This window comes from Laceyella putida (assembly GCF_042665195.1).
Lineage (GTDB): Bacteria > Bacillota > Bacilli > Thermoactinomycetales > Thermoactinomycetaceae > Laceyella > Laceyella putida.
The window spans coordinates 1-92,515 of the sequence record NZ_JBHTBW010000087.1; the positions used below are offsets into that span (position 1 = coordinate 1).

General features: G+C 42.9%; 134 protein-coding genes and 1 CRISPR repeat array. Of the genes, 53 read left to right on the forward strand and 81 right to left on the reverse strand.

All coding sequences use genetic code 11. The features are described from left to right. Both ACFQNG_RS20235 and ACFQNG_RS20240 read left to right on the forward strand, forming a co-directional pair. A partial coding sequence (locus ACFQNG_RS20235) for an integrase core domain-containing protein (protein ID WP_379867718.1) occupies positions 1–192 on the forward strand: 192 nt, incomplete at its 5' end. 38 nt (positions 193–230) lie between these two features. Continuing rightward, on the forward strand, positions 231–1,475 hold the full coding sequence (locus ACFQNG_RS20240; protein ID WP_379867719.1) for a hypothetical protein: 1,245 nt from the start codon (positions 231–233) through the stop codon (positions 1,473–1,475). Positions 1,476–1,547: 72 nt separating this feature from the next. On the opposite strand, the gene ACFQNG_RS20245 is transcribed toward ACFQNG_RS20240, so the two are convergent. The 25 genes from ACFQNG_RS20245 to ACFQNG_RS20365 form a co-directional block, all read right to left on the reverse strand. Further along, the gene (locus ACFQNG_RS20245) at positions 1,548–2,267 is read right to left on the reverse strand and encodes an N-acetylmuramoyl-L-alanine amidase family protein (RefSeq protein WP_379867721.1); all 720 of its coding nucleotides are present in this window, start codon (positions 2,265–2,267) and stop codon (positions 1,548–1,550) included. After that, positions 2,264–2,671: a phage holin family protein gene (locus ACFQNG_RS20250; protein ID WP_379867723.1), complete on the reverse strand. Its 408-nt coding sequence runs from the start codon at positions 2,669–2,671 to the stop codon at positions 2,264–2,266. The genes ACFQNG_RS20245 and ACFQNG_RS20250 overlap by 4 nt, the downstream gene beginning before the upstream one ends. A gap of 38 nt (positions 2,672–2,709) precedes the next feature. Next, entirely contained in the window at positions 2,710–3,021 is a 312-nt protein-coding gene (locus ACFQNG_RS20255; RefSeq protein WP_379867724.1) for a hypothetical protein, read from the reverse strand. A 77-nt stretch (positions 3,022–3,098) separates the two neighbouring features. After that, entirely contained in the window at positions 3,099–3,845 is a 747-nt protein-coding gene (locus ACFQNG_RS20260; protein WP_379867726.1) for a PIG-L deacetylase family protein, read from the reverse strand. Positions 3,846–3,882: 37 nt separating this feature from the next. Beyond that, positions 3,883–4,761 carry a hypothetical protein gene (locus ACFQNG_RS20265; protein WP_379867727.1) on the reverse strand — a complete coding sequence of 293 codons (879 nt, stop codon included), beginning with the start codon at positions 4,759–4,761 and terminating at the stop codon, positions 3,883–3,885. Positions 4,762–4,816: 55 nt separating this feature from the next. Then, on the reverse strand, positions 4,817–5,590 hold the full coding sequence (locus tag ACFQNG_RS20270; protein ID WP_379867728.1) for a hypothetical protein: 774 nt from the start codon (positions 5,588–5,590) through the stop codon (positions 4,817–4,819). 86 nt (positions 5,591–5,676) lie between these two features. Then, entirely contained in the window at positions 5,677–6,906 is a 1,230-nt protein-coding gene (locus tag ACFQNG_RS20275) for a siphovirus ReqiPepy6 Gp37-like family protein (RefSeq protein ID WP_379867729.1), read from the reverse strand. Positions 6,907–6,909: 3 nt separating this feature from the next. Continuing rightward, positions 6,910–7,797: a phage distal tail protein gene (locus ACFQNG_RS20280; RefSeq protein WP_379867731.1), complete on the reverse strand. Its 888-nt coding sequence runs from the start codon at positions 7,795–7,797 to the stop codon at positions 6,910–6,912. Continuing rightward, complete coding sequence (locus ACFQNG_RS20285) at positions 7,790–9,124, reverse strand: phage tail protein (RefSeq protein WP_379867732.1); 1,335 nt, start codon at positions 9,122–9,124, stop codon at positions 7,790–7,792. Before ACFQNG_RS20285 ends, ACFQNG_RS20280 begins: the two co-directional genes overlap by 8 nt. Then, positions 9,105–9,374, reverse strand: coding sequence for a hypothetical protein (locus ACFQNG_RS20290; RefSeq protein ID WP_379867733.1), 270 nt, complete (start codon positions 9,372–9,374; stop codon positions 9,105–9,107). Before ACFQNG_RS20290 ends, ACFQNG_RS20285 begins: the two co-directional genes overlap by 20 nt. Positions 9,375–9,418: 44 nt before the next feature. Continuing rightward, the gene (locus ACFQNG_RS20295; protein WP_379867735.1) at positions 9,419–9,802 is read right to left on the reverse strand and encodes a hypothetical protein; all 384 of its coding nucleotides are present in this window, start codon (positions 9,800–9,802) and stop codon (positions 9,419–9,421) included. A gap of 66 nt (positions 9,803–9,868) precedes the next feature. Next, entirely contained in the window at positions 9,869–10,339 is a 471-nt protein-coding gene (locus tag ACFQNG_RS20300) for a hypothetical protein (protein WP_379867736.1), read from the reverse strand. Positions 10,340–10,380: 41 nt separating this feature from the next. Continuing rightward, entirely contained in the window at positions 10,381–10,974 is a 594-nt protein-coding gene (locus ACFQNG_RS20305) for a hypothetical protein (RefSeq protein ID WP_379867737.1), read from the reverse strand. Between the two features lie 30 nt (positions 10,975–11,004). Next, positions 11,005–11,394: a hypothetical protein gene (locus ACFQNG_RS20310; protein ID WP_379867738.1), complete on the reverse strand. Its 390-nt coding sequence runs from the start codon at positions 11,392–11,394 to the stop codon at positions 11,005–11,007. 5 nt (positions 11,395–11,399) lie between these two features. After that, the gene (locus ACFQNG_RS20315) at positions 11,400–11,765 is read right to left on the reverse strand and encodes a head-tail adaptor protein (RefSeq protein WP_379867739.1); all 366 of its coding nucleotides are present in this window, start codon (positions 11,763–11,765) and stop codon (positions 11,400–11,402) included. Next, on the reverse strand, positions 11,765–12,226 hold the full coding sequence (locus ACFQNG_RS20320) for a head-tail connector protein (protein ID WP_379867740.1): 462 nt from the start codon (positions 12,224–12,226) through the stop codon (positions 11,765–11,767). The genes ACFQNG_RS20315 and ACFQNG_RS20320 overlap by 1 nt, the downstream gene beginning before the upstream one ends. 14 nt (positions 12,227–12,240) lie before the next feature. Further along, a complete protein-coding gene (locus tag ACFQNG_RS20325; RefSeq protein WP_379867741.1) occupies positions 12,241–12,609 on the reverse strand; it encodes a hypothetical protein in 369 nt (122 codons plus the stop codon). A gap of 52 nt (positions 12,610–12,661) precedes the next feature. Then, positions 12,662–13,195: a hypothetical protein gene (locus ACFQNG_RS20330; RefSeq protein ID WP_379867742.1), complete on the reverse strand. Its 534-nt coding sequence runs from the start codon at positions 13,193–13,195 to the stop codon at positions 12,662–12,664. Continuing rightward, positions 13,192–13,905 carry a hypothetical protein gene (locus ACFQNG_RS20335; protein ID WP_379867743.1) on the reverse strand — a complete coding sequence of 238 codons (714 nt, stop codon included), beginning with the start codon at positions 13,903–13,905 and terminating at the stop codon, positions 13,192–13,194. The genes ACFQNG_RS20330 and ACFQNG_RS20335 overlap by 4 nt, the downstream gene beginning before the upstream one ends. Further along, positions 13,883–14,206, reverse strand: coding sequence for a hypothetical protein (locus tag ACFQNG_RS20340; protein ID WP_379867744.1), 324 nt, complete (start codon positions 14,204–14,206; stop codon positions 13,883–13,885). The genes ACFQNG_RS20335 and ACFQNG_RS20340 overlap by 23 nt, the downstream gene beginning before the upstream one ends. After that, positions 14,203–16,146: a phage minor head protein gene (locus ACFQNG_RS20345; RefSeq protein WP_379867745.1), complete on the reverse strand. Its 1,944-nt coding sequence runs from the start codon at positions 16,144–16,146 to the stop codon at positions 14,203–14,205. The genes ACFQNG_RS20340 and ACFQNG_RS20345 overlap by 4 nt, the downstream gene beginning before the upstream one ends. Further along, on the reverse strand, positions 16,143–17,426 hold the full coding sequence (locus tag ACFQNG_RS20350) for a phage portal protein (protein WP_379867746.1): 1,284 nt from the start codon (positions 17,424–17,426) through the stop codon (positions 16,143–16,145). Before ACFQNG_RS20350 ends, ACFQNG_RS20345 begins: the two co-directional genes overlap by 4 nt. Before the next feature lie 47 nt (positions 17,427–17,473). Further along, a complete protein-coding gene (locus ACFQNG_RS20355) occupies positions 17,474–18,067 on the reverse strand; it encodes a restriction endonuclease (RefSeq protein WP_379867747.1) in 594 nt (197 codons plus the stop codon). A gap of 192 nt (positions 18,068–18,259) precedes the next feature. Continuing rightward, positions 18,260–19,519, reverse strand: a complete 1,260-nt coding sequence (locus tag ACFQNG_RS20360) for a terminase large subunit domain-containing protein (RefSeq protein ID WP_379867748.1) — start codon at positions 19,517–19,519, stop codon at positions 18,260–18,262. Beyond that, positions 19,516–19,911 (reverse strand): hypothetical protein, encoded by a 396-nt coding sequence (locus tag ACFQNG_RS20365; protein ID WP_379867749.1) that lies wholly within the window; start codon positions 19,909–19,911, stop codon positions 19,516–19,518. The genes ACFQNG_RS20360 and ACFQNG_RS20365 overlap by 4 nt, the downstream gene beginning before the upstream one ends. Before the next feature lie 135 nt (positions 19,912–20,046). Between ACFQNG_RS20365 and ACFQNG_RS20370 the strand changes: the two genes are divergently transcribed. Beyond that, entirely contained in the window at positions 20,047–21,012 is a 966-nt protein-coding gene (locus ACFQNG_RS20370; protein WP_379867750.1) for a TolB family protein, read from the forward strand. 75 nt (positions 21,013–21,087) lie between these two features. Here ACFQNG_RS20370 and ACFQNG_RS20375 read toward each other — a convergent pair whose 3' ends face one another. From ACFQNG_RS20375 to ACFQNG_RS20405, 7 genes are all read right to left on the reverse strand, one after another. Then, positions 21,088–21,798, reverse strand: coding sequence for a methyltransferase (locus ACFQNG_RS20375; protein WP_379867751.1), 711 nt, complete (start codon positions 21,796–21,798; stop codon positions 21,088–21,090). Next, complete coding sequence (locus ACFQNG_RS20380) at positions 21,786–23,264, reverse strand: ParB N-terminal domain-containing protein (RefSeq protein WP_379867752.1); 1,479 nt, start codon at positions 23,262–23,264, stop codon at positions 21,786–21,788. The genes ACFQNG_RS20375 and ACFQNG_RS20380 overlap by 13 nt, the downstream gene beginning before the upstream one ends. Further along, positions 23,251–23,868, reverse strand: a complete 618-nt coding sequence (locus tag ACFQNG_RS20385; RefSeq protein WP_379867753.1) for a ParB N-terminal domain-containing protein — start codon at positions 23,866–23,868, stop codon at positions 23,251–23,253. Before ACFQNG_RS20385 ends, ACFQNG_RS20380 begins: the two co-directional genes overlap by 14 nt. 293 nt (positions 23,869–24,161) lie before the next feature. After that, complete coding sequence (locus tag ACFQNG_RS20390) at positions 24,162–24,749, reverse strand: hypothetical protein (protein WP_379867754.1); 588 nt, start codon at positions 24,747–24,749, stop codon at positions 24,162–24,164. Between the two features lie 4 nt (positions 24,750–24,753). Beyond that, entirely contained in the window at positions 24,754–25,122 is a 369-nt protein-coding gene (locus ACFQNG_RS20395) for a hypothetical protein (RefSeq protein ID WP_379867755.1), read from the reverse strand. Between the two features lie 466 nt (positions 25,123–25,588). After that, positions 25,589–25,783 (reverse strand): hypothetical protein, encoded by a 195-nt coding sequence (locus ACFQNG_RS20400; RefSeq protein ID WP_379867756.1) that lies wholly within the window; start codon positions 25,781–25,783, stop codon positions 25,589–25,591. Next, positions 25,780–26,142, reverse strand: coding sequence for a helix-turn-helix domain-containing protein (locus ACFQNG_RS20405; protein ID WP_379867757.1), 363 nt, complete (start codon positions 26,140–26,142; stop codon positions 25,780–25,782). The genes ACFQNG_RS20400 and ACFQNG_RS20405 overlap by 4 nt, the downstream gene beginning before the upstream one ends. 101 nt (positions 26,143–26,243) lie before the next feature. Between ACFQNG_RS20405 and ACFQNG_RS20410 the strand changes: the two genes are divergently transcribed. The 5 genes from ACFQNG_RS20410 to ACFQNG_RS20430 all read left to right on the forward strand — a co-directional run bounded on the left by ACFQNG_RS20410 (position 26,244) and on the right by ACFQNG_RS20430 (position 28,596). Continuing rightward, positions 26,244–26,804 carry an ArpU family phage packaging/lysis transcriptional regulator gene (locus tag ACFQNG_RS20410; RefSeq protein ID WP_379867758.1) on the forward strand — a complete coding sequence of 187 codons (561 nt, stop codon included), beginning with the start codon at positions 26,244–26,246 and terminating at the stop codon, positions 26,802–26,804. An 11-nt stretch (positions 26,805–26,815) separates the two neighbouring features. Continuing rightward, positions 26,816–27,037, forward strand: a complete 222-nt coding sequence (locus ACFQNG_RS20415; protein ID WP_379867759.1) for a hypothetical protein — start codon at positions 26,816–26,818, stop codon at positions 27,035–27,037. Positions 27,038–27,054: 17 nt separating this feature from the next. Then, positions 27,055–27,516, forward strand: coding sequence for an NUDIX hydrolase (locus ACFQNG_RS20420; protein ID WP_379867760.1), 462 nt, complete (start codon positions 27,055–27,057; stop codon positions 27,514–27,516). A gap of 215 nt (positions 27,517–27,731) precedes the next feature. Beyond that, positions 27,732–28,133: a hypothetical protein gene (locus ACFQNG_RS20425; protein ID WP_379867761.1), complete on the forward strand. Its 402-nt coding sequence runs from the start codon at positions 27,732–27,734 to the stop codon at positions 28,131–28,133. Positions 28,134–28,188: 55 nt separating this feature from the next. Then, positions 28,189–28,596, forward strand: coding sequence for a hypothetical protein (locus ACFQNG_RS20430; RefSeq protein ID WP_379867762.1), 408 nt, complete (start codon positions 28,189–28,191; stop codon positions 28,594–28,596). A 77-nt stretch (positions 28,597–28,673) separates the two neighbouring features. On the opposite strand, the gene ACFQNG_RS20435 is transcribed toward ACFQNG_RS20430, so the two are convergent. Further along, on the reverse strand, positions 28,674–29,180 hold the full coding sequence (locus ACFQNG_RS20435; protein ID WP_379867763.1) for a helix-turn-helix domain-containing protein: 507 nt from the start codon (positions 29,178–29,180) through the stop codon (positions 28,674–28,676). A 5-nt stretch (positions 29,181–29,185) separates the two neighbouring features. Next, positions 29,186–29,767 (reverse strand): DUF6932 family protein, encoded by a 582-nt coding sequence (locus ACFQNG_RS20440; protein ID WP_379867764.1) that lies wholly within the window; start codon positions 29,765–29,767, stop codon positions 29,186–29,188. A gap of 235 nt (positions 29,768–30,002) precedes the next feature. Here ACFQNG_RS20440 and ACFQNG_RS20445 point away from each other — a divergent pair, with 235 nt between their 5' ends. Continuing rightward, positions 30,003–31,076 (forward strand): site-specific integrase, encoded by a 1,074-nt coding sequence (locus ACFQNG_RS20445; protein WP_379867765.1) that lies wholly within the window; start codon positions 30,003–30,005, stop codon positions 31,074–31,076. A 352-nt stretch (positions 31,077–31,428) separates the two neighbouring features. Next, positions 31,429–31,840: direct repeats of the CRISPR family, unit length 29 nt; unit sequence TTCCATTCCACTATGGGTGCAATTAAAAC. A 134-nt stretch (positions 31,841–31,974) separates the two neighbouring features. On the opposite strand, the gene cas2 is transcribed toward ACFQNG_RS20445, so the two are convergent. Continuing rightward, a complete protein-coding gene (gene cas2 / locus ACFQNG_RS20450) occupies positions 31,975–32,226 on the reverse strand; it encodes a CRISPR-associated endonuclease Cas2 (RefSeq protein WP_379867766.1) in 252 nt (83 codons plus the stop codon). A gap of 152 nt (positions 32,227–32,378) precedes the next feature. Here cas2 and ACFQNG_RS20455 point away from each other — a divergent pair, with 152 nt between their 5' ends. The 3 genes from ACFQNG_RS20455 to ACFQNG_RS20465 all read left to right on the forward strand — a co-directional run bounded on the left by ACFQNG_RS20455 (position 32,379) and on the right by ACFQNG_RS20465 (position 34,518). Then, positions 32,379–32,927: a hypothetical protein gene (locus tag ACFQNG_RS20455; protein WP_379867767.1), complete on the forward strand. Its 549-nt coding sequence runs from the start codon at positions 32,379–32,381 to the stop codon at positions 32,925–32,927. Between the two features lie 337 nt (positions 32,928–33,264). Then, the gene (locus tag ACFQNG_RS20460; protein WP_379867768.1) at positions 33,265–33,939 is read left to right on the forward strand and encodes a hypothetical protein; all 675 of its coding nucleotides are present in this window, start codon (positions 33,265–33,267) and stop codon (positions 33,937–33,939) included. A 189-nt stretch (positions 33,940–34,128) separates the two neighbouring features. Continuing rightward, positions 34,129–34,518, forward strand: coding sequence for a hypothetical protein (locus tag ACFQNG_RS20465; RefSeq protein ID WP_379867769.1), 390 nt, complete (start codon positions 34,129–34,131; stop codon positions 34,516–34,518). 29 nt (positions 34,519–34,547) lie between these two features. Here ACFQNG_RS20465 and ACFQNG_RS20470 read toward each other — a convergent pair whose 3' ends face one another. The 21 genes from ACFQNG_RS20470 to ACFQNG_RS20570 form a co-directional block, all read right to left on the reverse strand. Next, positions 34,548–34,877, reverse strand: a complete 330-nt coding sequence (locus ACFQNG_RS20470) for a hypothetical protein (protein ID WP_379867770.1) — start codon at positions 34,875–34,877, stop codon at positions 34,548–34,550. 219 nt (positions 34,878–35,096) lie between these two features. Further along, positions 35,097–35,489 carry a BC1872 family protein gene (locus tag ACFQNG_RS20475; protein ID WP_379867771.1) on the reverse strand — a complete coding sequence of 131 codons (393 nt, stop codon included), beginning with the start codon at positions 35,487–35,489 and terminating at the stop codon, positions 35,097–35,099. Between the two features lie 432 nt (positions 35,490–35,921). Further along, positions 35,922–36,251, reverse strand: a complete 330-nt coding sequence (locus ACFQNG_RS20480; RefSeq protein ID WP_379867772.1) for a hypothetical protein — start codon at positions 36,249–36,251, stop codon at positions 35,922–35,924. A 406-nt stretch (positions 36,252–36,657) separates the two neighbouring features. Beyond that, the gene (locus tag ACFQNG_RS20485) at positions 36,658–36,897 is read right to left on the reverse strand and encodes a hypothetical protein (RefSeq protein WP_379867773.1); all 240 of its coding nucleotides are present in this window, start codon (positions 36,895–36,897) and stop codon (positions 36,658–36,660) included. A gap of 23 nt (positions 36,898–36,920) precedes the next feature. Then, positions 36,921–38,294 (reverse strand): MmcB family DNA repair protein, encoded by a 1,374-nt coding sequence (locus ACFQNG_RS20490; protein ID WP_379867774.1) that lies wholly within the window; start codon positions 38,292–38,294, stop codon positions 36,921–36,923. 87 nt (positions 38,295–38,381) lie between these two features. Then, positions 38,382–38,582 (reverse strand): hypothetical protein, encoded by a 201-nt coding sequence (locus tag ACFQNG_RS20495; protein WP_379867775.1) that lies wholly within the window; start codon positions 38,580–38,582, stop codon positions 38,382–38,384. A gap of 86 nt (positions 38,583–38,668) precedes the next feature. Next, entirely contained in the window at positions 38,669–39,289 is a 621-nt protein-coding gene (locus tag ACFQNG_RS20500) for a thermonuclease family protein (protein WP_379867776.1), read from the reverse strand. 259 nt (positions 39,290–39,548) lie between these two features. Beyond that, the gene (locus ACFQNG_RS20505) at positions 39,549–39,935 is read right to left on the reverse strand and encodes a hypothetical protein (protein WP_379867777.1); all 387 of its coding nucleotides are present in this window, start codon (positions 39,933–39,935) and stop codon (positions 39,549–39,551) included. 577 nt (positions 39,936–40,512) lie between these two features. Continuing rightward, the gene (locus ACFQNG_RS20510) at positions 40,513–40,644 is read right to left on the reverse strand and encodes a hypothetical protein (RefSeq protein ID WP_379867778.1); all 132 of its coding nucleotides are present in this window, start codon (positions 40,642–40,644) and stop codon (positions 40,513–40,515) included. Next, positions 40,611–40,823 carry a hypothetical protein gene (locus ACFQNG_RS20515; RefSeq protein ID WP_379867779.1) on the reverse strand — a complete coding sequence of 71 codons (213 nt, stop codon included), beginning with the start codon at positions 40,821–40,823 and terminating at the stop codon, positions 40,611–40,613. The genes ACFQNG_RS20510 and ACFQNG_RS20515 overlap by 34 nt, the downstream gene beginning before the upstream one ends. Before the next feature lie 34 nt (positions 40,824–40,857). Further along, positions 40,858–40,992 (reverse strand): hypothetical protein, encoded by a 135-nt coding sequence (locus ACFQNG_RS20520; RefSeq protein WP_379867780.1) that lies wholly within the window; start codon positions 40,990–40,992, stop codon positions 40,858–40,860. A gap of 12 nt (positions 40,993–41,004) precedes the next feature. Beyond that, positions 41,005–41,184 (reverse strand): hypothetical protein, encoded by a 180-nt coding sequence (locus tag ACFQNG_RS20525; protein ID WP_379867781.1) that lies wholly within the window; start codon positions 41,182–41,184, stop codon positions 41,005–41,007. A gap of 13 nt (positions 41,185–41,197) precedes the next feature. Further along, entirely contained in the window at positions 41,198–41,335 is a 138-nt protein-coding gene (locus ACFQNG_RS20530) for a hypothetical protein (protein WP_379867782.1), read from the reverse strand. Between the two features lie 13 nt (positions 41,336–41,348). Then, positions 41,349–41,573, reverse strand: a complete 225-nt coding sequence (locus ACFQNG_RS20535; RefSeq protein ID WP_379867783.1) for a hypothetical protein — start codon at positions 41,571–41,573, stop codon at positions 41,349–41,351. Between the two features lie 41 nt (positions 41,574–41,614). Beyond that, on the reverse strand, positions 41,615–41,782 hold the full coding sequence (locus tag ACFQNG_RS20540) for a hypothetical protein (protein ID WP_379867784.1): 168 nt from the start codon (positions 41,780–41,782) through the stop codon (positions 41,615–41,617). A gap of 438 nt (positions 41,783–42,220) precedes the next feature. Then, complete coding sequence (locus ACFQNG_RS20545; protein ID WP_379867855.1) at positions 42,221–42,514, reverse strand: DNA cytosine methyltransferase; 294 nt, start codon at positions 42,512–42,514, stop codon at positions 42,221–42,223. A gap of 120 nt (positions 42,515–42,634) precedes the next feature. Next, on the reverse strand, positions 42,635–43,759 hold the full coding sequence (locus ACFQNG_RS20550; RefSeq protein ID WP_379867785.1) for a hypothetical protein: 1,125 nt from the start codon (positions 43,757–43,759) through the stop codon (positions 42,635–42,637). 249 nt (positions 43,760–44,008) lie between these two features. Beyond that, entirely contained in the window at positions 44,009–44,224 is a 216-nt protein-coding gene (locus ACFQNG_RS20555; RefSeq protein ID WP_379867786.1) for a hypothetical protein, read from the reverse strand. Continuing rightward, positions 44,221–44,406 (reverse strand): hypothetical protein, encoded by a 186-nt coding sequence (locus ACFQNG_RS20560; protein ID WP_379867787.1) that lies wholly within the window; start codon positions 44,404–44,406, stop codon positions 44,221–44,223. The genes ACFQNG_RS20555 and ACFQNG_RS20560 overlap by 4 nt, the downstream gene beginning before the upstream one ends. Before the next feature lie 10 nt (positions 44,407–44,416). Next, entirely contained in the window at positions 44,417–44,674 is a 258-nt protein-coding gene (locus tag ACFQNG_RS20565) for a DNA-entry nuclease (protein WP_379867788.1), read from the reverse strand. A 379-nt stretch (positions 44,675–45,053) separates the two neighbouring features. Beyond that, positions 45,054–45,266 carry a hypothetical protein gene (locus ACFQNG_RS20570; RefSeq protein WP_379867789.1) on the reverse strand — a complete coding sequence of 71 codons (213 nt, stop codon included), beginning with the start codon at positions 45,264–45,266 and terminating at the stop codon, positions 45,054–45,056. A 133-nt stretch (positions 45,267–45,399) separates the two neighbouring features. Between ACFQNG_RS20570 and ACFQNG_RS20575 the strand changes: the two genes are divergently transcribed. Continuing rightward, on the forward strand, positions 45,400–45,615 hold the full coding sequence (locus tag ACFQNG_RS20575; RefSeq protein ID WP_379867790.1) for a helix-turn-helix domain-containing protein: 216 nt from the start codon (positions 45,400–45,402) through the stop codon (positions 45,613–45,615). 269 nt (positions 45,616–45,884) lie between these two features. Further along, complete coding sequence (locus ACFQNG_RS20580) at positions 45,885–47,288, forward strand: SNIPE associated domain-containing protein (RefSeq protein WP_379867791.1); 1,404 nt, start codon at positions 45,885–45,887, stop codon at positions 47,286–47,288. A gap of 133 nt (positions 47,289–47,421) precedes the next feature. Here the strand turns inward: ACFQNG_RS20580 and ACFQNG_RS20585 are convergent, their stop codons facing one another. From ACFQNG_RS20585 to ACFQNG_RS20600, 4 genes are all read right to left on the reverse strand, one after another. Continuing rightward, a complete protein-coding gene (locus ACFQNG_RS20585; RefSeq protein WP_379867792.1) occupies positions 47,422–47,646 on the reverse strand; it encodes a hypothetical protein in 225 nt (74 codons plus the stop codon). 119 nt (positions 47,647–47,765) lie between these two features. Then, a complete protein-coding gene (locus tag ACFQNG_RS20590; protein ID WP_379867793.1) occupies positions 47,766–48,119 on the reverse strand; it encodes a hypothetical protein in 354 nt (117 codons plus the stop codon). Continuing rightward, complete coding sequence (locus tag ACFQNG_RS20595) at positions 48,116–48,328, reverse strand: hypothetical protein (protein WP_379867794.1); 213 nt, start codon at positions 48,326–48,328, stop codon at positions 48,116–48,118. The genes ACFQNG_RS20590 and ACFQNG_RS20595 overlap by 4 nt, the downstream gene beginning before the upstream one ends. 317 nt (positions 48,329–48,645) lie before the next feature. Further along, on the reverse strand, positions 48,646–49,170 hold the full coding sequence (locus ACFQNG_RS20600; protein WP_379867795.1) for a hypothetical protein: 525 nt from the start codon (positions 49,168–49,170) through the stop codon (positions 48,646–48,648). A 149-nt stretch (positions 49,171–49,319) separates the two neighbouring features. On the opposite strand from ACFQNG_RS20600, the gene ACFQNG_RS20605 reads away from it, so the two are divergent. The 3 genes from ACFQNG_RS20605 (at position 49,320) to ACFQNG_RS20615 (ending at position 50,551) form a co-directional block, all read left to right on the forward strand. Next, positions 49,320–49,574, forward strand: a complete 255-nt coding sequence (locus ACFQNG_RS20605; protein ID WP_379867796.1) for a helix-turn-helix domain-containing protein — start codon at positions 49,320–49,322, stop codon at positions 49,572–49,574. 160 nt (positions 49,575–49,734) lie between these two features. Next, on the forward strand, positions 49,735–50,160 hold the full coding sequence (locus ACFQNG_RS20610) for a DUF3846 domain-containing protein (protein ID WP_379867797.1): 426 nt from the start codon (positions 49,735–49,737) through the stop codon (positions 50,158–50,160). A gap of 151 nt (positions 50,161–50,311) precedes the next feature. Continuing rightward, a complete protein-coding gene (locus ACFQNG_RS20615; protein ID WP_379867798.1) occupies positions 50,312–50,551 on the forward strand; it encodes a hypothetical protein in 240 nt (79 codons plus the stop codon). A 104-nt stretch (positions 50,552–50,655) separates the two neighbouring features. On the opposite strand, the gene ACFQNG_RS20620 is transcribed toward ACFQNG_RS20615, so the two are convergent. The 3 genes from ACFQNG_RS20620 to ACFQNG_RS20630 form a co-directional block, all read right to left on the reverse strand. Further along, the gene (locus ACFQNG_RS20620) at positions 50,656–50,910 is read right to left on the reverse strand and encodes a MarR family transcriptional regulator (RefSeq protein WP_379867799.1); all 255 of its coding nucleotides are present in this window, start codon (positions 50,908–50,910) and stop codon (positions 50,656–50,658) included. Between the two features lie 226 nt (positions 50,911–51,136). Then, a complete protein-coding gene (locus tag ACFQNG_RS20625) occupies positions 51,137–51,442 on the reverse strand; it encodes a hypothetical protein (protein WP_379867800.1) in 306 nt (101 codons plus the stop codon). 210 nt (positions 51,443–51,652) lie between these two features. Beyond that, complete coding sequence (locus tag ACFQNG_RS20630) at positions 51,653–52,783, reverse strand: AAA family ATPase (protein ID WP_379867801.1); 1,131 nt, start codon at positions 52,781–52,783, stop codon at positions 51,653–51,655. 363 nt (positions 52,784–53,146) lie between these two features. Between ACFQNG_RS20630 and ACFQNG_RS20635 the strand changes: the two genes are divergently transcribed. After that, positions 53,147–53,509, forward strand: a complete 363-nt coding sequence (locus ACFQNG_RS20635) for a helix-turn-helix domain-containing protein (RefSeq protein WP_379867802.1) — start codon at positions 53,147–53,149, stop codon at positions 53,507–53,509. Between the two features lie 71 nt (positions 53,510–53,580). Here the strand turns inward: ACFQNG_RS20635 and ACFQNG_RS20640 are convergent, their stop codons facing one another. Continuing rightward, entirely contained in the window at positions 53,581–53,763 is a 183-nt protein-coding gene (locus ACFQNG_RS20640) for a hypothetical protein (RefSeq protein ID WP_379867803.1), read from the reverse strand. 342 nt (positions 53,764–54,105) lie between these two features. Between ACFQNG_RS20640 and ACFQNG_RS20645 the strand changes: the two genes are divergently transcribed. Beyond that, positions 54,106–55,383: a helix-turn-helix domain-containing protein gene (locus ACFQNG_RS20645; protein ID WP_379867804.1), complete on the forward strand. Its 1,278-nt coding sequence runs from the start codon at positions 54,106–54,108 to the stop codon at positions 55,381–55,383. Next, positions 55,380–55,523 carry a hypothetical protein gene (locus tag ACFQNG_RS20650; protein WP_379867805.1) on the forward strand — a complete coding sequence of 48 codons (144 nt, stop codon included), beginning with the start codon at positions 55,380–55,382 and terminating at the stop codon, positions 55,521–55,523. Before ACFQNG_RS20645 ends, ACFQNG_RS20650 begins: the two co-directional genes overlap by 4 nt. A 51-nt stretch (positions 55,524–55,574) precedes the next feature. Here ACFQNG_RS20650 and ACFQNG_RS20655 read toward each other — a convergent pair whose 3' ends face one another. The 4 genes from ACFQNG_RS20655 to ACFQNG_RS20670 all read right to left on the reverse strand — a co-directional run bounded on the left by ACFQNG_RS20655 (position 55,575) and on the right by ACFQNG_RS20670 (position 58,383). After that, positions 55,575–56,129 carry an endonuclease domain-containing protein gene (locus tag ACFQNG_RS20655; RefSeq protein WP_379867806.1) on the reverse strand — a complete coding sequence of 185 codons (555 nt, stop codon included), beginning with the start codon at positions 56,127–56,129 and terminating at the stop codon, positions 55,575–55,577. A gap of 79 nt (positions 56,130–56,208) precedes the next feature. Beyond that, on the reverse strand, positions 56,209–56,823 hold the full coding sequence (locus ACFQNG_RS20660; protein WP_379867807.1) for a hypothetical protein: 615 nt from the start codon (positions 56,821–56,823) through the stop codon (positions 56,209–56,211). 13 nt (positions 56,824–56,836) lie between these two features. Beyond that, positions 56,837–57,751 (reverse strand): hypothetical protein, encoded by a 915-nt coding sequence (locus ACFQNG_RS20665; protein WP_379867808.1) that lies wholly within the window; start codon positions 57,749–57,751, stop codon positions 56,837–56,839. 44 nt (positions 57,752–57,795) lie between these two features. After that, positions 57,796–58,383 carry a recombinase family protein gene (locus tag ACFQNG_RS20670; RefSeq protein ID WP_379867809.1) on the reverse strand — a complete coding sequence of 196 codons (588 nt, stop codon included), beginning with the start codon at positions 58,381–58,383 and terminating at the stop codon, positions 57,796–57,798. Between the two features lie 497 nt (positions 58,384–58,880). Here ACFQNG_RS20670 and ACFQNG_RS20675 point away from each other — a divergent pair, with 497 nt between their 5' ends. From ACFQNG_RS20675 to ACFQNG_RS20690, 4 genes are all read left to right on the forward strand, one after another. Continuing rightward, the gene (locus ACFQNG_RS20675; RefSeq protein WP_379867810.1) at positions 58,881–60,215 is read left to right on the forward strand and encodes a helix-turn-helix domain-containing protein; all 1,335 of its coding nucleotides are present in this window, start codon (positions 58,881–58,883) and stop codon (positions 60,213–60,215) included. Between the two features lie 164 nt (positions 60,216–60,379). After that, positions 60,380–61,006, forward strand: coding sequence for a hypothetical protein (locus ACFQNG_RS20680; protein ID WP_379867811.1), 627 nt, complete (start codon positions 60,380–60,382; stop codon positions 61,004–61,006). Between the two features lie 5 nt (positions 61,007–61,011). Next, entirely contained in the window at positions 61,012–61,542 is a 531-nt protein-coding gene (locus ACFQNG_RS20685; RefSeq protein ID WP_379867812.1) for a hypothetical protein, read from the forward strand. A 760-nt stretch (positions 61,543–62,302) separates the two neighbouring features. Next, a complete protein-coding gene (locus tag ACFQNG_RS20690) occupies positions 62,303–62,392 on the forward strand; it encodes a sortase B protein-sorting domain-containing protein (protein ID WP_379867813.1) in 90 nt (29 codons plus the stop codon). Between the two features lie 105 nt (positions 62,393–62,497). Here the strand turns inward: ACFQNG_RS20690 and ACFQNG_RS20695 are convergent, their stop codons facing one another. Next, the gene (locus tag ACFQNG_RS20695; RefSeq protein ID WP_379867814.1) at positions 62,498–63,364 is read right to left on the reverse strand and encodes a YqaJ viral recombinase family nuclease; all 867 of its coding nucleotides are present in this window, start codon (positions 63,362–63,364) and stop codon (positions 62,498–62,500) included. Positions 63,365–63,471: 107 nt separating this feature from the next. Continuing rightward, on the reverse strand, positions 63,472–63,885 hold the full coding sequence (locus ACFQNG_RS20700) for a BC1872 family protein (RefSeq protein WP_379867815.1): 414 nt from the start codon (positions 63,883–63,885) through the stop codon (positions 63,472–63,474). A gap of 222 nt (positions 63,886–64,107) precedes the next feature. Between ACFQNG_RS20700 and ACFQNG_RS20705 the strand changes: the two genes are divergently transcribed. From ACFQNG_RS20705 to ACFQNG_RS20715, 3 genes are read left to right on the forward strand one after another with little or no spacing between them, the layout of a single operon-like run. Then, positions 64,108–65,127 carry a phage major capsid protein gene (locus ACFQNG_RS20705; RefSeq protein ID WP_379867816.1) on the forward strand — a complete coding sequence of 340 codons (1,020 nt, stop codon included), beginning with the start codon at positions 64,108–64,110 and terminating at the stop codon, positions 65,125–65,127. A 52-nt stretch (positions 65,128–65,179) separates the two neighbouring features. Then, the gene (locus ACFQNG_RS20710; RefSeq protein WP_379867817.1) at positions 65,180–65,974 is read left to right on the forward strand and encodes an HK97 family phage prohead protease; all 795 of its coding nucleotides are present in this window, start codon (positions 65,180–65,182) and stop codon (positions 65,972–65,974) included. Beyond that, positions 65,974–66,141 (forward strand): hypothetical protein, encoded by a 168-nt coding sequence (locus tag ACFQNG_RS20715; RefSeq protein ID WP_379867818.1) that lies wholly within the window; start codon positions 65,974–65,976, stop codon positions 66,139–66,141. Before ACFQNG_RS20710 ends, ACFQNG_RS20715 begins: the two co-directional genes overlap by 1 nt. Before the next feature lie 161 nt (positions 66,142–66,302). Here ACFQNG_RS20715 and ACFQNG_RS20720 read toward each other — a convergent pair whose 3' ends face one another. From ACFQNG_RS20720 to ACFQNG_RS20730, 3 genes are read right to left on the reverse strand one after another with little or no spacing between them, the layout of a single operon-like run. Then, positions 66,303–66,599 (reverse strand): hypothetical protein, encoded by a 297-nt coding sequence (locus tag ACFQNG_RS20720; RefSeq protein WP_379867819.1) that lies wholly within the window; start codon positions 66,597–66,599, stop codon positions 66,303–66,305. Then, a complete protein-coding gene (locus tag ACFQNG_RS20725; RefSeq protein WP_379867820.1) occupies positions 66,592–66,783 on the reverse strand; it encodes a hypothetical protein in 192 nt (63 codons plus the stop codon). The genes ACFQNG_RS20720 and ACFQNG_RS20725 overlap by 8 nt, the downstream gene beginning before the upstream one ends. A 49-nt stretch (positions 66,784–66,832) precedes the next feature. Continuing rightward, on the reverse strand, positions 66,833–66,970 hold the full coding sequence (locus ACFQNG_RS20730) for a hypothetical protein (protein ID WP_379867821.1): 138 nt from the start codon (positions 66,968–66,970) through the stop codon (positions 66,833–66,835). Between the two features lie 878 nt (positions 66,971–67,848). On the opposite strand from ACFQNG_RS20730, the gene ACFQNG_RS20735 reads away from it, so the two are divergent. From ACFQNG_RS20735 to ACFQNG_RS20770, 8 genes are all read left to right on the forward strand, one after another. Beyond that, positions 67,849–68,640, forward strand: coding sequence for a ParA family protein (locus ACFQNG_RS20735; RefSeq protein WP_379867822.1), 792 nt, complete (start codon positions 67,849–67,851; stop codon positions 68,638–68,640). After that, positions 68,633–69,493 carry a hypothetical protein gene (locus ACFQNG_RS20740; protein WP_379867823.1) on the forward strand — a complete coding sequence of 287 codons (861 nt, stop codon included), beginning with the start codon at positions 68,633–68,635 and terminating at the stop codon, positions 69,491–69,493. The genes ACFQNG_RS20735 and ACFQNG_RS20740 overlap by 8 nt, the downstream gene beginning before the upstream one ends. A 226-nt stretch (positions 69,494–69,719) precedes the next feature. Continuing rightward, complete coding sequence (ssb, locus tag ACFQNG_RS20745) at positions 69,720–70,148, forward strand: single-stranded DNA-binding protein (RefSeq protein ID WP_379867824.1); 429 nt, start codon at positions 69,720–69,722, stop codon at positions 70,146–70,148. Between the two features lie 53 nt (positions 70,149–70,201). Then, entirely contained in the window at positions 70,202–70,798 is a 597-nt protein-coding gene (locus ACFQNG_RS20750; protein WP_379867825.1) for a hypothetical protein, read from the forward strand. 56 nt (positions 70,799–70,854) lie between these two features. Next, the gene (locus tag ACFQNG_RS20755; protein WP_379867826.1) at positions 70,855–71,052 is read left to right on the forward strand and encodes a hypothetical protein; all 198 of its coding nucleotides are present in this window, start codon (positions 70,855–70,857) and stop codon (positions 71,050–71,052) included. Between the two features lie 63 nt (positions 71,053–71,115). Beyond that, on the forward strand, positions 71,116–71,421 hold the full coding sequence (locus ACFQNG_RS20760) for a hypothetical protein (protein ID WP_379867827.1): 306 nt from the start codon (positions 71,116–71,118) through the stop codon (positions 71,419–71,421). Between the two features lie 80 nt (positions 71,422–71,501). Continuing rightward, a complete protein-coding gene (locus ACFQNG_RS20765) occupies positions 71,502–71,720 on the forward strand; it encodes a hypothetical protein (RefSeq protein WP_379867828.1) in 219 nt (72 codons plus the stop codon). 71 nt (positions 71,721–71,791) lie between these two features. Further along, a complete protein-coding gene (locus ACFQNG_RS20770) occupies positions 71,792–71,959 on the forward strand; it encodes an AbrB/MazE/SpoVT family DNA-binding domain-containing protein (protein ID WP_379867829.1) in 168 nt (55 codons plus the stop codon). A gap of 49 nt (positions 71,960–72,008) precedes the next feature. Here ACFQNG_RS20770 and ACFQNG_RS20775 read toward each other — a convergent pair whose 3' ends face one another. Next, a complete protein-coding gene (locus ACFQNG_RS20775) occupies positions 72,009–72,551 on the reverse strand; it encodes a hypothetical protein (protein ID WP_379867830.1) in 543 nt (180 codons plus the stop codon). Between the two features lie 355 nt (positions 72,552–72,906). Here ACFQNG_RS20775 and ACFQNG_RS20780 point away from each other — a divergent pair, with 355 nt between their 5' ends. Next, positions 72,907–73,116 carry a helix-turn-helix transcriptional regulator gene (locus ACFQNG_RS20780; RefSeq protein ID WP_379867831.1) on the forward strand — a complete coding sequence of 70 codons (210 nt, stop codon included), beginning with the start codon at positions 72,907–72,909 and terminating at the stop codon, positions 73,114–73,116. 93 nt (positions 73,117–73,209) lie between these two features. On the opposite strand, the gene ACFQNG_RS20785 is transcribed toward ACFQNG_RS20780, so the two are convergent. Further along, on the reverse strand, positions 73,210–74,274 hold the full coding sequence (locus tag ACFQNG_RS20785; RefSeq protein WP_379867832.1) for a hypothetical protein: 1,065 nt from the start codon (positions 74,272–74,274) through the stop codon (positions 73,210–73,212). Between the two features lie 79 nt (positions 74,275–74,353). Then, positions 74,354–74,524, reverse strand: coding sequence for a hypothetical protein (locus tag ACFQNG_RS20790; RefSeq protein WP_379867833.1), 171 nt, complete (start codon positions 74,522–74,524; stop codon positions 74,354–74,356). Positions 74,525–74,749: 225 nt separating this feature from the next. Here ACFQNG_RS20790 and ACFQNG_RS20795 point away from each other — a divergent pair, with 225 nt between their 5' ends. The 6 genes from ACFQNG_RS20795 (at position 74,750) to ACFQNG_RS20820 (ending at position 80,257) form a co-directional block, all read left to right on the forward strand. Then, a complete protein-coding gene (locus ACFQNG_RS20795; RefSeq protein WP_379867834.1) occupies positions 74,750–75,625 on the forward strand; it encodes an ATP-dependent DNA ligase in 876 nt (291 codons plus the stop codon). Between the two features lie 65 nt (positions 75,626–75,690). Continuing rightward, positions 75,691–77,097 (forward strand): hypothetical protein, encoded by a 1,407-nt coding sequence (locus ACFQNG_RS20800; protein WP_379867835.1) that lies wholly within the window; start codon positions 75,691–75,693, stop codon positions 77,095–77,097. An 88-nt stretch (positions 77,098–77,185) separates the two neighbouring features. Continuing rightward, the gene (locus ACFQNG_RS20805) at positions 77,186–77,500 is read left to right on the forward strand and encodes a YhjD family protein (protein ID WP_379867836.1); all 315 of its coding nucleotides are present in this window, start codon (positions 77,186–77,188) and stop codon (positions 77,498–77,500) included. Positions 77,501–77,559: 59 nt separating this feature from the next. Next, positions 77,560–77,742 (forward strand): helix-turn-helix domain-containing protein, encoded by a 183-nt coding sequence (locus tag ACFQNG_RS20810; protein WP_379867837.1) that lies wholly within the window; start codon positions 77,560–77,562, stop codon positions 77,740–77,742. Positions 77,743–77,914: 172 nt separating this feature from the next. Beyond that, positions 77,915–79,435, forward strand: coding sequence for a hypothetical protein (locus tag ACFQNG_RS20815; protein WP_379867838.1), 1,521 nt, complete (start codon positions 77,915–77,917; stop codon positions 79,433–79,435). 213 nt (positions 79,436–79,648) lie between these two features. Then, on the forward strand, positions 79,649–80,257 hold the full coding sequence (locus tag ACFQNG_RS20820) for a hypothetical protein (RefSeq protein WP_379867839.1): 609 nt from the start codon (positions 79,649–79,651) through the stop codon (positions 80,255–80,257). Between the two features lie 161 nt (positions 80,258–80,418). On the opposite strand, the gene ACFQNG_RS20825 is transcribed toward ACFQNG_RS20820, so the two are convergent. After that, on the reverse strand, positions 80,419–82,284 hold the full coding sequence (locus tag ACFQNG_RS20825) for a competence protein CoiA family protein (RefSeq protein ID WP_379867840.1): 1,866 nt from the start codon (positions 82,282–82,284) through the stop codon (positions 80,419–80,421). Between the two features lie 198 nt (positions 82,285–82,482). On the opposite strand from ACFQNG_RS20825, the gene ACFQNG_RS20830 reads away from it, so the two are divergent. After that, positions 82,483–82,635 carry a hypothetical protein gene (locus ACFQNG_RS20830; protein ID WP_379867841.1) on the forward strand — a complete coding sequence of 51 codons (153 nt, stop codon included), beginning with the start codon at positions 82,483–82,485 and terminating at the stop codon, positions 82,633–82,635. 104 nt (positions 82,636–82,739) lie between these two features. Further along, entirely contained in the window at positions 82,740–83,657 is a 918-nt protein-coding gene (gene dnaI, locus ACFQNG_RS20835) for a primosomal protein DnaI (RefSeq protein WP_379867842.1), read from the forward strand. Positions 83,658–83,775: 118 nt separating this feature from the next. On the opposite strand, the gene ribD is transcribed toward dnaI, so the two are convergent. Continuing rightward, entirely contained in the window at positions 83,776–84,225 is a 450-nt protein-coding gene (gene ribD / locus ACFQNG_RS20840) for a bifunctional diaminohydroxyphosphoribosylaminopyrimidine deaminase/5-amino-6-(5-phosphoribosylamino)uracil reductase RibD (RefSeq protein ID WP_379867843.1), read from the reverse strand. Positions 84,226–84,239: 14 nt separating this feature from the next. Then, the gene (locus ACFQNG_RS20845) at positions 84,240–84,959 is read right to left on the reverse strand and encodes a GntR family transcriptional regulator (protein WP_379867844.1); all 720 of its coding nucleotides are present in this window, start codon (positions 84,957–84,959) and stop codon (positions 84,240–84,242) included. 166 nt (positions 84,960–85,125) lie between these two features. Here ACFQNG_RS20845 and ACFQNG_RS20850 point away from each other — a divergent pair, with 166 nt between their 5' ends. Continuing rightward, a complete protein-coding gene (locus tag ACFQNG_RS20850; protein WP_379867845.1) occupies positions 85,126–85,275 on the forward strand; it encodes a hypothetical protein in 150 nt (49 codons plus the stop codon). Positions 85,276–85,329: 54 nt separating this feature from the next. Here ACFQNG_RS20850 and ACFQNG_RS20855 read toward each other — a convergent pair whose 3' ends face one another. Next, the gene (locus tag ACFQNG_RS20855) at positions 85,330–85,557 is read right to left on the reverse strand and encodes a hypothetical protein (protein WP_379867846.1); all 228 of its coding nucleotides are present in this window, start codon (positions 85,555–85,557) and stop codon (positions 85,330–85,332) included. Positions 85,558–85,876: 319 nt separating this feature from the next. Here ACFQNG_RS20855 and ACFQNG_RS20860 point away from each other — a divergent pair, with 319 nt between their 5' ends. The 6 genes from ACFQNG_RS20860 to ACFQNG_RS20885 are packed head-to-tail and all read left to right on the forward strand — an operon-like array spanning position 85,877 to position 90,680. Next, positions 85,877–86,167: a hypothetical protein gene (locus ACFQNG_RS20860; RefSeq protein WP_379867847.1), complete on the forward strand. Its 291-nt coding sequence runs from the start codon at positions 85,877–85,879 to the stop codon at positions 86,165–86,167. A gap of 2 nt (positions 86,168–86,169) precedes the next feature. Beyond that, positions 86,170–86,415, forward strand: coding sequence for a hypothetical protein (locus tag ACFQNG_RS20865; RefSeq protein WP_379867848.1), 246 nt, complete (start codon positions 86,170–86,172; stop codon positions 86,413–86,415). Then, positions 86,415–86,570, forward strand: coding sequence for a hypothetical protein (locus tag ACFQNG_RS20870; protein WP_379867849.1), 156 nt, complete (start codon positions 86,415–86,417; stop codon positions 86,568–86,570). The genes ACFQNG_RS20865 and ACFQNG_RS20870 overlap by 1 nt, the downstream gene beginning before the upstream one ends. Before the next feature lie 21 nt (positions 86,571–86,591). Then, on the forward strand, positions 86,592–89,177 hold the full coding sequence (locus ACFQNG_RS20875; protein ID WP_379867850.1) for a type IV secretory system conjugative DNA transfer family protein: 2,586 nt from the start codon (positions 86,592–86,594) through the stop codon (positions 89,175–89,177). Continuing rightward, positions 89,129–90,154 (forward strand): replication-relaxation family protein, encoded by a 1,026-nt coding sequence (locus ACFQNG_RS20880; RefSeq protein WP_379867851.1) that lies wholly within the window; start codon positions 89,129–89,131, stop codon positions 90,152–90,154. The genes ACFQNG_RS20875 and ACFQNG_RS20880 overlap by 49 nt, the downstream gene beginning before the upstream one ends. Next, entirely contained in the window at positions 90,147–90,680 is a 534-nt protein-coding gene (locus ACFQNG_RS20885) for a hypothetical protein (RefSeq protein WP_379867852.1), read from the forward strand. Before ACFQNG_RS20880 ends, ACFQNG_RS20885 begins: the two co-directional genes overlap by 8 nt. A 41-nt stretch (positions 90,681–90,721) precedes the next feature. Here ACFQNG_RS20885 and ACFQNG_RS20890 read toward each other — a convergent pair whose 3' ends face one another. Further along, a complete protein-coding gene (locus ACFQNG_RS20890) occupies positions 90,722–91,264 on the reverse strand; it encodes a hypothetical protein (protein WP_379867853.1) in 543 nt (180 codons plus the stop codon). Between the two features lie 304 nt (positions 91,265–91,568). Between ACFQNG_RS20890 and ACFQNG_RS20895 the strand changes: the two genes are divergently transcribed. Together ACFQNG_RS20895 and ACFQNG_RS20900 are read left to right on the forward strand one after the other, a co-directional pair. Continuing rightward, a complete protein-coding gene (locus ACFQNG_RS20895) occupies positions 91,569–92,432 on the forward strand; it encodes a hypothetical protein (RefSeq protein ID WP_379867854.1) in 864 nt (287 codons plus the stop codon). Positions 92,433–92,467: 35 nt separating this feature from the next. Then, positions 92,468–92,515: hypothetical protein (locus ACFQNG_RS20900; RefSeq protein WP_379867856.1), on the forward strand; the 48-nt coding region annotated here is incomplete at its 3' end.

The window sequence follows — 92,515 nt, forward strand, 5'->3', positions numbered from 1 at the left end:
GCTTACATTGAGCGTTGGTTTCGTACGCTAAAAGAGGAAACGGTTTGGCTCCAAGAATATGGATCGTTCCTGGAAGCTAAACAGGACATTGATCATTACATAGCTTTTTACAATGATGAAAGACCTCACTCTGCGCTTGGATATCTGTCGCCACGAGAATTTCGTCAATCTGTAACTTCAAACGTTGCATAATTGTCTGGACATATGGGGTTCATTAAGGAGGGTTTAGAATGAAACTTCCGATGGAGAAGTGGTTAGAAGAACAAGACGTATCAGAGCAAGCGAAGTCAACTTTCCAAGAGGCCATGATTTGTTATAAGGCAGGGGCTTACCGTGCTGCTTACCTATTCTCCTACTTGTTCTTTATGTTGGTGGTAAGAGATCGAATCTTACAGGCTAATTATTCTGAAGAGAAGAGAAAACAAATACAAGGGACTCTTAACCTACTTAGAGATGAGGATAAGTGGGAAACAACAGTGATGGAATGTATTAAAAATGAAAACAATAAACGATATGAAACGTTGGAAGTAAAATCGAAATTAAGAAAATATGTTGATTTCTACTGGAGAGAGCTAAGAAACAATTGTGCTCATGCTAAGGATGGTTATATTGATGCTTCCCACGTTGAGGTATTCTGGCACTTTTTATCGAGTCATATGAATGAATTTGTGGCTATAGGCAGTTTAGAAGATGCGTTGGAACGAATAAATCGACACTTCGATCCCACTTATACAAGAAGAGGAGCAGATCATACTCCTTTGGTTCAATGGCTTACACGAACGATTTCGGAAGATAAAATAATCCCGTTGATAAAGGGGATATTTGTGAATTTGGATCTTAGTTTTATTAAAGAAACGAACAAATTTCTATCGGATCTTGTACGAGCAAATCGATTCCGTCCTAAATTTAAGGAATTCCTAGTTCAAGAAGAAAACAATGACTATTTGGTTGATTTTTTAGATGCTATTCCTCAAGAGGTCATTTTATTTACAGATGAAGAAGACTGGTTTATTCGTAGGATTTGGAAAGAGACGGCTAAAAAACTTGCACTGAATGAAGATGTTTTAATGTTGAATATGTTGAAATTTGACATGATTCCAGTTGAAGATAGAGAGGAATTTTTTAATCAAATGTTAAGCCTTCAACTTGGATTTTTTTTAGGTTCATTAAATGTTGTTGATATAAAATTCTTGGAGGAAGTAGGATTTATAAAGTATTTTTATGAAAATGTAATGATAGGTCGGTTAATCAAGGATCAAAAATGGGGAAATAAACCAGGAAACGTAAATAGTGTATTGTTTTACTTAAAAACATATGGATGGGATAAACAAATCGTGACAAATATTCAAAACGCTTTTTTTGGTCAATATTTATGGGGAAGCTTAAAAGATGAACTCAAAAAGGACTCATTTAGACAGCAATATCAAACTGTGTGTGAAGAAGCCGGCGTAAAAGCAAATGACAGGATTTTATAATGTCTTTGACTTAAAAGAAAAGTTCACATATTGCGTCCAAAAACAGGGGCCGGCCAAATAGACCGGCTCTTTTCAATCTCTAATAAATACCTCAATCCTCTTTGCTTCACTACTCACTGCATGATCAACCGCTGCCGTGATCTTGGACACATATGCGGTATCCACCACGAATTTCCCATCCACCATCATACGATACATGGGCTTTGGTTTGGCTGGTGTCTCAGGAACATAGCTCACTCCAAAATACTCGCATATCCCTTTGGCTGTTGCGACGGCAAACGCTTTTTGCACCTTCGGATCAATCATCTGTCGTGCTTCTACGAGTCCAGGATCGTCCATGAAGCCATATTCGATGAGCACAGCCGGCATATGGGTCTCACGCAACACATGGAAGTTGGCTGTCTTGACTCCACGGTTTACCCGCTCCACACCCGACTTTATCAGTTGATTATGAATCAAAGTGGCCGCCCGTTTTCCCTTTGAACTCGTTGCCCAGTAGTAGGTTTCAAGGCCCCGTCCCCCGCCTGCATTGTAGTGGCAGGAGATGTACAAATCCGCACCTTTCCGGTTCGCAAGGTTCGTTCTTGCTGTCAGGGGCGTGTCTTCATCTGTGGGAGCCACCAACAAGGTTTGAAAGCCGCAACGCTTTAACTCTTGATCCAAGAAGTTGACCACGGCTTTGTTGAACTCGTTTTCTCGAATCATTCGTCCATTCAACTGTGGAATCGCAGGCGTTCTTTTCCCAGGTGTTTGACTGCCATGTCCGTCGTCCAAACAGATCAAGTAACTCATCGTTCTTCCTCCTTTTCTGCCTTCTCACTGATTACCGCAATGGCTTTTTTTAGAACATCGGGAATGGGTAATCCCATCCGTCCTGTGTTTTCGATGATCGAGAGGGCTTCGTTTGCCAAGTAGAAATAGATACAGGCACTTTCAAATAGCTCGTTTTGTGTTCCAAGAACACCATCCATGAGATGGCCCAGTGCCACAATCAACAAAATGCTCATCTTCCTTGCGATCCCCTTGAACCCCACATTGGAAGATAATTTCCCCGCCATTCCTGCTGCTACCCATCCCGTGATAAAGTCCACGGTCATGAAAACACAAAGCGCCGTTAGCAGTTCACTCCATCCCCCATACAACAAGGTGAGAAGGGAACCACCCACGGCTGCCATTCCTTTGATCCAACTATTCATGTGAACACTTCCTTCTGTCTGATCCACTGGTGTGCAAGTTACGGCCTAAACAATCGATAGTTCAGCCCAAATGCTTCGGCTGCTGTTTCTTTATCCAGTTGATTGCTCGTCATCGAAAATCTACCTGTTTGAGAAGTGCCGGGTGTGGTCGGTTGTGCATTGTTCTTCAGAAATACACCACGCTCGGTAAAGACCACGAGATGGAAGATTTGTTCACCCATCTCTCCATTTTCGATCTTCGTGATGATCGCTGGATAGCTTCTGCCTCCCCAGATGATGTCACCAAACTCGTTATCTTCCGGTGTATACATCACTTGCATTCCAACCTCATATCCATGATGCACTGCCATTTCTCATCACTCCTTGTCGTTGTTAAACATAAAAGACCTGTTTGTGATAAATCATGGGGGATCTCTCCCCTCTTTCTTTATTGCCCCGGCATGTGCATATAGTGGAACGGATTGGCCAAGAGTTTATCAAATTGACCAGCCACACTGTGATAACCCACGGCATAGGCTCCGAGAGTCGGTGCCCACGCCTCATAGCATCGGCAAGCATTGATCACCTTTTGAGTAATCGTTGAATCGGTCGGCACATCTTTCCATCCACCTCCGGGAATAGCCGCTCCTTTGGCTTCCAGGTCATTCCGTGTAGCCATGGAGATCATGAATCGGATATAGTATGGAATCTTGCCTGCGGTATATAGGTCTTGAAGCGCTTGACCACACACGGCATGATCCGGATGGATGTCATGGTACGAAAGGGTATAGTGGTCCGCATCCGGATACAACGCGATGTACTTTTCAATCACGGCTTTGGCTTCATCATAGGTAATGGTTTCGCCCGTTGCCGGGTCATCCAAATACTCCACATGCTGATTTTCTTTTGGCACGCCCAACTGACCACAGGCATGATGAAACTCGTTAACACGCGCTTCTGCCAAGGTATCTTTGGTGAGGGGTTCATATCCTTCTACCGCGGGGTCATGGGTCGCTTTCCAGTATCCTGAATAGGTGGTGCCGTTAATGGCATCAAGTGCGCCGGTTACCCGTCCATGCGTCATTAGAACCACGTGTGTCGGTCTTCCAGCGGCCACATGTTCCGCAATCGTAATGCCCATGTTCAAGGTTTCATCATCGGCGTGCGGTGCGTAAAAAATGACTGGTCTACTCATGTTGAACTCCTCCTTTGAAATAAAAAAAGAGCGAGAATCACTCGCTCAAGAATGTGAGAGAAAGAGATGGCTGACTTTCACCTAAAACGCCAATATCCAAGTTGACACCTGAGTTTTGAAGAACCAAGGCTTCGATGTAATCCCCTTTGGAAAGGCGTGTCACCGTGGTAATGGTACGGGTGAAACTGGCGCTACCGGATGGAAATTGTTCTTCCTGAATGACAGTGCTTCCGTTCTTCCGAATGCGATGAATGCGACTGCCGTTGGTATTCGTTTGCCAGTTGATGCAAAGGGTAGCCAGGTAAAGACCCGTTTTGGGAGCAGTGAGTTTATACCCGCCGTTCCAGATGTTGCAGTTGTCATAATGTTTGACGGTAAAGAGGACGGAGGTTTCTAGTCCGGATGTGATGGTTTGCGCTGCGCTACGTCCTACCTTTGCCGCGATGGTGAATCCGGGCCCGATGGAAGGTTCCCGTTCATCTTCGATGGATACGATGGTATTCGTGTTGCTGATCGTGACTTTGGCCAACGGGATATAGTATTTTGCTGATGAGTTGGGCAAGGTTGGCGGTTGTCCGTCCGTTCCTCCTGGAAGAATCACCAAATCGATTTTGTTTTTCACCCAATCCAGTTCCAGCGTCACACGGTCTACCCGGTTCCCGCTTGCTCCTTGGTTGGAAGGCGGAGTCAAGGTTTCCGTTGCGGTAGACTCAAAATAATGTCCTTCGATCCACGCTTTCCCTTTGGCCACCTTCACTTGAGGATCCGTGCCTTTAGTGACAGCCAAGTCCGCGCTGGTGCTGTCCATGATTTGTCCCTCAACCAAAACCCCATTCGTTCTCCACCATTGAGCCATCTTGCTCCATTCTGCTTCCATGACAGGAATCGTATCAAAGGGATAAAAGGTTTTTGCCATCGTTCGTCTCCTTTCCAATAAAAAAAGACCTCTTGCGAAGTCTTAAAAATGGTGTTTATTCTTTCTGTTCAGTGAGGCGGTAAGGTTTAAAGGAATTAGCTATTTTGAGTAACGTGTTTTTATCATAGGGTTTACCATTTGTCATGCTGTACATTTCATACCAAAGTCCATTTGATTGCCAAGTTAAAATTCCATCGCCTATCTCATCTTTTGCGTATACAGCAGATATCCCATTGTTAAATCGAACCGTGGTTCCTTTGCGTTGTGTTGGTTTTTTGGATGATATATCAACCGTGATGATTGGCGCGGTTTCAATGAAGCCGAGCTTTGGTATGCTATGGTCATAAGTAATTGATAACTCGTCCAATTCGTAATCCACGGTGGCATAGCTGTAATGAACGGTAAAAGGGAGATGGGTTGGTAATTCTACCTTCCGACCAAAGTCTTGGACTGCGTCAGGGATCTCCTTTTCAGCCCAAGGACCATAACTGTTAATAAAGAGTAGCATCGAGAGAATAAGAAGGGTTCTTACAACTATCTCACATTTGCGAAAGCGAGTGCCGATTAACTTCTTGAGTATAATAGGTTGAAATTTCTTGTTTTCTTTTATCATAAAATCGTGAAGAAAGAAGATGATTAGAAACGGCCACGGCATCCAATCGCGTATCCCAATGTTTTTTTGCCAGAAAGGAGAAAAGAGAAGCAGGAACATTCCAAAGAGAACCAGCCATTTGATATAAATCGCGAAATACATTTTCTTCAGTTTTGCCAGATCATCGGGATTGGAAAAACGCTCTTTCACTTCTGCCCAGATATGCAACTTGTTCATGGTATGCCTCGTTTCCTATCTATTTGAATAGAAATAGTTTACGATAAAGTAGTAATGTTAGGAAAGACAATATGAGCATTTGCAGATTAACGTTTTTCCAGTTGAGATAACCGCGCTTCCAAGTTGCGGATACGGTCTAATAAGCGAAGAGTGGTTCCGACTCCTGTTGTACCAATCACGGGTTCAATCTGTTCCCCGTTTTGATCCAATGTGATCGATACCTCACGCGCAATGTCTTGGATAACCTCTGGTTCCCCTTCGGTATCCTCAATCACGACCGATACTTTGTCGCCCTCTCGATAATCTCTTCCAAATTGGATAGCTGCCGTGTCGATGGGTTTAATGGATAATCCCGTCTTCTCCGTCTTGTTTTCCAGTTCCTCATAGATGCTATCGATGATCTCTTTCTTTTCTTCCTCGGTTGGTGCCGCACTACCGGTATTTCGTTTATCCAAGAATCCTTCATGAGTTCCGTAGAATTCACGACTCGGTTCATCCCCGGCCCAAGCGAAATAACGCGCTTTTCCTTCGCCCCCACCACCAGCAATAATGTAATTGGCTTCCGGCGGTTCTTGGCCATAATCAAATTCCGCGAGATTCCCACGGGATGGAGAGAAGATGACCCAATTCGATTTATCTTCCGGTTGATAAACTTGGAATTCGATTTTTGGTTCTGAATGATCATCCGTTTCTTGGTTGAATGAGATTTGAACCACTCGAAAGCCGAGACCCCCACCCTTGATCGCCAAGGCTTTTAAGAGTTCCAATAGGTTATCAAATCGGGCGCGACCTGTGATGGTTTTCCCTTTCCCACCATCCGATGCCATGCGAAGACGAGGAATTTTGCGTGGATCGGTTGAAGCGGGACCACCATTCACAGACACATACTGATGCATCACCGTTTCCGCTATACCTTTAAAGATACTGTAATCCTCGCCATCAAAGGGAGGCGCATATTGGCCAGAAGCATTTTTTGGAACAGCCAACCGCGTCTTCAAATAATACGTATCATCGGCACCACCAAGAGTGAGCGTGGTGACTTTCTTTTCCGCAAATTCACCCTTCAAGTTTCGAGGTAGAAAGGGGCCGGAAAAGAGAACCTGGTCATTCCGTTTCACCACGATGCCAGCACGACCCCCACCTTGACGAAGAAGGGAGAAGATCGGCTTGGCTTGGGGAGAGGTTGCGTTCATGGTGAGGGTGAACGTACTCACATCATTGAAACGCTTGATCATCTCCAGCTTTTCAAAGTCGGTAAGCTCCATTAAGATATTGAAGTTTTGATCTCGGATATAGACATTGTATGTCGATTTCATTGGCTATACCCCCATAAACCAATGCTGATAGGAGACCTGTACAAGGGATTCCTCCGTCGCATTGTTCATCTCAATGGTGATGGTGTTCATACCAGGTTCCAATAACCACAAATCGGAACCCCATATCAAATCAGGATAGAGAGAGGTTCCATCATTTTTCGTGATCGCTGGCCGGTTTGGATCAACTTTGCTCAATGTGTCGATGGTGATGGTTTCGCCTTTACCCAACACGGTGGAGAGTGCCAACCATTTTCCTGTGGTTTTATTCCGCAAGACAATATCTGATCCGGGCCCTTGAATCACCCAAAGCGGATAGGATTCCACCTCGCCTTGATTGTCCACCACATCCTCTGAAAACACTTGTGAAGAGGAGAGGATGAGTGGGAAGAACGGGAAGAAGCTACTTTGCAACCCACGGGTGAAGGTCTTCGAGAAGATGCTGGTTGATGCCCAATAAGGATACGGAGCAGTAAAGACCAGCATCATCTTTTGGATGGAAGTGGCCGATTCATGAAGAACCGTATTGTTTTCGCTCTCATCCATCACAATCTCGCTACAGATACAAGTGACGGTGCATTCTTCCCCGTCCGGTGCCGTAGCGACCAAGCGACCCAACCCCTTTTTCGGGTTCAGGATACGGCGAAGGTTCCGCATCCGTTGCCAGAGGTCGGCTCCGTTGGTTCCAAGGACTTGAATGGGAATTTCGATTTCAGCCGACTCCGCCACAGTTTCCCGATAGATGCTGCCATCTTGATTCGCCGTCTTGTCCATCACCACAGAAAAAGGAGGCATGAAAGCCCCCTTTCTGCCGTACAAATATTCAATTTTTCCCGGGTCGTGGAGAAGGATCTCTTCACCAACAGCATTCACAAACTTGATTTGTTCAGACACCCATCATCCACTCCGTTCTTCTGAAGATGTTGGCCAAGTCTCTTTCATTGATGTTGGCTTTGTTTGGATAGACGTTGATTGTGGTGGCTTTCCCTTGCCCCATATTGTTCGTGATGCCAGCCGCCAGAGCCGAGAAGGTTTTGTCACTGAGCGGAAGAACAGCTTCACTGTATCGCCCTTCACCTACGACCGCCATGGTTGGAGCTGTTACGATTCCCCCTTTGGCCAGACCCGTCATGGAAATCGTGGGCAGTTTGGAACCAGTTAAGCTATTGACCTTGGAAACCATGCTGTTAAAGCCACGGATGAATGGACGGATTGCCCCTAAAGCTTTATTGATCCAGCGAGAGATCGTGCTATAAATCCCCGACCAAATACTAGAGGCCTTCGATTTCAGGCTATTCCAAGCGCCAGAAATCGCAGAAGTCACGCTATTCCATACCGAGCTGGCTGAAGACTTGATGCTATTCCAGGTAGACGAGAGCCATGACTTCAAGCTATTCCATAAAGCGGTGGTGGTCGATTTGATTTTGTTCCAAGTAGAAATGGTGAAACTCGTGATCGCATTCCAGGCCGTCGAGATCGCATTTTTGATTCCATTGAAGATGCTTTTCGCACCCGTCCAAAGTGTGTTCCATGCGGTTTTTAGCCACCCTGTGATCGTTGACCAGTTTTGCCAGATCAGATAGGCAAGAACCGCTACGGCGGCACCAATCGCGATAAAAGGTAACAAGGGGGCAATCGCTGACCACCACACCGGAATCTGAGCCAAAAGGTTAATCCTTAGAGCATTCAAAGCCGGAATCATGGCACCCATGATGGCGCCTGCGACAGCGACAATCGCCACTTTGGTTGATTGTGAAAATGTTCGTTCAAAGCCTTCACCAAAGCCAAAATTTTGAATATTGGTGGCCAAACTCGAAATCGCATGAGCGATATGGTCAATCGCGGGACCAATCGTTTTGTCGATGGTGATTTGGGAAAGTTGTCCCATTGATTCCATCAATCGTTGCCCTTGTTCCGATGAGGCAATCATGGCCGCCCCTGCCGCAAGGGCACCCAACTTGATGGTATTAAACAGGGTTTTGGAGAGAGAGGTTGCCTTTTGGGTATTACCGCCAAATTGAGTTGTCCAATCCATCATGCGCACGACGGACTGGCTGAATACCTTACTGGTTGAAGTAGATGACGCGGATAATAGGGCTAAACTTTGGTTGATTTGGTTGGTTGCCGCGATCGTCGAAGCCATGGCCTTCTCAAGGGAAGCCGTTAGATTCTTATCCACCCCGCTGAGTTCGACATACGCCTCACCCAGTTTTTCCGCCATTTCCTTCACTCCTTTCCGTTTCTTTTTTTGCTAGGCGTTTCGCCACTTCTTCAAATTTCTTCAAGCGGTTTTCTTTTGGTTCGGTGGAACCTTTCTTGAATGAGAGGGGTTTATATAAGTCCGTGCCTTTGATGCGTTTTTTGGTATGAGGTTGAATGAGGGCTGCCGCCAGATGAGCAAGGAACTGACGTTCCTGGTCTAACCGCCAGAAATACCCATCGATGCGTTGCCGCAATTCGACCGGAGTCATTCGCCAGAATTCCTCATGGGTAATCCCAATCCTCACCGCGTCTTCTATGATTTCTTGCCAGTGCCACGCTTTTTTTGAGCCGTGCCTTTTTTTTGAGCCGATTCCCAATCTTCCTCAGACATCAGCGAAGTTGCAAAGGCTTCACCGACCGCCGAGAACAGTTGGGGTAATTCGGATTGACTCATCAATTCTCCGACTTCGTTGAGGGTCAGTCCATGATGACGGAGAAAGCCAGCCCAGGCTAAGGTACGAAGAAACGTAATGGAGAGCCGTTGTTCTTCTTGCATCTTGGCCAGTTCCTGCATGATGTCACTGGTGTCTTTCCCGGTAGCCTCTTCGAGTTCTGCTAAGGCGTTAAAGTCATAATGAACGGTGTACCGTTCCCCGTTGATTTCAATGGAGCGTTGCCCTTTGATCTTGTTTGCCATTTTCATCATCCTTTGTTTTTATGATGGATAAGGAAGGGAGGAGAGAGGTTGGCCTCTCCCTCAAGGTTAAACCGTTTCCGAACCGGAAGTGTTGGTGTCGGTGATAGTTGGAGCGGTTTCGCTCAGGGCTTCATTCAAGCGAAGTTCCACCGATACGGTAGAAACATCTTCATCCGGGAACTCACGGCCGATGCTTTCAATCAGCACTTCGCCGTATTCCGCATTCGTTCCATCGAAAACCTTGATATAAGCGAATTTGTTATTGTTGAAGCAGTTTTTCAAGACGAGGTAGCCTTTTTCATCAGCAGAGGATGGATTTGGGAAGTACAGGGCTTCCAAGGAGATGGAGCCTTCTTGACGTCCGTAAATCCCTTTCAGATGTTTGTCCCCTTTGGCTGAGGTGTCGATGATGTTTTTGCTTTGCTCGTCGGACAAGTTGGATTGGTCTGCAACCGGGATGTATTTATCGGTATAGGTGGTACCTGCATAATCCTTGTCGTATACGTAAATCAAAACATTAGAACCGTTGATTGCCATAAAAGAGTCCTCCTTAGAATAAAAAATTCCCCATGAAGGGGTTATTTGGCTTGAATGGTAAACGTCAAGGTCACTTGCATCACATCGAGACGGGAGTCAAATCGATCCTGTTGTTCATAAGGGAGCACAATGGGACCATTCGCCCGACATTTGACCGTTTCCCATGTCGTATAATGGCCGGGTTCATCAGGAATGGGAATCTGAAGTGGTTTTCGGTCAAAGAGTTCATAGACCCGTTCCGCCATTTTCTCCACATAGGAATAATCGTAATCAACGGTTTCGGGCTTCTTGTCTTGCTGATAAAAGCAAAGGATGTCACGAGTGATGTCTCTCGCTCGTCGGGTTTTCGAACCGAAGCGAAGAGATGGCACATCGGCAACATGGCCAGCACATTGGATGAAGGCTAAGTGGACTTTGCTTTGATCATTTCGGATCATGGGTGTGTAGTCTTGCCAAGAGTAAATGGCTGGCACAATACGTTGCTTTTCTGTGGATGTGGCTGCATCCCAATAAGCTTCATTCATGAGAGAGAGAAGACCTGTATTGGGAAGGTAGTTTCCCGTTGAGTCTTTCTTCCCTGAGAGGAATTCGTCATCTCTTAGCTTTTTGACGATCGCATCCGTAATGACGCTCACGTGTGCACCTCCTTTCTCGGGTAAAGAAGGTTATCGCTTTCGTCGGGTCAGATTCTGATAGATCGCCCGTTTTTCTTCTTGCATCGTGCGAACCATAAATGACCGATTTCGATACAATTCCAAAATCAAGCCGTATTCTTCGCCCATCGTGACGTATCCTGTCCAGGTGATGCCCCGTCTGGTTTTTCCGCCTTTGACGGTACGACCACGGATGGATTTGGCCAAGTCTTTGGAACCATAGTGAGGCAATTCCCCCGGTTTGGAAGGGTTTTTCCCTCCTTGGTTACTGGTTCTGAGCAAATTCCGCTTGATTTGTTCCACCAGATAGGTGGTCGCGTTCTGCACGTTCTCCTTGTTGTGCGATTCAAAGCGATCCAAGGTTTCTCTGATATAAAACTTTTGGCGTACTTTTCGTGCCATCGGCCTCACCTTGTTTCCGAAACGGTGATCAGATACTCTTCATCCGCTTCATCTACATTCACTACGGATTCAATCACATATTCAAAGTACGTGCCATTTCCTTTGACTACACGCACACGCCATCCAGACGTAGGCGTATAGATCATGGTTTCACCAGTCAGCGGATCAGACTTTTCATATTGCCAATAGCGCATGCGGATTTCAGCGGTCACCTTATTAAAAACGAATCGGGCTGAATAGAGCGGTTCGCCCCGTAATGTGCGAAAAGCGGCCCAAAATTGTGGATTGGGTGAATCCAAAGGGGAATGATTGGTTCCATCCGGCATGAAAAACTCCACCCGATGCTTCATTGTTCCGATATCTAATGCCATCAGCGAATCCCCCTTCGGTTCTGGTACAGATAAGCCGCGCGCTCCAAGCATTCCTGTTTCATCGCCGCAGGCAACCGAGGCACGCCTGCAGGGGGAGTCGTTCCCGCGTCTGTCCAATATCCGCCTTTGTATTGCACCTCGATCTTTTTCCAACCCGCAGGAAAGAGACCCCGCAGCAATCCTCGTTTGGCGTCCAACTCATAAGCACTGGCAGAAACCGCCGTTTCATCCACAGTCACCGACGTGATACTGAGGACAGGGAATGCCGACAGGAAGAGAACGCCTTCCACTGGGGAGTAAAAGGTCTCCGTATGATCGCCGTATTCATAGATGCGACCATGCGCTTGTTCCATTTCGGATATCGCCGCAGCAATCAGGTGATCCAGCATGCCATCTTCCGCTGTGGAAGTCGTATCCAATTTCAAGTAGGATTTCAAATCATCTTTGGTGATGATTGCCATCATTTCTCACCTCCCTAAGTCTCATAAATCAGGTAGGCATCCACAGAGGTGGTCCCACGCCGATTGAGGAGTTGAATTTTAATAAACTTGGCTCCGAATTCGACTTTGGGGTCAAAAATTTCGGATTGGGCGTAATATTCGTCGTACATGTTCACTCCACACGTGTACTTGGTTCCATGTACGATGACGGGAGCGCCTGTATCCGCCACCGAGGATTGGGAAATGGACACTTCATATTGAGGTTTTAACCCTGTTATGGGATCATCGGGAAGTTCGGCTACCACCAAGCGACAACGTACGTACGTGCTAATATCAATCCATTCCGTTTCAGCCGTATCCCCACTGACGATCGTCAAGGGATAGATCGTGTAATTCACTGGCATGATGGTTTCCCTCCTTCCTGCCTACTTTTTTCACAGTCTGCGTCCAGAAACATCAAGTGGAAAGAATGGTATAGGGTCCTCTGACCGCGGCATTGAATCGTTCAGCCGCATACAGGGCTTGAAACACGCGCTCTCGGGGGTCTTTTTCCTTACTGGCAAACAGTGCACCTAGAGCGACATGGGAGCCAGACCCTATCGCATCCATCCCGTCGGAGAATTCCGCTACTTGGAAGTCACTGTCGATGCGGAACAGGCGGTTTTGGTACCCGACGAGAAAGGTGCCAGCCGATTCTTTGTTGGATTGAATCTGAGTGTATCCCCCTTGTTTCAAGCAATCCCGTATAGCATCGATAAAGGTGGTGCACATGAACTGGTAAAGATCCTCACGGCCTTCAGGGGACGGGGGGACAAAGGAAAACCGGAGTAACTGCCCCATTCTGAACGAGGAGGTAAATCCGATGAGAAAGGGACCTTGTTTAAACACCTTGGGATCGCGACGGACTTGTAAATGATAGTGGGAAACGCCTGCACAGTCTCCACCAAGATACACCTTGTTGTCCGCAACCAATCCAACGATACACGTCATGGGTGTGCTCCTTTCGTACTCAACACGGGAACCAATTCACAGCGGCAACCGACATACAGGGGAGGATGAAGAAGATCGCGGGAAACACGAAGAGCCTTCGATCCGACTTGAATGAGTTGCCCCTCCAATAAAAAAGCCTCGTTTCGTCCGCGGCGTTCATAGGCCAATACGGAACAAAACGGGCTGGTACACGCGTGAGTATGCCATTCTTTCTGTGATATGTGATGAAATTCCATCCACTGGAGCGTGGTCTCTTGTTTGACATGGTGCAACAGATACGGAAGAAAGGTGGGGAGTGCACGAATGCGGCGATTAATGATGCCACGGAGTTCATCCCGGATTTTCGTTTCCGTGAAGAGATGCCGTTCAGCCACCACTCCCAGACGTTGAACGTCTTTCCTCATGGCCTCCATGTAGCGATGCGCCCAACGATGGGTCAGCGTGGAAACCCACGAGGGAGAAAGACGCATAGGGGAGAGGCGATTCCAACGGTCCAGGGTTTGTTCCACCACGTGCTGAATCGGCTCTTTCCAACAGGCCGCGAGTCGTTCTTCTTCCTCCTTCATCTGCTTGATACACGCGCGGGTTTGCTTGCGATACCATGCGGGATGAGAGGGGGAAGAGACAAACCAACTAGGCCATTGTCCTTTCCATTTTCGCAACAACGTTCCCGTTTCTTTGACTAAGTTAGGGGTTTCTGTTTTCATCAAATGTCATCAATCCTACCGACGTATATTTGGGAAGGTCTCCACGCAGGTCTTCCGGATCGGGAGCCTGCTCAATGTCTCGAAGGATTTCGTTAAAAATGAGATAGGCAGTGTAGGGATGATCGAGATAGTTTCGGCTAAAGGTAGGGCCACCAACCTCGCCAACCACAAACCCATCGTCTTCGTATTCCTGAATGATCTGTTCGATTACGGGCTGAAGGGTAGGGGGGTCAACTTGTAGTTTCCCTTCATCCCAAGTAAGTGTGATGCGACTGCCTAACCAACCGGTCATAGAGAATTTCATTTGATTGATGCCCACCACCCTAAGAGAAACATGATATATTCCGGGTCTTTTTCCATGTCTTTTCGACTATTTGTGGGAATGGCATTGCCTCCAAATAAGACCTCGGAACCGACACTAAGAAGTTCGTAGAAATAATCTTTGTAGTACACATTGTTATAGAAGTGACCGAACCCGCCATAGATCGCCTCTTGGTTCCCGTAGATTCGATGAATGGCTTCGCTGTCCGGGAAACCATAGTGCTTGACCATGACCTCACTCAATGAGCGAATCTCGTAGCTTCCGTTACTTTCGACGACCTTGTAAAAGTATTGCTGTTCCAGTTCCCTTGAGGGTTCATGAAGATGTTCAATTCGGTGCATGGTCTCATGAAACACGCTCACAGCCGTAATGGGATCATCATAGTTTGGTTTAATGGTCATGGTGCCAACCCCGTGCGAGGAGTAACTGGCGCGCCCCTTCTTTTGAAATTGAACCACCATAGGTTGTTCGCTGATTTTTTGCAAGATGGAACGGGGGAGATAGGGTGCGACCTGTTTGGCGAAAAATCGTTCAAACTGCTTCTTTTCTTGATCGTCTCCACTCACAGGGAAGACCGAAAGCCGTTTGTCTCCGGTATGATAGCCAAAGTCCTGAAACTGGGATAGGACACGTAGCCGAATATCCCGCAGTCGTTCCTCTTTTCTTCGCTCTTGACGGAACAAGGTGATCATCAGCTCGTTTTTCTTCCGCTCTTCTTCCTCCGTGAGTTTCCTTCCCATGTAGGTGTTTAGTTCATCCACGGTTTGCTGATAATCCCGATAGATTTTTTCATATCGCCGTTCAATCTCGTCATGCAGAATGTTGCCGATTTGCAAAATCGTATCCACGTCCATGGGTTCCTTCTGCAACAACGTGCGAACCTTCTTTTGATAGTTGCGCACAAGCACAGGGTCATATTGCGGTCTTCGCCAATGGTTGGCAAGGGGTCGGTTCAACTGAGCTTGTGGCTTGACCGGGATGCGGACAGGCTGATTTCGAATCACGGGAATTACGGAACATTGACAGTTGGGATGTACGGGCGGCCATAAGAGATCTTTCACCATCAAAAGGGGCTTTTTCCCTTCGACTTCGAGGGCATCCCCTTTTTGGATAAAGGATTCGTCGAGACCCGTGATGTGCCCATGCAATGCCTGACAGAAGGGGCAAGCGGTACGTTCCGCTTTCCACATCTTCTCTTCGATGCCATATTGCCTAAATTGATGAACCAACAATGCGTTGGCTGCGCTCACGGTGATGTCTGTCGAAATCATCCGGGCTCGTTGTTCAACGGATTTCCAGAACTCATCGAGAACTTGATTGGCTTGTTCATCATTGAGAAGGTCTACGTTTGATAGTAATTGGTCAATCTTTCTTAGATACCGGTCCATGATGGATTTGGCGTGCTCCTCCGCTATACGGATATACCAATCATCGAATCGGTTGTTGATGGGAACTTTTCCTGTCCTGCGCGCGAGTTCATTGTTGACATACGTGGCTAAGGGGTCATGCAGACGTTTGACATGCGATGCAATCAAGTCACTCAACGTCTTGGTTTCCCGACGCACTTTATCCCTCAACCGTTTGCGGAGTTTTTTCTTCGCGTCTGGGCTGAGGGCTTTCTGAGACCATGATTTCTGAGACAACGAGGACAGAAGGGACAGGCGAAGGGTTCGAATAAACCGGATCCATTCCTCCTCAAAAAGGGGGATGACGTCGTCCTCCATGCGACGGATCGTGTCATCAAAGTCATCAAATTGGCTGAGGTACTCTTCGACCTCCAACTCTTTTTCGTCATACAAGGGAGGGGGCAACAGGTCAAAGATGCGTTGATTCCCTAGAATGGGATCGGGTTCTAGTCCCAGAGCGAGTCGCGCTTCATTGAGCGTCATCTGTCCGAGTTGGAACGATCGGATGACGCTCATGAGGGCTTCCGTTTCCTTTCCGGAATGAACTCATCGCTGGGAATGACTTGGAGTGGGGGACGCATGGACTTCAATCCGGGTTGCCCTTGTCCTTGGAGTTGGAAGGCGTATCGGTCGCCTAGTGTATCATCCGGTTTCATGCCGAGTTCCATCCGGGCTTCATTGAGTGTCGTGATCCCGGCTTGGAAGGCTTGAGACACGCGAGCAAATTTGCGCTCTTCGTTTTCTTGTAGCGCCTTGACTTGAGACAGATCAAATTGAGCAACAAGCCCTTCACTGGCCAACAGTTGCGCGGTGATTTTAGATTCAATCCGTTTGAGTGCCGGGACGATGGTTTCTTCCCACAGGTGTTTCCGCGCTTCGCTGTAGTTGCTGTATTTTCCGCCGTATTTGATACCGGTATAGGAGGGGATGAGTACCGGGTCGACCCCGAATGCCCCGCAAATCCGGGTTTCCGTCAGGGCCCGAACGGTTTCAAATTCCATGTCAGAAAAACTGAGGCCAATTTGTTTGTAGTCCAAACCTTGCCCCAATACCGCTGGCTTGAACCGATTTCTACCTTTGAATCCTTTAAACCATTGGAACCATTTTTCTCTGGTGCGTTCCACTTCTTCTTCACGCAAGCGCTGATCAGAAGAGAGGATCCCATAAGGAACCGCAGCGTTTTTAAAGAAGGCACGGGTAAAGTCGGTAGCTTCATTATCAATGCCCACTTCACGCATGACACGAGCCAGAGGGGAGAGACCCATGCTTGGATTCAAGGGATCAGGGAACTTGAGATGTAGGATTTGCCAAGGTTCAAATCGGATCGGCTGGCCACTCACTTGATAGTGGTAAGCCACAATATTTCCGGCATCATTTACTACAGGTATCATGCAATCCGAGCGTAAGACTTCCATTTCAACGATCGGCGCATCGATGTGATTCCGACGCAGGAGCAGATACGCATTGCCGGCTGTGTTCAAAAAGGTATGCACCCATTCCCATAACTCATAAGAGGAGAGGAAGGGGTTGGGTCGGGTGAGTAGGCGAGAAAGCCAGTGATCAGGTAGCTCCTCTAATCCTTCGGGCGTAGGTCGGTACACCTTGAGCGGTGCTTCCGGGGCCGAGGTGGCAATCATGCTGATGCAGGCGGAAGCGATGCTGTTTTTGCGGTATCCTTCCTCGGTCAGGGCATAAAGGTCAATCTCCGGGTCCGTACGGACATGAGTCCAGGTCGTAAGAAAGGTCGGAGCCGCTTTCTTCTCAAACTGTTTAATTCGTTCCGATAAGTTGAACACACGGTTCACCTCTTTCGATCAAAATAAAAAGACCCTGAAGGGTCGGTTTAGATCAACCATCGCATTAATTCACTTCCATCTATCAGTCGAATTTGTTCCTTTTTTGCATATTTGATTCCTGCACTCGTAAAATAGCCAGTTGTAATAAAATAGGCTTCATCTGCATTATGAAAGTGTTTCACTCCAACGAATTTCATAACTTCGCCGGACGGTACTTGTTTTTGATATCTCTTGCATTGAACAATGATTCTTTTTCCATTCTTATAACAATCTAAGTCAATGCCTTGATCACCTGTTGCCTTAGTGACCTTAACCAGATAACCTCTTTTTTCAAATTGTTTGCCTATAAAGCGTTCAAACTCGAAAGGATCCATCTTTTTTAGCTGGTCCAAAGTATAAGTAACCTTAGGTATCTTCTGCTCTTTTGGAGCAATAACATTTGTAAACTGACCAAGGGAGTCACCATATTTTTGTCGGAATCTGTGGGATTCAATGGCGTCGTGTTCAAGCCAATGGCGAATTATCATAACTATTGGTTTTATCCATTTCGCCATAAAATGGAGAGCCTTTATACTTAATCGGAAATAAAATAGGATAAACTCTTTCAGAAATAACCCAAATTCCCGCAAAAACCCTCTCATCTTCTTTCCTCTTTCCTATAGATGTTATTTAGTATTTCGGTCGTTAAAGGTTCTTTAACGTCAGAATACAGGATAAATTAAAAGAAGAGGAGAGAATAGAGACAATTTAGGGCAAACTATCGCAATTCACCAAGTAATACAAAATCGTAAGGTGTCACCTTCTTGATAATCGTATCCATATCAATCACTCCTTTAAACAAAGATCTGCATGGGACCATGCGCCTTCAATGTCCAGCAGGCCAACCCCAATGACATCACACAATCATCATGGGCTCCTTTTGGGGCATTGTAGGTGATGTTTCCACTCTTGGTCATCTCATACTGGAATATCTCTAACTCATGAATCAATTCAGGGAGTTCCGGAAAGCTGATTTCCTCCCGTTCCAACAACATTTGCAAGTTCTCAATCATCTGCTGTTTGGTCTTATTGGTGAAGAGAAAGCCTTCCACATACAAGCCCCGTTGTTCCAATGCTTCGATCACGACATCGCCTAAACCGGTAGAGTCCACAATGACTTGGGCATCGTTATACTCCTTGGCCATCTTCACGATTCGCTCGATCTGTACTTGCCAACTCACTTGGTTGAATCGATCAAAGGCAACCACTTTTCTTTCCTTTACATCGATGACGGTCAACACCGTAAAGTCAGCTTTACGAGCCAAGTCCACGCCCAGGATATATGCTTTACCAAACTGGGGAGGCTCCAAGATTCCTTTGATACAAGCCCGGATGTTTCGGAACACACCTGCACTTTCCTCTAAGAACTCCGCTTCATACTCTTGCCGATAAGGTTTTTCTGGCAAGGTCCGTTTCACATCATCCAGCTCTGACTTCGGAATCAACGGATTAGAAGAGGTAGGAAAACGGAAGCTTTGGTACTCCGGGTACTCAGGGTCTTGGCCACGCAAATATAATTCATAGAACCAGTTCCGGCCCTTGGGCGTGGAAATAAAAATTGCCCTCCCTTGCGTATCCGTGAGGGTAGGGCGAAGTGCTTCTTCCCAGGCTTCTCTTTTAACCAAAGCGGCCTCATCGACAATCAACAGATGAACGCCTTCTCCACGAAGGGAGTCGTAATTGGCAGCCGAACGAAATTCGAGAACGGACCCGTTTTTCAGTTCAATTCGTAAATCCCCATTTCGTGCTTTATCTATAAACGGAGCCAATGCACGTCTGGCCAATCGATAAGCGATCAGGGTTTGACGATTGAATGGAGCAACCCACCAGCAAAGGGAACGGGACTGTTCCAAGGCTTGCTTCATCATCTCGGCCACACAAGCAAATGTCTTCCCCCAACGACGACCACAAGTCAGGATTCGGAACCGGGCAGGGGAGTCATGAAGCACCCATTGCGCCGTATGTGCTTGGTAACCTTGGACAATCACAGGTTCAGAAGAAGGAATACCGACTTCCCATTCTTGCAAATATCCATCGGGAGCGTAGAGACTCATGATTCTTCTTCCTTCCTTTTGCCAAAGTCCAAAATGATTCGTTGAGGTTGGCCCGTTTCATGGGGGAGGGAATCAAGCACATTTTCACGGCCCCATCGTTTAGGGAATCGGCGAGAAAGTTTCCATGCGGCGGCTTGCCAGCTTCCCTTTTTGGCGGCCTTTTCGATGTGGGCAAGATCCCGAATTTCGGATTCAGCCAGAGCCATAGTGACTTGATCATGAAAGTCACGGTAAATGCCTTCTTCTTCTCTTGCTCCTTGTCGCATCCAATTATAGATGGTCTGCTTTGACACCCCCGCATAAGCGGCAGCCGTTTCAATATAATGTCCAAGTCGAATGACGGAAACGATCTTTTTCTGTAGTTCAGGGGTTAGTTTGGTTGGTCGAGACATCGGCTTCCACGCTCCTTCACCTCCTGATACTCTTTTTATAATTTTCTAGATAAGCAAATATAAAATAGTTTATTATTAATATTAGAATTAAGAGCACCTATGTTGTGTCTATTTACATCTTGGAGGAGGATCATCATGAAAAAGAAAATTAGGTGGGGTATACTTGCGCTTCTTAGTTTGGTACCTATGTTTCCATCTACAATTCACGCAGCAAATAATTCATCAGTTACTTTTACAGCGAATGTAAATGGGTATGGACAAATTTATCAAATGAATGATGATGGAACCAATATTCATGCGGTTAGAAGTAATACTTTTAATGAAGAGGAAGCAACTGTTTCCCCAGACAAGTCTATGATTGCTTTTGTTTCAAATATGGACGGTGATAATGATATCTACGTCATGGATGCAGATGGATCAAACCTCAAGAAAGTAACTGATAACAACGTTCCTGATTTTGCACCGGCCTGGTCACCAGACGGCAAGAAAATTGCTTTCTTAACGACAACAGATGGCTATAACACCACAAAGCTTTGGATTACAGATATTGATGGAAGTAATCCAATAAATGCTACGCCGAAATGGTCAACGGTTTCGAGTGGAGACCGTCCCATTCGCTTATACGATATTGCTTTTTCACCAGATGGATTAAAATTGGCTATTACAACCGGATACAACGTAGATCTTGCTATTGTGAATATAGATGGAACGGGTTATGTTAACTTTAGCGATGAACTGATCGGTCAATGGCATCATGTCCATAAACCTCAGTGGTCAAAAGATGGTTCCAAAATTCTCTTTAGTTATGAAACGAGTGAAGCGGATGTTCCAGGCCAAGAGGGAGATGTCATGATTGCTACTGTAAAGCCAGATGGTACAGGATACCAAGAGATCTATCGTACTCAGAAGTTAGAAATTGGACCTGCTTTTTATTCACCTGACGAAAATCAAATTATATTCACTCAAACTGTACCTGGTGAAAATTACGAAACTGATTGGAACTATACTCGCCAGATTTTCAAAATGAATGCTGATGGTACGAATCTTCAACAATTAACTAATCCACCAACTAATGTTCTATGGGTTGATGATTGGAAATAAAAATCATTAAGACCCCGGTACCCCGCCGGGGTTGACTATTTATTCGCCAAATTTACATTGTCTATCACCCTAAAATCACTTGATAGCAATCCATCCCGCAAAGTTTAGATGTTTCCAAAACAACTCCACATGCCTGAATCCCGCCTGCTTCAGCAGTTCCCTATTCCAATCCAGTGTAATGGGCGTCATTATATGACGTAAGGATTCGGCCTTTGCGTGAATGGCATCCCAACTGTATCCGTTCCGATGTTTAAAGTGGTGATACTGATCAATGAATAGTTGGTCCAGAGGAGCAGAAGAGGCAATGACTTTTTCCACCAAGAAGAACGCGCCCCCCTCGAGCAACGAATCATAAACCTGTTGAAGGAGTTGGATGCGATCGGACACCGTAAGAAACTGTAAGGTCAGAACGCCCGCCACGACCGAGGGTTGCAGGTCAGACGGATAATCGGCGGGGAGGTGCGCGTATCGGATGGAGACATCGGGGTCATCCGCAAACCGCTCCTTGGCTCGTTCCGCCATGGCTAAGCTGTGATCCAACCCAACATAGCGAACGGGAACACCTTTTTGAGACACACGTTTCCACATCTGAATGGTATCGCCCAGACTACACCCCAAATCAATGACATCGGAATCGGCTTGAATAAATGGCTCGGACAGGTGAGCCAAGAGTTCCCTCATGGTATAGAGGCCAGGGATGGAGCGGGAGAGCATATCCGGGAAACAGCGAGCCACTTCTTCATCAAACACCCAAGGCCCCTTGGGTCGATGGGTTAAGCTTTCCATCCGACTCGCTCCCATCTCTGTTCAAATGCTTCCAAGGCAGCCGATACCCGATCCATGCGAGAACCATCCGAATAGGGGAGGTTAAATTCAAAGGCGATGGCTTCTCTGACCCGTTCCTTGGTAATGGTGGGGGTTTCGGCTTCGATGTAGTATTGCTGTTCCAGTTCCCGCATGCGCACGTGTTCAAAGAATGGGGTGAAGAGTTGCAACAGCTCCTGTTTGGTGTGATACTTTTGGACCTTGGGAGTCCCTCGGGAAAGGTCGCCCAACAAAATGCCCTCTTCATAATCGAGAAGAAACTGCCCGTTTTTGCTAAAGTTGTTACTGCGTTCTTCCCGAAAAAAGCGGGTATATCCGTTATTCGTCCGGTTCATCGCCCACACGGCCACTTTGGTTTTCTCGGTACAGAGACCGGCTAACAAGGCCACGATGTGTTCGCGATCCGCTTGAAAGGGAACGGAGTTTAACACACTGGATAAAAAGATCGTGCTAAAGGCTTTCCCTGTGGCAATGACGGATAAAAAGTGATCCACGATGGCCAATGAGGCGTCTTTATCCACCTGTGAACTTCCGGGCGGGCAGTGATACGGTTCAAAGGGAGTCACATCAATACCCGCTTCCCGTAGGATGTGGGTATCGGTGAGATGTCCAGCCCCAAAGTCACAAATGGTCTTGCCGTAGTAGCGAATCCATTGGATACGTTCTTTCCCTTTCAGTGCCTTCATCTGGTTGGATGGCTTTTGGAACAGGTGGATATACATACCCAGTCCCAATCCGGCTCGGCTGGTCAATCGTCTACGAAAGGCCCCGGTTCGCAGCATATCGGCATATTCCTCATGGATGGTAAAGTCCATGGACAGTTGGTTGAGTGCCATATCAACGGCATCGGCTCGTTCCTCCTCAATGAAGACCACGGGAATTCGCTCCATCTTTTTCATCGCCCAGAGATGAAGACGCCCCAATCCATTCAACACCCGATTATCCCTTGTGGCAATCAGGGGAGGGAGGGGAGAGATCTTGGATAATTGTTGTGCCGTCACGGTGGCATAGGGTCTAAACCGATGTACATTTTTTTGCAAAAATGGCTGAATGTCACTCATTTCATACGATAGACAAGGGTAGGGATCAGTGGTAGGGGTGATCCCTTTGGGAACGTCTGACATCTGAAAGGTTCTGGTGGTTTGGTGCAAATCATTGGTCCCACGATTGAAAAGAATGTTAAAGGTTTTTCTTTTTTCGATGGGCAATTCTTTGGAAACCATCACAGGCACTTGGGTAAAGCCCAACTCTTTGGCCACCCGATGACGCTGATGGCCGGAGAGAATCTCCCCATCGGGATGAATGACCAAGGGGAGAAGGAAGCCAAAGGTAGAAAGGGACCAGGAGACCTTGGATAATCGTTCTTCATCCGCCTGACGGGGATTGTAGTGAGAGGGAAAAATGGAATCAATATCAACTAATTTCATGGAACCCCAACCTTTGTTTGATCTCTTGATGGATGGATTTTCTATCGAAACCGACGGCGAGTTGGATTTCGTTTAGCCACTCTTCAAAGACTTCGCGTTCCACAAGGAAGTGATAAGAACCGATGGTGACTTTGACATCCGCCTTCTTATAGTCGATCTCTTCTTCGTCGGCATCTAAATCATCCCATTGGGCATCGGGGAGGGACGTAAGCAATTCGTCAAGTTCCTCCTCGTAAAAGCCCGTGAGTGTTAACAGGTCTTCGTCTAATTCCTCTAAGAGCGTAGCAAGTAATTCCTCGTTCCAATCGCCTCCCACTTTGTTCAGGGTGACGTTGAGTGCTTTTTCCTGTTGCTCATCGAGATCCACGACGGCACAGGGCACCTTCGTGTAACCTAATTCTTTGGCGACTTTAAACCGTTGGTGACCCCCGACCAAATATCGGGAACGTTTATTCCAAATCAAGGGATCGACCAACCCGAAGGTTTCGATGGACTTTTTCAGCTTCTGATAAGCCGGGTCTGTGGGTTGTAAGTCCACCCGGGGGTTATAGGGAGCTGGATGAATGTCATCGATCGAAATCCATTCGATTCGTAATTCCTTCATGGTATCCTCCTGAAATGAAAAAAATCCGTACCCAAAGGCACGGAGAGGGGAGAGAGATTTTTGGTTATCCTTAGTATAAGGGATGGAAGGAGGGGGATGCGCATCAGAATGGAGATAACCTTTGCCTCACAAATGTATCACTATCACATCTTGATAAATTAATGGTCTTCTTGCTAGAGAACGAAGTCCTTAAATGGGAATTCAATATTACTTAAATTAAGTTTTTGACTTAACGTTCACAAGCCAATCTAAGTTTTCTGATTAAGTCAACGCTGATCTATTGACTAAATGTTCTATTCAACCCTTTTAAAGACACAAGAGGATGATAAATTAGGCTCTTTTCCCAAAAATAAAAGATCGTCCTTTATTTTAAAGTAAAAAATTAAAGATTTATTCATGTTCCTTTCGACATTAAAAACAGTTGCGTTAAACTGTACTTGATTATCACTTAATACTTTGTAAGTCCCTCCAGCAGCGCCTTGAGGCCCTCTAGTTTCAAATGCTCCAGATTTAAAAGTGAAATTTGGATCGCAATCTGCCCAACCATTGTTATTAACGTTAGCTCTTTGTGTCTCCTCCTGATCTAAGTTCCAAGTTCCATCAAGCTCAGCTTCTGGGTTAGGTGCAACCACATCTTTTACTTGAACAACAATGGTTCCCACGCCAATTATGCTTAGAATGGCAATTACAACAACCCCTAACAAAAACATCGGCATCAATCCATGTTTCTTTACATTGTTTATCGTGTTGTTTGCAACATTGGATACTTTCTCGATAAAAGTCATCTCTTCCGCCTGATTGACCGTACCAAAATTGTCCCGGCCAATGTTTGTTTCAAAGTGATTGGATTCCTCATGAGGAGATTTCTTTTCATCCGTCATACTCTTACCCTCCGAAAATATCGTTAATCAGTTGAAGCGCGCTCGTAAGCAATGCACCCGCACCAAAAAACGAATTATACCGGTTAGCTACCTCTAAAGCTTTCTGCACCCGACTTTTTTCTGGTTGTGACGAGTTCAGCGAACGTTGAGCATCCAAGAGAAGTGGTACCAACTCATCACGGGCTGCTGCCGGAAATGTGTCACTCTCAGCCACATTCTTGATCTCTTGTAAGATAACAATGAGTTCCGTTTTCTTCTTAGTTTGCGGATCAGGCTGGATATGGATGTTCTTACCTTGGCTGATCTGGCCATAATTGTCTCGACCAACAGACACGTTTTGATTAAAGGTATCTTTTTCATTTTTATCTGTCATAACATTCACTCTTTCCTAATTTATGTCACCATCATTATACTACGGAGAAATATGAATAAGTAGCATTTATTTTGATTTTTTAAAAAATAAATCCCTATGACGTACGAAAAAAACAGAAAATCAGTTAACACCATTAATGGTCCCATTTCCAGAAGTAGAAGCTATCACCACGCCGTTATGAGGTCTGTTTTTTTTCATTTATTGGATTAACGTGTAGGTAGTCGGTTAAATTGTGTCTAAAATATGTCTAAACGTGTATTTTTCCCGGATTGATACCGTGACCCCGAGAAGAATTCAACGCATCGAAATGAGAAAGTTTCCATTAAAAAAAGACCTGGATTAACCCAAGTCTTTCTCTTTTTGGCTGGACTTGCTCGACAGGAGTCGTCTCAATATAATAAAGAAGAGATCCCGATTGATCTCTCCTTTAGGAAATGATTTATGCTCCCGTAAGGTGGGAGCTTTTTTATTTTCCCTTAGAAAATCGTGCATTCAATTCCTTCCGCCTTTCCTCCACCCGCTTGTGCACGGGAGCCATCCGTTCCTCTTCAAGCTTCCGATAATACTCCCTATGTTCCGCATGTTCCTCACAGACGTATTCCTCGTTCCAAAGGGGAGCGAGACAGATGCGGCAAATCGCGTAGGATTCGGGTCGGCTCATGACTTTTCCTTCTCCATTTTTTTCGCCAAGCGATAGGTGGCTTTCCGTCTTTCGGCTTCGGCCTCTTCTTCGGCCAGTCTCTTGGCGATTTCCTCTCTTTGCTTCTCCAACTCTTCTTCCGTTTCTTCAAGGGTATATAGTTCATCCACGGAAACTTCGAGGATTTTAGCCATTTTATAAAGGGTATCAATCCGGGGATATGCAGACTGACTGGTCCACATGGAAACTTGTTGTTTCACGACCCCCAAGGCAATGGCGAGATTGGATTTGTTCGGCTTCACCTTTTTGTCACCCAATTGGATCATGAAGCCTTCGTGCTTTTTCTTAGCTAGGATTAAGTCGAGGTTGCAGATCAGCATATTTTTCATCCTTTCTTGTTTCAAGTGTCCATCGATTATTATAGCAGATCATAACGTAAATGTAAAACAAAAAACGAATAAAGAAGTCTATTATTTAACAAATGGGCAAACCCTTTGTTTTATTTTTAACAATCGGACAAAAAAATGATATAATGATTACCATGATGACAAAAATGGATCTCGTTCTGACATCTAGGGAGGGCAAAATGGATTGGAAAGAAACCATGAGGAGCGTTGTGAAGGAAACGGAATTAGCCTTATATCAGTATCCGATCTGGAAGATGTCCATTGAGAATCAAAAGGAATGGGAAACCATTCTTCCATCCATTACGCCACAATATAAAGAAAAGACAAGCCTTGCCTATAGTGAGTACCAGTCCTCGACAGAGCGTTGTGTCATTGAAAAGAACATGAAGGAAATCAAGACCCACCAGATTGAAAATTCCCTTTCTCTGCTTACCGAATGGGAACGAAATTACATTGAAGAAAAATACTTTAATCCCCGACATCCCTCTGATTACGAAGTGTGTGAGGAGATTGGAATATCCCGGGCAACGGTCACTCGATTAAAGGTGCCGGCTCTTTTAAAAGTAGCAGCCGCCTTAAATATTCCGTATGCAGAAGAGTGTCTGACTCAGTATTATATGAAGAAGATGGCATAAGGAGATCAATGATGAGTACAACCATAAGAAATGACATCCAACTTCACTTGTGCCAAGCCATCAACCAGGTGAATCAGATAGGGAAATGTTATGGCATACAGGAACAGGAGCTAAGACAGCTTCAGTTCTCCTTATATCGCATTCTAGAGATATTGGATCAACCGAGAATGATGGAACGAGTCACTCAAGTGAAAAAGGATCAATACCAGTTTTTCATGATGAATTCTGGTTGATAAAAGGAGTCCAATGTATGAAACCACCTAAGCACATTGTGAGTGTGTCAGCCTATATTGAAAATCATCAGGGTGAAGTCCTTCTCATCCGAACGCAACAGCGTGACACATGGGAAATCCCTGGCGGACAAGTTGAAGAGGGAGAGCCCCTACATGAGGCCCTCATTCGAGAGGTAAAAGAAGAAACGGGGGTCCTGATCAAGCCTGTAGGGATCACCGGCATTTATCAAAATCTATCCATCGGGGTGGTGGCCATCGTCTTTTACGCGGAGGCACTTACAACCGAAATAACGATGCAACCGGAAGAAATCCAAAAGGCAAGATTTGTGAAGCTGGATGAGACAAAAATCGATGAACTCATCCTTTATCCCACCTTTCGTTCGCGCATCCGTGATGCGATGAAAAAGCAATGGATTCCTTATGAAGCATGGGAGGTGAATCCATTTTGTTTATTACAGAGGTTGGATCAAAGAACATAAAAACAGGCTAGGATTTATCCCGCCTGTTTTTCTTGTGTAGTACCATTTCATCTTATCTACTTGTTAACCCTATCTTCCTTGGGATCAAAAGATATTTTATAATATAAATAATAATAAGAAAAATATAAATAGACATACTAATTATAGTTGGTTATAATAAAATCAGAAATATAAGATTATTGATAGAAACTACAACAAAAAGGAGGCTAAGTTATATGAAACGAAAGTTGGCGTCAATGTTGTTTGCTGCTTTATTTGTCTTTGTTTTTAACAGTGAAACTTATGCTTCTGCTGGTGACTTTGTGACCGAAGATGGGAAATGGGACGGTTATGTAGTTACAGATAGTCATTATAGGAATGTTTACGTTTTTGTTAATGACTTATATCGAGTCAACCGTAATAGTGGCGCATCAACATATATGGGAAAAGATGCTTCAGCATTAAGTGTTCGTCTTTGCAGTGAATCCAGTGGTAACTGTACTGCTCCTAAATCATTTAACTCTAACGCAGAAGCTTATTTTACTGATATGTTACCTGGTGATTATTATGTTGATATTAGTGATAGTTGGCCAAACTATTACTTTAAAGGCTATCAGGAATCAGATTCATATTCATAAAAAAGCCTAGCATAAGTTGTAGTAATTTTTCGAAAATATCTGATGAGGTGAAAAAATGAAAAAAAAGGTATTAAAACTGTATTCTTTCTTGCTGTGTTTAACAGGCGCCTTTGTTTTAAACACTTCTGCTGCTCATGCAGACAGCTACTTTGAAACAGAGGATGGAGCTTGGGATGGATCAATTACTATTAGTGTTGATTTTTATGATGTAGTTGTGGGTATTCGAGATCTTTCCAGCATCCCAAGTGGATATCGAGTTTCTGGTGAAGATATAGTAGTTAGACTTTGTAATTCAAGCACAGGAAACTGTACAGCCTACAAAAATGTAACAGCAAATAGTGCTGGGTATTATGATGCAATTTTTACATCGATGAAACCAGGAACTTACCGGCTTGATGTAAAAGATACTTTATCTTACTATCGTGTCAAAGGATATAGTTCATTAAACACTTTGGGTGATTAGTATTATTAAATCCTAGAAAAGTGCACACACTTTATGGTTACAACTGCATCATCTAAATATAAAGAAACAGGCTGGTTTTACCCCGCCTGTTTTTCTTGTTTCGCCGCAGCCATTTCATCCTGGCCACTTGCATATTCTTCTCGTCCTTTAGCTACCTCTACGATCTGAGGAGCGGCAAACATCAACTCGATATCTAAAGCTTTTAAAACTTGTTCGATTCGCTCCATACTAGCACCAGAGTATTCATAACGCTCATCACGGGAGACCTGAGAATTGGAGACCCCCATCCGGTTGGCCAACTCACTTTGAGTAAGGCCACGCCAAAGACGGAGTTTAATGAGGTGTGTGCCAATCTCTCCTAGCTTACAGGTATAAGGGTCAAATTCCCCGCGCATCACCCGCTCGTATTCCTCCACCTCTCGTTTGTCGTTGAGATGAAAGTTTTCTGCAAACCCAATCGCAATCTGAATCATCTGTTCCGTAAACCCTTGTTCCTCTAGCTTCTTTCTTTCTTCTTGAAGCAATTGTTCTTGTTTCTCTACCTTGGCTTTCAACTTTTTATACTCTTGTTCCGTACGAATCATGGCACTCATCCTTTCTTTAGTAAGATGATTCCCTTTTCGGTTCCGACCCGATCGTAGCGAAAGAACTCATCAAATTTACGAAGCTTGCCACCTGGATACCAGTCACCGGCATAAATCCCCCAACAATTTGGCATCAGCTCGACCTTCAAACGCTCCCACATCAGGGTTTGGCGAATCCCTTTTTCATCAACAAATTCGCGTTTCCAAATGCTCCAAATGGGTTCATCAAACTTCTTGTTAAGTTGCTCTGAGAAGATTTCAAAGTAGTCCAAGATCACTTCATGCCGCCTTACCTCATCCTCAATCTCCATTATCTCATCTGGGATCTGAAAATCATAAAAACAGTCAATATCTCGCGGTCTAGGTTTATCGCTACAAAATGACCCATCTACATAAATATGTTCGACCCCGTAATCCCAAAGATAAGGAACCAACCTCTCTAATCGATTAACCAAAGTTAGCCGCCATTCTGCATCCCATCCAGCAATCCAAGTTTCACCGTGTACAAGAACAGACTTTTTTAACTGATCAAAAGTTAACTCGTAAGTACCTGGGTCAAGATAACCGTAATCATTGAATCTAATCATAGTATACCCCTCACAACCTGAGATGAAACCCAATTCAACGAATGAACAAATTTGTTCACATCTTATATGGGTGTGTATGTTCATTTCTTTTATTCGATGCTTTTGTTCACATTTCCTTTGCCTGATTATATACAATTAAATAGATCAAATTACTAACACTTTACATAGATAAGCACTAACGATAATATAAGATTATCGATAATACTTTAAACAAATAAGTGAGGGGAGTAAGCCGATGAGAGATGATCACTCTGTTAACCATCACCTTGTTCCCGATGTAATACATCAAAGCGATAATGCATTAACACAGGAAATGGTTACACTCAATGAAGCGGCAATGGATTACATTCAACATTCATTGGCAGAAAATACACGCAAATCCTACGAAGCGGATTGGAAACATTTTGAACAGTATTGCAAGAGCAGAAATTTAAGATCTCTTCCCGCCGAGCCAGAGACCGTTGCAAACTACATATCGGAAATGGCCAGAGGCACAGCAGATGACTCGAGAAAGAAGCGCAAAACCTCTACCATCCAACGACGGATCATTACGATTCGCCGCTTTCATGAACTTTGGATCGCCTATCAACGAAATTTAGCCAAAGAGCAAGGAGTGCCCTTTCATGAAATGCTTAATCCAGCGAACTCGGTTGCGGTTAAAGAAACCTGGAAAGGGATTCAACGCAAAGAAGGGGAACGGGTCACGAAAAAGAGACCGGCTACCGCAGAGGTCGTAACGGCCATTTGCAAAGATATCCCCAATGACTTACAGGGAATTCGAGATAGAGCCATCTTGACACTTGGCTATGCCGGCGCTTTCCGGCGATCGGAGCTGTCCGCCTTGGATGTGGAGGATATAGAGGAAGCGAGCAATGGGTTATGGATCACCATCAAGCAATCCAAAACGGACCAGACGAAAAAAGGGGAACGAATTTTGATTCAATATGGACAGAGCGCAGAAACCTGTCCCATTCGGAACCTTCAACGTTGGCTAAAAGCGGCGGGAATCCAAAGTGGTCCCATCTTCCGCCGAATCGATCCATCTCGTAAAGAAGTCTGGCCACACCGATTAGGCCCTCAATCCATCAAAGATGCTATCAAACGAGTAGCGAAAAAGGCTGGATTTAACGAAGCAGATTTTGCCGGACATAGCGTCCGCCGGGGATTTATTACCACGACCTATGCCTTGGGGCATGGGGAGCATGACATCATGCAACACACAAGGCATAAATCGTTGCAAGTGTTCCGAGGCTATATCGATGACCTGAAGAAGTCGAAGAACAATCCAACATCGAATATGGGTATATAGAAGGTTTTTTGGGTAAGCAAACCAAGAACCTTTCTCAAGCCCCTATCCGCCTGAAGCTGGCCGAATTGCCGTCTCTCGCGGATTTAACGGTAGCAAATGCTACAGGACTCGTTGTCGGCAGGCTCTCAACGGTTCGTTACCTCACCGCCATCGTATACTACTGGTGGAACAGTAGGCTTCATCGCAGTGTGAAGCAGTTATTCAAGCGACTTTCACGTCGCAGAGGGAGCATCCATCGATTTTGGTATCATCTCCCCAGTAAATGGAATCTATTGTGTCGTGAGTCCTGAAAACAAAAAGCCTGTCAACCTGATCCGTTTTTCACTATTGGGAGGTTGACAGGCTTTTTTAGTTCCATTCCACTATGGGTGCAATTAAAACGAGAATCATGAAGGATGGTTATTTAGGAGGATATGCTGGTATTAGTTTCCATTCCACTATGGGTGCAATTAAAACTCCTAATTGAATGAAGACCTATTTTAGCATGTCTTTGCGGTTACGTGAAAGTTTCCATTCCAAAATGGGTGCAATTAAAACGGAGAACTGCCGGACGGCTATTATGATTCTCACAAAATATACGTTTCCATTCCACTATGGGTGCAATTGAAACCCACATGTCGAATGTCATTCTGGGCATTTTCCTCTTTGTAACGTGAAAGTTTCCATTCCACTATGGGTGCAATTAAAACGATCCGAACTGAGACCAGTTTTATGGGATTGGCTCCCCGAGACAGTTTCCATTCCACAATGGGTGCAATTAAAACCTTGGTTTTTCAAGGGTTTTGGGAGATGCCATTTTTTCCAATCCCCTTAAACACCTTGATTTTACTACGTTTCCAAAAAGTCTGTCAACCTTCTCTATCTCCAAAAACCCGGGGGGTTGACAGACTTTTTGATATTAAAAGATCGTATCGATATCATATGAAGAGGGTAAGCCTAAGACTTGCTTTCTCATCAACTTAGATGAAGACATGATAAAAAAGATTACTTGGTCTTCTTGTGGCTGAATCACCTGTTTGAGCTGGTATTGCAGTTCGTTTAGTTTCTTTTCACTGATCATTCCTTCGAAGGTGGAATTTTGAATATGGAAGAGGTATTTTTCAAAGATCTTCTTTACTTTAGCAACTCTCTTAACGTTCACGTCATACATGCTGGGGGGACATCCTAGAACCTTTCTCTTTTTTTCTGACTGTCTCAAAAAGGTGTTCGGCTAGGTGCAAAAATGAGCCTTCTTCCCCTCCGAGACGGTTCCATAAACCCATGTGGTATAATCACACTAAATTTAATCGCGGAGTGATCAGTATGAGCATCGATGAAAACATCATGAGTTTTATATATAAGGAAAACAAACAGCTGGCACTTCCTTATCAACCAGGCGACATCATTCCTGTCCGGATTACCAAGCTGGTAGACTATGGAGCGTTCGCGGTGACGAAAGATCAATATCTCGCTTCAGGCCTTATTCATATCTCCCAGATTCCAGAAGGGTTAGAATTACAAACCATGCAGATCATTGAAGCGGAAGTCCGCCAAGTGAAGGACGGGAACAAACTGGAACTCAGCCTGATGCATCATGATAAACAGGAAAGTCCGTTTAAAGTATTGGCTAATATCAAAGAACCATTGCCAGAGAAACAGGCGCCGGCCGATGAAGTACAAGAAATCATCCAATATCTCTCCAGGGAATTCGGCTTAGTGTCTGAAGAGTCAAAACAAAAAGTTGAAGAGATGGTAAGGGAAATGGGGGTGTTCCAGTTTACGATGGCTATGACAAAGACACTCCCTACATTCAAGCGGGATCTTGTTTATCATTTTCTCAAGGAGATGGAACAAGGGAGGGAGCATCTTTGACCCGGCTCGCTTCCGCTTTACACGGCATCTGTGGGAACGATTAGAGCAACGGTTGGGGAAAGGCTGGTGCGGGCGAGACATTGATCAATTAATTAAGGAAAGCCAAGTCTTGCTTCAAACAGAAGATCACCTATATCTGTATCATCCAGGTGAAGATATTCGTTTTCCCTGTGTGAGAGACGGTGACCAGTGGGTAATCAAGTCAGTGATCGTACAAGGGATGTGGATGGAGGCGAAGAAATAATATTAGTGCTTATAAATAAATTAATCGAGAGAAAAAGCCTAATGTTCACCTGGAGAAACCCGTTTGTATTTATAGGGAGAGAAAATGAATATCATGAATAGAAAAGCGATTTTACAAGGCATTTTCAAATGGATGATTGGCCTTATCGTGATTGCAGTATTGATGATGCTTGCTTACTTTGGATTTAAAATTTGGATGGAATATGCGAACTCAGATTCGTTTAAAGGAGAAGTGAATGCGGCCATAATCACAGGACTTGTCGGGATATTAACGTTAATAGGGACGAGTGTGCTAACAGCTTATTTTAATTACCGTTCACAAAGGTTAACGATTCGAGATGAAATGTTTAAAAAGCGATGGGAGGTATATAACGAACTTAAATCAATAGCACGTCTTCTCTATTTCAAAATCGACGATTTTATACATGACCCTTCAATGGAAAATATTGTTCAAATACAAAATATCCAAACAGAATTTACCATGTATTTTGAGAAAAACAGTCTGTATTTATCAACCGAAGTAAAGAATCGGGCTATGCAGTATCGTTGGGCTACTAAGGCTTTTGTAGATCTAATTACTCAAAAAAATTCAGAGTGGTTCGATGCTTTTCTTGAAAAAGATACAATAAGTTATGATTTAACCAGAGAGGAAATAAAAAGATTACCAACGTATTGGGATATAGAAAAACCTATACTGGAAGCCAGTACAATTTCAGATGAATATATGATTACGAATATAAATTCAAATCACAAATTTGGAAGGAATTAGGTCTTTCATCTATTGAAAAAGAACTACAAAACTTAAGAAAATAATTCAACGCTTTCGCTACTTTCGTATTTAAAACTCTATTTCTTGGTAAGTTCAAGGTGATAGCACTAATGCTTTGGCCCAGCTTGTTTCCGCTTTACTGGATGGAAGCGAAGGAATAAACGTAAGGGTGAAAGGAAAGATCTTTTAATGACCTCACCATATTTTGAATATCTAAGTGAACCCTTTCGGAATCGGTTTGATCACTATGCCAACAGCTTGACTAAGCGAAGAATTATCTTGAATTGGCCCAAAGACAAGGAGCGCATCAAACGTCAGTTGTATAAAGATGATGTCTACCTGGACGATCAATTCATGAGATACCTGACCAATTATTTCAATGAAATCAAACCCCTTCTCCTTCAATCCTATCAAGAAGAATACCCCGGAAAGCATCCAACACCCATCGAACTAATCAATTGGATGAGGGATTGCATGATTGTTTCACGTCTGCTTGGAAGAAAAAAAGAAATGAAAACGTGGATAGAAATCATTAAGGTTTGCGATTGGTTACGAGAAGATAACCTGATGAAAATATAAAAGGCTGAGGAAACCCTCAGCCCTGATTTTTACCAACCAAATCCACCAGATCCAAATCCAGTACCACTGCTACCTCCGCCACCACCATTATTATCATCGTCGTCGTCATCGTCATCCCACCAGCAATTCCCGCCTACATTTTTGACCGCTTCCCGTAGCTTCCGTTGATATTCTCTCTCTTCTTCCTCCTCTTTTTTGCGCCTCGCCTCCGCCTCCGCCTCTTCCAGTTCCCGCTTCTTTTGCAACTGGCGCTGGTACTCCGCCTCCAAGTCGTCCCCTTCAAGATTCGATCCCGCAAAATCAGACATTCTTCCGTATTCGGACTTTTTCTTTCTTCGATCTCTGCCAAAGAATGGCATGTGATCCCCTCCATTTTTATTTAATGGAGGATGTGGTAAACTAGAGATGGTCGATTCTCAAAAGCACCTCACTTCGGTGGGGTGTTTTTCATTTGTTTACCTCATCCTTAACTATATTATATAAATTTTAACTCGATTTGTAAATGAAAAAATGAATATATAAAAAATAAAATCAAATCATTTATCAGAACTAAAAAAAGAACCCCGAAGGATTCTTTTTCACACCATCGCCAATAACGCCGCTTTGCAAATCAATTCCGGCAAGGCGTCCCCCTCCACCGTGACGTCATCCACCGATACTTGCACTTTCTTGCCGATTCGGATGACCACTTCTTTCCCTCTCTCCTGTAGATGTTTCACTACCTGAAACGCATGGGAGATATCTGCGGAGTAGAAGGGAATCGAACTATGTACAAACTTCGGATGTTGAACCATGCTCTCATCCGTTTTGGACATCATTTGCCATATGGCTTCATCGGATAACATGAATCCTGGAGGCAACGCGTCCAAGTCGGGTACATCCGAAATCATCTTCCCCATGACTTGATCGGCCACCATTCGATCTAATTCCCTTCCCTGTTGCATCGCTAAGATGCGTTGTTGCTCTGTCATGGTCCCAACCTTCCCTATTCTGTCTCTCCTAAGGATACCAGAAGGATGAACCATCGCGAATGAAAAAAGCTAACCCGCTGGTATTGGGGTTAGCCTAAAGCACGCTTATGACTCTTCTTTACATGCTGCTGAACAGTAGTAGGGGTCGTTTCCTATCGCCAGCTCCCGCGGCACATCTGTTCCACAGACAGAGCAGAATACATAATCCCCATAGTCTATGCCTCGGAACTACATTGGCCGACTCACCATCTCATGGATCTCTTTATCGGTCAAGTCGAACCGCTGCAATTGCCATAGAACATTTGCGGCGTTTTGAAGAGGGAGCCCGGCGTTGTTCGCTAGGGCCCGGGCAAGATTCTTTGATTTCATCGAATGTACCAAGATGTTCACTCCCTTTATTAGAATGATGGAGAGGGGATATTCCCCCTCTCGTTAGCCACGGTAGAACTCTTCCGATTCATTTAAACCCTCGTTATATTCTGATTCGTCTTTGTAGACTGTGACGTAAATATCACCTTCTACATAAACGATTTTGGCTAAATCCACTTCAGATACCCACACTCGGCGATGACCGCCATCCGCCCATTCCACTTTCTCTTCAAACAGTACCGGGATATCTTGTTCAACCTCATACCCTTTGAAAAGGGTAAAACCTTTATATTCGCCTTCTTTATCCGTCGGATAACAATACTTCGCAATGAAACCATCCAAGTCACCGACTTCTTCAGAATTCGCGTAATCCAGCATTTCCATATCAAACATGTTGTGTTCCTCCTATCATTTTTTCGGGGGAGATTTGATTTATTTATTTATATTTGTATTATATCAAAAATAAATTGATATGTAAATTATAAACTTAATATAAATAGAACGGAGGATGATGGATGGCCTCTTATTTCAACAGTGTGACAATCAAAGTGATGATGCTTACAATAACACTAAGCTGTTCCCAGGTGATATACATGAACATTTCCCCTTTCATTCAGCAGTGAGTTATCTCACTATACATTACCGACAACACGGAAGAATCGCACACATACAAATGAAAAGTTTTAAGAGCTTGGATCAGCTAATAGACCGCGGCATACGGATAATCCTTTACTCGGTTTTTTTCACAGTTCGCGTCCAAAAAAAAGGACCCCTTATTAGGGATCCGGCTTAAAAAACGCTATTTTTCCTCAGCCTTATCTTCGCCACAAACCATCTCATCTAGCTTATCCAAAAGCATATTTGCCTCGTCTCGCTTTGCATGAAGAACCGCTAATTGGAAACTCGCAAAAGCTTGGTCAGTTTCATATAACTTCTCATAATGTTTTATTTCCTTATCCAGATATGGCACTCTTTCATTTTGAAGCCAGTCAATCACTTTCTCCATCACTGCAGGATCATAAGTCCAATTTTTTGTCATTTGATCACCTCTCACACGGATTACTAATATCCAAACGCATACCTTCTAGACAACTGCCGACCAATCACAAATATGGTTTCTTGGCTTTGCTTGGCGGGTTCCAGCTCTTGGCATTCTTGCATGACCTCTAAATTCTTCTTATTGGCCTTGAGCAAACCAGCCGCCTTCATTCGTTGATCATAGTAAGCCAAGTCTTTAGGCATGACGAAGTAGAAGCGATCGCAATAGGCCAGATACCTTTCCCATTTCTCGTCACGGTAAAAATCGTGAAGATGCGCTTTGCACTCTAAGATGCAGATTTCGCCCTTCTCGTTATAACCGATCACATCCACACGAAGGTTACCTGGCAAAGTGAGTTCCGCTGTGGCCACATAGCCTTGGCTGTGTAGCCATTTTAGTCCCAAAGCTTGTAATTCCCCATGCTTCTCTAAATCAATCGAAGCAAACTGATTGGAACGATTAAGCGATTCCGCAAAGGATTCGGGCTTACGCTTTCGGAGCTCTCTTAACTCCTCTTCATCTCTCGCAATTTTCAATTCAATCTGCTTGATTTGTCTTTTTATAGAAGTCAGTTTTTGACCCTTAATCTCCTTGAGGGATTTAATCCCGTGGTATTCAGCATCATCAGCTGGAACCCACCACGTAAAGGGGGAGTCAGCACTTGGAACATGATCAGGATCATAAAAAACCCGATATCCACGTTTTACTCTTTTCCGATATTCTTCAACCAATGCCCCTACATCGTTAACCCAATGGACATAATCATCTTCATCTGAGCTATAGTCATTCCACTCCTTGTTGAAGGAGACGATCCCTTTTTTCTTCAAGTTCTTTTGCCATCGATAATCCAACCGTTTGGCAAGGCATAGCTTCCCCTTCTTAATTCCTAGATGGTCCATGAAAAACTCAAAGGCTCGATCGTCTTGGAGTTCTTTCAAGATCGGTATTGTTTCCCTTAGCTTTTCTTGTTCCGCCCTGGCCATTTCCAAGGCTTCTTGTAGTTTTTCCTTTTCTTTCTCTAGTTGGTTAACGGTGACTTGGACTTGGCTACCAACCGACCTTAACCGTTTTCGCTTCTCTTCAAGCAAATCTGGATACTTCGCTAACTCATCTCGCTTCATCTCAGGATCAACCGCCATGAGGATCTCACCGATGCCGGCCCAATCCTTGTCCTTGAACATCTTGATGAGGACAAGTCCCTTCAAGCCAAGTTCCTTCCACTTATCAACGTGTTCCGGTTGGCCAAACCGTTCCAACTGAATCAGGCAGTTATAGAATTGGGATAGCTTCTTGGATTGAGACTCGGTGAATCCATGATCCTTCAGTTTCCCTGGTTTCCATCCTTCCGCGAGACGTTCTAAAGCCCATAAGCTCCTCTCATCCTTGCCTGTAATCAACACTCTCTCCTCCAGTACTCGGGGTACTTTGATTGGAGTGTATCACGGAAGTAAAAAAAGAAAAACCCTCTTGATCATCAAGGGGTTTCATACTCCCATTCGATTCAATATGGAGATAATAAACGTCAACGAACCAATAAACACAATAAACTCATCCTTGTAATTCACAGGCAGAATCGCAACCACCATGACCAGAAATAACGCATAACTCTCGGGTCGAGCCGCCCCATGTTTATGCATAAAAAAGAGAATGACACCGGCAAATAATAACGCAACAATATAAATCACAAATTTCTTCCTCTCTTATTCTTTTTTGAATATGTTCTCTCCCCCAAAAATAAAACCCTTCCATCAGGAAAGGTCATCACCGGTTTTTATGGCAAATCCTCACATACCACGCCGTCCCCATCACCATCTAACTTATATGGATCGCTAGGGCCTGCTTGCTCAAAGAAGGACTGTGCCTCCTTTTGAGTGCGGAAGTCGCTACAGTCTTTATCTGGGATATTGGGGTTAGGCTCTCCTTTTGCGATTCCGTTGATTGGGGTGCCGGCATTTAAGTTGTTGCTCTTACACCACTTCTCCTTCTTGTATCCATCATCCGTAGCATAACCAGGACACTGCCATACCCCTTTTTTCGCCGCCTGGGCCACATCCTCTGCTTTTCGGTATTCATCCAAGTGATTCTTCGATTCATATATGTAACCGACTCTGGCCAGTCCTTCTTTCAAGAGAGCTTGCTGTACACTTTGATTATCAGCATAGATATGAGCCAAAAGGCGATCATATTTGTCCCGCTTCTCCCTATCCCATTCCAAGTACACTTGCTTTGCGTTGGATAACAGCTTGTTGGTAAACGCCTTGGCTTCGGGTCCAAGCGGCTGCTCTCCAAGGCGTGGGTGTGATGTTTCGGGAGTGTCAATGAGAAGGAAGCGAACCGATTCTACTTTTCCGTTAATCTCAAACCTGGCTGTATCGCCGTCTACGATCTCCACGAACTCCACCTTTTGTTTCCCATCCTTAGGTACTTCTGCGATGGGATAAGGTTTTTGAGCTTGAGGGTTTGAGCACCCCGATAAAATGAACAACACAGCCAGTATGAGAAAGAAAGCCTTTTTCATGAAATCCCCCCCTTAGGTTATATATTTCGTGTAAGTTCAATATAAGTCCAAAAGCGGCATGATCAATTCCATACAGGATTCTCTACCTTCACCCCGTCGCCATCAAGTTAACTTAACTTGATAGGTATGTTTTTTATTCTAAAAGTAGGTTGATGACTTCCTTTTTCCCGTTCCATTGGATTTCAACAGATTGAGAGGTGTCGTTAGGATAGCCCCAAGAATATTGCGTCATGGTCTCGGATTTTCCTTCTAAGTTGGTGATGAACGAACCTTTCTGAATGACTCGTTCTGGACTCTTCCAAGTAAACGTTGCTTTAAGACCAGACTTGTTCTCTTGTTTACCTTTATAGATAAACTGAATGCTTTCTTTTACGCGGAATCCATGAATCTCATATCCTCTGTTGACATTCCATTCCTTTCCATAGGCTCCGCCACTCCCCACTACCTCTGGAAAATACCAAAAATAATGTGCAATTAAGATCAAAACAGCGATACCGAATATAGCGAATCTTTCCTTCATGATCTCTCCATCCTTTTTCAGTGATTAAGAAGGACAGGAACAATATAAAATCACATTCTAAACGTCATTATATCTTCTGATCCTCCAACAATGTTATATTATCAAGTTTTCATATATATCGAATATAAAAATACCAGGGCAAGGGCCCCGGTTGTTGATTGTTATCCTGTTATTTTAGTTAGCGTCCCTGAAAATCATCCTTACTGCTCAATCGTTATCCAACAATCGTATCCCTCTTCATACTCTTCCAAGCACTGGTCGTACAGCAAATATTCCGGTTCGACTTGCACCGTGGATTTAACTTCATTACGGCAAGTCGCATCTTACGTCTACTCCTCCTTTCATAATCAGTTTTGCAACCATTAACAATTATGTCACTACACAATTTTTTACAAAAGAAAACCCTCCTCAGCAGAGGAAGGATGGTGACGGGAGGTAGCACCCGCCAATTTACTGCCTAAAGTATGTAGGTTGATCAATTTATCCTTCATACCACCGTTCGTCAATTGTCCATACACCGCATTTATTGCACCAGTTTAAAACAAATACCCGTTCAGCAATATGTTTTCTCCTTTAATCATTCACAATCAAACTCAATGGTTTCACGTAACTCTTCAAGTGCGCGTCTTTCCTCTTCTGTGAGAAAGTGTTCTTTTTCCTGTTGTTCCAGCCATTCTAATTGCTTATCGAGAAAGTCTTTATCGCCCATCCCGATCCCTCCAGCTCGATCTTTATGTTCTTTGCTCCTAGTTGGCGGTAATAATGCTCCAACCCTTCGCGAAGCAAATCAAACTCTTCCGGATCTTTTGACGTGGTGACCTGTCCATTCACACTTTTGCAAATTCCGGCCAGCTCCATGGATACTGTATATTTCACCTTTCTTTCCATCATGTTCCCTCCAAGAAGGCGGCGCATGGCCGCCCTATAGTGTGATACGCTCCAATTCATGCAACTCCAAAAATTCTTCTTCCGTAAGTGTCCCGTTCTCTTCCTTTTGCTGAAGCTCGTCTATCCGATCAACGCGTTGTTCAACAGACCATTCATGGTAATTTTCCATCCCGTTCCCTCCTCACTCGACATTCACAACCTGCAAATATTCTGCGGCAAAATATCCGCTAAACCCTTCGAGAAAAACGAGTCTTTGTTCACCTTTCATGAATTCGTCTGATTTACAAGTCCACACCTTTCCGCGATGCGCGTCAGCTTCTAGACATGTGTGCATGACTACCTTGTCGCCTTTTCTCAACATCCCGTCCCCTCCCTCATTCCCACTCGTACTCGTCAGGCTCTTCTTCCACCAGAGACATAAATTCATTGACAATATCTTCATGTAAATCGGGGTCCCGATACAACTGAGCAGGGGTCAACCCACTCTCCTTCAAATACTCTTCAAACCGCATTCTGCTCCCTCCCTCATCCCCGCCATATCTTTGGTGGGATTTGATCCACCGGCGCACAGTGATCGATTTTGAAATCTTCCGGCTTATAAAACGAACTAGCTTCAGCTAGGCTTTTCACCCAAGCCTTGCGAGCTTTCTTTTTTGCCTCCTCCTCATCCCGAGCGCGGAAATACCCTAGTACTGTCATACCATCAGGGTCTTTCCCCTTTACAGAGAAGTGGCGAACCACATTATCCATTCCGTTCCCTCCTTGGAAGGCGGCACCTGGGGCCGCCCATGTTATTCAAATCGTTTCAAATATTTCGCGTAAGCTTCCGCTTCCCTCCGTTGATCAGCAGAAAAAGACTTCAACGTTGATTCTTTCCCTACGATCCAGACAACCCAACACGTCGAAGTTCCATAAACTGATTCATTCGCATCCATTCTATCAATTTCAACCTTACTCACTGTTATTTCTCCCTTTTAGAGCGCGACCCCAGTTAGGAGTCGCCTAATATTTCAAGTCATAATCTGTACTACTGATCTCGCCTTCTTTGAAAAGCGATGGTTCGTATTGAATCTGATATTCGTCACCGTATTTGTTCAAATCTATGTTCCGACTAACGGCAGTTACCGCGTCGTCTTCATTTTCTGCTAGAACGTTTGCTGTATTTGATTCTAAGATATCGCGTCTATTGGAACGAATAACCTTCCACCGAACTGCGTAAACCTTCTGATTTTCTGATTCAACATCGCCGAATATAAACAATATCCTCTCCCTTTCGTTCAGTGTTTTTGTTTGTTTCTATTATTATATTATCAAATATAGATTAATATGTAAATTTGAAACATAAAAAATAAATATGGTTTGAACTCATTATTAAAGGCACGACCCATAAGCCGTGCCTAGATAGTGATATCCGTTGTTCGATCCCCTTCATTTGGTTGTACCCATACTTCCTCGCTATCCATTAGCCATACACCTGCTTTAGCTGCCATTAGGCTTCGTAAGATCGTTTCCCCTATCGCCTTTGCTGCGGCGGGTGGAACGGCATTCCCAATTCGTTCCCGCCATCTCGCTTCGTTGTTTCCTGCCAACTCTAACAGTTTCCCGTTCACATGAGTTGGAAAGCCTTGGAGTATAGCTAACTCATACGTCGTTAACGGTCGATGCCAGCTCCAATCCTCCGAGATAATGATCTATTGTCCCTTATCGTTCAAGGGTGGAATATGTGGTCAGGCACTGGTTGAACATGTGTAAGCCAAGATAGTATTACTGAGTTGCATAGATTAACATAAAAAAAGCCCCTAAGGGCCGGATTATATCTGCTTTAAATCAATCATCATCTCTTTTCTAATCTCTTTTAACTTTGCATCCAATTGGGATTGGTAATTGCCTGATGGTTGCTCAATACGTGCAAGCTGGATGAACTCTTGTATAAGAGTAGCGACTTTGTCTGCTACAAGAAAGTGATAATCGATGTCTTCTTTTACTTCATCGATCTCAAGAGCAGGCTTAAATTGAGGAGTTAAACATTGTTTACGAATAAGGATGAGCTTCTCTGTAAGTCGTGCATATAGTTGTGTTTTTTCCTGGATCATGGGAGTAAGGGCGGTTGTCTGCTGGAGTTTATCATTTGATTCATTCGTCATTTTTTGCATCTCAAGTGTGAGTTTACGATTGGCGTTAAGAGTAATGACGATCAGTATGATGTTTAAGATCATTGCAAGTAATGTAGAGAATATAGAAGCATAGAATTCTCCTGAGTGAATTGCGGCGTTAAGTTTGTCCCAGTTTGGAGTAAGGATTATTTTCCATTTGTTTTCTTCAAAATAAAAAGTAATAACTGTAACATAAAAATGAACATCATCCTTTAGTTCATTTACATCATTCAATTCTGACTCTATTTTCTTTATCTGAGTTAAATTCTTTTGCGGCTCCTTTTTCAACTCTTTAAGTTGCTTTAACAGATTGTCCTGTTTAATACCCAGTTGCAAGATTTTCTTATTTAATTCGTCTATCTTGTTTATATAATCTGAATAAGACGGCTGTTTAGTAATGAATTGATGAAAATCTTCATTAATGGATTGACTTCTCGCCGGAGTATAGCCTGCTTTTAAGTAAACAGCGCTGAAATTATGCCAATAGTCAACTAATGATTTGTTAATGTGTGATGATGATGCATTTAAATAAACTACATAACTTCCAGTTAAACTAAGTAAAATACAAACAACATATATCCATCTTTTGTATTTGGTAAGAAAATCGTGGACTATGTACCAGTTGAATATGACTACGATAAATATGATTTCTAAGATTGATAGATATATCGAATAGCGAACTGCGCCTTTAAAGAAGGTTACAACAACATAGTTCACAAGAAAGATTGCTGGTAGTAAGAAAAACAAACGATACTTCCCGAACCAGCTTAACCATCGCTTCAATCCATTCACCTCTTTTTATAAACAGTCAGGATAATGATTTGGCATATAACTAGAAAGAGCCCGTTCTCTATGAGTACAGGCCCGGTCTTGGGGAAAACAAACAAGAGGGATAATCACTCATCTCAGATTGCGAAGATGATTATAACATGAGTAATACAAAATCTAAAAGATACTCTTTGAATTCTTAATGTTTAGCAAAAGATGTTTCCAAGTTGTTCAAATCGAACAGGAGTGTGTTGGAGAAAGAGTCTAACTAAAGATTCTATTTAAATAAAAAGACAAGGCCATCTGTTCAGCCGGCGCTCCCGTCAACCATCGAAAGTCGGCGCATGCTTCCGGATCCGCATCCATTCCCACCACATTTTCATAGGTTCCAACCATACCTCGCCATTCTTCTCTGGCTTGACCGAACCCTACAGCACCGCCACCGCTACCACAAAAAAGGTGAGACACCTTGAATTTCATGATGTTACCTCCTCGTTGTCACATAGTTCTTTTATGTTAATCAGAAACCACCAGCCTTCCATTGATTCCTTGACTGGCTTAAATCCTGCCTTCTTTAATGAACGAGCGACTTTACAACTAGCTGTATAGATTTTAGCTATCTCTTTGTCCATTTCGACAATGGTTTCTCTCTTCTGGTCCATAACCCGCCACCTACCAGTGTTTGTTTAGGCTTTTGTAATACTCGTATAAACCTCTTTTCTTCAGGCTGGCTACCTTCACGCCAAGGGTATGTTCCGTTCTCCCTAGTGCAAAGGCCATGGTTTGTCGGTGATCCGTCTCCCAAAACTTGCAGAGGTATTCAAGATCTGATTCAGAAAACGGTCGCTTATGGTTTGGATGAAAATCAGGATGATATTCCATCCGGCCAAAACGGTCATATCGAATCTCGTTTTCTGATGAGGTTTTCATGATCATGTTGTCACCTCTCTAATCAAGTTTTCATCACAATTCAATTATATCAATATAAACTTAATTTGTAAATCATAAACATAATATAAAATGCTCCTTGTTTATAAACGGCGAGATCATCTAAGCAAAGAAAAAACCGGTCATCCGTTAGGGATGCCGGTTTCTCTTTCCCTTCGTATGCCCCCATGGTAAAATGGGGTTGGGTAATATTGTGATACGTGGCCTCGACGGTGTGCAGACCGATCGGGGCCATTTATGCTGGCGGGGGCTCCGGTGTTTCTAATCCAGTATCCGTGATCGGCTTTGGGGGTCTGATACTATCCAGCAACATCACCAATCACCTCCTCTCTCATGATGAGATGTCTAGCGACGATCCACTTCATCTGGGTGACCCATCTTCATCATCTCCCTTCCCATCATCAATGAGGCGGAAAATTTCATTGATACCTTCAGCGGGTATTTCCACCCTTAATTCCAACCCATTTTCGTCAACCCACTGCACCACTCCCTCACACTTATATTTGCTCGTCAGAACCGTGATTTTCTCGCCGAATTTGACTTCATCCAAACCAATCACAATCCACTTTTTCAACTAATCACACCTCGAAGACGGATATATTTACGACTTCGTATATATAATTTACACTATCGCGAATATGCTGTCAATCATTTCTTGTAAAAAATTTCGAGATCGTGTAAATTAGGACTAAAGGAGGGGTGGAACCATGGCGCTATCATTTGAACCACTTCGGATATACTTTGTTAAAAAGAAAAAGGACAAAATGGATCTAGTCAATGAAGTCAAACTCAGCCCGTCAACCGCCGCGAAGGTCTGGAATGACCGTTTCCCTCTAAGGACTGATGTGATTGATCGGATATGCGAGACATATGATTTGGAAATTGAACAGGTGATTAAACGTGAGAAGCCAGGGGATGAGTAATTGCCCTGGCTTGATTAGTATCCCTTCTGGACACCCATTACTATTTTCACAAGGAGACCAAAGTAATTTATATGCTAAGAGATCGTCGCCTAACCCCAGGCGGCCTTTTTATGTGGCGGTTCTACTAATGAGGGAAGCAACATATGTTGCAACAAAATTTATAAAAATAGACGATTACGTAATTCTATTAATGTAATTTATAATAAAATCATAATAAATAGTTAAATAAAGGAGAGTCATTCATTGACAGAATCGCATATTAAGGGTAAATGGTATCTTCAGACATGGTTCATTGTCATTCTTTTTGTTCTTTGGCCCTTTATCATCCCTGCTTTCATTGGAATTTTCTCGTCGTAAGACAAGCCAAATATAAACGTAAGTTAATCGAAGAATGGGAGAAAAGCGGATTTGGTGATCTGATTCAAATACAAGAACAGAAAGAGAAAGTGGAAAAGCAGATCAAGGATTTGGAAGTAGAAAAAGGTGTTTGGGAACAACGAATCAAGGATGTGGAGAAAAAGAAACTGAAAAGAGAAGAGGAAATGAACCAGACGATTGAAACCTTAACTCAAGAGATCGCGACAAAGAAAAAAGAGATCGTGATCTTGGATGAGGAGTTATTGTATCAATCCTTTGGGATTTACGAACCTAAATACAATTTGACTACTTCAGCTGAATATAAGACGCGGTTGGATGAGATTAGAGCCAAACAAAAGCAACTGGTTAAGGAAGGCCGTGCAACGGATCATGTGGAAGGTTGGACGCTAGAGGGTAGTGCCCAAAAAGGACGGGCTATGAATAAGAACAATATTAAGATGGCTGTCCGCTCGCTTAATATCGAGTGTGACGAGGCGATTTCTAAAGTGAAGTTCAATAATATCGAAACGATGGAGAAAAAGATTCGGAAAGCCTATGATACCATCAACAAGATCAATAAGTATAACCGCATTTCCATTCGCCCAGAATATTTACAATTAAAACTAGATGAATTATACCTTGCATATGAGTATGAACAAAAGAAACAGGAAGAGTTGGAGGAACAACGGCGGATTAAAGAAAGAATGCGCGAGGAAAAACGCGTTCAAGAAGAAATTGAACGAATGAAGAAAAAGATCGAAAAAGAAGAAACCCACTTCAAACAAGCTATTGAAGATCTTAACTTCAAAATGCTTGCTGCCAATGAGAAACAAAAAGCCCTACTTGAGGAGAAAATCCGAGAACTCGAAGCGAAACTGGCACAGGTCGAAAAGGACAAAGAAAAAGTCCTTGAGCGTGAACAAAACACTCGTGCCGGCTATGTCTATGTCATTTCCAACATCGGTTCCTTTGGAGAGAATGTGTATAAAATCGGCATGACCCGTCGTCTAGAGCCTATGGATCGTGTAAAGGAACTTGGAGATGCATCTGTCCCATTCACGTTTGATGTTCACGCTATGATTTTTAGCGAAGATGCTCCTCAATTGGAAAAAGCTCTACATATGGCCTTTCATCATAAACGTTTAAATAAGGTGAACGAACGAAAAGAGTTCTTCAGGGTAAATCTTGAGGAAATAGAAAAGGTCGTTAAAGAAAATCATAACAAAGTCGTCGAATTTACTAAACTTGCCCAAGCTGAAGAGTATCGGAAATCCATAAAGATGGAAGAAGAGAACAAGCTAGTTGCTGTAAAATAGAATAAGGAACAAAATGGAGCTTATGTGTCAAGGGATTATTATTTCATTTGCTATTGGGTGCCAGCCATTCCCCAATGAACCATGAGGCTTTTGTCTTTTAATTTGCACACAAAAAAAGGGATGCTTACCACCCCTATATGATCATTTCGTTTCGTTCAATTATGTTCTTAACCATCTGACAAAAGGCATTGTAGGCTTGAATCATTTCGCGCTCTTTATCCTGATTCAATAGTTTAGATGCCTCCAAAATCAAATCCCGCAACTTTTTCAAATCCTTTTCATCCACTCCAGACGATTCGCCAAGTTGTTTCAGTTGATTCAACATATGAACGATCATTGGGTCTGTCAGTGCGCTCATCTTTTCGCCTCCTGTATGGTACAATGTCGTTATCTCGTAATTTTTTCTGGAGCCCCCCGGTGTGCCACCACCCAGGGGCCCTTTTCATATTGCCACTCCCGTCTCCCCGATCCATCCTATCAACGGTTCGACGATTCCATTTCTTTTTGAATAAGCTTGTCAATACCTGTCAGTACTTGTTTCTGTCCACCTTCATCATTGAGAAGCTGAAGGAAACTCAACTCTCCTATTCTAAGTTTGGAATGTTCCACAAGGCCATCGATCACCTTTTCGGTTTCATCCTCAAGTGTGAATTGGGCAATCTTCTTTTTGTTCATGGCCGGATCGGAAACCATTTCAAGAAACGGCGGGTAAGTGATACGAGCTAGATGACCAATGACACAATACTGACCGTCACCTATATATTTCTCTTGGATAATCCCCTCACGCTCGACGACATCGCGCAACTCTTTCAATATGTTTAGCCGATTCATTTTGCTTCCTCCTTGTTGCCCTCTTCTTTCTCGATGACGACATCTTCGATCTCAACCAGCCGCTGTTGCAGTTCGTTGACTTGGTTCAAAGAAACATCCAAGTCTTGCAAGTGCTTGCTAAAAAAAGCCAAGGCTTGATGGAGAATATCCAGTTCGGTTTCGCTCAGCCAAATGGGGAAACTGAAATCTTCTTCATTACATTGTTTCATATCATCTTCTCCTCCAATTCAAATGTAATAGTTAACTTATATTTTTATATTACTACATTATAATTAATTTGTAAATGGAAAACTAAAAAGATTATTCACCAACCACCCGTGCATGGATTTACAAAGGCAATATGATTGAAGAGGCGGATGGGGAACGAGTAGTCGTCCTTTTATTTTAACTTTACAATTTACATATTCGTTTAACCGTGATATAATGAAACATGAACGGAATCATGCTAAAATAAAAAGGCCTAGGGGGAGCGCCATCCCTCTAGGCTTCACACACGGGGCGTCCTCTGGTTAATCCAGGGGACGTTTTACTTTTTGGGGAAGAAACGGATCGGAGAGATAAAGCGAGATCGACGGCGTTGGAATCGTTTGTGAATGTCGGCTTGGACGTCCTTGACTACTTCCTCATTGGCCATCATGGCGTATTGGACGGTGTCTTCCCCCTGTGCATCCACGAGAAGACCAGAATGGTAATCGATGGAGACCAGCTCCTCTTCCACCACCCCTTTGAAGATGGCTTGGCACACAAGGTATGAACCCCGTCTGAAGGTGTCCCACATCTCGTTGTCCCATTCTTCCATATCAATAATGACGTGTTGCATGGTGAGTTCCGTGCTTAGGAAACCGCCATTACCTTTCAAAAAGGAATGAGGAGCGTCAAGATTCTGAACAAAGAAGTCGTAGTGGATGGGATCCATCACAATGATTTCCTCAACAGCAAACCGGCTGATGAGATCGACGGAACCTTTGAGGTCGGTCAGGGATTGGGGATTAGCGTGAAACCGCCCACCCGTGTAGATTTTGTTGAACTGGGAAGGATTCATGTACAGCATGTTCATCTCTCCTAATATGTAAAATTCATTTACAATGTAATAGTAACATAAAAAGTGAAAAAAGTTAAGGGAAATGTATTTTTTTAAATCAATTTGATTTGTATAATTATTGTTGATATAATCAAGAAAAAATCTAGGAGGAACCCCTCATGGAAGGAAAAAAAGATGTTTCTAAAATGAAACTAATCCCTAACATCGAATTGATCATGCTTGAGCATAAACGGAATGGAAAACCCATCCGGCAGAATGAACTAGCAAAGGAACTCAATGTCACGGTGTCAGCCGTGTCCAACTGGGTGAATGGATCAACCATGCCAGAAGCAAAAACGCTGTTCAAGTTGGCGTATCTGCTGGATCGCACAGTGGATGAACTGTATACGGTCAACTGGGAAGATGAGGAATAGTAGGGACACAACGAAATAGGAAAATCAAAGGCTGCCACGATGGGCAGCTTTTTTGTTTACCATTCATTCATATATTTTATTCAGTTTTCCGTTTACAAATCCATTTAATATTGATATTATTATATTGTAAGTTAACTAGTTAATTGAAAGGGTGTTACAAATGAAAAAAATTAAAGTGATTGTGAAAAGACCGTTCGAACCATTTGAAATAATGGAAATTGAGAGAAGCCTGGAATCATATTACCAAGTCATAGGTTGCGAATGTATCGGCGCAACCAACATCACGAAAGACGTGCAAATGATATATGATGATGAATACCTGTTAAACCGTTCGATCCCCAACCTTTCTTATCGCGATCCTCATGTAAACCACATCATCTGTGGAACCGTCATCTTCGCAGGAATTGAAGAAGGCGAAACCATCAGCCTGGTCGATGCCGAAACGGTGAAAATGCAACTGGAGATTCTGTTCCGTTCGTTTAATGAAGTTGAATCAAAAAAAGAAAATCACGAAGACTATATTTCTGTCACCATTGTCTCTCCTTGCCATTTCAAGGTGGAAGATATAAACGTAAGACGTCGCTAACCAAAGGGGGGATGCTTCCCCCCTTTCAGATGTTCCGCCACCATCTGGATAATACATTTCATATGTATTTTATCATTTTTCCATTTACAAATTAACTCATTAATAATATAATAATATTGTAAGTTAACTAAACAACATGAGGTGGTTTCAAATGACAACACAAACAAGCTGGGAAGAATTGTTTGGATGTAAACCATGGAATTTCACAAAAGAAAGAGCCGATCAACTCCCCCGCTTTGATGACTTCCGCGAAATGCCCATCATTGAAATAGTTCAGTTTATCAAAAAAGCGCGGGACGTGGAGGAGTACTGTACAGACCATGCAGTGTTAAACAGAATTGATACCTCTGTCAGGGAAGCACTCATCGCGCTTGAGCTCTTAGTAGGATAAGGTGGCCACTGGCCGCCTTTTTATATGGAAACTCATATGTCATATAAATTCTCATCTGTCATCTTATGTAAGAATAAATATGAGAACTCATATGAGTTGATCCCCTAAGGTTCACGCTTATCTCCCAATTCAAATCGCAAAAAGTAAAGTTGCCGTTTCCCTAATGTCACCCGCTCAACCCATCCCCTCTCCTCCAACAACTTCATGTTCTTGTTGATCGTCTCCCGTGTCACGCCAAAGAATTCCGCCAATTCGCTTTGCGTCCATTCATTGACTTCTTCCGTATACAACAATTCCAATATGCAGAATTGCAACGGCGAACAATCGAGTTCGGGGAACTTATGAATGAGGGTTTCCATCTTTGCGTCCTCCGATTTATCTATTTGATTAAATTATATCTCACCTTTAACCTTTTCGTCTAATATAAAGACATGCGCACACCTGGGAAATGGCCACTCTCTATCCCCTGTTGGCAGCGCATGAGGGAATAGGATTTGGTTTGGGATACAAACAAGTCCAGTTTACCTTTATGTTGAAATATCCCCTCCCCTTTTGTCGATGCAAAAAAGGGAGGCCTTCGCCCCCCTATGGTTGAAACAGACTGACTGCCAGTATACTCGGTTTCGGCTGCTGAACCAATGAAATGAATTGCCACCGTTCCGCTCCATCATATTCCTCCCGCTTCATCACAAAATCTTTCCCTCGGATGACTAACTTCGTTGTGACATAGGGACCACCCCGATATTCCCGTTGCACATAGATCAGCTTGGCCATCATGGCAAAGGACTCCCAGGTCACACTCCATTCATCCGTGCCTACCCAGAGAACATCCTCTGGAGTGCGATGGTTTCGATCCAAACATTCCATGGTTTCTGCGTACAAGGTTTTCATTTTCATTCCCCCTGATGATTGTGTTCTAAAAGGGTCCCTCGCCATCTTCTGCTTCGATCTCTATCAACAGGATGGCATGCTCCCGATACAGTCCTTGGCATTCGTCACACAAGAAGCCCATCCACTCAAACCTGGTGCCCTTTCTTTTCCTTTTCGCAACTCCGACACGTCCTTATTTCACCCCCAGAGCGAGGGGGCGTGACCCCCCATTTACTCATGGGCTTGTCCTTCCTGTTGTTCTTGTTCCTCTTGTTGTGCCTGATGCAACAGAGTTAAAACATGGCTTAGTTCTTCCTGTGTCAATGTTTTAAATGGCTTGTTTTTGCTTTCCGTGTATCCTTTTATCACATCCGCATAGGTCGTGTTTTTCTTCCCATATTCAATCACAATGGCGCTAAGTAAATTCTTGTTTTCCATCAATTGACGGTGGAAATCCATCACTTCTTGATAGCTCCACAAGGAAATCTCTTCCTCTTTCTGCAATTCTATTTGCTTGATGTGACTGTCCAATTTGGGGTAAATCTTTGCTACATCTTGTAAAAAGGCAACGATTTGATTTTTTACATCGGTGTAGCTTTCCACCTCTTCTCCATCAATGAGCCATGTTTTTATTTTATTCACGACTTCCATCGTGATCGTTCCATCGTAGTCCTTGAACAATCCTGGCGTATCCTTCAACGCTTCAAACGTGTGATCTTGACGAAGCATAAACACAAAGTCAAACAAATAATCGTAGTCGTTCGATTGTTGCGGACGTACGCCGATTTTCTCCACCTTGTATTTGGTCTTTCCTTTGTCATCCACCCCGTCTTCCTTGTAGGCATACTCTGTTTTGGCTCGAACCGTACAAATAATGTGGAGGGGCGAATGGAGAATCCGTTCTAACACCTTGCTGTGGTATTTTTTCGGCATCCGCCACGCATGGAAATCACTCATCCCCTTCTTTTTCGGATTGGCCGCCATGTCCGAAATCCCGCCCTCCCCTTCCCACTCATGGGTAAAGGAATCCAAGATCAAGCATTGAATCCCAGCTCTCTCACAAATGTCCAACGCATCCATGAATTTTTCCCATTGGTACGGAGGAGTGAGTCCCATGTGTGGGATTTTCGGTCCGATGAGTCCCACTTCCGGATCGTTCACCCCATAATGCATTTTCGCTCGATTGTATTCAGTATCCAATATAGCGATCTTCTTCCAATCGCCCGTAAGTCCATAAGCGATACGAAGTGCATCACGCGTTTTCCCTGTTCCCCCTGGTCCACATACCACAATCCGCGCCTTCAATTGTTCTCGGCTCCCTTCCTCAAGCACCAGATACTTACCCTTGGCTAAGACGGACATAATCACAACCCCTTTTGTACTTTTGAATTTATTTGTTATGTTTATATTTAACTTGTAATATTATTATAATATAATTCAAGCTAAAGTAAAACTGATTTTTTACCCTTCTGACGATTTTTTTCTATTCATTCACCCTTCCGACAAAATCCAGAGCGCACGATCACGAAAAAATTTTGCCAAAAAGGGAAATTCACTCGTTCTCCGTTTGACAAACTGTAGATATTCTGTAAACAATATAACTATAGAAAATTCATTTCTCTTACGATTTAAATCCGAAAATAATCACACTTTGCGTCCAAAAACCCTTGTCTCTTCTTGTTATATAAATGAGAGTGAGAAAGATGAGTAAAGGAGAGAAGAAAAATGACGCTGGGAGAGAGACTCAAACAGTTGAGGGAAAAACGGGGCTTGTCTCAAATCGAAGTGTCCAAACGCACGGGCATTCCCAATCATTCGCTTAGCAACTATGAGCGCGACCAACGGACTCCGCCCATTGAATCCCAACGTATCCTAGCCGACTTTTATCACGTCAGCTTGGATTACCTGGTCAATGGCGTTCGGAACATCCCAAAACAAACATTAGATGAGTATCTAGATGATTATCTCGAAAACAATCAAGAAATCATCTTTGACGGAATGCGACTCAGCGAAGAAGATGTGGAATACCTGATTAACAACTTTAAACTCTTTGTTTCCATGAAAAAAACCAGACAAAAAGAGGCCTGACTCTCCTTGTCTGTTATTTTTGTCCTCATTATTCTTTATCATCATCCAGAAAAACTCAGGCAAAGAGGGGATCATACGCCTGCTGTTTGCCTGAGTTTTTTTCTGCCTAAATAATCTATGATCTCTTGCATTTCCTCGGGGTATTTGATTACTAATTCTTTGATTGCTGGTGTGATGTCGATCCGTGGTCCTGCAGTGACTTGAACTCCCAACTCATCAATTAGTTTAATCAAAAGATGGATTTTTCTGTGCACTGCTACCCCTCCAATACTTTCAATCCCTTAGAACATTATTTTATAATTAAACGCACTCAAGAACAAACGTTCTTCACACAAAACTTTTATGAAATATGGATATATTCATTAAAACAAACGATAAATCAATAAGCAATACGGCGATTTGCTATAATCGATCATTAAATTTTATTAAAATTAAAATCAACAAACTTTTTGTTGCATTGACTATAAAAAGAGAAACGTTTCCGAACAAACTAATTACAGACTAAAAAATAAAATATTTTTGCTTTATATACCGTAAAAATAAAGTGGTTAAAATCAGTCTACCTTTCCACGTATAATAAAGGGAGGATGGGATAATTGAGATTCTATATCATCGAAGTAGGGAAGTATTTGCAGAGAAAACGAAACGAGCTCGGTCTCAAGTTGAAATATTTCTCAAACCAAGGCATATCGCCCTCCACCATCAGCAAGATCGAAAACGGCTCCCCTAACGTAAGTGAAGAAATGATTCTCAAGTATGCCCGATTGTTGAATGTGAAAGAAGAAGAACTCATTCAGCTTTCACAAACAAAAGAACACGCTCCAGATTCCTGGTCAGATGAGATCGATATCCTTGAAAATCTGCTCGAGATTGATCCGGATTCTGTGATCGAGAAAACCAAAGCTCGTTACTCAGAGCATCCCATATACCCCTATCTCCAAGGAAAAGCCTACAGCGTGAAAAAGCAGTATCAAAAAGCGATGAAACACTTCATCGAGACCATTCGACTTTGCAAAGAGGAACACGATCATCTTAATATCAAACCCGCCGCACAAATCAGTGTAGGAAACATTCACTTCTACGATCAACAACTTGAACTGGCCATCAAACTGACAGAAGAGGCAAAGGAATCATGGGTTCCAGAAGGAGAGCGCTCCTATCTTTATTCATATATCTTATTGAACCTAGCGATCTATTATCGAAAGGCAGAACGTTACGAGGATTTTGAAGAAACGCTCAATGAGCTATGGGATCACAAAGAACAACTGGATAGCGTAAACACGAAAGTCATTGTGATCGAACATCAAGCCTGGCTCCTCTACAATCACAAACAATATGACAAAGCCATTCATTTTATTAAAGAAGGCATTCTTCTTGCCCGATTAAATCAATTATGGGAGCGGCGATGTGACCTTTGGACCTTGCTTGGAGATGTCTACCATGAAAAAAACGAAGACGAGTTAGCCATCCAATCCTATCTCGCAGCGATCGCTACGAAAAAGGAGATTCCTCAACACAAGATCATTCCTGCATGTACGAAGTGTGCACTTCTTTACCTCAAACAAAAAAGATTCGATCAAGCGGAGGAACTATTACATACAGCCAAAAAAATCTGTGATCAGAAAACTCCTACCAATGATCAAATCGACCTGATGATCTCCTTTGGAGAAGTCTATCTTCAACAAGGTAAGCTTGAAAAAGCTGTTGACTATTTTATGAAAGCATTGTCTTTCAATCACATCCCCAAAAGGAAAAAGAAAATCGCGCTGATCTCCCTATGCCAATGTTATCAAGTATTGGACAAACAAAAGTTTGAAGAATATAAAACCGCCCTTTATCATTGGGGCGTTCAAGCCAAGGAGGAAGTATTATGAAGTTATTTGTAAAGACCATTTTGTTAGGCTCCATTCTCTTTGCCCTATCCGCTACATTTTCGACTGAACCCGTTTGGCCTAGTCCACCAGCAGAAGCACAATCCTATTCAGCTTTAGATGATGACCCGGTTTGGCCATAAAGAAAACACCAGGGCTCCATCGATGTGATGTGGCTCTGGTGTTTTTTAGAGTCAAAATCTAACCTTCCATATCCTTCTCATGTGCTGCCAAAAACTAAGACGAGGCCCACCGGTGATCTCATGTACCTTCTCCACACACCAATCCAATTTTTTGTTGATCTGATTACTGTTAAACCGCTTAACTTTCAGCTTATAATGCTTCTTCAATACATATTCTTTTTTGCGATCCCGCTCTTTTTGTGCTGGTGAGCTGTGATAGGCTTTTCCGTCCGCTTCAATCGCCAGTTTGTATTTTGGAATATACAAATCCACTTCCAAGTCCCCAAAAAGGATATGGGTTTTTACACGGTAGCCGGCACTTGTCAGAGCCAAATATAATCTCTTCTCAAGATAAAAGTCACGATCACTGACCTTCACTAGCTGCCAATCCGGCCAACGCTTTTCCTTCAATACAATCCGAACAAATCGAATACACGCCTTAACCAAATTTCTTGCCCGAATATAACGTATCTTCAAAGGCGGCATGCTTATCCCCCTCTTTTCGTATCCTTCCCTTTTCATTTTATCTGAATTTATGCAAAATATCAGACAAAAAACCTTGTCCATAGAACAAGGCTACTTGGACAAGGTTTGTAGAGGGTGCGAGAACGGATTTCGGGACCATCATATGTTGATTTTCCAGTCGTTAGTTTCTATGTAACTCTTCAGTAAAACTGTTTCTTATATTGATAATTTCAGTTAATATTAAAAAATGGAGGGCTTTTGGATTTATTACTTCTCTTTGGTCCAAGTAATGAAAGAGAATAGATATATGTTTTGAAGCTTTTGCACTCAAGGATCTTTTGTATAATTGATAACTCCAATTTTTGATTTGATTAGTAAACTTAACTCGCTCTTCTAAATCAGTAGATTGAACATAAGCCCGTTCAAATTCCCATAATATTTCTTGCAAGATATCATTTACTTCATGAACTTTTTCTCTTTTATATTCAAAATGATCTTTTTTAATTTGAGTTTCTTGTTGGACAAGATACGTGAGAAATGCTCCTCCAAATCCGATAACAGCAGCAAATACTTCCGGACTTACTATTGCTTTTTTTATTTCAGAATGAATAGGACTAATTAAAACCAGATAAGAAATATTAATCATAGTCACCGAAAGTAGGATTATAAAAAAGAAATACAATCCATAAGATAAATACTTTAACATCCTTTCTGAACGTTCTATTTTTAATTTGGATTCGAGGATTTCCTTGTGTTCTTCAGGAAAATCCTCAGGATAATTATCCTTATATTTCAAGTTTATCACTCCTTTACTTGGACAAGGCTTGGATATCTTTATCGATCGCAGTCAAATCGAGTTCTCGCTCAATCAATTTCGTGAGTTCCCTACTGTACTGTGAAAAAAGTTCATGGTCTGCGTCCAAAATGGGATCTTCTTTTTCATACGAGCAGAGGTCAAACATGAGTTGTAGCTGGTCCCGGATCGGCTTCGATATGTATACGCGGTGGAGATGCCGGAATTCATCTAAATCGATCAACGCTTCCTTCATCCGTTCATGGTTCTCCGGCTCTCTCGCTAAGATGCGGCGAAGTTTCCGGTTCTTCTGATCCATCTGGGGATACAAGTTAATCCGCTCATCCAAGAATTTTTGCACCATGTTAGATCGAGATTGTGTAAGTAAGGCTTGATGCGTTTTGTGGTTGAAATAGATGGTTACGGCGATAGTGAGGAAGATGAAGGAGCCATTGATAAATGCGGCATCCACTTCCGGGCTGAATCGTTTGCGGGGCCAGATTTCATTAATAACTATGGTTGATATCACTGCAAGACCAATTATTGCAACAACAGAGAGTGCGATTTTTAAATGAGGTAATTGTCTCAACTGTTTCTGAAATTTACTTTGCGGCACATCATTCTTTTTTACTTGCTCAATGAGTTTAGGCTGATCGCCTGCATCTTTTTTTAGCTGATTGTCTGCAGCTTTTTTCATTTTCAGTCCAATAATCCAAGATAAAACTACAGAACCACTTATCATAATAAGTGTAGTAGTAGTAAGGGTCAAATTAACATCAAAAATAAAATCTATAGCAAGAACAACCAAAACCATCAAAATTGTCGTCAACATAAAAAGTGGCATACCAACCAACATCCAAAAAAGAGCGTCATCACCTTCATCAATTAAGGCTTCACTCTCTTCATCAATATCCCTTTGCTTTTTTTTCATTCCTATCCCCCCTTCTCCCTCATATAAAACAAAAAACCTTGCTTTTACTTCAGCAAGGATTCATCCATTTCCTGTTTCAATTCACTATGTAACTTCTCTTTCGCCATCTGCTTCTGCTGCTCTTCCGTCAACGTATGGAGAATGCGATAAAACGTCGAGCGCGAAATCCCCAAGATGCCACAGACTTCATTCACGCTCAGATTCTCTCTGACGTAATACATAAACTTCTGCTGAAAGGCGGGGTCTTCCCATTTCTTGATTCGACCGGCCTTTTTCGACGTCTTCTCCATTCCCTTTTTCGTCCGCTCGCTTATCACACTGGTCTCCATCTCCAACAGGATCGGAGCCATCTTCTTCAGTTCATCCAGTTCTAACCGATCATCCAAGAGTTCGACTTCACATGGAACCTGGACAAATGCGCGCAACATCTCAGATATGGTCCGTCCCAGGCAAGTAAGATCCACAAGAACCAGTGTATCCTCAGGAGAAAGCTGATCCATCAGACGATTCCACTGAATGTTCGCGGTTTTTCGAGAATACATGAGCTTTTCCACGATGATTTTCTCACAACCTACGAATCGAAGCCTATCAATTTCATCCTTTCTACCATCCACGGTGTATCCGATCCTCATCCGGTTTCTCCTCCGTTTATTCACATATCCATGAACATGTTATGTTTTCATTGTATCAAAAAGGTGTTCAAACGACTAGTGGTCTATTTATTTTATCACTTAGTCAAAGGTGTTTTCAATTTTATATCATTCTGTTAAAATGAACATATCGTGTCGATGGTGACGAAGTTTGCGGGTTCTGATAGAATGGGAGGAAAAAATAGACAAAAAAAGAGACTCCCTAAGGAGCCCAAACCAGATTATAGCATTACAAAAAAAAGAGCCTTCAACCTCTCCCCCGAGGATAGAAGGAAAAACCGTTGGTCTCATTGAGAGACAAAAAGAAGAAACTAAACTTTCATGTCACCCATCGGAGTGACACAAAAGAGGCTGTCTTATTCAAATACATAAGTTACCCTTAGTTTACCCATTTTTTGAATAAACGTCAACTAAGGTAACTTTCGTGTGCCTCCTGTGTCTTCTTCGATGGAAATCGAAAACGCATAGGAGGTCTTTTTATGTCCAAAAAACCAGAAGAACAAAACTTTCTGTTTATGGCCGGACAAAGCAAAGCGGAACGGATATTTCAAGACAATTTCGTGTTAACGGATAAAGAATCAGGTTTCAAAATTATCAAAGAACACGGAACGAATGCGTTTACCATGTGGTGGATCCTACAATCGTATTGCTACGGTAAAGGAAAGGCCCATGCATTCCCAAGCCTGAAAACACTGTCCAAGCTGGTGAAAAAATCAGAGCGAACGGTTCAACGCTGGTTAGATGATCTGGCCAAAGCCAAAGGAATCAAGATTGTTCCTTGCTTTTGGGAAGACACCGGTTTTCAATCGTCTAACCTCTACGTACTCAATCATGACTTTCCAGAGGTTCCCGAATGGTGGGATACCTTCTTTCAACATGGGGCGATCCGGACAAGAGATAACCAATTCTCTGAACGGCCAGAACCCAGTAAAAAAGCCCCTGACAAAAATGTCGTCCCTATAAAATCAGCCCCGACAAAAATGTCATCCCCTGAAAATCAAGGGTCTTCTGATCAAGATGGTCAAGAACTCAATAACGAAGGGGATGACAAAAATGTCACCCCTGAAATTCCGGGCACGACAAAAATGTCACCCCTTGAAAATCAAGGGTTAGAGGCGAAAAGTGGGGAAAACCCCGAAACTCAGGCCCCGACAAATTTGTCACCCCAAGAAGAAGAAGAAACAACTTCTTTTCAAGAAGAAGAATTAAATACTATTAAGAAGAAGAACAACAACAACAGTACTTATATAGATAATAGAGTAGATACAGATATGGGAACTGATCAAGAAGAGAAAAACGTTGTTGTTGTTGATTCTCAAAAATCGGAAATCATTGCTTTGTTTGAAAAGAAAATGCAAATGAAGCTATCAGAAGAGGGTTTCAATGAACTTGTTCAGTTGACCATCGGTAACTTGAAAGCCAACCAGAAGGAGATTTCTTCTGAGTCCATTGTTGCCCGCCTCAAAGAATATATTCATCACGTGGACCAATATAACCGACCATTCAAGACCAACGGCTATATTGTCTTGCGCAATGCGATCCGGGATAACTATGTGTATGTCAATCATCCGATTGGACAGCCCAAGAACCAATATGCCTCCTCTCCACGCTGGAATCATCATGAGGAAGGAAACGAAAATCAGATGGACAGCCCCCGTCTGAAAGCCTTAAAAATGCGGAAAATCGATCTATTCTCGGAAATGACCCGTCTGAAAAGAGAGGAACCGGACAGAACAGACAAGCTGGCGGCTGCTCAGGCCGAATTCGAACGGGTGAGAGAGGAAATCAAGAAACTAGAAAAATCGTGTTCTTAATCGATAGAGGAAGACCGTCATAGATGGTTCTCAGAGCGAACAGAACACCTTTTTGAGACAGCCTAAATGGAGAAAGAATAGGATGGGTAGGGAGAGAGGTTACATATAAGAAAAAACGTATAGTCTGAGAGAAAGATAGAAAGGTTTCGGCGCGGGGCCCGGCTGTGCCGCGGCTGGCTCTGGTCGGCGTGCAACAGACGGCCCCCGCAAAAAAAGAAGACCCGTTTATAAACGGGTCTGAGACTCTCGACGAATATAAATGGTTAGACGTACAAATAAGTTTGTTTATAAGTTCCTATCCAGCATATTGTGAGCGGGATGAATATAAAAGAATGGGAGTATACGAGGAAAAAGGAGATAAATTTAAAATGCATCCACAGATTAAATCTCATCTCAAGGAAATGAATGCAGTCACTGACCCGTTGAAGCGAGATCCGAATGATAAATCTCCAATCACATATGTATATCATATTACTCCTCATCGGTTCGAAGAATGGTTAGAACCCGATCTTGAAGATACGGCCGAGTATAGTGGATATAATCCTTACCGCTTCCGAGATTATCTTAAGTACATTCGAGTAAGAGAAATTCCATCAGAAGGTTACGTAAGTACCCACTTAGTGTGTTTGAATGGGTTTGATGCGTTCTTTTATAGTGGGAAATATACCGTCGATGATCCTGAAAGTCGGGAAGAGGCAATATATGATCAGCTAAATGATTTGTATTTTGATTTAGAACGTTGTATTGAATTTCATGAAAGAGAACTGAAAAGAAAGAGTAATGGTGAGTGAACATCATGAGAGACATTGTAAAAGAAGCGATCTTCCTGCGAAATGATATTAATCGGTTGCATGAGATCATGTATTCATTTCCCGATGAATGTGATGAAGTAAGCGAAGAAGAAATAGCAAACGATGAGCAAATTTTTGCTTATCACAGAAGAGTAAGGGAGATCGGAAAGCAACTCACACCAGAGGAAATGACTGAACTGATTCTTCATCATGGATTTCAGTTGGACATCTTTCCATACCAGGTTGATGGTAAAAATTCGGATTACATTAAGCGATTTGAAGTAAGGTTTGATGGCCTGTATTTTCCCCTAAAACGAGAACATTGGAATTCAGAGCAATTGGCATGGATGATAAAGAAATTACATGCATCCTCTATAGCTAAAAACTTTACGATGAATCTTGATTGGAAGTCGCAACGATTAACTGGTTCTGATAATGGATTAGGTGATGAGTATGTGGGTCCTGATTGGGATTGGCGGGATTATTTAAAGCAGATTATTTCAAATGAAAACGTCGTACTACCAGAAGAGGATTAACACAGCCTAGGGGTGGGAATGGTGAAAGTAAAAAATATATTTTTTATCCTTGTTACCCTTTCATTAGAGTTCGTCATAAGTTACCTTTGTGCAAAGGTGTTCGAAGTCTCAGTGACCGAAACTACTTTTTTTGTCGGAGTATTCTTTATCTCTCTCTTTGTTTATTTTAATACCGCTGGAGGTACCTCAAGCAGTTGGACAGACGCCCGAATAACTGCAACGACTGGGATCAGAATGGAGAATAACTCCACTCGCCTTCGATTGAGTCCTGTTCTGATTGGAGCGATTATCTACTTGTTGATCTCCACGGTCTGGTCCATATACGTGTTTTGGCCATACTTTGTAAAATAACATGTGTAAGAGCCCTCAACGGAGGGTTTTTATTTTGTTCTTATTCTCCCTATCTTACCTTTCAAAGGAAACAGAACACCTTTTTGAGACATGTCTTAAGCAGGACTAGTGTGATAAGACCGGGGAGGATTTCTCCCTCCCTTAGAACCGCATATTTTCGGACTTTTGTTTCCAATACTCTAACTGTTGAGCCATTTTCATCATGCGATAGTGGATATGTGTGTTTACGATGATCTCTAGATGTTTGAGTTGTCTCTTTAGTTCCGGCTCTTTTATGTGACGACTCCAGAGCCGGAGCCAACGGTGATATTCTAGTATTTCCTGATGCGTAAATTGATCCAATTGATCACATGGCAATTTTTTTATAGTCTCTTGATCGATTTTGTTTACTTCTCGCAAGAGGTGAAACATGATAATCTCTCCCTTAGGATTATTTCTATTTATATTGATTATATCATTTTTTATATTAATTTGTAAACGAAAAAGTGAACATAAATGATAAGAGGGCTATTAGACGCCCTAACAGAAATGTCACTGTCTGCGTCCAATAACCCTCCCATTGTGTTATCATGGGCTCAGGAGAGTGCCGTCTCCTACCCCTTTTTTACTTTTGAATGGAGAATCGGCGATACGTCGATTCTTTTTTGTATTTCTCAATCAGTTCTGGATGGTCCCTTTCTAATGCGTTCATATCGAAGCGTGTGGTGCGAACGGTTTTCCATGTGACTCCGTACCTTCCCACATAGCCCCGCTCATTTTGTCCCAACCAATATTTGAGTTGGTTCTGGATGCGTTTGACTTCCTCCTCATGCATGTTCATTGCTTCCTTCGCCTGGTAATACTCCTCAATCAGTGTGAGCGCTTCGGAAGGAAGGCTAATTTCACTTTCGATGGTCTCTGAAAAATGCTCCCTGAGAAATCGTTCGGAGGCCTTGCTCCCATCCATTGGCGGGATTTCTCTGCGCTCAATATACTCCCAGAACGCCTGGCATTCTTTCTCTAAAATACGAATCAGCTCTTCATCTCGATCAATCCGGCGATAATCCACTTTTTGATTGCCAATCATCATCACGATGTAACCGAAGGAAAAACCGAAACAATTGAGGTTGTGTTGCATCTTCAGGTTTTCGGCAATCGGAACCCCCTCATTCCGCCACTCACGCAGTTGCCCGGGGTCAACCAGTGTCAAGCGGATCAGTCCCTTTTTCTCATTCACCATTACCGTCCCCAATGTGTTGCCAATGAGATAAGGAATTGTGGGATGCGTGCAGACCTCATCCTTGATTTCGACGGGGTAACCGAACTGTTCCGAAAACTTCTGTAGAATCGGTATTTTTAAGATGTCGTACAGCGTCTCCTTTTCTTCTTGTTTTTCCCCCAGCGTTTTGTTTAAGTAAACTTCCATTCGTGAACGGGTGGATGAAAGATTCAATATCGCGATGGCGTCATGACAACCTAAACCTTTTTTCAAGACACATCCTCCTTTCATGTTATATTTTAATTTTATCATATAAAATGGATATGTAAAAGATAAGGTGCATATATAAAATAAAAATCCACCCTCAGGTGGACTCTTCTTCATTCGTATTTATATCCGCTGATGGCTTCCAGGGCTGCCATGCACACGGACTTGGGCATGCCTTCACTGGTTGCCTCATACACCTCATCGCCTTTTATAAACCGTACGGTGACTTTTTCCTCTTTGCTTTCGATTTGATAGGCAAACCCCAGGGACTTCATGCGCTCAACCACTTCCCATGCGGCGTCTGGCGACACGCTATATCGTTTTAGGCGGAGGGATTCCAGTAACCGTGGATTCACGTTTTTTAAATTCGCGAGAAAATATCTTTTCCATACGCCCGTCGTCAAGACCATTCCTGGGAGAACGGTTTCTGGACAGCCTTCCTTTACCACAAACAGGCCCATGACTTCATCCGCGATCCGCTCTTCCATCTTTCTCCGCTTGATCGCTTCCGCTTGTTTTGGATGCATCCATTCTCTCTCCCCGTTATTCTCTCATTTTTCTATAGCATATCGAATCCAAACCCACCTGTGAAGTTTTTTCACTTTCTTTTCCCATTCTATTGATCTATCATAAAAGGACAATCATATGTGCGGTAAATCATTCGAAGGCTACGAGTAGCCGCCGCGTAGACATTCCCCATCTACGGATGTGAGGAAGCCTGTACGTTTGAATCTAAAGGTGATGTTTTTATGTCTACGTATCAATTTGGCGGAGGAACAACTCGTAGCTTTTTTGCGCCTAACGTAAACCGTGGCGCGTTTCGTAAGCTTTCTGATGCAGATGAACGACTGGCCGATGCCATTTTTAACGGGAAATCGTTTACTGAAGAAATTCCTGCAACCGATCTAGAAGGAAAAGCCATGCAAACCACCACTGATGGATGGCAGCCGGAAAGCCTGGGTGGCCAAATCATCGATATCGTGCGGCAAAAATCCCGGATGCGCGCTTTCCATCAGGTGATCAATACGCCATCTGACCCATATGAATTGCCGGTGAATTTGCAAGATTTTACGGTCGATTACAACGTGGCCGAAGGCGCCCCGGGTACCGATCAAACGGTGCCACAAGGACGAATCAAGTTTGTTCACAAAAAACTGATGGTTTCCACCAAAGTCTCCACGGAGTTTGAGGAAGACAGTGTGCCGCAAACGATGGCCCTGTTGAAACAAGCGATCGGAGAAGCCATAGCCCTGGAAGAAGAAAAACGCTTCTTCACCGAAGCAGATGGGGTGTTGGCCAAAGCGACAGATCAAACCAGTGCGATTGGATCCATTTCTGAAACCACCGCGGCGGATGAGATTGTGGATTTGTTGGCGACGATGGATTTTCCGTATAATTTGGATCCACAAAACATGGTATTGTACCTGAATCCAAGCGTATACTTCAAGCTGTTGAAATCAGGTCATGTCCGCACGATTGACCAATATGGTCCGAACGCTACCATCGTCACGGGTGAACTTAACAAACTTTACGGCATGGGAGTAGCGGCGATTGGAGCTCTGCCGAAAGGGGGAACCAGTCCGAACTTTACCTATCCGATTGTGATCGCGAATCGTTCCTCTATCTTGATTGGCCAACGCCGCCAGCTGACCATTCGGGTAATCCCAATCGATGGGGACCAAAACAAAATCGAAGCGACGGTACGCTCGGCTATCGCTTATCCTTATGCAGGCAAAGGCATCGTGAAAGCAAACGCCACATTGGCTTAATCAAGGGCTGGGGCTCTCGCCCTGGCTTCTTTTTTGAGAAAGGAGGAGAACGATGCGTTATCCGTTTGAAGTGATCACGGAGTTTGAGGTGAAGTCGCTGGAGAATGGTGTATTGCAGTTGGAAGGGTATGCGGCCACGTTTGGCAACGTGGACTTACATGGGGATGTGATTGATGAGCGGGCCTTTGATGAAACCATCGAGCGATATATGCATGTCCCCGTGGTTCTTGCCTTCCACGATCAGCGTATTCCTATTGGCAGCGTGCATGAGGCGCATATCGATAAAAAGGGTCTGTATGTTGTAACTCAAGTTCCTGAAGCGAAACAACAAGCAGTGAAAGAAGTCCGAGATCGTATTCTATCCGGAGAATTGCGTTCCTTTTCCATCGGCGGATACTTCCACCGGAAACCGATGGGGAACGTGAATCTGATTCATCAAGTGGACTTGGTGGAAATCAGTGTAGTCAAGCACCCCGCCAATCCATGGGCATCCTTTACCTTGTCGGGATCCATGCAGAAATCCTTGGAGCACAAAAGCCTGTTTCCCGAGTACGAAACAAAGGAACTTACGAAGTTGCAGGCAAAGTCGGCATTTCGCGAAGAGGAAACACGGATGCCATCGGGACCGATTCCCTTTCATGTGAAAGTGGAGGGGGCCCGGACTCCACAATTCCTGGGGTATTGGTTCGGCGCAGACGCTCCCGGATTCAAGCAGTACGAGTTTCACATGGAGGTGCCGGATGCCCAAACGGCAGAGCAAACCATGCAGCGGCTAAGAGATTATAGCGATCGTGCAGGCGTGACAGTGATGGTCAACACGCCGTTTGACTGGAAGGAGGTTCGATGATGGGGAAGATCGTGTTTGAAGTAGAGATGACTGGCCGTATTCATCCTGCCTTTGATGCGAAGACGTTCGCCCGTGGCATTGCCTACCGAGCATCCCGTTGGTGCGAGTCGGCACAAGTGAAAGGGGCCAATGTGGCAGTCGAAGTGAAAAGCGAGAAGAAGGAATAAAGGGAAAAGCGGGGCGATCATTGCCCCGCTATTTTCAATAGCTTCGATAGATTGGCGCCCAAGGCCCGCCTGTCAGATGGCCATAATGAAAGCCCTGGAGCCGCGAACCTCCAGGGCTAAGACAACATATGCTCGCAAGATTTATTTGCCTTGCGGCAGAATCATTTTATCATATTCGTGATATCTGCCCAATTTCCATTTCCTTCCCTGGGAAGGGATAGGGGAACGATTCTATATTTCAGCTCTAATAGAGCCGCGTGGATGGAAATAGAAATCGTATTCTGGACTTGATAATCGTCCTGTGCTTCCTCAAAGTCCTTTACTAAGCAAAGGTACTCGATGATCTCCTGCGTGGACATTTCCGCCAAGTCTTCATTGTCTGGCAGCCGTTCGGCTTGTTCTTTTGTGAAGTCCCACGTCTCACAAGATAGTAAATCCTTCCAATGTGGTTTACCCATTTCTCCACTTCCATTCTTTTTTCGTTTTCTTAAAGTCGAATGACAGATACACTCCTGGGTTTTCCTTTTCCAACCTTTTTCGATACTCTTCGGCTTCCTTCCGATTGATAAATTCGGTGTGATACTCGATGCATTCTCTTCCCTTGTATATCCGGGTCGCTTTGATATAAATTAATGAATTCATCCATTCCACCTCTCCATTTCCTTTAAAAAAAGAAAGCGGACGGATCCGCTTATCCAAATTGTGAAAATCGGTTTTCGATCTCGCTCATAATCTCATCTATCGTCTCTTGATCTACATCATCAAATTTTCTCAAAAGAACGACTTCGACAATCAGTTTGACTGTTTTCAGGTCGATTGTTTTTTCCATCCTGTCTTCACTCCCCCAGTTCATCTTCCATCACGATTCCCCACTGAGTGCGGAATGCGCGTTTTCCCGCATATTTAAAAATGGATAAGATCGGATAGGGTTTTCCATCGATAAAAATGATGTCTCTTTCAGTCAAATAACTAGCTGGTTTTTCCGCTTGAAATCGCCAGTCAATGGTTGCGGTACCTATATGTTTTTTTCCTCATATGTCTGCCTCCTATGTTAAATATAAATCAATTATATCATTTATATATTAATATGTAAATGAAAAAATGAATAAATTGATGATCCCGTTTCGACTCATCTGTACAAAAAACTCATATTCAAACTCATATGAGTTTAAATATCTAAATTCATTGTGATACTCATAAGTCATATTATATTAGATACAATATCAGTTATATTATCTGATGTTATATATCAAATGAAGTCGAATGTGCATATAGATATTTTTTCTCCTATGATATAGAAGTTAATATGGAGGATCATACATAGAATGAATTCTTATATGATATGCACTCTCATACGTAATATAATTCGACCAAGTAGATGAAATATAATAGTTAAGATGATTTTATTTATAGAATGGGATCTAAGATAAAAGGGGAGATTTTATACGATGTGAAAAGTTAGAGGAACAATGCTATTTAATCTAAATGAATTCATCAATTGTCATATATGATTTCATAGAATATCCCATATGTTATGTCATGTAACAACTTATTCAGTATTCAATAGCCAATGAGACTGCATATAACATGTGATTTTCCATATTCTATTTATTACCATTTTTTATACAATGATAGATATGATCAAAATTATCATCTTTATTGTGATATATTATGTTGTGAGAAATACTATATAGGGAGGGAAATGAAATGGCTAAAACAATTGCAATCATTCAAAACAAAGGCGGCGTTGGCAAGACAACCGTAACTTGTAACTTAGCTGCAGCACTCTCTAAAAAGTATCCCGAAAAAAAGGTCCTCATCCTCGATATGGATGGACAAGGGAACCAGGCGTTGTCCTTTGGCCATGAGCCACGAGAGCTTGAGAATACCATCTATGATGTATTGGTAGGAAGGTTGCCGGTAAAAGAAGCGATTATCCAGTTAAGCGACAACCTTGATCTGTTACCCGCGAATGATGATATGAACTATTATGAATTGGATACACTGCCAGGCGTTGCGGACCTTCGGGAATATCTGTTGACCTTGAAAAAAGCATTGGACCCAATTATCGACCAATATGATTACATTTTCATTGATAGCCCGCCTGAACTAAAGATCATTGCGGCATCGGTGATGATGGTAGCCGATGAAATTTACATACCTTTCGAACCAGATGCCTATAACGCCTCGGGGTTGATTCAACTTTTGGAGAAAATCGAGATCTACAAGGAACAATACAATACATCGCCGAAAGTCAAAGGCGTCATTCCAATGAAAGTGAAGCCTAAGACGATTTTGCACCGTGGTGTCATGGTTCAAGTCGATGCTTATTGTCAATTAAAGGGGATTCGGGTGATGAACACGAAAATTCCGGATTCAGTGAAATATCCTGAATTCATTGCATCTGCACGCATGCCAATGACTTGGGCAGATCCAAATGGAATTCACGCAAAGTATTACTATGATTTGCTAGAAGAGGTGTTAAGAGAAGATGGCTAGAGGGTCGAAAAAGATAGCTCCGCTTTTCCCAATGGAAGACAAAACGAAGAAAGAGGAGAAAAAGAACGAGGAAGCAAAGGGTCAGCAACAGAAACAACCACCTAAGCAAGCAACTAATCCAGAACCTACAGCAGCACAAGTACCACAACAAACTAAGCAACAGGAACAACTGCCTAAGCAACCAACGGAACCAGCAGGAACTACTGTACCAGCCGAAGATAATCAACAGGGTGATAAACAGCAACAAGGACAACAGGCTAAAGGAGACACGCCACCAAATCCTGTTGCTCAAGTTCTACCGCGGGAACAAGACACACATAAGAAACCATCTAATACACCTGTTCAGACGTTAGCAAATCCGGAACCACCGTTAGACCCAAAGGATTACGTCGATCCGGAGCCTCAAGAACCGACCAAGGAAGAAAGACCAGATGAGTGGCTGCGTGACCCGGCAGAAGATATAGAAGCTGAAGTGGATGCTGTTGATCCACTCAAAGAGCCAGAAGAACAATATGAGGAACCACTTAAGGCGCAACCTCAAGCAAAACAAAAAGATCACCTCCCTCATGGCCGTGAGAAAGATGATCTTGAAAAAGAACTAGCAGCGTTTAGACGAGCATTGGAAGAATACAAAGACGAACTGGAATGGCGGACAAAAACGGAGATCACGCATAACATTCCGGTTCCGATTCCGATGCCAGTATATCAGAAGCTGAAAGAGTTAGAGCCCTACTATACAACGAAGAAAATTGGATTTTTGCAGGATCAGATCGTTAAAGGGACGATCAAACAAGTGGAATTTCTCATCCGAGAGGTCAAAGAGAAAAAGCTGAAAAAGAAACGGAAAAAGTAACTCGTCATTATTTTGAAACAAGTACAACAAAAAATCAATGGGGAACAATGGAATGATCTCTCCTCAAAAGCTACCTTAGCGGGTAGCTTTTTTTGTGTAAGAAACAGGGTTATAAAAAATAATTTCTTTGCACTTTTTCATTTACAAATTAAGATTAACTATGTTATAATCATTTTAGAAATAACAAATAAATCATTTCCTAAAGGAAACAAGGAGAGATTGCAAAATGCTGAACCGAGTGATTTTAGTAGGTCGCCTTACCCGTGATCCAGAGTTGCGTTACACCCCAAGCGGAGTAGCCATTGCGCGCTTCTCCATTGCAGTCAACCGGAACTATACGAACGCGCAAGGGGAAAGGGAAGCGGATTTCCTCAACATTGTTGCATGGCGTGGGCTGGCCGAGAATTGCGCCAATTATCTGAGCAAAGGCTCTTTGGTTGGAGTCGATGGCCGTTTGCAGACGGGTAAATATGAAAACCAAGAGGGGCGTACCGTCTATACCACCGATGTGGTGGCGGAAGATGTCCGTTTCTTGGATACGAAAGGTTCAGGTGAACGGAGCGGCGGAAACGCTGGTGGAGGTCGCAAATCAATAGATGATCCGTTCGCTGATGATGTTCCGATTGATATCAAGGATGAAGATCTGCCTTTTTGAAGTAAATATGCCCCTCTTTCATAAGAGGGGTATCCCACCAAGGAGTGAACATCATGGCAAGAAAATTTTGGACAGATGAAATGGTAGAACAAGAAATAAAGAAGTCTATGGAGATTCTAGGAATTGACCGTATGCCTACTGGCCCTGAACTTCAGGGGATTGGAAGAAATGATTTGCATTGTCGTATTAGCAGAACCTATGGATATGCTGGATGGGCAGAAAAACAAGGATTAACTTTAAAATCCTGCGATACTCGAACAGGAAAACGTTATGAAGAAATTGCCACCAATCTATTAAAAGACAAGGGATACGAAGTTGAACGGATGACCACCAAACATCCCTACGACTTAATGGTAAAAGGCGTTGTCAAAGTGGATGTAAAAGTAGGAAAAGTATGGTTTCAAGAAGGGAAATGGCGTATCCATACGTTCAGATTAGAAAAAAGATTCCCAACCAGTGATTTTTACTTATGCATCGGTCTTAACGAAAAGGAAGAAATCGAAAAGATATTTGTGATTCCAAGCCTTCATGCCCGAATCATGACAATATCAGCCGGAGAGAATAGCAAGTGGGATAAATACCTGATTCGATTCGATTTGTTGGATACGTATTCAGAATTCATGCAAGGTTTTCTAAATGGAATTGAATAACGTATGGGTTCCTCGGTACCCGGGGGACTTTATCCTAACATAAGGAGAGTCACTTCATGAATGTCTGGAAAGCCACAATGAAAATAACTCATGTTGGAACCCATGATCGTGATGATATTGAGGAATTCATCATTGCCGAAACCGAGGCGCAAGCAAAACATGTAGCAAATGGTCTTGCTTCTCTTAAAGATCATGAGGGCTATTACGTGGATGATGTAAAAGTAAAGTTTCTTGGTCAAGCCCATATTGCATAAGGGGGACTTCGGTCTCCCTGATAACTTCACAGATTGCGTCCAATAACACAAGGAGGGATTACGATGAACTATCCAAAGCGTTGTCCAATCACTGAACTCCCTTTTTACGGAGTGGTTACTCATCCAGATCGGGGGGAAGTCCCTGTATATGGGGAGGATCAGGAGTTATATACCATCCCCGTCATGAACGATGACGGTGAATTTTACCGGTATCAGTATCTACCAGATATCCGGGAATGGGACCCCGTTCCCGAGTTCGTCAATACGCTGGAAGAACAGTTGGCCAATCTTCTCAAAATGGCAAGATCAAATGAAGTGAATGATTGGTGGAGAGAATCGACCGACTATGTATTGGGGCTAGTTCGTTAGCCCCATCTGCGCACCAAACAGCCAGCAATCTATATACAAATTGACGCCAAAAAAGAGGCTCATATCAAGGAGGATTCCAAATGAAAGAAATTTGCGACGTGGAAGTCTTGTTAGAAATGTACCGCAGGGGGGTGGCCAGCTATGATGACGTAGTGAAATGGGTGATCTTTGACAGATTGACCGATGAGCCGGATGCGTTAGTGTGGAAATGGATCCGGGACAAGATGGAGCAAGGGGTTATGTACATCGGAGTGGATGGTGTAACCAAAAAGAGCCCGCCACGAAGGCAGGCCCTTTAAGGGTAAGTTAACCAACTTGAAAGGATTTCACGTTAACCAGTATACCACAATCATGAGGAGGATGAAACCCTATGGAAATCAGAAAAGTGACGGGATTCGGCAATGTGTTGATTCCAAAGGCGTACAGAGAGGCGCTGAATATCGAAGTAGGAGAAAAAGTGTGGGTGTATATGAAGGATGGAAACATCGTGATTTCGAAAATCCAACAAGACCAAGTCCAACAGATTGTTGGGAATTAAGATGAGCCACCCTGGATGATTCTGGGGTGGCTTTATGTTTACTCCTCGTTTATGAAGTCAATGCCTCAACCGAAGGCATCGTAAGCTGTTCACATACCGTATTCAACACATTTTTCTCTCTATAGGGAACGGGTAAGAATGTCGTATCCCAGCGAACATGTAAGACATCATCGACCTCGTATGTATCCCACAGCCAGTAAACATTCTCAATCAAATCATCCACGTTTCCGTTACATGAAATCCCTGCATAGTGCAATCCCACTCGTTTTGCCTTCAATCTCTCTAATTCCTCTAAATGGCCTTCCTTCTGACACTGGATCCGTCTTACAAAGAAATCAACGGCTTTGGGAGGATACCCCAACACCAGACCCAATTCCTTGTGGAATGCAGGAGTTGTGTGAGATAATGAAGCTGTGCGTTGCATCCAATTCATTTTCTCTCTTTCATCTGGAAAGAATAAGCATTGACGAGCCCCTTCCAACAGATGGATGGAGACATGAGGAAAGCTGAGCATCTCGTCAAATCCAGGTTGACTTTCTTCTAACAGAAGAGATGGTTTGATCCCGTTTTTAAAGGAAATGATTTCGTTCATAGCGAAACCCCCTAGAGAGAAAAAAGTGGAAGGCTCCGAAGAACCTTCCCATTATCTTACCATAAACTACAAATTACTGAACAGAATCACAGTCGCGACAAATCCAATTACCTGCATCGTTTTTAACAACGTCGGAGCTACCGCAAATTTTGCACTTCTTGTTGTTAAAGCGAATGAACAGAGAAAGAATTTTGCGCATGTTCCCCACCTCCTTCCTCGTTGTGACGTGAGGTGGTGTGAACATTACTGTGAATAGAGCGTGTTTGTTTCTTTCTATATCCATTATCGCATATAGGATAGTGGATTGCAATAATTTTCTGATATAATATTCGAAAAAAAGATTAGGTGAAAACCAATGATACCGAACAAAAAATGTATTCTTAGCCAGCGATTAAAGGAACGAGAATGGACCCAGTCAAAACTTTCTCAGGAAACAGGAATCCCGCAATCCATCATTTCGCGATATTGCACTTCTACAACCAACTTTAATATCAATTATCTATTTGCGATTGTAGAGGTGTTGGGACTTGAAAAAATTGATGATTTATTTGAAGACCAAGACTGATCACATTGTTTTCAAACGCCCCGGTTACCGCCGGGGTTTTCTTTTTTGAATGAGAATGAAAAAAAGCCCACAGAATCATGGGCTTTATCGTGTTTATGCGGATCGTTTATTTCGTTGGGTTTTTAACTCATTGAGTACTTCCGCAGCAATTCGTAGGTCGCATCCGGTCATTTCTCTAAGGTGTTTAATGCTCGGCCATTCATGATGATGTGTTTTGTATTCGATCGCTTTTGCTTTGACCTGTTCCTTTGTTAAGAGATGGGGTTGTGGAGTGACGGATTCGATGGAGGTGGGTTGCTCTTGTTCGGATGGTCCCGATTCCTGCTCATCGACTTCTACCGGTTGATTGGATTCCGTTAGGTCTTCTTGCTTGAATTCGGGTTGGTCGGTTTCTTCTTCGTCCTGCTCTTCAGGGGGCATGGGCTGGTTCGCTTCCTGCTCGGCGGGAACGGATGGAGAAGATTCGAGTTCCTGTTCAGATTCAATGGGTTCAGATGGTTCTTGTTTGGATTCGGTTTGTTCGGATGGTTCCGCTACAGTTGGTTGGCTGATGGTTTGTTCGAAAAGAGGTTCGTTTGAGCGATTCTCGCTGGCTACCATCGGGGGCGTGTTCGTTTTCAACGTTTCGTAAGCGGTTTGGAGTTCCGTCAGTTCTTTTTTCAACTGGGCGATGATCTCATTGAGTCGTTTAACCTCATCTTGTTTGCTGTCCTTATCTCCCATGATGGCGGAGGATAAAATTCCTTTGCTTCCCCACATCATGACGGGAGGAACCAATCCCAGCAACACACACACGAGCCAGTATTGACCCGATTCCAAGGTGGCCGAAATGTTTGACCACATGACAAGTCCGGTTCCGATGGTGAAAACAAACCAGATATAGAAGCCGGGATTCTTCCGTTTGATACTCGCGACGACCATGCTTATGCTTGATTGGATAAAGGCTAATTCGCATCCAATCGTGGCGGCAAGAGCTAGGTTCCCGGCTTGCCCCACGGACATAAATAAGGTCCATGTGTGGTTAAAGGAGACATAAATGTTCATCGCTGACACAATGAGCGAGCAGATAATATTGAATAAACGGAGGAAGATGTTTCCCAATCCGCTAAAGAGTCTAGAGAACCAGCTTCTTTTCAATGCTGTTGATTCATGATACAATGGGATCACCTCAAACTTGTATAAGGCCTTGGATGATGTGCGAGATCATCCAGGGCCTTTCGTTTTGTAATTGGGAACGTTAAGTGGTTTTTACGATAGTAATCTGAAATTCTAATTCGTCTTTTGTGTTGATGACCAACCCTTTGTCGGAAGTAAAAACCCCTGCATCTTCAAAAGATTGAATGTGCAGTTCTTCTGCTTCCTCGAGCAATACGTGGTGAATAAGGGATTCTAATTGTTTTTCATTCATTAATATTCTCCTTTCAATAGTTTGATTAACTTACAATATAATATTATCAAAAATAACTTAATATGTATACAAGATAACATGACATCACAAAAATTTCACAAACCATCTGAGATAGCGAAACTTTTTCACATCATGCGTCCAAAAACTGATCATTCCAATGCTTAACCACTCATTCCCAATGTTCCATCAACCGGTGATTGATACAATGATGTTAGGTGATTAACCATGTTCAAATCTCCAATGCTGCTACACAAAGCAAATACCGTCTTTTCAGACGAAAGACATATAGTGGAGTTAAAACTTGATGGCATCAGACTCATCCTCTCAACTGTGGGTGAAACCATTCAATGTTGGACCCGGCACGGTACCCCGTGTATTGACCGTTTCCCTGAGTTGGCCACGTTGAACTTGCCGCCAGGTGTTGTGTTGGATGGCGAACTCATTGTCACAGACGAGAAGTCCCATCCCGACTTTGAAGCCATCCTAACCCGGTTTCAGACGACGAATGAACATAAGATTCGGTCACTGATGAAGAGTGACCCTGTCCAATTCTGCGTGTTTGATGTCTTAATGATCGGTGGCCAGGACGTGACCGCGCTGCCACTTCAAGAACGGAAAGCGATTCTGCAAGAACATATCAAAGAACAGCCCCATCTATCCTTGGTGAGATCGGTTCCAGGCAAACAGGCTCGGGCCTTCTTTGATCTGGTCAGCGAGCGGAACTTGGAGGGCATTGTGTTAAAGCGCTCTGATTCCACATATCAAGTAGGGAAGCGATCGTATGACTGGCTAAAGGTGATCAACTACCAATACCATGATGTGCGATTGACTGCGATTCGGAAAGGGGAGTTCGGGTGGCTCATCGGCCTAGAGGAAGAGGGATGGGTGCGTCCAGCAGGGATGATTGAGTTTCCACCACCACCCGATGCCAGGAAAGCGGTGTGGTCGATTGTGAATAGGTTCAAGGTGGGGGAGGATAAAGAGTTTATTTACCTAAAGCCGGTCATAACCATGAAAGTAAAGTCGAGAGGGCTGACCAAGCGGGGGATCATTCGCTTACCTGTATTTCAGCAATTTCTTTTCAAGGAATCTACTGCGTAAGCAGGGTTTCTTTTTTATTTCGCTAGCTCATAGTATTCTGATATAAAAAGGAAAGGGTGATAGAAATGATTCATCCAGCAGCAAGAAGGAGAAGACAAAAGAGAAGAATGATGGCTCAGCCAAGGAATAAAGAGATTCAGGCTAAAGAAATTACAATCAAGATCAACTTAGACAAAGGTACGGTTAGTGAAGAGACACAGAAAAACCAAGAGGGAAATCAGCCAGAGAACCAGGGTTGGACGTGGTGGCAGCAGTTAATTGGAGTGGAGTTGTTAATTGGTGGTTTTATCGTGGTATGGTATATGGTGTCATATTTTTATCAGCTTGGATTTAAGTATTTTTACAATATTCCATATTATTACATGGAATTTACTGTAGATCGTTTAATGGAACCAGGCAAATATATATCAGTCACTATTTTTTCTTTTATTTTTGTTTTATTTCTACTTTTTAAGTGTAAAAATAAGCTCTTATATAGATCTATTTACTTAGGTTACTTATTGGGACCAACAATAATTATACTCAATAAGTTACCTCTTCTTATTCCAGATTTTAATCCTTGGTTAATAATGACTTATCTAATTTCCGCAATTTTAATTTTTATCATAGGAATTTACTTTGATATTAAAGGATTTGTTAAATTCAGTAGTTTAAGTGATGCTGTTAATTTAACATCAAAATCCTCACGAATAATTTTTACAATGCTATTTATACTTTTATTAAATGTAGGGGCTTTTTTCATAGGGTTTAATGTACAGTTAATACAAGAAGATTATTTTACTATTGAGACTATCGAGAAAATAGATGGGGTTAAAATTAAGTCAAAAAAAGTTGTGCTTGATAAGTATAAAGATTACTATGTAGTTGCTGAACTAGAGGGAGGAAAAAAGCTTTATGACAATTTCCAATTAGTGAAGATAGAATCCAATGATAATGCTCCTAAATTTAACATTTCTCATAATCAAGTCGACTTTGAAGAAAGTAATGAACAGGATGTTGTTCTTAAAAGTGAGCATTTAGGATTACTCTCACCTTATGCTGATTTCACTATTTTTAATGCATTTCGTGATGCTGCAAACATAGAAGAAAAGGATCTTGCAAAATCCTCTAAAGCAACATCAGAGCCATTAAAAATAGTAAACGAAAAGATGGCTTTTGAGTTATACAACTCTGAAGAATACTTTGACGTTTTGTTTAAAATCCTCTATGAGTATGAACCTAACAAATTTATTACATACAAAGAATATATTGTTCCAGGAAAAGAACATATTGTAGGTGGTAATTTTGATGAATATACATTTGAAAATGGGAAATTGGTTCTAATTAATGAATCTGCATCAAAAAATGGGAAATTGTTGGTTCCGAATGGTAATTATAAACTCTATGTTGAATGTCTTAGCAAAAAACCTTGTGAAGCAGCAGGGTATTTATATTCTATTGAAGACCATCAAAACGATTCTTGGACTTATTGATTTCGTAGGATTTAATTTATAACGTGATTGTTCCGAAATCATTAGAAATCAGTGATGGCCGTGTTATGATAAATGGTGGTGATGGAAGATGCTGTATGACGACGACCACCTAGATTTTGAAATCAAACTCAAACGATATGTCCATCTTGAAGTGCTACTCGAAGCGTTGAACCGAGATAAGAAACAACTTGGCCACCTCAAGATGGCAGAGGTATACGAAGATCAAATCGATCACATGACGGATCAAATATTGAAGGACATGGCCGAGCTACGCCGCTACTTCCGGAAAACAACCCTGTTTGACAGAGCACTATTTATATTTATCCGAAAAGAGACACGACCTGATGGATCGAAGTCTCTTTTTTCTTTTGTGACAATTGTACAACTTTTTAAAATGTGGTAAGATAACAGTATGTGTTTGAATGTGTCAGTATATGTTTGTATATGTATGGAGGTATATGTATGAGGCTTTTAACAACAGAAGACATCGCGAAACGTCTACAATTTGATGAAGCAACCATCCGCGACCTCTTGAGAAAAGGGGAGTTGAGAGGATTCAAGATTTCTGGAGAATGGCGAGTCAGCGAAGAAGACCTTGCTTCCTTTTTGGAGAAACACGCCAATGTCCCACGAGAATCCCAATAATGTCTTTTAAGACATACGAAAAGCCCAGGGCGAACGTTGGCGACGCACCCCGGGCAGACACCCTCACCAGAAAGGATGTTTGATGAAAAGTGTACCATAACCCAAAACTGAATAAAAGTTGTCCCGACACTGTTGATCATTGGCAAAAACACTTCGTTGGAGGCGATGCAACATGACGACAGTGAATTCATATCAAGAAATACCCAGTTGGGTTAGACGAGGTCATGATCGTCAGCCGAATCGGGTTGTATGTGGGTTGTACGAACTCTTTGACCTCATTGAAGATTTCGGACCGATGTTCGCTTCATTCTTCCGTTGGATCGGGAGAACCGCAATGGGGACATGGGATTTCCTTGTGAATACCTCAATGATTACTGTCAATATTGCGATGCTAGCGGGGATCATCTACTTATCGGTTGGCCACTCATATCGACTTTGCTTGTATGCTGGTTTTTCAGGCATCGGGGCATGGGTAGCGGTCGGAGTGTGGGAAGCCGCGTTCATTTACTGTAGCCAAGTAATCCAAAACTCATTTAAGAAGGGCAAAAAGCAGAGTGTATGGGCATGGACAGGGTTCCTGATGGGGTTTGCTTTCGTTGTCGTCAGTAACTATATGGGCATGGCCGAAAACCGCATCGGAAAGACGATCGGGGTTAGCACTCCATTTCTTTTGCTGGTCATGAAGGGCGTACTGGCATACCAATTCAAAAAAGAGGAAAAAACGAAGGAAAGAGTGGGTTGGTTTTCTCGTTTGTTCTTCTGGCGGAAAAAGTTGGATATGGACACCAAACTGGATACGTCAAAACGGGATACGTCCCAAACAGAAAAACTGGATATGGAAACTGGACATGTGGACATGGATACAAAACTGGATACATCCAAACTGGATATGCCCCAAACGGAAAAACTGGATACGAAAAAACTGGATATGGACATATCCAAACTGGACATGAAAGTGGATACTGGACATGTGGATACGGAAAAGTTGGATATGGATAAACTGGATATGGACACATCCAAATTGGATATGAAGATGGACACGGACGCAAAACTGGATACGGAAAAACTGGACATCGAACAAGTGGATACGAAACTGGATACGAACAAGTCAAATACGACGAACGCAGAGTTATCAACGGTGGACACGGTATCCACAAAGAAACGGGACACGCTGGATAAGGCCGAAGATGAAAAACTGGACACGAAAAAACGGGATATCCAGAAAGCCGATATGCCCAAACTGGATACGGAAAAGTTGGATATGGATATGAACGTGGATATGGACACATCGGGAAAACTGGATACCAAACTGGATATGGATACGTCGAAAAAACTGGACACGGAAAAACTGGATATGTCCCAATCGAAAAAGCTGGATACCAAAAAACTGGACATGGAAACAGTGGATATAGAAAATCTGGACACCGAAATCGAACTGGACAACAAAGTGCTGGACATCGCTAAATATCTGGAAGGTAAGAAAAGTAGTGAAGAAACCCTTAAAGAGATTATTCGTGTCGTCAAATGGGGACTGGAAACAAAAGCGAAAGAAAAGAAAAAGAAATCCCCTGGTAGACCTCGGTTAATGAAGGAAGGAAAGTGCAATACCTATGTGGCAAAAGAAGCGAAAAATATCTTGAATGTGATTGATGAGATTCAAATGCAAGAAGACCAAACAGAACAAACCGGATAAAGTACGGAAGAGATGCCAACCATTTTTGGCATCTTTTTTTGGTCGAGGAAAGTCCATTATTCGAGGGGAGCCGGTATAATTACAAATGTCAGAATGGTCTTTTTGAGTCAGAAAATGAGCTAATAGGGTATTTGACAGGAAGTTAATTTGATGTGTCTCAAAAAGGTGTTCAATTTGGTGTGAAGATATGATTCTCATGATGGAGGGAGAAAAATGGATTGGCTTAGATTTATGGGCGAAGATTGGTTTGGTAATTTAGGTCAGTGGGTGGGTGGAATCGCAACGGTAATCAGCATATATTTCTTGGCCAGAAGTATTATGCCAAAACCGAAAATCGTATTAAGATCAAGAGAGACTATATCAGGCAAATACGGTAAATACGGGAATTATGTTATTCGAGTGGGAACCACACATGCAGTTCCCGTTATCATATACGATATTGGTGTAATCATAAGAAGACCTCTTATCCCTTATCATCCCTTCATCAAATGGACGAAGTATCAATGTACATGGGGAAAGAAATTTGTTCCCTTGGCAAGATTTAAAGTGTTAAGAGGAGCTCCGGAATTACCAAGTAAGCTGGTACAAGGTGATTATACGGATGAGATTTTAGTAGATTATGTGCAACTAGCGAATATGATTAAGGACAAAATGAAATCAAAGTATTTCATCATTCAGTTCTACTTTGAAGATATGGGTGGTCGCCGTTTTTGTAGTAAAAGAGGATTGGTAGAACCGGAATATATTTTAAATGAATTTGAAGTATCAAAGGATATTAAAAAGAGAATAGATGAACTTAACAAAGAATTGAACATTAATTAAGGTTCATTTCTCCCAGTAGTTGTCCTCATTTTTTCACAGTTCGCGTCCAAAAACAAAAAAGGCCGCCTGGGTAAAAAACAAGAAAAGGCTTTACCTTGTGTATGATGCACAAAGTAAGAGCCTTTTCATTGTAGTCTTGATTTTTATCGGAGGGGTTTTTATTAAAGATCTAATGTTAACTGTTCTCCTTGGTTATTGGATGGTTCAATTTTATTATGATCAGTCTTTTTCATCCACTGTTTCTTAGGTTGTTGAAACGCTTGTTTTTTCTTAGTAAACCATTCCGGTTCTCCATTAGGAAATTGATTCTGTTCCCATTGGGCTCGTTGTTCCTTAGGGATTTGCAAGTATTCATACCACAATGTTTGCTCTAAAGTAGCGTGATGATACATATTTCTTTCTACCTTGGGTGCTAAAGCTCTTGGTAGTTGATATCCTTTTTGAGCTAGCTGACGTAATTGATTAAGACCTCTTTCATCGTCTTGACGAAGTCGTTGCTCTACAAATTGTTTCCGTTCTTCTTCACTGATTTCCTCTTCTTCAATGTTACCTTGCGGTGCGTGATTTTCTTCGCGAATCTTCTCTTCTTCTAATTGTGCTTGCCTGATTTCTTCATTCTTCCGTCTTTCTTCCTCTAAACGGGCCAATCTGTTTTGTTCCTCTATTTGGCGTTTCTCTGCTTCTTCTCTCCGTCTCTGTTCCTCTTGTCTTTTCCTTTCCAGTTGTTCTAGCCATTTTCGCGTTTTTTCCTCTTCCTCTCTCTGTCTCCGCTCCACTTCTTCCTCGCGTCGCCGTAATGTTTCCTCCAACTGTTTACTCGCTTCTTCCTCTTTGCGTAGACCTTCTTCTTCTTCTCGGAGTTTCCGTTCCAGTTCCGCCTTTCTTTTCTGTTCCCGTTCCTGCTCTTTCCGCATTTCCTCTCGTTTCTTTTCTTCCGCAATCCGGATCCGTTCCCGGCGTGCTGCTTCCTGTGTTTCTCGGATCAACGCGATGGGGTCATGTGCATCTTCTGTGGTTTTCCCCGATTCAAAGTCAATGACATGGGAAGTAGCGGGCGACTTGCTTTTCTCTTCCCCTTCACAATCCTTCCCTTTGAATCGGTTGGCAGAGACCTGGGGAGAGGAGACCTTCCCTTCGTACTCCACCTCGATCACTTCGGTATCCAGTAGCACGTCCACGATGCGATGTTCCGGAATCAACGTCACATCAAATTCATCATCCGTCGTGGACCACTTTCCCCCTTGTGCACGTACACGTTCTCTTCGTTCTGCTGATTTTGGAGTTCGACGAATCAACAACACGTTTCCATTCGCGATGATGCCGATCACATACAAATACTCGTCAATGAGGAAGTCAAAAAGGGCGTGGTCTTGCCCCCCAAGAAAGAGCCGGTAATGCATGTTGGCATCCAAAGGGTGATGAACGGTGTATTTTCCTTCACCTCCAATAATCATTTGGTTATCTCCCGTTAATCGAGGGTCAACAATGGCATAATTACGGAAAAACCGATCCATTAAGAGAACCCACGCCACCGGGACCCGATCCGCTCCATACACCGACATTTTCCGTTTGGCGTCTGCCACTTTTCCATGGGAGGCTTGAACCTCTACGACTAACTTTAACTCATTCTCCAACATGGCCACATCGGCCCTGACTCGCCGTCCGTTCGCATCGCGATGGTTATATTCTTGTTTGACCGTATAGCCACGTTCTTTCAGCAGATCGAACAAATAGCCCTTGGTTAATGCGTGGTCGGGACTTTCTGAAGGGCTACATTCTTGATCTTTGTGATAGAAATGGGAATGGATGGGGACGCCGTCTCGTGTATGTTCTTTGCGAAAACGGAGAATCTCCCCGCACTGCAAGCAATAAAAGGGGTGCTTCTTCTTTCTTAATTGGAGTATTTTCTCCTCTTCCGTCGTTTCGGTCGCTATGACAATCAGCTCCCCTTTGAGCGCATCAACTTTTTTATCTGGTAATAGCGATTCCCAACCAGGAAAGGGACGAATGCCTGCAAATTGAGTCATGTTTGACCCCCTTTATTCTTTCATTTCCAAAACATCTTTCTATTACAAGTATACAAAAAAGGCGAAATGGAAACACAATAATTGGTTGATCAAATCATTTTATGTTAAATGGAGATTGAGGAAAGGGGTTTGTTTTTATTTCACTCTTGTGATTACATGATTTCATGATATAATGTATACAGAAAGGGGTTGCTCATTATGAAAAAAAGTGAAATGCCAACCGTTCTAGTTCGTTTGCATCCGGAGAAGAAAAAACAATTCGATATGATGTTGGTTAAACGAGGGATTAAAGCTCAGAAATTTCTTGAGGATTACATTGATCAGGAATTGGAGAAGGAGAAGCAAGAATGAAAAAGACGCTCTGGATTGACCGGAGCGTTCCAAATTCTATATTTGCTGAATGAACCGAATCCGGTGTTGCGGGCAATACAACCTAAAAACGGGAGAGGATTCAGGTGAAAGATATTAAAAGCTTTCTTTCTGCAAAAAGGCAAATTGATGTTAATAATTTGCTGAATGAGACAATGAATCATCCGTTGATTATCGAGTTTTCTGGTCATCATCCAGATGTGCCATTTGAAGAATATAAAAAATCGCTCTCCCATCTCCGACAATATATAAAGGACCAAGAAGCTTGCTTACGATGCCCTGGTTTAGATGATTGCCCCAATCAACAAAAAGGGTATGAGTCCATTTTAAAGCGAACCGAAACAGGAATAGAGCGGAAGGTTCGGCCATGTGGTAAGTTGGAGGCTCAATGGAGAGAAGAGAGGCGTAAACGGCTTATCAGAAGTTTCTATATACCACGTGAAATCATTGAAGCCACCTTTGATTCGATTGCCCCAAACAATGACAGATACCATGTGATTTGTGAAGCGATTGATTTTTGTACTTCAGTTGGGGAAAATATTCATGAAACCAAGGGGCTGTACCTTTGGGGTGACTTTGGAGTAGGGAAGTCTCGCATTGCCGGCGCTATCTGTAACAAATTAACCGAGTTTGATATAGACTCATTAATGGTCCATGTTCCAGAGTTAATCAATGAGCTAAAAGACGGCATAAGGGATGGATCAGTTAATGAAAAATTAGACGTTTACAAAAAGTGTAGTGTGTTAATTCTTGACGATATTGGCTCGGAAACGATGACATCTTGGGTGAGAGATGATATCTTCAGTTCGGTTTTGCAATATAGGATGGCCGAACGCTTGCCAACTGTCTATACATCAAACAAAAATTTAAACCAATTGCAAGAACATTTCGCCAATGCTAAAGGTGATTACGATGAGCTTAAAGCGGCACGGATCATGGAGCGAATTGGTCATCACGTGAAGCCGTTTCATGTTAAAGGGCGGAATTGGCGGGAAGGTAGGTAAATGCCTACTACCATTTGACGAAATTTGTTACCTTATCGTTCTTTACTCAATAGCTGGCCAGTGGTCGGCTATTTTGTTTTGCAGACAAAATAAAAAACAGCGGCATAGTTTACCGCTGTTATTCCTGGGTTCCTGCTGCAACCCGATCAAGGAACTCCTTCAGGTCTTGTCTGATCTCTTCCTCGTACATCCCCCCAACCACGACCTCGACACCGTGATCTTTCAGGTGTTGGATGCCGCGACCAGACACCTTAGGATAGGGATCCTTGATTCCCACGAATACTTTGGCCACTCCCGCAGCCGTCAGCGCTTCGCAACAGGGCCCCGTCCGTCCCCAATGACTGCACGGCTCCAACGTACAATAAACGGTTGCGCCTTTTGCCTGGTCTCCGGCATCAGCCAGGGCATTTACTTCTGCGTGCGGTCCTCCCAATTGGGAGGTATGTCCGCGGCCAACAATTACCCCATCTTTGACAATGATGGCCCCAACCGGTGGATTGGTTCCGGTTTTCCCCTGGGCTTTTCGACCTTCCAACACGGCTTCCCACATAAACTCTTTGTCTGTCATGATTGGGCTCCCCCTTAGAAATCGAATTGATAAGCAAATTCGTAAACATCAGCCCGATAAATAAGCGGACAAATTTCCACCAGTTGCTTGTTGGCGTCATACGTCTTGCGAGTGAGACGCACGACAGGGATGTTTGAGTTTTTCGGTAGACGCAATGCTTCGCGCTCTTCCTTGCTTGCAAAGTCACAAATCAGATTTTCTTCACAAGAAACAGGCTTGAACCCAAGATATTCAAGTGAGCCATACAAAGAAGCATTCGCTTGTTTCATCAGTTTGTATAAATCCTGAGTCGGTACGAGGCTTGGAATGTATGCCTTAGAAACCGCGACAAGCTGTCCGTTGAGAAGTTGCTCCGTGTGGTAGAAAAGCGCTGGAGTTGAAACTTCGGACTGCAACGCTTCCGGAATGTCCTTTTTTTGATCGAGTATGCGCAGCTCTAACACGTTTTTGCTGGCGATCTGTCCAAACTCTTGGGAAAATCCACCCCGGCGGTAGTTGACGGAGCGAGTGGGAATGACCCGGACAGTCCGCTTTGCGTGTTTTCCTCGCTTTCCTTGAGAAACAACCAGCCCTTCCTTGATCAATTGGTTGACTGCCTGTTGGATGGTTAACGTTGAACGGGCTCCATACTCTTGCAAGAGATCAAGGTTAGAGGGAAAGGATGAGCCTGGTGGCATTTTTCCTGATAAAATCCGTTCCTTGAGATCCTCATAAATCTCTTCCCATTTGGCCAAAACGGAACCTCCTTTCTTTGCTGTATAAATTTAAACTGATCAACAGTAATTGTACTATATTCACTGAAAAAAGAGAACTTTCCTTCTTGTGCGTATTCTAGTTTAAATTTATACTGGAGATATGAAGGAGAATTTTGAATGAAATGAATGATCGGAGGGTTGCGAATTGATTAAACGACAAACGAATGAAGATTGTCAGCATGTTTGTCTCTTTCAAGAAGAAGGAGAGCCGATTGTCATTCTGATGAAGAACCTCATTGATGTTGAGATCAACACAGGCGTTAGGATCATCACTGGACTCGCTAAAGCAGAATAACCCCTGCAGCAAGGGGTTGTTTTTATTCAACAAAAAAGAACCAGCTTTTTCCTGCTAGTCCTTTTGTTCGTTTTCCTGTTTCAATTCATCTTTTTTCTTTATTGGAACCGGCTGATCATATTTGATTAAGATCAGTTCTGCCATTTCGTCAATGATTTTTGACATTGGGCGATTGTATTGGAGGGCTGAGAGTTTTTCCAGAGCTTCCCAATAGTTGATGTCAATGGTTGTAGGAACCTTCATCCTTGATTTGAGTCCGCTACTTGTTTTACGGTTAGCCATTGATTAGCCTCCTGTTTTCGAGTTTTGGTAATGTCATGATACCACTTAAAAAATCTTCTGTAAACTTGGGGAAGTTGGTTGAAACATGGTGAAGTTTTTTGTATACTATAGTCAGTGAGGCTGGTGATCATTCCCGGCCCCCAAAGAAGTAAATAAAAACAAAAAAACAAAAGAGGAAAAAGATTGTTTTCTCTTCCAATACTTCCGCTTTACATCTTGTTCATCTGTTGATACCACTATCTTTTTCCCGATTCCGGGATACTGTGTTTCGCAAAATCACGAAACACACCCCGAAACACAATAGAAAGGTGGGTGTAAATTGGCTAGTTCTGATAACATTTTCAAGCTTCTTGGGTCATTATCCACAGTGACCAATTTGGTCATTGCCGGGCTCGTTATCTACGCATTTTACAAAACAATCTGGGGATTTAAGGATGATTTGGGTCAATCGATTCCTGGCTTGGTTAGAGTAAGAAACTTCCTGGTTATGCTGATCATGCTTGGAGCGATTACAGAAGTATCGCTTCTGAAAGCAGCATACAACCTAGGGAAAGAAGTTAGCCCAATGGTGGTTAGCATCGTAGATGATATTGAATTGGATGTGAAGTAAAGATGGGTGTACTTTACATCAGTCTTCACTATGCCGCGTATGTATTTTTCTTCTTGATGGCGACTCACGTAGCAATAGATTTTTTTAAGAGGTTTGATCTTAAGTCGGCACTAAAAATTGCTCTTGAATATATGGTTGTGTTGGTCCTTGCCTTTGCGTGTGTGGGGTTCATGGATATGGATCTCACACCGCAAGAAAAGGCGTGGGCCGATAACTTCTCTAAGACCATGTTCAAGGAGGGGAAATGATGAGTTTAGCCTTGATAACGACAATATTGAAATGGTTGCTAATTGCTTCGTTTGCCACCTTCTTCTTCTATCTCAGAAACAAAAAGAAAGACTCAGCGAAGCAAGAAGTGAAACAAGCTACGCCAACAACATCATCTGTTAAGTATGAAGAGTAACCACATGGTTGCTCTTTATCTTTGAAAGGGGTGAAAAGTATGAAGATAGTGCGTAATGACTTAATGAAAGTGATTCCGATTGTCGGGTTATCACAAAAGAAGGCAGCAGATGAAAAAGAGAATAACGGGTTTAAATCCATAGTGGATGAAATGTTCATAATGAAAAACTTGGTTAATGAGGAAGGGTTTTCGCCTTCATTCAGTTACAAGCTGATGAAGGATAACGGAAAAATACACACCTATTTGAACGTAATCGACCACGACACGGTACAGAAAAGAGTTCGCCACGCGGTTTACGAAGACTTAGGCGGGTGCCGGTTTTCTGACGGATCGTTGAAATTATCAGATGAGAATGTGACTGCCTTTATTGTTTCGTCTGCCGATTATTTTTCGCTTAACTTCGATCTAGGTTCGGAAGAAATATCTAAACTATTCGCTCTTATAGGAAGTAATGAAAAGCTTTTATACAATGTCACAGTACAAGAGCGGGTTGATAACGAAGAGGTCAAAAACCAATTGCTATCTATGATTTATGGCGAAGAATATACCGCCACAAATGAGTCTCAAGAGAAAATGGCCCCACTATGGAAAAGCTTCTTTACTGAGGCTGAATTGAAGTCGTTAGAGGAAAAGGCGAAACAAGTGAAGGACGGATATCAGGCAGTCAGAAATGGATGGGCAAAAGTAAAAGGTTTTGTTAAGCGTACACCTGTAGCGGAAATGGTTGATCTTGATGAGCAAGAGAAGCAACGTGAGCTCCCTCATAAAACCGAAAAGCAAAAGGCGAAAGCTAAACATTTTGCGGAAGTTCAAATCATGTTTCTTCTATGGACAGAGAACGACAAGAAAAAAGATCAGTTCCAGCGTGCATTGGAACGTTGGGCAGCCGAGTTACAAGGGGATACGATCATCACAGTATCCCGCTTTGAACCAGATATGAAGAAGATCGAAAAGGGCTACATCGATCCAACTCAACCATTGATGATGTTATATCGGAGGGAGTTGGTCCCGCTGATGTGGATGCCGACGCCTGATCAATTCGGAAAAGAGATATATCATGAACAGAAACTCAAGACGGAGATCGCTGACAATATGTTAACGGATGTGTTGGGATCTCTCCCGTTTGCCCGTCATTTTAACACCAGAGAATTTATCGCATTCCCACCATACGATACGCGCCAGCAACTAGATGACCGTGTGAAAACCATGCTATTGAGCGGCGGGCAGGGCGGAGGGAAAACGACGTTTATTATCAATCAGATCATTGAAACCTTTGCCTTGCGAGCCAAGAGTCGTGAGGAGTGGAGGAAGCACGCGAAAAGCGTGGTCGCGTTCGACGTTGCTGACGGCGAGATGTTTAGAGAAATCATGAGGTATATTCCAGATTGGTTGCAAGATCGAGTCATTTTTCTTAATCACGCTGATTTTGAAAACCCGGTGCAAGTTGGGTTTCATGACTTGTTGAAGCTGAACCGCGAGACGCTGAAGCGTACAGGATATGAGACGGAGATTGCAAACATGGATACGCAAATGTTGTTAGATACGATCGGTGATGATTCCAAGGTTCAAGCAATTGAAGTCCATCTCATGGGAGCATTACAGGCGTCGTATGCTGCTGGCGAAGGGAATATCATCGATGCAATCAAGATTTTAAGGGATGAAACGTATCGTAAGCAGATTTTCCATAAACTCGATAGGAAAAAACATGTTATGATCCGGGTCGCCCTTGCCAATTACCAAAAGGAGTATATGAAAGATTCCGCAACGATTTTAAAGACGATCGATAACCGCATTTTGCAGGTGATGAACTACGACGATTTAACCAATTCCATCACACAGCCACACATGGAGGAAATTGATTTCTGGAAGTGGACGATGGGAGATGAGAATGGTCCATATTTGGTTTTAATCTTCTTGCCGAGCGGATCACTCCAAGAGACGACGTTTAATTATCTGTTTGCGCATTACTTCCTAAAACTGTGGAAGTTGATGAAATTCCGCGACATCATCAATGAAGATGATCGGCCGGAAACGTTAATTATCGTTGATGAGATTCACCAGATCATGAATCACAAGGTTGTTGTTGATATCTTCCCATCCTTGTTTAAAGAGCCGCGCAAGTACCGATTCCGATATGTGATGAGTCTGCATGGTCTTTCATCGATCCAAGGGACCAAGAAGAAAGAGACGATTGAATCGATCAAAAACAACCGCTGTAATTTTGGGTTCTTCGTTGGCGGAGAAGAAATGTTCAATGAATTTAGAGCGCTGATGGAACCATACGATTCCAACGATTTCAATCATCTGGCCAATTTGGAGTATTGCGCGCTTTTCAGTGTCATGGTTAACAAAAAATCACAGGTTTTCTTAGGCCGGCTATTGGAGCCGCCATCCATGAGAATGGAGCCTTGCCGGGAACTGGATTTGATGGAGTTCCGGAATATCAAAAATCGTTTTGGTCGTCCCGTTGATGAGGTCAGGGGAAAACGGGTTGAAATCATCGAGAAGGTGTATGACTTTAGTGTATTCGATGATGAGGAAAAGGAAGGTGAAAAAGGATGCAATATACACGAAGAGAGCCTTGGGAAGGTCAACATGTTGATTTAGAGCTGGTTGAAGAGATGGATGAGGAAGGATTCGAGACAGACGAAGATGATGAGTTTATCGAGATGGAAGAAAAAGAGACAAAGCCAAACAAAAGAAAACGGCGTAAGTATTATCGGCGAGCACCTGTTGCGAAAAAAAACCTTACCCTTGACTGGCTCAAGTCACAACTCAACGTAAGGGATGTGCACAGGAAGACATTGAAGCTATTGGCGCAACACCGAATCATGAATATTGAACAGTTGCTTTATTGGCATGAGGATTTTGGTCAACAGAAAAGAGCGAAGGCATTGATGCAACGGCATTTAAACGAGTTGGTTTATTACTACCTGGTAAATAAAAAAGACCACATTCACCACAAATTCCTAGACGGATCAAAGCGGCGGACGATCTTCGCTGCTCTTGGTCCGTTGGGAAGCAAGGCGGTAGGATGGCAAGAGCATGTAGAGCGAATCCGTTATCACACCGATGGGAGTGTATCTATCAACAATCGCTACTTCCATATTTCAAGGGTTTGCGACTTATCTATCATCACGAATGAGGTGTTGAAAGAAATGGGAGCTTCCCTGGAAATGTGGGTGGTGGAATGCCGGAAAAGTATTGTGAATCACGATAACAACTTGAACCCGGATGCTTTTGCGATGATCAAGGACTCTGTGACTAGAAAGAAATACACCGCGTTTATTGAGTTTGATACAGGTGCAGAAGATTTCCGCAGAACGGAGAAATTCCCGGAGCTAACAAAGAAGTTCAATCGTTATAAGGAGGTGAAAGAGTGGGATGGCTGGTACAAAAAAAGGGTTAGTATCGAGAGCGAGAACAAATTCCCTTATGTGTTCTTCGTAACCCAAGAGCCACGACGAATGAAGAAAGTACCTTCGCTATTAAAGGAACGAGTGAACGAATCGATGGTGTGTATGGTTGAGGATTATGCCGCTAGGCTTAAAGAATTCATTGAGAGGATGAGGGAGAATGCTTAAAGAGTTAATCCGCTGGTTTTTCGGGTTGAATAAATATCAAAGTATTTCCGCGTATCAGATCAAGATTGCGGAGAAATTGGCAGGCAATCAACGACTGGCCAAGTTACTTTATTACACAAGTGATCGTCCGTTTGATGAGCCGGATCTCAACGAAATTCAAATTAACGAATTGTATCAACGCCACATCATTCCATCAAAACCTCCATTGAAGCTATCCGATCCGGTGACGTCTATCTATTTTCACCTGGACGATATAGGCGAAAGAGACGACTGGCTATTTGCTCAAGGGGAGTTAGAGGTTCGAATCATCACGCCCCACCACCTGATGTATATCAAAGACAAAGACGGAAAGAGGAAGACAAGGAACTGGGAGATTGCACAAGAGTTTCAAAACAGCACGCGGATGCTGTTCATTTTAAGCGGGTTGAACTTAACGGAGCAGGATCAAAAAACGGCATTTAGCGGGGAATTCGATGTGCTAGAGCTGAAAGATGAGAACATCCGAATACTCAAGAAATTTTTCTGATCAAAGAAAAGAGTCTGGACATTATGATCGCCCAGACTCTTTTATATTTTCGCCAATCCAATAAACCACATGACAAACTCTTTAAAGCCGTTGTAAATTCCTTTAGCCAATTTGAAGATCTTCCCGCTTGCGATGACTAGCGCGATCATCATGATGATGATGGCCGACATCGAAGCCAAGATGAACAGGACCCCACAAACAATGTAGGCACGTAAAACAAGGAACCAGAACAAACGTCTGTAGTTGAAGCTTTGAAGGTGCTTTGAAATGATTTGCTTCGTGCGATCGTCTTTGGATCGTTCGATTTTCCTTTTGATTTGTCTATTTTTAAGCCCATTTTTTGCTTCATTATATTCCTCAACAAGTATCGTTTTGGTCGAGGAGAAGTCCTTCATAGCTAAGTAATGGAAGATCATTCGCATGTTTATCAGCATATAGAGAAAAACACAACTTGTTGCAATGATTAGTATTTGTACGATGATCGGTGATACATATTCGATGATCGAGCCGAACAAATCATATCTTACGAAAAAAAGCCACATCATCCAAACGAATATTCCTAATTTTATCATTGATTTTATCACCATCACCCCCTCAAAGATATTATAACCAAAACATCCCCATGTTTCAACAAGCGTGACCAAGTTTAGAGATGTTTATTTTGATAAGTACAATCTTTTTTCAGTATAAATTTAAATTAATAGCTTATCAATAATACTGTGCATTTTTTCTGAAAATAGCTAACTGTACAAATAGAAAACCTCCATTGAGGGAGAAACGAGAAGTGCTAGGTGAAAGTAAAAAAACTCCAAGATTTGCCCGAAGGAGAGTAGAATAAAAGGGATAGATTCTGAAAAGGAATAAAATGTTTGGGAGGGTACGAGGATATTGAGAGAGAGGATATGGACAAAATTAAGTGAATTAAGGGAATTGAAGGGATTCTTCATATTAAAGGTGGTATTTTTTATTGTTGCGTTGTTATCAGGCTCTGTTTCATTTTATAAGATGGACAGTTTAAATGATTTGTGGCCCGAGTTAGCTGGAATATCGATAGATATCCTCGTGGTTATATTCTTTTACGAGACAATACGAAAAAGAGATGAAGAACGGAAGATGGCTGAGCAAAAAGAGGAACAAGAGAAAGAACTCATGCAAGAGTTGATTAGCAGAAACTATCAGAGACTGGTCGAAAAAATTGCCATCACCTTTGTTTCCTTCTTTGCATCCCATATATACAATCAACGGGATATCATTCGACGGAGGAGTTATTCCGAGAAAATAATAGAAAAGCAGATTCTACCGACTCTGGACGGTATCATCGATCAACGCGAATATGATTTTACTCCTGTGTTGAGAAGGGAAAAAGATATTCCCGATTCATTACTGATTGATCAGAGGCATTGTCTTAATCCGGAGAAAAAGGTGTACTCTATACCCGATTTTGATACGAAATTTAGGATTCCAGTACGAAGGTACTTGAATGATTTCTTGAAAATGTATCTTTCGATACTGCCAGAAGAACCGAAAAAGGCTTTATTACGTTTGAACGATTCTCTGCTTAAATTTGACGATCTGATAGTCCAGATGGGGTTTTGGATTCCCGATGATGTAGAGGATGATATGGAGTATTTGAGGAAGCAGAAAAAAATTAGTGAAGAGGAGCGGAAAAAGCTCAAAGGAAATATCGAGGATATAGCATATAAAATCCTTGATTTATTTCAATACCAAGAAACATTTACAAAGAAACATTAAGAAAGAACGAAAGCCGGGGTGTCAACCACAAGCGCGTGTACCGCATCATGAAAGAGTTGGGGTTGTTAACCCGTTCCAAAGGA

Coding starts and splice junctions, on each gene's coding strand:
- ACFQNG_RS20240 (WP_379867719.1), top strand. CDS start 231: ATGAAACTTCCGATGGAGAAGTGGTTAGAAGAACAAGACGTATCAGAG.
- ACFQNG_RS20245 (WP_379867721.1), bottom strand. CDS start 2,267: ATGAGTTACTTGATCTGTTTGGACGACGGACATGGCAGTCAAACACCT.
- ACFQNG_RS20250 (WP_379867723.1), bottom strand. CDS start 2,671: ATGAATAGTTGGATCAAAGGAATGGCAGCCGTGGGTGGTTCCCTTCTC.
- ACFQNG_RS20255 (WP_379867724.1), bottom strand. CDS start 3,021: ATGGCAGTGCATCATGGATATGAGGTTGGAATGCAAGTGATGTATACA.
- ACFQNG_RS20260 (WP_379867726.1), bottom strand. CDS start 3,845: ATGAGTAGACCAGTCATTTTTTACGCACCGCACGCCGATGATGAAACC.
- ACFQNG_RS20265 (WP_379867727.1), bottom strand. CDS start 4,761: ATGGCAAAAACCTTTTATCCCTTTGATACGATTCCTGTCATGGAAGCA.
- ACFQNG_RS20270 (WP_379867728.1), bottom strand. CDS start 5,590: ATGAACAAGTTGCATATCTGGGCAGAAGTGAAAGAGCGTTTTTCCAAT.
- ACFQNG_RS20275 (WP_379867729.1), bottom strand. CDS start 6,906: ATGAAATCGACATACAATGTCTATATCCGAGATCAAAACTTCAATATC.
- ACFQNG_RS20285 (WP_379867732.1), bottom strand. CDS start 9,124: ATGGCGGAAAAACTGGGTGAGGCGTATGTCGAACTCAGCGGGGTGGAT.
- ACFQNG_RS20290 (WP_379867733.1), bottom strand. CDS start 9,374: ATGACTCCGGTCGAATTGCGGCAACGCATCGATGGGTATTTCTGGCGG.
- ACFQNG_RS20295 (WP_379867735.1), bottom strand. CDS start 9,802: ATGGCAAACAAGATCAAAGGGCAACGCTCCATTGAAATCAACGGGGAA.
- ACFQNG_RS20300 (WP_379867736.1), bottom strand. CDS start 10,339: ATGGCAATCAACGGTTCTAATGTTTTGATTTACGTATACGACAAGGAT.
- ACFQNG_RS20310 (WP_379867738.1), bottom strand. CDS start 11,394: ATGGCACGAAAAGTACGCCAAAAGTTTTATATCAGAGAAACCTTGGAT.
- ACFQNG_RS20315 (WP_379867739.1), bottom strand. CDS start 11,765: ATGGCATTAGATATCGGAACAATGAAGCATCGGGTGGAGTTTTTCATG.
- ACFQNG_RS20320 (WP_379867740.1), bottom strand. CDS start 12,226: ATGGCAATCATCACCAAAGATGATTTGAAATCCTACTTGAAATTGGAT.
- ACFQNG_RS20325 (WP_379867741.1), bottom strand. CDS start 12,609: ATGCCAGTGAATTACACGATCTATCCCTTGACGATCGTCAGTGGGGAT.
- ACFQNG_RS20330 (WP_379867742.1), bottom strand. CDS start 13,195: ATGACGTGTATCGTTGGATTGGTTGCGGACAACAAGGTGTATCTTGGT.
- ACFQNG_RS20340 (WP_379867744.1), bottom strand. CDS start 14,206: ATGAAATTCTCTATGACCGGTTGGTTAGGCAGTCGCATCACACTTACT.
- ACFQNG_RS20345 (WP_379867745.1), bottom strand. CDS start 16,146: ATGAGCGTCATCCGATCGTTCCAACTCGGACAGATGACGCTCAATGAA.
- ACFQNG_RS20355 (WP_379867747.1), bottom strand. CDS start 18,067: ATGAGAGGGTTTTTGCGGGAATTTGGGTTATTTCTGAAAGAGTTTATC.
- ACFQNG_RS20360 (WP_379867748.1), bottom strand. CDS start 19,519: ATGAGTCTCTACGCTCCCGATGGATATTTGCAAGAATGGGAAGTCGGT.
- ACFQNG_RS20365 (WP_379867749.1), bottom strand. CDS start 19,911: ATGTCTCGACCAACCAAACTAACCCCTGAACTACAGAAAAAGATCGTT.
- ACFQNG_RS20370 (WP_379867750.1), top strand. CDS start 20,047: ATGAAAAAGAAAATTAGGTGGGGTATACTTGCGCTTCTTAGTTTGGTA.
- ACFQNG_RS20375 (WP_379867751.1), bottom strand. CDS start 21,798: ATGGAAAGCTTAACCCATCGACCCAAGGGGCCTTGGGTGTTTGATGAA.
- ACFQNG_RS20380 (WP_379867752.1), bottom strand. CDS start 23,264: ATGAAATTAGTTGATATTGATTCCATTTTTCCCTCTCACTACAATCCC.
- ACFQNG_RS20385 (WP_379867753.1), bottom strand. CDS start 23,868: ATGAAGGAATTACGAATCGAATGGATTTCGATCGATGACATTCATCCA.
- ACFQNG_RS20390 (WP_379867754.1), bottom strand. CDS start 24,749: ATGACGGATGAAAAGAAATCTCCTCATGAGGAATCCAATCACTTTGAA.
- ACFQNG_RS20395 (WP_379867755.1), bottom strand. CDS start 25,122: ATGACAGATAAAAATGAAAAAGATACCTTTAATCAAAACGTGTCTGTT.
- ACFQNG_RS20400 (WP_379867756.1), bottom strand. CDS start 25,783: ATGAGCCGACCCGAATCCTACGCGATTTGCCGCATCTGTCTCGCTCCC.
- ACFQNG_RS20405 (WP_379867757.1), bottom strand. CDS start 26,142: ATGCTGATCTGCAACCTCGACTTAATCCTAGCTAAGAAAAAGCACGAA.
- ACFQNG_RS20410 (WP_379867758.1), top strand. CDS start 26,244: ATGGGCAAACCCTTTGTTTTATTTTTAACAATCGGACAAAAAAATGAT.
- ACFQNG_RS20415 (WP_379867759.1), top strand. CDS start 26,816: ATGAGTACAACCATAAGAAATGACATCCAACTTCACTTGTGCCAAGCC.
- ACFQNG_RS20420 (WP_379867760.1), top strand. CDS start 27,055: ATGAAACCACCTAAGCACATTGTGAGTGTGTCAGCCTATATTGAAAAT.
- ACFQNG_RS20425 (WP_379867761.1), top strand. CDS start 27,732: ATGAAACGAAAGTTGGCGTCAATGTTGTTTGCTGCTTTATTTGTCTTT.
- ACFQNG_RS20430 (WP_379867762.1), top strand. CDS start 28,189: ATGAAAAAAAAGGTATTAAAACTGTATTCTTTCTTGCTGTGTTTAACA.
- ACFQNG_RS20435 (WP_379867763.1), bottom strand. CDS start 29,180: ATGATTCGTACGGAACAAGAGTATAAAAAGTTGAAAGCCAAGGTAGAG.
- ACFQNG_RS20440 (WP_379867764.1), bottom strand. CDS start 29,767: ATGATTAGATTCAATGATTACGGTTATCTTGACCCAGGTACTTACGAG.
- ACFQNG_RS20445 (WP_379867765.1), top strand. CDS start 30,003: ATGAGAGATGATCACTCTGTTAACCATCACCTTGTTCCCGATGTAATA.
- cas2 (WP_379867766.1), bottom strand. CDS start 32,226: ATGTATGACGTGAACGTTAAGAGAGTTGCTAAAGTAAAGAAGATCTTT.
- ACFQNG_RS20455 (WP_379867767.1), top strand. CDS start 32,379: ATGAGCATCGATGAAAACATCATGAGTTTTATATATAAGGAAAACAAA.
- ACFQNG_RS20460 (WP_379867768.1), top strand. CDS start 33,265: ATGAATAGAAAAGCGATTTTACAAGGCATTTTCAAATGGATGATTGGC.
- ACFQNG_RS20465 (WP_379867769.1), top strand. CDS start 34,129: ATGACCTCACCATATTTTGAATATCTAAGTGAACCCTTTCGGAATCGG.
- ACFQNG_RS20470 (WP_379867770.1), bottom strand. CDS start 34,877: ATGCCATTCTTTGGCAGAGATCGAAGAAAGAAAAAGTCCGAATACGGA.
- ACFQNG_RS20475 (WP_379867771.1), bottom strand. CDS start 35,489: ATGACAGAGCAACAACGCATCTTAGCGATGCAACAGGGAAGGGAATTA.
- ACFQNG_RS20480 (WP_379867772.1), bottom strand. CDS start 36,251: ATGTTTGATATGGAAATGCTGGATTACGCGAATTCTGAAGAAGTCGGT.
- ACFQNG_RS20485 (WP_379867773.1), bottom strand. CDS start 36,897: ATGACAAAAAATTGGACTTATGATCCTGCAGTGATGGAGAAAGTGATT.
- ACFQNG_RS20505 (WP_379867777.1), bottom strand. CDS start 39,935: ATGAAGGAAAGATTCGCTATATTCGGTATCGCTGTTTTGATCTTAATT.
- ACFQNG_RS20510 (WP_379867778.1), bottom strand. CDS start 40,644: ATGGGCGATAAAGACTTTCTCGATAAGCAATTAGAATGGCTGGAACAA.
- ACFQNG_RS20515 (WP_379867779.1), bottom strand. CDS start 40,823: ATGGAAAGAAAGGTGAAATATACAGTATCCATGGAGCTGGCCGGAATT.
- ACFQNG_RS20520 (WP_379867780.1), bottom strand. CDS start 40,992: ATGGAAAATTACCATGAATGGTCTGTTGAACAACGCGTTGATCGGATA.
- ACFQNG_RS20525 (WP_379867781.1), bottom strand. CDS start 41,184: ATGTTGAGAAAAGGCGACAAGGTAGTCATGCACACATGTCTAGAAGCT.
- ACFQNG_RS20530 (WP_379867782.1), bottom strand. CDS start 41,335: ATGCGGTTTGAAGAGTATTTGAAGGAGAGTGGGTTGACCCCTGCTCAG.
- ACFQNG_RS20535 (WP_379867783.1), bottom strand. CDS start 41,573: ATGGATAATGTGGTTCGCCACTTCTCTGTAAAGGGGAAAGACCCTGAT.
- ACFQNG_RS20555 (WP_379867786.1), bottom strand. CDS start 44,224: ATGAAATTCAAGGTGTCTCACCTTTTTTGTGGTAGCGGTGGCGGTGCT.
- ACFQNG_RS20560 (WP_379867787.1), bottom strand. CDS start 44,406: ATGGACCAGAAGAGAGAAACCATTGTCGAAATGGACAAAGAGATAGCT.
- ACFQNG_RS20565 (WP_379867788.1), bottom strand. CDS start 44,674: ATGAAAACCTCATCAGAAAACGAGATTCGATATGACCGTTTTGGCCGG.
- ACFQNG_RS20575 (WP_379867790.1), top strand. CDS start 45,400: ATGGCGCTATCATTTGAACCACTTCGGATATACTTTGTTAAAAAGAAA.
- ACFQNG_RS20580 (WP_379867791.1), top strand. CDS start 45,885: ATGGTATCTTCAGACATGGTTCATTGTCATTCTTTTTGTTCTTTGGCC.
- ACFQNG_RS20585 (WP_379867792.1), bottom strand. CDS start 47,646: ATGAGCGCACTGACAGACCCAATGATCGTTCATATGTTGAATCAACTG.
- ACFQNG_RS20590 (WP_379867793.1), bottom strand. CDS start 48,119: ATGAATCGGCTAAACATATTGAAAGAGTTGCGCGATGTCGTCGAGCGT.
- ACFQNG_RS20595 (WP_379867794.1), bottom strand. CDS start 48,328: ATGAAACAATGTAATGAAGAAGATTTCAGTTTCCCCATTTGGCTGAGC.
- ACFQNG_RS20600 (WP_379867795.1), bottom strand. CDS start 49,170: ATGCTGTACATGAATCCTTCCCAGTTCAACAAAATCTACACGGGTGGG.
- ACFQNG_RS20605 (WP_379867796.1), top strand. CDS start 49,320: ATGGAAGGAAAAAAAGATGTTTCTAAAATGAAACTAATCCCTAACATC.
- ACFQNG_RS20610 (WP_379867797.1), top strand. CDS start 49,735: ATGAAAAAAATTAAAGTGATTGTGAAAAGACCGTTCGAACCATTTGAA.
- ACFQNG_RS20615 (WP_379867798.1), top strand. CDS start 50,312: ATGACAACACAAACAAGCTGGGAAGAATTGTTTGGATGTAAACCATGG.
- ACFQNG_RS20620 (WP_379867799.1), bottom strand. CDS start 50,910: ATGGAAACCCTCATTCATAAGTTCCCCGAACTCGATTGTTCGCCGTTG.
- ACFQNG_RS20625 (WP_379867800.1), bottom strand. CDS start 51,442: ATGAAAACCTTGTACGCAGAAACCATGGAATGTTTGGATCGAAACCAT.
- ACFQNG_RS20630 (WP_379867801.1), bottom strand. CDS start 52,783: ATGTCCGTCTTAGCCAAGGGTAAGTATCTGGTGCTTGAGGAAGGGAGC.
- ACFQNG_RS20635 (WP_379867802.1), top strand. CDS start 53,147: ATGACGCTGGGAGAGAGACTCAAACAGTTGAGGGAAAAACGGGGCTTG.
- ACFQNG_RS20650 (WP_379867805.1), top strand. CDS start 55,380: ATGAAGTTATTTGTAAAGACCATTTTGTTAGGCTCCATTCTCTTTGCC.
- ACFQNG_RS20655 (WP_379867806.1), bottom strand. CDS start 56,129: ATGGACAAGGTTTTTTGTCTGATATTTTGCATAAATTCAGATAAAATG.
- ACFQNG_RS20665 (WP_379867808.1), bottom strand. CDS start 57,751: ATGAAAAAAAAGCAAAGGGATATTGATGAAGAGAGTGAAGCCTTAATT.
- ACFQNG_RS20670 (WP_379867809.1), bottom strand. CDS start 58,383: ATGAGGATCGGATACACCGTGGATGGTAGAAAGGATGAAATTGATAGG.
- ACFQNG_RS20675 (WP_379867810.1), top strand. CDS start 58,881: ATGTCCAAAAAACCAGAAGAACAAAACTTTCTGTTTATGGCCGGACAA.
- ACFQNG_RS20685 (WP_379867812.1), top strand. CDS start 61,012: ATGAGAGACATTGTAAAAGAAGCGATCTTCCTGCGAAATGATATTAAT.
- ACFQNG_RS20690 (WP_379867813.1), top strand. CDS start 62,303: ATGATAATCTCTCCCTTAGGATTATTTCTATTTATATTGATTATATCA.
- ACFQNG_RS20700 (WP_379867815.1), bottom strand. CDS start 63,885: ATGCATCCAAAACAAGCGGAAGCGATCAAGCGGAGAAAGATGGAAGAG.
- ACFQNG_RS20705 (WP_379867816.1), top strand. CDS start 64,108: ATGTCTACGTATCAATTTGGCGGAGGAACAACTCGTAGCTTTTTTGCG.
- ACFQNG_RS20710 (WP_379867817.1), top strand. CDS start 65,180: ATGCGTTATCCGTTTGAAGTGATCACGGAGTTTGAGGTGAAGTCGCTG.
- ACFQNG_RS20715 (WP_379867818.1), top strand. CDS start 65,974: ATGGGGAAGATCGTGTTTGAAGTAGAGATGACTGGCCGTATTCATCCT.
- ACFQNG_RS20720 (WP_379867819.1), bottom strand. CDS start 66,599: ATGGGTAAACCACATTGGAAGGATTTACTATCTTGTGAGACGTGGGAC.
- ACFQNG_RS20725 (WP_379867820.1), bottom strand. CDS start 66,783: ATGAATTCATTAATTTATATCAAAGCGACCCGGATATACAAGGGAAGA.
- ACFQNG_RS20730 (WP_379867821.1), bottom strand. CDS start 66,970: ATGGAAAAAACAATCGACCTGAAAACAGTCAAACTGATTGTCGAAGTC.
- ACFQNG_RS20735 (WP_379867822.1), top strand. CDS start 67,849: ATGGCTAAAACAATTGCAATCATTCAAAACAAAGGCGGCGTTGGCAAG.
- ACFQNG_RS20740 (WP_379867823.1), top strand. CDS start 68,633: ATGGCTAGAGGGTCGAAAAAGATAGCTCCGCTTTTCCCAATGGAAGAC.
- ssb (WP_379867824.1), top strand. CDS start 69,720: ATGCTGAACCGAGTGATTTTAGTAGGTCGCCTTACCCGTGATCCAGAG.
- ACFQNG_RS20750 (WP_379867825.1), top strand. CDS start 70,202: ATGGCAAGAAAATTTTGGACAGATGAAATGGTAGAACAAGAAATAAAG.
- ACFQNG_RS20755 (WP_379867826.1), top strand. CDS start 70,855: ATGAATGTCTGGAAAGCCACAATGAAAATAACTCATGTTGGAACCCAT.
- ACFQNG_RS20760 (WP_379867827.1), top strand. CDS start 71,116: ATGAACTATCCAAAGCGTTGTCCAATCACTGAACTCCCTTTTTACGGA.
- ACFQNG_RS20765 (WP_379867828.1), top strand. CDS start 71,502: ATGAAAGAAATTTGCGACGTGGAAGTCTTGTTAGAAATGTACCGCAGG.
- ACFQNG_RS20770 (WP_379867829.1), top strand. CDS start 71,792: ATGGAAATCAGAAAAGTGACGGGATTCGGCAATGTGTTGATTCCAAAG.
- ACFQNG_RS20775 (WP_379867830.1), bottom strand. CDS start 72,551: ATGAACGAAATCATTTCCTTTAAAAACGGGATCAAACCATCTCTTCTG.
- ACFQNG_RS20780 (WP_379867831.1), top strand. CDS start 72,907: ATGATACCGAACAAAAAATGTATTCTTAGCCAGCGATTAAAGGAACGA.
- ACFQNG_RS20790 (WP_379867833.1), bottom strand. CDS start 74,524: ATGAATGAAAAACAATTAGAATCCCTTATTCACCACGTATTGCTCGAG.
- ACFQNG_RS20795 (WP_379867834.1), top strand. CDS start 74,750: ATGTTCAAATCTCCAATGCTGCTACACAAAGCAAATACCGTCTTTTCA.
- ACFQNG_RS20800 (WP_379867835.1), top strand. CDS start 75,691: ATGATTCATCCAGCAGCAAGAAGGAGAAGACAAAAGAGAAGAATGATG.
- ACFQNG_RS20805 (WP_379867836.1), top strand. CDS start 77,186: ATGCTGTATGACGACGACCACCTAGATTTTGAAATCAAACTCAAACGA.
- ACFQNG_RS20810 (WP_379867837.1), top strand. CDS start 77,560: ATGAGGCTTTTAACAACAGAAGACATCGCGAAACGTCTACAATTTGAT.
- ACFQNG_RS20815 (WP_379867838.1), top strand. CDS start 77,915: ATGACGACAGTGAATTCATATCAAGAAATACCCAGTTGGGTTAGACGA.
- ACFQNG_RS20820 (WP_379867839.1), top strand. CDS start 79,649: ATGGATTGGCTTAGATTTATGGGCGAAGATTGGTTTGGTAATTTAGGT.
- ACFQNG_RS20825 (WP_379867840.1), bottom strand. CDS start 82,284: ATGACTCAATTTGCAGGCATTCGTCCCTTTCCTGGTTGGGAATCGCTA.
- ACFQNG_RS20830 (WP_379867841.1), top strand. CDS start 82,483: ATGAAAAAAAGTGAAATGCCAACCGTTCTAGTTCGTTTGCATCCGGAG.
- ribD (WP_379867843.1), bottom strand. CDS start 84,225: ATGACAGACAAAGAGTTTATGTGGGAAGCCGTGTTGGAAGGTCGAAAA.
- ACFQNG_RS20855 (WP_379867846.1), bottom strand. CDS start 85,557: ATGGCTAACCGTAAAACAAGTAGCGGACTCAAATCAAGGATGAAGGTT.
- ACFQNG_RS20865 (WP_379867848.1), top strand. CDS start 86,170: ATGGGTGTACTTTACATCAGTCTTCACTATGCCGCGTATGTATTTTTC.
- ACFQNG_RS20870 (WP_379867849.1), top strand. CDS start 86,415: ATGAGTTTAGCCTTGATAACGACAATATTGAAATGGTTGCTAATTGCT.
- ACFQNG_RS20880 (WP_379867851.1), top strand. CDS start 89,129: ATGCAATATACACGAAGAGAGCCTTGGGAAGGTCAACATGTTGATTTA.
- ACFQNG_RS20885 (WP_379867852.1), top strand. CDS start 90,147: ATGCTTAAAGAGTTAATCCGCTGGTTTTTCGGGTTGAATAAATATCAA.